This is a genomic window from Candidatus Thiodictyon syntrophicum (genome assembly GCF_002813775.1).
In the GTDB taxonomy this organism is placed as follows: Bacteria; Pseudomonadota; Gammaproteobacteria; order Chromatiales; family Chromatiaceae; genus Thiodictyon; species Thiodictyon syntrophicum.
Genome location: NZ_CP020372.1, coordinates 399,622 through 484,824, shown reverse-complemented (window position 1 = coordinate 484,824; position 85,203 = coordinate 399,622). Strand labels below are relative to the sequence as shown.

At 66.0% G+C, this 85,203-nt stretch carries 67 protein-coding genes and 3 pseudogenes (1 of these 70 only partly in view); 37 read left to right on the top strand and 33 right to left on the bottom strand.

Annotated elements, in window-relative coordinates; all coding sequences use genetic code 11:
* Nucleotides 1–23: 23 nt before the first annotated feature.
* Nucleotides 24–1,181: an AAA family ATPase gene (locus tag THSYN_RS33280; RefSeq protein WP_100923308.1), complete on the bottom strand. Its 1,158-nt coding sequence runs from the start codon at nt 1,179–1,181 to the stop codon at nt 24–26.
* A 135-nt stretch (nt 1,182–1,316) separates the two neighbouring features.
* Here THSYN_RS33280 and THSYN_RS33275 point away from each other — a divergent pair, with 135 nt between their 5' ends.
* The 15 genes and pseudogenes from THSYN_RS33275 to drmB all read left to right on the top strand — a co-directional run bounded on the left by THSYN_RS33275 (nt 1,317) and on the right by drmB (nt 25,872).
* Complete coding sequence (locus THSYN_RS33275; protein ID WP_100923307.1) at nt 1,317–2,417, top strand: hypothetical protein; 1,101 nt, start codon at nt 1,317–1,319, stop codon at nt 2,415–2,417.
* A 1,648-nt stretch (nt 2,418–4,065) separates the two neighbouring features.
* Nucleotides 4,066–7,866: an EAL domain-containing protein gene (locus THSYN_RS33270; RefSeq protein WP_100923306.1), complete on the top strand. Its 3,801-nt coding sequence runs from the start codon at nt 4,066–4,068 to the stop codon at nt 7,864–7,866.
* Nucleotides 7,867–8,048: 182 nt separating this feature from the next.
* Entirely contained in the window at nt 8,049–8,630 is a 582-nt protein-coding gene (locus THSYN_RS37100; protein ID WP_335582537.1) for an SNF2-related protein, read from the top strand.
* Between the two features lie 12 nt (nt 8,631–8,642).
* Nucleotides 8,643–11,273, top strand: a pseudogene (drmD, locus tag THSYN_RS33265) (DISARM system SNF2-like helicase DrmD); the annotation flags it as partial.
* Nucleotides 11,274–11,279: 6 nt separating this feature from the next.
* Nucleotides 11,280–11,552 (top strand): hypothetical protein, encoded by a 273-nt coding sequence (locus THSYN_RS33260; RefSeq protein WP_100923305.1) that lies wholly within the window; start codon nt 11,280–11,282, stop codon nt 11,550–11,552.
* A gap of 68 nt (nt 11,553–11,620) precedes the next feature.
* Nucleotides 11,621–12,955 (top strand): ISAs1 family transposase, encoded by a 1,335-nt coding sequence (locus THSYN_RS33255; protein ID WP_216644545.1) that lies wholly within the window; start codon nt 11,621–11,623, stop codon nt 12,953–12,955.
* A gap of 31 nt (nt 12,956–12,986) precedes the next feature.
* The gene (locus THSYN_RS36595) at nt 12,987–13,382 is read left to right on the top strand and encodes a hypothetical protein (protein ID WP_100917962.1); all 396 of its coding nucleotides are present in this window, start codon (nt 12,987–12,989) and stop codon (nt 13,380–13,382) included.
* Between the two features lie 210 nt (nt 13,383–13,592).
* Nucleotides 13,593–16,928: an Eco57I restriction-modification methylase domain-containing protein gene (locus THSYN_RS36530; protein ID WP_236849080.1), complete on the top strand. Its 3,336-nt coding sequence runs from the start codon at nt 13,593–13,595 to the stop codon at nt 16,926–16,928.
* Between the two features lie 60 nt (nt 16,929–16,988).
* On the top strand, nt 16,989–17,423 hold the full coding sequence (locus THSYN_RS36525; RefSeq protein ID WP_236849079.1) for a hypothetical protein: 435 nt from the start codon (nt 16,989–16,991) through the stop codon (nt 17,421–17,423).
* A 363-nt stretch (nt 17,424–17,786) separates the two neighbouring features.
* Entirely contained in the window at nt 17,787–18,971 is a 1,185-nt protein-coding gene (locus THSYN_RS33240; protein ID WP_100917659.1) for an ISAs1 family transposase, read from the top strand.
* Between the two features lie 85 nt (nt 18,972–19,056).
* On the top strand, nt 19,057–19,377 hold the full coding sequence (locus THSYN_RS34675; RefSeq protein ID WP_157818112.1) for a hypothetical protein: 321 nt from the start codon (nt 19,057–19,059) through the stop codon (nt 19,375–19,377).
* A gap of 7 nt (nt 19,378–19,384) precedes the next feature.
* On the top strand, nt 19,385–20,050 hold the full coding sequence (locus THSYN_RS33235; RefSeq protein ID WP_100923304.1) for a type II toxin-antitoxin system MqsA family antitoxin: 666 nt from the start codon (nt 19,385–19,387) through the stop codon (nt 20,048–20,050).
* Nucleotides 20,051–20,066: 16 nt separating this feature from the next.
* Complete coding sequence (locus tag THSYN_RS33230; protein ID WP_100923303.1) at nt 20,067–20,534, top strand: protein-export chaperone SecB; 468 nt, start codon at nt 20,067–20,069, stop codon at nt 20,532–20,534.
* Nucleotides 20,535–20,638: 104 nt separating this feature from the next.
* Nucleotides 20,639–24,091: a DISARM system helicase DrmA gene (gene drmA, locus THSYN_RS33225; RefSeq protein ID WP_100923302.1), complete on the top strand. Its 3,453-nt coding sequence runs from the start codon at nt 20,639–20,641 to the stop codon at nt 24,089–24,091.
* Nucleotides 24,088–25,872 (top strand): DUF1998 domain-containing protein, encoded by a 1,785-nt coding sequence (drmB, locus tag THSYN_RS33220; RefSeq protein ID WP_100923301.1) that lies wholly within the window; start codon nt 24,088–24,090, stop codon nt 25,870–25,872. Before drmA ends, drmB begins: the two co-directional genes overlap by 4 nt.
* 11 nt (nt 25,873–25,883) lie before the next feature.
* On the opposite strand, the gene THSYN_RS33215 is transcribed toward drmB, so the two are convergent.
* The 4 genes from THSYN_RS33215 to THSYN_RS33200 all read right to left on the bottom strand — a co-directional run bounded on the left by THSYN_RS33215 (nt 25,884) and on the right by THSYN_RS33200 (nt 29,298).
* Nucleotides 25,884–26,576, bottom strand: a complete 693-nt coding sequence (locus tag THSYN_RS33215) for a (5-formylfuran-3-yl)methyl phosphate synthase (protein WP_100923300.1) — start codon at nt 26,574–26,576, stop codon at nt 25,884–25,886.
* On the bottom strand, nt 26,573–27,139 hold the full coding sequence (locus THSYN_RS33210) for a DUF447 domain-containing protein (protein WP_100923299.1): 567 nt from the start codon (nt 27,137–27,139) through the stop codon (nt 26,573–26,575). The genes THSYN_RS33215 and THSYN_RS33210 overlap by 4 nt, the downstream gene beginning before the upstream one ends.
* Before the next feature lie 234 nt (nt 27,140–27,373).
* On the bottom strand, nt 27,374–28,768 hold the full coding sequence (locus THSYN_RS33205) for a DUF6513 domain-containing protein (protein WP_100923298.1): 1,395 nt from the start codon (nt 28,766–28,768) through the stop codon (nt 27,374–27,376).
* The gene (locus tag THSYN_RS33200) at nt 28,765–29,298 is read right to left on the bottom strand and encodes a flavoprotein (RefSeq protein ID WP_100923297.1); all 534 of its coding nucleotides are present in this window, start codon (nt 29,296–29,298) and stop codon (nt 28,765–28,767) included. The genes THSYN_RS33205 and THSYN_RS33200 overlap by 4 nt, the downstream gene beginning before the upstream one ends.
* Before the next feature lie 405 nt (nt 29,299–29,703).
* On the opposite strand from THSYN_RS33200, the gene THSYN_RS33195 reads away from it, so the two are divergent.
* The 7 genes from THSYN_RS33195 to THSYN_RS33165 all read left to right on the top strand — a co-directional run bounded on the left by THSYN_RS33195 (nt 29,704) and on the right by THSYN_RS33165 (nt 38,305).
* The gene (locus tag THSYN_RS33195) at nt 29,704–30,207 is read left to right on the top strand and encodes a formate dehydrogenase subunit gamma (protein ID WP_100923296.1); all 504 of its coding nucleotides are present in this window, start codon (nt 29,704–29,706) and stop codon (nt 30,205–30,207) included.
* Nucleotides 30,204–31,751, top strand: a complete 1,548-nt coding sequence (locus THSYN_RS33190; protein WP_100923295.1) for a formate dehydrogenase beta subunit — start codon at nt 30,204–30,206, stop codon at nt 31,749–31,751. Before THSYN_RS33195 ends, THSYN_RS33190 begins: the two co-directional genes overlap by 4 nt.
* Before the next feature lie 141 nt (nt 31,752–31,892).
* Entirely contained in the window at nt 31,893–34,523 is a 2,631-nt protein-coding gene (gene fdhF / locus THSYN_RS33185; RefSeq protein ID WP_100923294.1) for a formate dehydrogenase subunit alpha, read from the top strand.
* Between the two features lie 9 nt (nt 34,524–34,532).
* The gene (fdhD, locus tag THSYN_RS33180; protein WP_100923343.1) at nt 34,533–35,474 is read left to right on the top strand and encodes a formate dehydrogenase accessory sulfurtransferase FdhD; all 942 of its coding nucleotides are present in this window, start codon (nt 34,533–34,535) and stop codon (nt 35,472–35,474) included.
* A 199-nt stretch (nt 35,475–35,673) separates the two neighbouring features.
* A complete protein-coding gene (locus THSYN_RS33175) occupies nt 35,674–35,904 on the top strand; it encodes a formate dehydrogenase subunit delta (RefSeq protein ID WP_100923293.1) in 231 nt (76 codons plus the stop codon).
* Complete coding sequence (locus THSYN_RS33170) at nt 35,901–36,584, top strand: hypothetical protein (RefSeq protein ID WP_100923292.1); 684 nt, start codon at nt 35,901–35,903, stop codon at nt 36,582–36,584. Before THSYN_RS33175 ends, THSYN_RS33170 begins: the two co-directional genes overlap by 4 nt.
* 224 nt (nt 36,585–36,808) lie before the next feature.
* Nucleotides 36,809–38,305 (top strand): IS1182 family transposase, encoded by a 1,497-nt coding sequence (locus THSYN_RS33165; RefSeq protein WP_100920015.1) that lies wholly within the window; start codon nt 36,809–36,811, stop codon nt 38,303–38,305.
* Between the two features lie 385 nt (nt 38,306–38,690).
* Here THSYN_RS33165 and THSYN_RS37095 read toward each other — a convergent pair whose 3' ends face one another.
* From THSYN_RS37095 to THSYN_RS33130, 6 genes are all read right to left on the bottom strand, one after another.
* On the bottom strand, nt 38,691–39,185 hold the full coding sequence (locus tag THSYN_RS37095) for a c-type cytochrome (protein ID WP_335582536.1): 495 nt from the start codon (nt 39,183–39,185) through the stop codon (nt 38,691–38,693).
* A gap of 29 nt (nt 39,186–39,214) precedes the next feature.
* Nucleotides 39,215–40,801: an IS66 family transposase gene (gene tnpC, locus THSYN_RS33155; RefSeq protein ID WP_100918359.1), complete on the bottom strand. Its 1,587-nt coding sequence runs from the start codon at nt 40,799–40,801 to the stop codon at nt 39,215–39,217.
* Nucleotides 40,802–41,705: 904 nt separating this feature from the next.
* A complete protein-coding gene (locus tag THSYN_RS33150) occupies nt 41,706–43,664 on the bottom strand; it encodes a sigma-54-dependent Fis family transcriptional regulator (RefSeq protein ID WP_236849078.1) in 1,959 nt (652 codons plus the stop codon).
* Between the two features lie 193 nt (nt 43,665–43,857).
* Entirely contained in the window at nt 43,858–44,412 is a 555-nt protein-coding gene (locus THSYN_RS33145; protein WP_100923290.1) for a DUF2380 domain-containing protein, read from the bottom strand.
* Between the two features lie 607 nt (nt 44,413–45,019).
* Entirely contained in the window at nt 45,020–45,331 is a 312-nt protein-coding gene (locus THSYN_RS33135) for a hypothetical protein (RefSeq protein ID WP_100923341.1), read from the bottom strand.
* 211 nt (nt 45,332–45,542) lie between these two features.
* The gene (locus tag THSYN_RS33130; RefSeq protein WP_100923288.1) at nt 45,543–46,526 is read right to left on the bottom strand and encodes an Rpn family recombination-promoting nuclease/putative transposase; all 984 of its coding nucleotides are present in this window, start codon (nt 46,524–46,526) and stop codon (nt 45,543–45,545) included.
* Nucleotides 46,527–47,997: 1,471 nt separating this feature from the next.
* Here THSYN_RS33130 and THSYN_RS34670 point away from each other — a divergent pair.
* Nucleotides 47,998–48,747, top strand: a complete 750-nt coding sequence (locus THSYN_RS34670) for a prenyltransferase/squalene oxidase repeat-containing protein (protein ID WP_157818111.1) — start codon at nt 47,998–48,000, stop codon at nt 48,745–48,747.
* On the opposite strand, the gene THSYN_RS33120 is transcribed toward THSYN_RS34670, so the two are convergent.
* Nucleotides 48,744–49,787 (bottom strand): IS630 family transposase, encoded by a 1,044-nt coding sequence (locus THSYN_RS33120; RefSeq protein WP_100923287.1) that lies wholly within the window; start codon nt 49,785–49,787, stop codon nt 48,744–48,746. The genes THSYN_RS34670 and THSYN_RS33120 overlap by 4 nt on opposite strands.
* Before the next feature lie 11 nt (nt 49,788–49,798).
* Here THSYN_RS33120 and THSYN_RS33115 point away from each other — a divergent pair, with 11 nt between their 5' ends.
* From THSYN_RS33115 to THSYN_RS33105, 3 genes are all read left to right on the top strand, one after another.
* Entirely contained in the window at nt 49,799–50,860 is a 1,062-nt protein-coding gene (locus tag THSYN_RS33115; RefSeq protein WP_335582538.1) for a prenyltransferase/squalene oxidase repeat-containing protein, read from the top strand.
* Nucleotides 50,857–51,681, top strand: a complete 825-nt coding sequence (locus THSYN_RS33110) for an inositol monophosphatase family protein (RefSeq protein ID WP_157818110.1) — start codon at nt 50,857–50,859, stop codon at nt 51,679–51,681. The genes THSYN_RS33115 and THSYN_RS33110 overlap by 4 nt, the downstream gene beginning before the upstream one ends.
* Before the next feature lie 78 nt (nt 51,682–51,759).
* Complete coding sequence (locus THSYN_RS33105; RefSeq protein ID WP_100923284.1) at nt 51,760–52,614, top strand: viperin family antiviral radical SAM protein; 855 nt, start codon at nt 51,760–51,762, stop codon at nt 52,612–52,614.
* Nucleotides 52,615–52,801: 187 nt separating this feature from the next.
* On the opposite strand, the gene THSYN_RS33100 is transcribed toward THSYN_RS33105, so the two are convergent.
* From THSYN_RS33100 to THSYN_RS33035, 14 genes and pseudogenes are all read right to left on the bottom strand, one after another.
* Nucleotides 52,802–52,990: a PIN domain-containing protein gene (locus THSYN_RS33100; RefSeq protein WP_472297480.1), complete on the bottom strand. Its 189-nt coding sequence runs from the start codon at nt 52,988–52,990 to the stop codon at nt 52,802–52,804.
* Nucleotides 52,991–53,212 (bottom strand): annotated as a pseudogene (locus THSYN_RS33095) (transposase domain-containing protein); the annotation flags it as partial.
* Nucleotides 53,213–53,363: 151 nt separating this feature from the next.
* Nucleotides 53,364–54,371, bottom strand: coding sequence for a tyrosine-type recombinase/integrase (locus tag THSYN_RS33090; protein WP_100923282.1), 1,008 nt, complete (start codon nt 54,369–54,371; stop codon nt 53,364–53,366).
* Nucleotides 54,368–55,324, bottom strand: a complete 957-nt coding sequence (locus tag THSYN_RS33085) for a tyrosine-type recombinase/integrase (protein ID WP_100923281.1) — start codon at nt 55,322–55,324, stop codon at nt 54,368–54,370. Before THSYN_RS33085 ends, THSYN_RS33090 begins: the two co-directional genes overlap by 4 nt.
* Nucleotides 55,321–56,262: a site-specific integrase gene (locus THSYN_RS33080; RefSeq protein WP_157818109.1), complete on the bottom strand. Its 942-nt coding sequence runs from the start codon at nt 56,260–56,262 to the stop codon at nt 55,321–55,323. The genes THSYN_RS33085 and THSYN_RS33080 overlap by 4 nt, the downstream gene beginning before the upstream one ends.
* A 14-nt stretch (nt 56,263–56,276) precedes the next feature.
* Nucleotides 56,277–58,121 carry an IS66 family transposase gene (gene tnpC, locus THSYN_RS33075; protein ID WP_236849077.1) on the bottom strand — a complete coding sequence of 615 codons (1,845 nt, stop codon included), beginning with the start codon at nt 58,119–58,121 and terminating at the stop codon, nt 56,277–56,279.
* 48 nt (nt 58,122–58,169) lie between these two features.
* Entirely contained in the window at nt 58,170–58,523 is a 354-nt protein-coding gene (gene tnpB / locus THSYN_RS33070) for an IS66 family insertion sequence element accessory protein TnpB (protein ID WP_100923279.1), read from the bottom strand.
* Complete coding sequence (gene tnpA / locus THSYN_RS33065; protein ID WP_100923278.1) at nt 58,520–58,855, bottom strand: IS66 family insertion sequence element accessory protein TnpA; 336 nt, start codon at nt 58,853–58,855, stop codon at nt 58,520–58,522. The genes tnpB and tnpA overlap by 4 nt, the downstream gene beginning before the upstream one ends.
* Before the next feature lie 36 nt (nt 58,856–58,891).
* The gene (locus THSYN_RS33060) at nt 58,892–59,266 is read right to left on the bottom strand and encodes a PIN domain-containing protein (RefSeq protein ID WP_100923277.1); all 375 of its coding nucleotides are present in this window, start codon (nt 59,264–59,266) and stop codon (nt 58,892–58,894) included.
* A complete protein-coding gene (locus tag THSYN_RS33055; protein WP_100923276.1) occupies nt 59,256–59,507 on the bottom strand; it encodes a UPF0175 family protein in 252 nt (83 codons plus the stop codon). The genes THSYN_RS33060 and THSYN_RS33055 overlap by 11 nt, the downstream gene beginning before the upstream one ends.
* A 366-nt stretch (nt 59,508–59,873) precedes the next feature.
* Nucleotides 59,874–60,428 (bottom strand): formaldehyde-activating enzyme, encoded by a 555-nt coding sequence (fae, locus tag THSYN_RS33050; RefSeq protein WP_100923275.1) that lies wholly within the window; start codon nt 60,426–60,428, stop codon nt 59,874–59,876.
* Between the two features lie 949 nt (nt 60,429–61,377).
* Complete coding sequence (locus THSYN_RS33045; RefSeq protein ID WP_236849076.1) at nt 61,378–62,229, bottom strand: ABC transporter ATP-binding protein; 852 nt, start codon at nt 62,227–62,229, stop codon at nt 61,378–61,380.
* A complete protein-coding gene (locus tag THSYN_RS33040) occupies nt 62,198–62,947 on the bottom strand; it encodes an ABC transporter permease (protein ID WP_100923274.1) in 750 nt (249 codons plus the stop codon). The genes THSYN_RS33045 and THSYN_RS33040 overlap by 32 nt, the downstream gene beginning before the upstream one ends.
* A 9-nt stretch (nt 62,948–62,956) precedes the next feature.
* The gene (locus THSYN_RS33035) at nt 62,957–63,421 is read right to left on the bottom strand and encodes a substrate-binding domain-containing protein (RefSeq protein WP_100923273.1); all 465 of its coding nucleotides are present in this window, start codon (nt 63,419–63,421) and stop codon (nt 62,957–62,959) included.
* 26 nt (nt 63,422–63,447) lie between these two features.
* On the opposite strand from THSYN_RS33035, the pseudogene THSYN_RS36520 reads away from it, so the two are divergent.
* Nucleotides 63,448–63,963, top strand: a pseudogene (locus tag THSYN_RS36520) (quinoprotein dehydrogenase-associated SoxYZ-like carrier); the annotation flags it as partial.
* 588 nt (nt 63,964–64,551) lie between these two features.
* On the opposite strand, the gene THSYN_RS33020 reads toward THSYN_RS36520, so the two are convergent.
* The 4 genes from THSYN_RS33020 to THSYN_RS33005 form a co-directional block, all read right to left on the bottom strand.
* Nucleotides 64,552–64,935 (bottom strand): hypothetical protein, encoded by a 384-nt coding sequence (locus THSYN_RS33020; RefSeq protein ID WP_100923272.1) that lies wholly within the window; start codon nt 64,933–64,935, stop codon nt 64,552–64,554.
* Between the two features lie 498 nt (nt 64,936–65,433).
* Nucleotides 65,434–66,162, bottom strand: a complete 729-nt coding sequence (locus THSYN_RS33015; protein WP_100923271.1) for a hypothetical protein — start codon at nt 66,160–66,162, stop codon at nt 65,434–65,436.
* Nucleotides 66,163–66,339: 177 nt separating this feature from the next.
* Complete coding sequence (locus THSYN_RS33010) at nt 66,340–66,567, bottom strand: hypothetical protein (protein WP_100923270.1); 228 nt, start codon at nt 66,565–66,567, stop codon at nt 66,340–66,342.
* A 42-nt stretch (nt 66,568–66,609) separates the two neighbouring features.
* Nucleotides 66,610–67,152, bottom strand: coding sequence for an SRPBCC family protein (locus tag THSYN_RS33005; RefSeq protein ID WP_100923269.1), 543 nt, complete (start codon nt 67,150–67,152; stop codon nt 66,610–66,612).
* Nucleotides 67,153–68,025: 873 nt separating this feature from the next.
* Between THSYN_RS33005 and THSYN_RS33000 the strand changes: the two genes are divergently transcribed.
* From THSYN_RS33000 to THSYN_RS32955, 10 genes are all read left to right on the top strand, one after another.
* Nucleotides 68,026–69,195, top strand: a complete 1,170-nt coding sequence (locus tag THSYN_RS33000) for an ABC transporter substrate-binding protein (protein WP_236849075.1) — start codon at nt 68,026–68,028, stop codon at nt 69,193–69,195.
* A 3-nt stretch (nt 69,196–69,198) separates the two neighbouring features.
* On the top strand, nt 69,199–70,191 hold the full coding sequence (locus THSYN_RS32995; RefSeq protein ID WP_100923267.1) for a PQQ-dependent catabolism-associated beta-propeller protein: 993 nt from the start codon (nt 69,199–69,201) through the stop codon (nt 70,189–70,191).
* Between the two features lie 455 nt (nt 70,192–70,646).
* Nucleotides 70,647–71,438, top strand: coding sequence for an ABC transporter ATP-binding protein (locus THSYN_RS32990; RefSeq protein WP_100923266.1), 792 nt, complete (start codon nt 70,647–70,649; stop codon nt 71,436–71,438).
* Nucleotides 71,435–72,241, top strand: coding sequence for an ABC transporter permease (locus THSYN_RS32985; protein ID WP_100923265.1), 807 nt, complete (start codon nt 71,435–71,437; stop codon nt 72,239–72,241). Before THSYN_RS32990 ends, THSYN_RS32985 begins: the two co-directional genes overlap by 4 nt.
* Before the next feature lie 282 nt (nt 72,242–72,523).
* Nucleotides 72,524–73,180 carry a hypothetical protein gene (locus THSYN_RS32980; protein ID WP_157818108.1) on the top strand — a complete coding sequence of 219 codons (657 nt, stop codon included), beginning with the start codon at nt 72,524–72,526 and terminating at the stop codon, nt 73,178–73,180.
* A gap of 239 nt (nt 73,181–73,419) precedes the next feature.
* Nucleotides 73,420–76,878 (top strand): SUMF1/EgtB/PvdO family nonheme iron enzyme, encoded by a 3,459-nt coding sequence (locus tag THSYN_RS32975; protein WP_100923263.1) that lies wholly within the window; start codon nt 73,420–73,422, stop codon nt 76,876–76,878.
* A gap of 426 nt (nt 76,879–77,304) precedes the next feature.
* Complete coding sequence (locus THSYN_RS32970; protein WP_100917453.1) at nt 77,305–78,153, top strand: tyrosine-type recombinase/integrase; 849 nt, start codon at nt 77,305–77,307, stop codon at nt 78,151–78,153.
* Nucleotides 78,146–79,303, top strand: coding sequence for an IS91 family transposase (locus THSYN_RS32965; RefSeq protein WP_100917452.1), 1,158 nt, complete (start codon nt 78,146–78,148; stop codon nt 79,301–79,303). The genes THSYN_RS32970 and THSYN_RS32965 overlap by 8 nt, the downstream gene beginning before the upstream one ends.
* An 860-nt stretch (nt 79,304–80,163) precedes the next feature.
* Nucleotides 80,164–80,439 carry a type II toxin-antitoxin system VapB family antitoxin gene (locus THSYN_RS34665; protein ID WP_157818107.1) on the top strand — a complete coding sequence of 92 codons (276 nt, stop codon included), beginning with the start codon at nt 80,164–80,166 and terminating at the stop codon, nt 80,437–80,439.
* 200 nt (nt 80,440–80,639) lie between these two features.
* A complete protein-coding gene (locus THSYN_RS32955) occupies nt 80,640–80,894 on the top strand; it encodes a UPF0175 family protein (protein ID WP_100923338.1) in 255 nt (84 codons plus the stop codon).
* A gap of 503 nt (nt 80,895–81,397) precedes the next feature.
* Here THSYN_RS32955 and THSYN_RS32950 read toward each other — a convergent pair.
* The 3 genes from THSYN_RS32950 to THSYN_RS32940 form a co-directional block, all read right to left on the bottom strand.
* Complete coding sequence (locus THSYN_RS32950; protein ID WP_100923261.1) at nt 81,398–84,697, bottom strand: SUMF1/EgtB/PvdO family nonheme iron enzyme; 3,300 nt, start codon at nt 84,695–84,697, stop codon at nt 81,398–81,400.
* Nucleotides 84,698–84,751: 54 nt separating this feature from the next.
* Nucleotides 84,752–85,024 carry a metallophosphoesterase family protein gene (locus tag THSYN_RS32945; protein WP_100923260.1) on the bottom strand — a complete coding sequence of 91 codons (273 nt, stop codon included), beginning with the start codon at nt 85,022–85,024 and terminating at the stop codon, nt 84,752–84,754.
* 72 nt (nt 85,025–85,096) lie between these two features.
* Nucleotides 85,097–85,203, bottom strand: the 3' portion of a protein-coding gene (locus tag THSYN_RS32940) for a SphA family protein (protein WP_100923259.1). It continues 850 nt past the right edge of the window; the window shows 107 of its 957 coding nt (coding positions 851–957); its start codon lies beyond the right edge, outside the window; it ends in the stop codon at nt 85,097–85,099.

Genomic DNA, 85,203 nt, shown 5'->3' with positions numbered 1-85,203 from the left:
AGTCATCTCCTCCCACCAACTGATTACATCAACCCCTGTGCCCGTAGCGCCTTGTGGTGGCTCGGCCAGGTGGACCGCACCAGCGTCAGGATTTCGGCGTTCACCAGATCAAACAGCATCATCGCACGCAGGAGTGTCTTGCGGTTCGCCGCGGTCTTCTCCAGTTCGTAGACCGTTCTCATCATGACGCCCGCGTTATCCACCGCCGCGGAGTCGTGCATTCGCGCCTTCATCAGGTAGGTGCCGAAACTCGCCTGCAGATGATCGGCCAACTGGACGTGCACGGGCTTTACCTCATTGACCCGCGTCATCAGGACCTTCACGAACTTCGATCGCACCGTGCCGACGCGGCGCTCGATCACGTCCAGCGTCTCGTTGAGCATCTGGATGAACGAAACGGTACTGTAGAAGTCCAGCAGGCCAAGGGACATCGGGATGATCAACGCGTTGCTCGCGTACAGCGCGTTCAGGCTGATCATGCCCAGCGAAGGGGGAGGGTCGATCACCACCACATCGAAATTCACCGCAATCGTGTCGATGCCGTCCTTGAGCCGATCCAACTTCGCGGTGCCCGCCGCCAGGGTGTACTCCGAGCGATACAGGTGCAAATTGGAAGGCACCAGAAAGACGCCGTCGAAGTAGGTTGGTCTCACCGCGTATGCCAGATCGGCCCGGTCCCCCTCCAGGAACGGCAAGAGCGTCTCATCCGGGCTCAGGTCGGCCTCCGGCACATAGCCGAAGATTGCAGTCGCCGAGGCCTGCGGATCGCAATCCACCAACAAGACCCGTAGACCCTGCCGCGCCAGGTATTGCGTCAGATGCACCGCCGTCGTGGTCTTCCCGGAACCACCCTTGAAGGACTGGCACCCGATAACGACCGGCTCCTCGTCCGCCCCTCGCCTCAGGCGCGTACCCAAAACGTCGCGCGCAGCATTGATCTGCGCGAGGGTATAGCCGATCCGCTTCCCGTTGCGACCAATTTCCGGTGTCGGGAGTTTGCCCTCCGCCTCGGCATCCCGGATCGTCTGGTCGCTCCTGCCGATCAGTTCTGCCGCCTCCCGCATCGCATAGAGGCGCGTGTCACGCTTGACATGGTCCGGGGCAAGGTTGTAATCCTTAAGGCGGTCCCGCACCCCCTGGATCCGGCCCAACAGGTCTTCGATGGAACGCTTGGCGCGCATTGCTTTCGTCTCCTCTGGTGATCGATTTGGCCCAATTACAGCACTATCTTCGCATTTGGCCAATCCTGGCTTGACGAAACCATGCTTCAATGTCTATCTTGGTGACTGAAAATCGATGATTTTTCGTGCCTCCCCATGCAAGACGACCAACAAGACGGCGCCCCCAGGGACCTCAAGCGAACCCTCGAACGCCTGGAACGCCAGGCCCGGGAGCGCTCGGTCAAGCAGCAACGCACCGCGCCGGCCGCCGCGCCCACCAGCCCCGCACCCCGCACCAAGGCCTTGCGACGCACCAATGCCGGTGTACCTGGACCCAAGGTGATTGCCGAGGCCAACGCCCGACTCGAACGCTTTCTGCGTGAGCGCGGCATCGAGCAGTTTGAACTCTTCCCCTCAGCCGAGTACCCGACACCCTTGACGCGTCTGCCGCTCTTCCCCCCGGTTCAACGCAGTACCGCCCGCGAACTTGCCGCCGCGGCAGATTGGATCGCCCTGGAGTCTCGCTGGGACGGCGGCGGCGTTTACAAGGCCGGCCCGGCACTGACGGTGTACGACGAAGACACCCTGTTTGGTTTGATGAACATGCGCCAGCAGGGCATGACCGGACCCGCCGACCGACTACCCATACCGGCACCGCCAACCGTCGCGCTCAGCGGCCTGGCGCCGGGTAATCCGGTGCGCGTTCACGCCCTCTACTGCCTGGTGTCCCAACTGGAATCCGTGATTCAGGGCTACACACCGCCGCGCGGCTGGGGCGGGCGGGCAATCACCAAGCGCCGCGAGAGCATGGAGAACCTCGCCGCGATCACCCTGAAGTTCCAGAAGCCCAAGGGCGGCGACGCCTTCCATGGGAAACCCATTCAACTGATCTTCATCGAGTACGTCGCCACGGCCGAAGACGCCTGTTACTACGTCCAGTTCCACCCCTTGGTCTCCCAGTGGCTGGAGGAATACCGCACCTTCCTGGACTTCGACATCCGCCGCCAACTGTCGCCCCTTGGCAAGGCCATGCACCGCTCGCTCGCAAGCCAACGCAGCAACCGCACCTTCTCGATCCCACTGACGGAGTTTTTCGCCAGCATCGGCGCCTTCGGCGAACTGCGCGACCGCAAGCGCGAGGCCATCCCGCAACTGCAGAAGCTCATCACCCTTCAGTTCCTCGAGTGCTTCGCCATTACCGGCACCGGTCGGCGCACACCCTGGCTGCTCGCGGTGACCTTTTTTCGCCGCAAGTAACTGCCCGCCGATCCGCTGCGCCCCCGTCCTGTTTCCCACGAAACGGCGTAACCAGCCAGGCCGCCGCCCTGCTCCCCCCGCTGGAGCGGACCGCGCCGCCACCAACCGCTACCGCAGCCCCGTCCTTTTTCCCACGCTCCACGGTCCACGGGCGAGCGCGCGCGTGCCTTTACGGCCCAACCCGAGTCCACCGACACCTACCCAGGGCTCATCAATGCCCTCGAGCCCCCTGGGTTCACCCACTGCGACCGCCGTCCTCTTTCCCACGAAAGGCCCCTTGAACCGCGCGGACCGCTAACCGCCAGCCCTCGCAATCGCTCCCCATCCGCCCCCGTGCCCCCCAAGCACGCACCCCCGGTTTCACCGAAAAACCGGTTTCCATCGTCTATCCAATGCCTTACCGTTACACTTTCCCGGGGAGCGCGCTCCCCATCGCCCTCTCCTCCTGGGAGAGGGCGAGGTGACCCTACGGCCATGGCGACCGCCACTTTCAACTCTTGGGGCAGCGCGGGCGCCATAGCCCTAAGCCCACCCATCCCCGCGGGGATCCAGCCCCTTGGCCCCCCGTCCTCTTTCCCCCGGAACGCGCGCCTGGAACCCCGCCGCACGCCCTACACAGACCATCCCCGGGCCACTGCGCCATGCCGGCGAGCCCGACGAGCCCCAATGCACCTACACCGTCGCGCCCCGAACCGCTGCCCCACTGCCAGGTTTACCACCGACACTGACCGCAGCCGTCGACCTGGACCGCTTGGCGTGCCCCTGTACTTGCCGGTCCAGCAGTCTCCACCAGTGCCAAAGTCGTGCTCGCGCCCCGTCCCTTTTCCCACGCAACCCACCCAGTGAACACAACGATATCTGATACTTATGTCACTTCTTACCCAACCCTTCCGAACCGGCAGCGCCACTGCGCCAGCGCCCGGTCCCGCCGACCCAGCCGCTCGATCGACCCAAGCGCCCCGCTCGCGCCCCCGAGCACGCGCTGCCCCACCCATCCTGCCCCGTCCTCTTTCCCACGGAAACCCTCCGTCAGCAACCCCCTAAGGCCCCGCGAAACACCAACATGCACGCAATCTTTTCAATGGCCTGAGGCGCTCCGAAGCCACCCCGCCATCCCTCGATCCGGCCCCGAGCCAGACATCCCATTGCCCCAAGCGCCCCGCGCCGGCCTAGCCAGCCGCCACCTTATCCACAGCCATACCGTCCCTTTTCCCACGCTCTACCGTCCATCTTCCCCGTTTCGACCGGCCCCTTTCCCACGCTTGACCGGCCCCCTTCCCACGGACAGCCGTCCCTTTTCCCCCGAAGAGCCGCTCCAACACCATCTAAGACATTGCAAATAGGCGCTTTTCCTGAACTGTCCTGCCTCTAGTACATTAAGTAGTATTTAGTACAGTTCTAGTACCGCGGCAGTGGCCGCAACAACTCCTTTTCTGCTTTCGACCCATAATCTCCCTGTCGCATACCTTGCGCTGGCACGCTACCCCAATCCTGTGCTCCTGCACCGCTGCCCCGCGTCCGCTGTAGCATCAAGGCGCCACGCCGAATAGACTTACCCCATTTATCGCACAGCCAAGCCCCTTGCGGGCTGGAGTGATCGGGTTTGAGCCGTACCAGGGTACTTCCACCCCCCAGTCTTCAAGACATCATGACCAAGGACGTCGCGACCATTGCCGCGGACGCGCCCCTCTCTGTCGCCCTGGATCAGATGACTACGCGCCGGATCCGCTCAGTCCTCGTCCACGACGGCGGCGCCCTGGTCGGCATCGTCACGGGTCATGACCTGATCACTGCCGCCGCCCGTGGGACCGCCTTCGTGACCCCGGTGGCAGCCCTGATGAGCTATCCGGTGCTGCGCCTTCCGGCACACACCCCGCTTGCGAGCGCCTACGGACGGATGCGCCGCACCGGCCTGCGGCACCTGGTCGTGACGGGACGTGATGGCACCCCGGCCGGGATCGTAAGCGAGACCGACTTCTTTCAGCACCTGTCCGCGGCGCAATTGACCAGCGCCCTAACGGTCGCGGACATCATGGACCTCAGTCCCGCGACCTTGGGTCCTGAGGCGACCCTGGCCCAAGTCCTGATGGCCGTTGCAACCGCGCCGAGCGATTGTGCAGTCGTCACGCGGGGGGCGCAGCCCCTCGTCATCGTCACCGAAGGCAGTCTGCTGGCCCGCTTGCGTGCTGGTGCCGATTTGCTCGCCACCAGGCTGATCGATCAATCGGACAAGGTGGTCACCCTCAACACCGTCGCCGCCAGTGCCTCCCTTGCCGAGGCCCGCGCCCTGTTTCGGTCCCGCAAGGTCCACACCCTGGCAGTAGTGCACCCCGACGGCGCGCTGGCGGGGGTCCTGGCGCTGCGCGGACTCATCGGCGCGGCATTGCCCGATCGCGGGGACGGTCGAGCCGGCGTACCCTCGACCACGGCGCCCTCCCGCGTGCGCCTGCGCCAGTTTCAGCGCGCCGTGCAGCAGAGCCCCGTCTCCGTGATCATCACCGACACCGAGGGCACCATCGAGTATGTCAACCCCCGCTTCTGCGAAGTCACCGGCTATCGCGAGGACGAGGTATTGGGTCGCAACCCGCGGCTCCTGAAGTCCGGCGCGCAAGACGCAACCTTCTATCAGGCATTGTGGCGGGCCATCTCGGCCGGGCGGGTTTGGAAGGGGGAACTGTGCAACCGCCGCCGCGACACCTCCCTGTATTGGGAGGCCGCCACCATCTCCCCGGTGCGCGACGATCGCGGGGACATCGTCAATTTCGTCGCGGTCAAGGAAGACATCACCGCGCGTAAGCGCGCTGAGCGGGCCTTGCGCGAGAGCGAGTCGAAGTACCGCGGGCTGATCGCATCCTTGAGCGGGGAGTACCTGCTGTACCGCCGTGAGCCGGCGGGTCCCATGACCTACCTGAGCCCCTCGGTCGAACACATGACCGGCTACACCCCGGCGGAACTGGAGGGTCCCTGGATCAGTCATCTCACCGATCATCCGCTCAACCAATCCGCGTTGGAAACCAGCCGACGTGCCTTGGAGGGTGCCCGGCAGGAACCCTACGACATCGAGATCCGCGTCAAATCCGGCGACGTCAAACGACTGCGGGTCTCCGAGAGCCCATTGTTCAATCTCCAGGGGCAGGTCGTTGCCGTGCAGGGGATTGCCCAGGACGTGACCGAACTGCACCGCACGCGGGTCCTGCTCGACGGCCGCAGCCGCGTCCTGGAGCGCCTGGCCCGCGGCCGTCCGCAGGCTGAGGTGCTGGAGGCCATCACGGCCTATATCGCGGAGGCCCAACCGGGGGCCATGCCTGCCGTGTATCTTCTGGATCAGGACGGGCCGCGCCTGTGGTTAGGGGCGGCCCCCGCACTCCCGGCGCACTTCAACCGCGCGCTGGACGGGGGCGCGATCGGTCCCGGGGTCGGTACCTGCGCGAGCGTCAGCGACCAGGATCCGCTCGTGGTCTGCGAGGATATCCGCAGCCATCCCGACTGGGCTGCTCTGCGCGAGATCATCCTGACCACTGAGCTTCGTGCCTGCTGGTCTCACCCCATTCGGGGGCGTTCCGGGCGCGTCCTCGGCACCTTCGCCATCTACCACCGCGAGTCGCGTCGACCGGCGCCGCGCGAGCGCGAGATCATCGCCGCCGCGGCGGACCTGGCCGCCGTCGTGCTCGACTACTTTCAGGCGCAGGTCGCCCTGGGTCATGCCGAAGAGCGCGAACGCCTCCTCCTGATCTCCACCACCGAGGGTGTCCTCGGCGTCGACCGCCTGGGGATCACGACCTTCGTCAATCCGGCGGCGGCGCGGATGCTCGGTTACCTGCCCGAGGAACTCACCGGCACCGTCATTCACGATCGCATCCACCGTCCGACCGTCGGTCATGCCGATTCCCGGGCGGCCGAGAATCACCCCCTGGCCCACTGCCCCCTGGTCGCCCCGGCCCTGGATGGGCGCGCCCGCCATGGGATCAGGGAGACCCTGTACCGGCGCGACGGCAGCGCTGTTCCCGTCGAGTTGTGGAGCAATCCAGTCCTGGTCGACGGGCAGTTGGCCGGGGCCGCGGTCACCTTTCGCGACATCAGCGAGCGCCTGGAACAAGAGCAACGCATCCATTTCCTGGCCTTCCACGATGCCCTCACCGGCCTTCCCAACCGCAACCTCCTGCGCGAGTCCCTCGATCGGGAATTGGCGCGACTACGCCGCCACGACACCCCCTTCGCCCTCTATCTGCTGGATCTGGACCACTTCAAGGATGTCAACGACAGCCTGGGACACCCCGCCGGCGATGAACTGTTGCAGGTCGTGGCCGAGCGTCTACGTGCCCAGTTGCGCGCCGAGGACAGCGTCGCGCGCATGGGGGGCGACGAGTTCGCCATCATCCAGAGCTACACCGGCGGCGCGGACGGGGTGGCGCGTCTGGCCAATCGGCTGGTGGACGCCCTGGCCCGGCCGATCCCCATCCGTGGCCGCGAAATCAGGATCGGGGCCAGTCTGGGCGTCGTCATGGTGAACGACCCCCTGGATGCCGACACCCTGATGGCCCAGGCGGACGTTGCCCTCTACGAGGCCAAGGGTCGGGGACGCAACCGCTATGCCCTGTTTGCGCCGGACATGGCCCGCGCCCTGGAGCGCGAACTGGAGATCGTCGGCAGCCTCTCCCAGGCCATCGCCAACGGTGACCTGCACCTGGTCTACCAACCCCAGGTACGCATCGCCAGCGGCGCCTTGTACGCGGTGGAGGCCCTGGTACGCTGGCACCACCGTCGGCTCGGCGCCCTCTTGCCCGGCGACTTCGTCCCTATCCTGGAGCGCCGCGGTACCGTCGCCCGCCTGGATGGCTGGGTCCTGCGCCAGGCCGCCCGTCAGGCCCGTGACTGGACCCGCCGCGGTTGCCCCTTCGGACGCCTCGCGGTGAACCTGTCCACCCTGTATCCGGACGACGGTCAGGGCGCCGCCACCCCCCCGGACCTGATCCGGCGCCACGGTGGTAACCCACAGGACCTCGAACTGGAACTGACCGAGCGCATGCTCACGCGCGAAACCTATGGTATCGCGGAGTCTATCGCCGCCATTCGCGGCGCCGGCATGGGGATCGCCATCGACGACTTCGGGACCGGCTACGCCTCCTTGAGCTACCTGCGCCGCTTCAACCCGCGCACCCTCAAGATCGACCGCGCCCTGGTCGCCGACATGGCTGGCGACCAGGGCGCCGCCGAGATCGTCAAGGCCGCCATCGCGCTCGGGCGGGCGCTCGGCCTGGCCCTGGTCGCCGAGGGGGTGGAAGACAGCGCCCAGGCCGACTACCTGGTGGCCTATGGTTGTGAACTCGCTCAGGGGTATCTGTATGGCGGTGCGCTGGAGATTGAGGCCTTCAACGAGCGCTTTTTCGCGGACTGCACACCGGTGGGGGAGGGCACCGGTAGCGACCAAGCCGCAAGCGACTCGAGGTGACCGACGCCTAGGCCCCGAGTCAGCCGGGCCTTTGCATCCGCCCTATCCACGTCCAAGGGGACATGATGACCTTCCGCTATTTCCCAGGAAACGACATGGACCCGCGGCCCCTCTCTCGCCCACCGAGCGGACCCCACCAGCCGGTCTGCGCGCCCTTCCCGCAGATCGGTCAGACGGTTCGGGTGCGTACACGTACTTACCTGGTCGAGGCAATCGTCGATGAACCGCTCGCGCCGGGACTTGCGCTGGTACGTGGCGCCTGCCTTGACGACGACGCGCAAGGTGAGAAAATCGAGGTCATCTGGGGCCTGGAACTCGACACCGAGATCCTCGACCACGAGGCCTGGAAGAACCTGGGTGAGAAAGGTTTCGACAACCCCCGCTTCTTCGGCGCCTTTCTGCACACCCTGCGCTGGAACTGCGTCACCGCGACCGACCCCAACCTCTTCCAGGCCCCGTTCCGCGCTGGCATCCGCATCGACGCCTATCAACTTGAACCGCTGCGCAAGGCGCTGCGGCTGCCCCGCGTCAACCTGTTCATTGCCGACGATGTGGGGCTCGGCAAGACCATCGAGGCCGGACTCATCGCCAGCGAACTGCTGCTGCGTCGCCGCGCCCGCGAAATCGTCGTCGCCTGCCCGCCCTCCATGCTCTATCAGTGGAAGGACGAACTGGAGACCCGCTTCGGTTTTACCTTCGAGATCCTGGACCGCGCCTACATCGAGCGCGTCCGCCAGGAGCGCGGCTACGGCGTCAACCCCTGAACGACCTTCCCGCGCTTCCTGGTCTCCCACCGGTTACTGATCGACGAGACCTACGTCGGCCCCCTGCGTGACTGGCTGGACAACCTGCGCTCGGGCGCGCTGTTCATCTTCGACGAGGCGCACCACGCCGCGCCCGCCAGTGGCTCCCGTTACGCCATCGACTCCCGCTTCACCCGCGCCATCCGCGACCTGGCCCCACGCTTCGAGCACCGCCTGTTCCTCTCGGCCACGCCCCATAACGGCCATTCCAACAGCTTCAGTGCGCTCCTCGAAATCCTCGATCCCCACCGCTTCACCCGCGGTGTAAAGGTCCTCAAATCCCGACTCGACGACGTCATGGTGCGACGCCTGAAGGAAGACATCCGCGCCATCGGCGGCGGCTTCCCCAAGCGCAACGTCGTCCAGGTCGACATCCAGGGACTGCCCGAGGATGCCCCGGAGCTGCGGCTTTCCCGCTTGCTGGAGGCCTACCGGAGCGCCCGCGACACCCGTTACGCGGACGCCACCCGCCGCCAACAGGCCGAGGCGGCGCTGCTGGTCTCCGGGCTCCAGCAGCGCCTGCTCTCCTCCGTCGAGGCCTTCGCCCGCACGCTCAAGGTCCACCGGCGGACCATGGAGCGCATCTGGGCCGGCGAACAAGCCCCCAGGGCGCCCAGCCCAGCCGCCAGCGCGGCGCTCAGCCTGCTGACTGAGACCCCCGACGCCGACGATGAGCGCACACAACAGGACGAAGAAGACCAGGCACAGGAGACCGCCGCCGCCGTCGAGGCCGCGACCCTCGCCACCGCTGGCCGCAGTGCGGACACTGACATTGCCCACGAGCGCGCGCTCCTGGACGAGATGACCAGTGTCGCCGAGACCGCCCGTGGCCAACCGGACGCGCGGATTCGCTATCTGATCGATTGGATAAGCAAGCACCTGTGCCCCGGCGCCCGGCTGCCCGGCGACCTGTCACTCGATCCAGATGCCGCCTGGACCGACCTGCGGCTGCTGATCTTCACCGAATACGACGACACCAAGCGCTACCTCGTCAACATGCTGATGGCCGCCATCGACGGTACCGAGCTTGCGGAGCACCGGATCGAGGTCTTCCACGGCCCGACCCCACCGGAGAAGCGCGAGGCCATCAAGCGCGCCTTCAACCAGGCGCCCGCCGAACACCCGCTGCGCATCCTCGTGGCCACCGACGCCGCCCGCGAGGGTCTCAACCTCCAGGCCCATTGCTGGAATCTGTTCCACTTCGACGTGCCCTGGAACCCGGCCCGGCTGGAGCAGCGCAACGGCCGCATCGACCGCAAGCTCCAGCCCAGCCCCGAGGTCTACTGTCACTATTTCGTCTACGCCCAACGCCCGGAAGATCGGGTGCTCGCTGCCCTGGTGCGCAAGACCGACAGCATCCGCCAGGAGTTGGGCAGCCTCTCGCCCGTCATTTCCACCCGGCTTGCGACCATGCTCAAGTCCGGCATCCGGGGCCTGGCTGCCGAGCAGATCGCCCGCGAGATCGACGACGCCGGTCCCGATGCCGACAAGCAGGCCGTGGTCGAAGAAGAGCTGGAGGCCGCCCGCGAACGCCAAGACGCGCTGCGTAAACAGCTTGATACCCTGCGCGTCCGCATCAATGACGCCCGCAAATGGATCGGCCTGGATCTTGAGTCGTTCCGCGATGCGCTCTCCTGTTCCCTGGAGATGCTCGGAACGGAGCCGTTGCGATCCGCCACAACGCCAGTCGGCGAACCACACCGCTGGACCTTCCCCAACCTCGACACCCGGCGCGGCGCCGATCCGACCTGGTCCGGAACCCTGGACACCCTGCGCGCCCTGCCCGACGACGGGCGCCGCAACTTCGAGTGGCGCAAGACCTCCCCAGTGCGCCCCGTCTGCTTCACCGCGCCGGAAGGCATCGACGATGACGTGGTCCAACTCCACCTGGAGCACCGCGTCGTCCAACGCTTGCTGGGGCGCTTCCTGTCCCAGGGATTCGTCCATCACGACCTCTCGCGCGCCTGTCTCGCCCAGACCGAAGACGCCGTGCCCCGCATCGTCCTGCTCGGGCGGCTCTCGCTCTACGGCCGCGGCGCGGTGCGCCTGCATGAAGAACTGCTCCCCATCGCCGCCCGCTGGATCGAGCCTGAACGCCGCGCCAAGGGACTCACGCCCTACGCCCGCAACACTGAAGCACGTACGCTGGAACTGCTCGAAAAATCACTTCTTCCCAGCACGGACGTCTCCGGTACCGTACCGCCGGTGGTGCGCGGCCAATTGCTCGGTTCCATCGCGCAAGATATCAGCGAGCTGTTGCCCTACCTGCAGACCCGTGGCCAGCTCGCCCGGGACGAGGCCGAAAAGCGCCTGCTCAACCGCGGCCGGATCGAAGCCGACGGACTCACCGGCATCCTGGAGGACCAACGCCGCCGGGTCGCCGAGGCGCTGGGCGAACCGATTCAGCTCACCCTTGATCTCGGCCTGGCCCCCAAAGAGGAGATACGTCAGGCCGAGTCCAACCGCCGCTACTGGGAGCGCTGGCTCAACACCGTGGACCAGGAACTCAGACAGGAACCCGTCCGCATCGCCGAGTTTTACACCCCCACGTCCCATCGGATCGAGCCGGTGGGGATCGCCTACCTCTGGCCGGTGACGGGGTAAGCCACAATGTCTACCGATCCCGCCATTCGCGATCACCAAGCCTGGCTTGGCTACCTCCAGCCCGACGGCCTGGTGGTCTCACCCGCCGCGCTGGTGGATTTGCAGGTGATCCTGCCGCGCGACAGCCGCGAGGAGCAGCAACGCTTCCTGGAGTGCGTTACCGCGGGCACCATCGGCACCGCCGACCCCGTTCCCGTGATCGCCGATCTGCCCGGGTTCCTGCACAGTTTCCTAGAGTGGCCCGATACCCTGGCAGGGCTCCGTCGAGTTCACCCGTAGCCCCTTGAGCTTGTGACCGATGTTCGCAGAACTGGATTTTCGGCCCGAAATGTCTTACAACAGTCGGCATGGCCGAAATTCCTTGCCAGTCCTGCCGCCCCGCGTCGGAGTTACTCCGGCGTCTGGAGGTCCGCCTGATCCTGCCCGGGGAGCGGGACGCGTGGGATGCGCTGGTCGAGGCGCATCATTACCTGGGCCTACGCTCGTTATTCGGCAAGACCTTACGCTACGTTGCCACGCTTGATGGGTGCTGGCTGGCGCTGCTCGGCTGGCAGGCGGCGGCGCTCAAGTGCGCGGCCCGCGATGCCTGGATCGGTTGGCCGCGGGTGCTGCACTATCAACGCCTGCATCTGCTGGCCAACAACGCCCGGTTCTTGATCCTCCCCGCCACCGGGCGCGTCCCTAATCTGGCCTCGCGCATCCTGGCGCTGAACCTGCGGCGCCTGTCCGACGATTGGCTGCGCGTCCATGGTCACCGCCTGTTGCTGGCCGAGACCTTCGTCGATCCAACGCGTTTTACCGGTGCCTGTTACCGCGCCGCCAACTGGCAGGTGGTCGGCACCACGCGCGGCTTTGCGCGCTGCAACGGCCGCTATACCCCCCATGGCGAACCCAAGCAGGCACTCGTCTATCCGTTGCACCCACGCGCCCGGGCGCTGTTGTGCGCCCCCGTGCTACCCGCCCCTTGGAGCACGCCAATGCAATCCGTCACCCTGACCACGGCCCAGATGCAGGACCTGCAGCAGCGTCTGCGCGCGCTGCCCGATCGGCGCCGTCCGCGCGGTAAACGCCATCCCCAGGCCACGGTGTTGAGCATCGGCCTCGCCGCCGTACTCGCCGGCAACCGCGGCTATACCGCGCTCGCCGAGTGGGCAGCGCGCCTGACCCAGGCCCAACTCAAGCGTCTACACGCCCGCTACAATCCCCGCACCGAGCGCTTCGAGCCACCCTCCGAGCCGACCTTGCGCCGCGTCCTGCAAGCCAGCGACGTTGCCGCCATTGATGCCACCTTGAGTGACTGGCTGCTCGGCCTCGTCGCTGCCGACGATGCCGTGGCCGTCGATGGTAAGGCCCTGCGCGGGGCGGTGCGCCCCGACGGCACCCAGGTGCATCTGCTCAGCGCGTTCCTCCAAGATCAGGGCGTGACCGTGGCGCAGCGCGAGATCCCGGCCAAGACCAACGAGATCCCGGAGCTCAAACCGCTGCTCGCACCCTTGGACCTCACGGGACGGGTGGTCACCGCCGATGCGCTGCATACCCAACGCGAGACCGCGCGCTTCCTGGTCGAGGAGAAACAGGCCCACTATTTTTTCACGGTCAAAGAAAATCAGCCCACCCTCTATGCCGACCTCAGCGCCCTGACCGAGGCGCATTTCCCCCCTCTGCACCACGACCCTCGATAAGGGCCATGGGCGCCTGGAGCAGCGCCGCTTGATGGCCTCCACGGCCCTCAACGACTACGTCAACTTCCCCCACGTCGCCCAGGTCTGTCGCATCGAACGCGCCGTCACCGAACTCACGTCGGGCAAGCAACGCGACGAGACGGTGTTCGCCGTGACCAGCCTGCCACCGCAGTTGGCCGACCCGCCGCGACTCCTGCAACTCAACCGCGGCCACTGGGGCATCGAGAACCGCTCCCATTATGTCCGCGACGTCACCTTCGACGAGGATCGCTCGCGCGTGCGCGTCGGCCACGGACCGGCCATCATGGCCAGCCTGCGCAACTTCGCCATCGCCTTGGCTCGTCTGCACGGCTTTACCAATATCGCCAGCGCCCTGCGCGCCTTCGCTCACCAACCGCGCCGGGCCCTGGCCGCCATCGGCGTCTGACACCCGACGCCGCTGACGCTGACGCACGGCCGCTCCGGCGGAGGCTGGCGCTCGCCTGCGCCCGCGCACTTCCCCTTCGCGCGCCTCGCCCAACCCCGCGATCGTCTTCGCCAGATCTACCGCCCGACCGTCACCCGCGCGCTTCGCATCGCCCGAGGCCCCCGCCGCTACGTCAAGCCCCCGGACTTTGACGGGACCCTGGATACCCTGGTGTATGGCCTTGACCCCGCCCGTCCGTTACCGGAGAGCCTCTCGGTTCCGCTACGCGAATTCGGCGAAGTCCTGGAACCCACTGCCGCCCTGGCCGATGCCAAACCGACGGACCCCGCGCGGCCCTGGCTCCTCCTGATCCAGTCGCTGCCCCTCGGGACCGATCTCGACGCCACCGTCACCCACGCCTCCCGCGGCTGGTCGGCCTCACCGGCGCGGCGCTTCGAGCGTCTGTTACGCGAGACCCAGGTGCCCATCGGCCTGCTTGCCAACGGTACCCAACTGCGGCTCATGTATGCCCCGCGCGGTGAGAACGCCGGCAGCCTGACCTTCCCGGTCGCCGCCATGACTGAGATCGCCGGGCGCCCAATCGTGGGCGCCTGCCACATGCTGCTCAAGCGTTCCCGGCTGCTGGCCGGACCGGCGTTTGAACGTCTGCCGGCGGTGCTCGCCAAAAGCCGCGACTACCAGAGCCTGGTGTCGACCCGGCTCTCCGGTCAGGTGCTGGAGGCACTCTACGACCTGTTGCGCGGCTTCCAGGCCGCCGACGAGCGCGCCTACGGCGAACTACTCAAGGACGTGCTCGCCCGCGACCCCAACAGCGTCTACGCCGGCTTGCTCAACGTCCTGCTGCGTCTGGTGTTCCTGCTCTACGCCGAGGACCGCGGCCTGATGCCCGGCTCACCGCTCTATGTGCAGCACTATTCGGTGCATGGCCTGTTCGAGAAGCTTCGCACCGACGCCCAGAACTACCCTGACACCATGGATCATCGCTATGGCGCCTGGTCCCGGTTGCTCGCCCTGTTCCGCGCCGTCCACGGCGGCTGCCACCACCCCCAACTCCAGATCCCGGCGCGCCAGGGCTACCTCTTCGACCCAAAACGCTTCCCCTTCCTCGAAGGAGGGGCAGGCGCCATCCCACTCGTCGCCGATGGCGTAATCTGGCGCGTGCTCGACCGGCTCTTGATGCTCGGCGGTGAACGCCTCTCCTACCGCACCCTGGCTGTGGAGCAGATCGGCAGCGTCTACGAAACCATCATGGGCTTCCGACTGGAGGTCGCCGGCGGTCCTACCATCGCGCTCAAGCCGCCAAAAAAGCACGGTGCCCCGCCGGCGGTGAACCTGACCGACCTGCTCGCGCAGAAGCCGGCCAACCGCGCCAAATGGCTCAATGAGGCGGCCGATCAGAAGCTCGACGCCAAGGCCGCCAAGGCGCTGAAAGAGGCCGCTAACCTTGATGACCTGCTCGCCGCTTTGGAGCGGCGCATCCACCGGGGTGCCACGCCGAGCCTGGTCGCCAAGGGCGCGATGGTCTTGCAACCCTCCGACGAGCGCCGCAAGAGCGGGTCCCATTACACCCCGCAAACGCTCACCGAGCCCATCGTTCTGCGCACCCTGGCGCCGGTGCTCGCCCAGCTCGGCGCTGGTTCAGACCTTGGCCCCACCCCGGACCAGATCCTGAACCTCAAGGTCTGCGACCTGGCAGTCGGCTCCGGCGCCTTCCTGGTGGCCGCCTGCCGCGCCCTGGGTGATGCCCTGGTCACGGCCTGGCACACCCACGACCAGTTGCCCCCGATCCCCCTGGACGAGGACGAGGTCCTGCTCGCCCGCCGACTGGTCGCCCAGCGCTGCCTTTACGGCGTGGACAAGAACCCGATGGCCGCGGACCTGGCCAAGCTCTCGCTGTGGCTCGCGACCCTGGCCCGGGACCACCCATTTACCTTCCTCGATCACAGCATCCGTGCCGGTGACTCGCTGGTGGGTCTCAGCCGCCGTCAGATCGAGGACTTCCACTGGAAGCCCGAGCCGCATCCGACCTTCGGGCAGGAGATCATCGGCCGGCGCCTGAAGGCCGAGACCGCGGTCCGGCGCGAGATCCTGGAGGCCGGCGATGACCTGGACCCCCGGCTCAAGGCGCAGAAGCTCGCGACCGCCGATGAGGCGTTGGAACTGGTGCGGCTGGTCGGGGATCTCGTCATCGCCGCCTTCTTCGGGGCGGACAAGGACAAGGCGCGCGACCTCAAGCGCGACGCCCTGCGGGCCGAACTGACCCACAAGCTCCAAGCCGGGAACCTGATGAACCTGCCGGATGCGCCGGCGCTGGACCTGCGCGGCGGGGCCAAGCCGCTGGTGCCGTTTCACTGGGAGATCGAGTTTCCGGAGGTCTTTCAGCGTGATGGCAAAGGGTTCGACGCCATCCTCGGAAACCCGCCATTCGCCGGCAAGAACACCCTGATCCAAGGCACCCGCGACGGCTACCTCGACTGGCTCAAGGTCCTGCACCCGGAGTCTCACGGCAATGCCGACCTTGTCGCCCACTTCTTCCGCCGGGCCTTCGACCTCCTACGCCCGGATGGCTGTTTCGGACTCATTGCCACCAACACCATAGGGCAGGGCGACACCAGGTCCACCGGGCTGCGCTGGATTCGCACGCACGGCGGTAGCATTTACTGGGCGCGCAAGCGCTACAAGTGGCCGGGCGAGGCGGCCGTGATCGTCAGTGTCATCAATGGTATTCGCGGGGCCTGGAGCGAGGATGTTGAACTGGACGGCAAGCAGGTCCCGACGATCACGGCCTACCTATTCCACGCGGGAAGCGATGAAGACCCAAAGCGGCTTGAGGCAAATGCCAATAAGAGCTTCCAGGGTAGCATCGTGCTTGGCATGGGTTTTACTTTTGATGACACCGACACCAAGAGTGTCGCGTCACCCATTGCCGAGATGTATCGTTTGATCCAACACGACCCTCGGAATTCCGAGCGGATATTTCCATATATTGGCGGTGATGAGGTCAATGAATCGCCCACTCATGCCCATCATCGCTACGTGGTCAACTTTGAAGATTTTCCTCTGCGGCGAGATGACTTGGGAGAAACCTGGACAGGGGCAGATGAGTCACGGCGTAAGAAATGGCTATGCATGGGCATCGTGCCAGCGGATTATCCTGGACCGGTGGCAATGGATTGGCCAGACTTACTTGATATCGTGGAGCGGAAGGTGAAACCAGAGCGTGATGCACAAAATCGCAAAGCACTACGTGAGCGATGGTGGCAATACGCCGAGAAGCGTCCTGGACTTGTTACAGCTCTTCGCGCACTGGAGCGGGTGCTGATCATTGCACGGACAAGTAAACACTTTGCCCTATCATGGTCATCCCCGGTGTTTGTATACAGTGAGAACCTGGTTGTGATTACGCTTGAAACTCCAGCTGGTTTTGCCGTAATGCAATCAAGTGTTCAAGAAGTATGGATGAAGTTTACATCGTCTACGCTGGAAGATCGCCAGGGTTATCGCCCATCCGACTGCTTTGAAACCTTCCCCTTCCCGGACTGTTAAGACGTCGACCCTGCCCTGGAGTCTGTCGGCCGCGCCTATGACACTTTCCTTGCCGACCTGATGGTCCGCAACAACGAGGGCCTGACCAAGACCTACAACCGCTTCCACGACCCCGACGAGTCCTCGCCCGACATCCAGCGGCTGCGCGAGTTGCACGCCGCCATGGACCGCGCCGTACTCGACGCCTACGGCTGGACCGACATCCCCACCGACTGCGACTTCTTCTTGGAGTGGGAAGACGAGGACGACGCGGAGACCGCTGGCCCGGCGTCCGGTGGGCGAGGCGGGAATGGCCGCAAGAAGCCTTGGCGCCTGCGCTGGCCCGACGCGATCCGCGACGAGGTCCTCGCCCGCCTGCTGGCCCTCAACGCCGAGCGGGCCGCCGAAGAAGAACAGGCCGGACTCGTCGCGGCGTCGGCTGGGAAAGGCGCGGCTGGTAAGGCCGGTCCGCGCCGCAAGGCGCGCGGAGCAGGGACTTTAGATTTGTTCGACTGACTCGGACTGGGGGATACTGGATGATAGCTCCCAACCCCAAACAATATATCGTGCCCCATGTGGCAACATGAAACTATATCTGGGGATTCCCTGGGACGAGGCAGACGATACCCTGTAAACCATGCCGACCTGCGCATCTCCTCGGAATGCTCGGTTTCTGCAGCGATATCTCAACTCGCGCGTGCCTTGAGAACGACCAACACTGGCAGAACTTACCAAAATGGTAGATACTCTTAGAAAGCGCCCGTGGACACCGCCCCCAGACCCAGGGCAATCGCATCAGATAATTAGCAATTACTGTTAGACGAAACACGAGGATCACGTGACAATCCACTGACTTTTCTGTCTTGTGGAGTGGCGACGATGTGCGAAACAACCCTGGATCGGTCGCTGGCCGGGCATTTTTCCGCGCTGGAAGACCCGCGCTGCCCGATCAAGCGCCACCACAACCTGATCGACATGATCGTCATCGCCATTGCGGCAACGCTCTGCGGCGCGGACGGCTGGGTGGCCATCGCGCAGTTCGGACGCACGAAACGGCCGTGGTTTGCGCAGTTTCTGGAGTTGCCCAAGGGCATCCCGGCCCACGACACGTTCGGGCGGGTGTTCGGGTTGCTGGCGCCGGAAGCATTCGAGACGTGCTTTCGCGCTTGGGTGGCGTCGATTCGTGAAGTGATCCCCGGCGAGATCATCGCCATCGACGGCAAGACGCTGCGCCGCTCCCACGATCGGGCCAAGGGTCTGGCCGCGCTGCACGTGGTCAGCGCGTGGGCGACGGCCAACCGCGTCGTCCTTGGGCAAGTCGCCACCGACGCGAAGTCCAACGAGATCACGGCGATCCCGCAGTTGCTGGCGTTGCTGCGTCTCCAAGGCTGCATCGTCACCATTGATGCAATGGGCTGTCAGACCAAGATCGCCGAGCAGATCATCGAGCAGGGGGCCGACTACGTGCTGGCGCTCAAGGGCAACCAGGGCACGCTGGCCACCGAAGTCGAGGAGGCGTTTATCGATGCCGACGCGCGGGATTACGCGGGGGTCGACACGCAGATGCACGAAACCCACGAGCATGGCCATGGACGGGTGGAGACCCGCCGCTACCGGACCTTGGGTGATCTCTCCGGCGTACCGCGCAGCGCCCTGTGGAAGGGCATGAACATGATCGGCATGGTCGAGTCGCAGCGCGAAGTCGCTGGCAAGATCACCCGCGAAACTCGCTTCTACATCGGCAGTATCGCCACCGACGTGGCCCGCTTCGCCCGTGCCGTGCGTGATCACTGGGGCGTGGAGAACGATCTGCATTGGAGTCTCGATGTGGCCTTCCGCGAGGATGACTGCCGCGTGCGCGAACCGGGCGCCCGCGAGAACCTGGCCGTACTGCGCCACATCGCGCTGACGCGGCTGAAGAACGACAACACCAAGCTCGGCATCAAGAACAAACGCTTGAAGGCCGGTTGGGATGAACGCTACTTGACGAAGCTGCTTTTTGAAGCACCGGATGCCAAGCCAAAAACACGTGTATCAGATTCTCCGAATATTAGTGTAGCGTGATGCGATTGCCCTGCCCCCAGACCCTCTACCCGAGGGTGAGCGTGCACGCAGGATTCCGGGGGGGCCGATTTATGATCTGACAACGGTGCAGCATCTGGCGCAACGCGGCCCTATTTTTCTGGCCAGTGACCGTTGCGAGAAGAAGGTCGAGGCATTGGAGTGGGATACTGACGATATCGTAAATCTCATCGCCGCCTTGTGTCCGAAAGATTACCGGAACTCCGAGTGGTGCGAGGGGCGTAGCCGCAAAGTGATCGATGCGGATGTCTATGCGTTACATTACGATCATATCGAGGCGTGTCGCAGCGTCCCTTGGCGGCACCCGCAATATTACCTCAAATTCGGCTTTCGCCATGACGATCCTCGTATGACCGTTTGGGTGATGAGCTGCCATCTATCATCATGAGACTGCCATGAACCAGCATCCGAGCCTGTGTCCGATGTGCGACGAAGGTCAGCTTATCGAACACACCCATGACCGCCAGGACGAGATCGACGGTTACGGCTTTACCATCCGCGGACTTGTGCATTCGCTCTGCGATCACTGCGGCGAGTACATCGTAGCGCCCGAGCAGTCGCGCCAGAACAAGCGGACGATCATCGAAGCCCGTTACCAGGCCACCGTTGAGCGTGACCAAGCGGAGCGCCTGAGCCCGCCTGACATTCTGCGTATTCGCAAGGAATTGGGTATCACTCAGGCACAGGCAGCGCGCGTCTTTGGCGGTGGGCCTAGTGCTTTTTCTAAATACGAGCACGGTGACGTGGCGCCGTCCGAGGGTATGGAGAGGCTTCTGCACCTGGCCGACAGGGTGCCGGAGGCGGCCAATTGGCTGCTGCGTCGCGCGGGGTTACCCGCCAAGTACCAGATGGAGCCGCCATTGACTCATGCCAAAGTCCCTGCCGCTTCGGAACTCGCGGCAGAACGATATCAGGTATCGCCTGGCCTATCTTACCGCGTCGCACTGCCCGACTGGATGAGAACCAGGGAATCGAAGCTGCATGCCGATACTTTTAGCTACACCATCGGGAAGGCCGCCAACGATTCCGGGGCGCCCGATCTCGATCTAGCCTTGAGCTGATCCAGCGAGTACAGCCATGCGTCCCAGCATCATTCAGCTCAGGCAACTGGTCTTCAAGAGCATCCACGTCGAAGCCGTTGAACCAGCGGCCGACGCGCCTCCCGGCGACGCGACGAACTTCGACTTCGACGGTACCACCTTTCGTGTCGAGTTGGGGAGCGAGGCACTGCCGAACGCCGAAGATGACAGCGACCCAGGCGTCTTCGTCGTGATGCTTCGTATCGCGATCGACAACCAGGAGGGCAAGCCCGCGCCTTACCTCTTCGACATCACCGCGCTGGGCCTGATCGAAATCGATCGCAAGATCGATAAGGAAAAGCGCAGCGACCTCGCCGCCGTGAATGGCGCCAGCCTCATTTATGGGGCTATTCGCGAACTTGTCACTACGCTGACGGCCCGCAGTACCGCCGGATCATTTGTCTTGCCTACGATGGATTTCCGGGAGCATTTGTCTGCCAAGGGCAACGCGAGCCAAGACAACTAAAAGGGATGAAGGATGAGGGATGAAGGAAAGATGAAGGATCTTCTTTCATCCCTCATCCTTCATCCCTCATCCTTTATTCAGAGGGGTGGTCCTTGACGAACACGATGGATTCCACGCAGGTTCGCGGTCAACTCGTCGAGGCGCTGCGCCTCGACCTGATCGGCCCCGACAACGACCACGCCTTCGCTCACGAGCTGTTACCCGAGTCGCCGACCCGCTGGTATCTGACCGGCTTCCTGGTGCCATGCCATGCCCCGGAGGAGCAGCGCACCGATCTCCAAGAGGCCGAACAGCTCGATGCCGGCGGAGACATCGATGCCGACGAGGGTGCGCCGCCGGATCGCGCCGCGGCCGGCAAGAGCTACCTGCCGTCCTCGCTCGGACTCTCGGTGCTGGTGGCGCCGGGTGTCGACCGTCTGGAGGCCGTCGTGGTGTGGGGCGATTATGGGTTTGAAGGGGCGGCGGAAGAGCCACCGCCCGAACCGGACGCCCAGGCGCAGGAGCAAGCAGAAGAGCCGCCCGTTGCCGCGGGGACACCGGCGCAGTCGCCGCGGGGTTACCGCCGTACGCCATGCACGCAGACACTCGATCTTGTGCTACCGGCTGCCGGCTCGGCCCCCGTCAAGTTGGCCGTTCCGAACAGTCGTGGCCTGGTGCTGGTGGCAACCAGTCGGGCGGTTCCCGCAGCGACGTCACTGCCCGCCGGGACCCTCTCGGTCGCGGTGTTCCTGGTCAACGAGCGCCTGCCCAATCCGGATCACGGCTATCGCTCCTTCGCCTTTCAGGCGGGTCTCACACTGCGCTCGGCGGTGCCCTTCGTGGCGCGCCCCGATCTGCGCGGGTCCGGCAACGGTGAATTGACCGAGGAATGGGATGCCCGGGTCGGCGATCTCCAGTATCGCGATCTCTACGAGTACGCCGTCGGGCATGGGGTAGCGGCCAAGGCCACCCTGACCGAGGGTGATCGGTGCTGTGAGGCGGCGAGCGACTGGTTGCCGAGTGCGCAGGTCGAGCGTGTCGAGCCGGCCGCGCTGCCCTTGGTCGAACTGGGGATGGAGACCCTAGCCGACCTGCAGGACGGCAATGATGCCGCCACCAAGCTCTCGCCCCTGGTCGAGCAGTATCGGACCTGGATCGGGGTCCAGCGTCAGAAGTGCACCGGTTTGACCAAACGGCAGGCCATCACGGCAACAGAGCTGCTGGATGCGGCCGAGCACGCCGCCAGTCGTATCGCCGCGGGGATCAGCTTGCTTGCCGATCCCGAGGTCTTGACGGCCTTCCGGATCGCCAACCGCGCCATGGCGGCGGCGGCGCGGCGACGCAATGCCCAGTCCTGTGGCCAACCCCCCGCCCAGGTGCCAGCGCCCCGCTGGTACCCCTTCCAACTCGCCTACATCCTGCTCACCCTGCGCGGCGTCGCGGACCATACGCACGGCGATCGTGAAGTGGTGGACCTGCTGTTCTTCCCCACCGGCGGCGGCAAGACCGAAGCCTATCTGGGGTTGGCGGCATTCATCCTGGTGCTGCGGCGGCTGCGTCATCCGGGACTGCGTTCCGCCGGGGTCAGTGTGCTGATGCGCTACACCCTGCGGCTGCTGACGCTCGACCAGATGGGGCGCGCCGCGACCCTGATCTGTGCCCTGGAACTGGAGCGCGAAGCCGATGAACGCCTGGGGCCCTGGCCCTTTGAGATCGGACTCTGGGTCGGCAAGGCCGCGACACCCAATCGGATGGGCTGGAAAGGCTACGACGGCCCCGGCAAGGAAGAGACCGCTTATCTGCGAACGAATCGGTACAAGCGTGATCCCAAACGTTATTCACGACCGATTCCACTGGAGAACTGCCCCTGGTGCGGTGCCGAGCTGGCGCCCGATTCCTTCCGTCTGGCGCCCAACCCCAACCAGCCGCTCAACCTCGAGGTGCGCTGTATCGACCACGGGTGCGAGTTTTCGGCCGAGCGGGGCTTACCCATCATCGCGGTCGACGAGCCGATCTATCGACGCCTCCCGGGACTGCTGATTGCCACCGTCGACAAGTTCGCCAGTCTGCCCTGGACGGGCGAGACCGGGGCCTTGTTCGGGCGCATCGAGCGCTACGACCAGGACGGTTTCTACGGTCCCTGTGCGCCCGGCGGCAGGCCCTTTGGCGGGCGCCTGCCGCCGCCCGATCTCATCATCCAGGACGAGTTGCACCTCATCTCAGGGCCGTTGGGGACCATCGCGGGGCTCTATGAGACGGCGATCGACGCCCTGGCGACCTGGACCATCAATGACGAGTCCGTGCGGCCGAAGATCATCGCGAGTACGGCCACCGTCCGCCGGGCCGAGCGCCAGATCCGGGCGCTGTTTGGTCGTCCCCGGGTGGAGGTCTTTCCGCCGCCGGGACCGGACCGCCGCGACTCCTTCTTTGCCGTGACCAGGCCCGCGCGTGAGGTCCCGGCGCGGCTCTATGTCGGGGTCGCCGCCCAGGGACGCAGCCTCAAGGTCCTGTTGCTGCGCAGTGCGCTCGCCTTGCTGTCCGCCGGTCAACGTCAGTGGGACGCGGCGGGCGGGAAGAAGGGAACGCCGAATCCCGCCGATCCCTACATGACGCTGCTGGGCTATTTCAACAGTCTGCGCGAGTTGGGCGGTACGCGCCGGATCGTCGAGGATGAGGTACGGGCCCGCCTGTCCCAGTATGGGATGCGCCGCCGGCGGGAGCCCGCTGATGGCCTCTTTGTGAATCGGAGCATCGCCTACGAGGTGCTGGAACTGACTTCGCGCGTCTCCACGGGCGAGGTGGCGGCCACCAAGCGCCGCCTGGCCCTGCCGTTCCAGGAGAAGGAGCGCGTGGACGTTGCCTTGGCCACCAACATGATCTCGGTGGGACTGGATATCCTGCGGCTCGGGTTGATGGTGGTGCTCGGCCAGCCCAAGACCAGCGCCGAATATATCCAGGCGACCAGTCGCGTCGGACGTGATCGCGCCCACCCCGGGCTGGTGGTCACCCTGCTCAATATCCATAAGGCGCGCGACCGCTCCCATTACGAGCGCTTCGCTGGCTATCACGCGGGCTTTTATCGCGCGGTGGAGGCCACCAGTGTCACGCCATTTTCGCCGCGGGCCCTGGACCGCGCCCTGGCGGGTGCCCTGGTGTCGCTGGCCCGTCAAGGGGATGCGTTGATGACCCCACCCCAGGGGGCGGAGCAAATCCTTGGCCGGCGGACCTCGCTTCAATCGGTGGCCGAGTGGTTTGCCGAGCGCGCCCGTGACCATGATCTCGACCAAGCGCCAGCCGCGGCCCAACAACTGCACGACCAGGTCCTGCACGGCTGCGAGGACCTGCTCGATGCCTGGAGCCGGATCGCCGAGGACATGCGCGCGACCAACACCAGGTTTCAGTACCAGCAATGGGAAATGGCGGGCGCCGCGCGTTTACTCTATGACCTCCTTGACCCGGACCTGCCCACGCTGCAGGAGGTGCGCCAGCGCTTTCGCGCCAATCGCTCGATGCGCGACGTGGAGCCCAGCGTGGAACTCACGGTCAGGAACCTGGATGCCTGGAGGAACAGGCCATGACAAAACCGACACTGCGCGCCAGCCAAGTGATCACGACCTTCGGACCGGGCGCCATGGTGGACCTGCCGGACGCCTCGGTCCTGATCGCCGGTCTGGATCATTGGCAGTACGACCCGAGCCAGTTGGCCGTGATCGACGAGCCGCGGCTCCTGACCAAGCTCGCCGACCAATTGGGCCGGTCCGGCCTGACCCTGCGCGCACCGCCCCCGGCCAGTGACAGGCCGCAGGGATTCCGCCCGGATATCGTCGCCTGGCGTTTTCCCGAGTGGTTCATCGTCCAGGACGCGGAGCTGACGGCGGCGGGCCACCGGCGCCGTCGCCTCGTACACGCGAATGCACTCGACGGGGGACGGTTCCGGGGCGACGACCGCAAGAACAAGAGCGTCGTGCCGATACGCTTCGTGCACGCCTGCATCATGGGGCACATCGGCGACATCGACTGGCCGGCCTTTGTGCATGGCACGGCCGGGTGTCACCGTGAACTCTGGATCGAGGAGCGCGGCACCAGCGGTGACCTGGACGCGGTCTTCATCATCTGTGCCTGCGGTGAGTCCCGCTCCGTGAGTCAGGCGGCGCGCCGGGACCTGAAAGCACTCGGCCACTGCAACGGGGATCGGCCCTGGCTCGGCGCCGGGAACCGCGAGCCCTGCGGCGAACTGAATCGCTTGCTGACCCGGACCGCGTCTCACGCCTACTTTGCGCAACTGATGTCGGTGATCTCGATTCCGGACACCCGCAGTCCCGTGGACGAGGTGGCCCGGTCGCTGTGGGACGATTTTCTGAGTGATGTGGAGACCCTCGCGGAGCTGCAGAAGGTCCGGATGAGGCCCACCCCGGCGGCCAGGCTCGCGGGGATCGACGACGCGGCGGTCATGGCCTCGATTGACCGGATACGCAATGGTGCGAGCGGCTCCCCGCGCAGCGTCAAAGAGGTCGAATTCGAGGCTTTGACCGAGGCGAAGGACGAGCTTGGCAGCGATAAGCCTGGCGGGCATTTCTACGCCCGCACCCTGCCTGCGGCGCACTGGCAAGGCCCGGCGACCCAGTCAATCGAACGGGTCGTGCTGGTCCATCGACTGCGCGAAGTCGTTGCCCAAGTCGGCTTCACGCGCTTTGAGGCGGCCGGGCCGGACATCGACGGTGAACTCGACCTCGGGGTCAAATCCGCCGCGCTGGCGGCGGATGCGTCCTGGCTGCCGGCCGTCGAAAACCACGGTGAAGGGATCTTCCTCCAGTTCAAGGCCGAGCTGATCGACACCTGGCTGAAACGGCAAGCCGTGATCGACCGGGGCACCGTCCTCCAGGCGGGGTTTGCACTTTGGAAGCGCGACCATGAGCAATCCAACCGCGAATTTCCCGGCCTGCCCTATATCCTGCTCCACTCGCTCTCCCATCTGTTGTTGACCGCCGTCTCGTTGGAATGCGGCTACCCGGCCTCGTCCCTGCGCGAGCGCGTCTACGCCAGACCAGGGCGTTACGGCATCCTGATCTACACCGGTTCACCGGATGCAGAAGGGATCCTTGGGGGACTGGTCCAGGCCGGCCGCGATACGCCCAGGCACCTGCGCCGTGCCATTGAATTGGCGGCGCTGTGCTCGAACGACCCGGTGTGCGCCTACCACCATCCGGCCCTGCATGACCATCAGCCGCTCAACGGCGCGGCCTGCCACGGTTGCCTGCTCATCGCCGAGACCTCCTGCGAACAGCGCAATGAGTTCCTGGACCGCGCACTGGTGACAGCCACGGTGGGTGCGCTCGGTGCGGAGTTTTTCGGGTCCTGAGGCTGGTCCTGCTAGAGGCCCTCCGGGGCGGCCGACGGGACAGCGCGCCGCACGGCGTCCAGCCGCTCCGGGTCGAGCCCGGCGGTGCGCCGGTCGGCGTGACAGAGTGCGCCGCGGAATCCCAGGTAATCAGGCCCCAGGGGCAGCAGGGCAGGGATGTCGGCAAGCCGTAGGGCCCCGGCGAGTCCGCACAGGAGACCCAGAGACCGGGCCTGGGTGACAAAGGCCCGCAGCACATCGGGACCCAAATGATCGAGCAGCCCGCCGGCCGCCTTGTCCGCGGTGTCGAGCATGACCCCGGCGCAACCGGCCGCGGCGAAGGGGCGCAGGTCGCGCAGGTCGGGGGCGCGGTCGGCAAACAGGACTACGACGATGGCGCAGGTCTGAGCGAGGTCGGCGATGGCCGGCAGGCAGGCTGCGCGGTGGTCCTTCGTGAAGAGGCCGACCTTCACATAGTCGACCCTGGTGGCGGCGGTGGTGCGGATCAGGTCGCGGGTCAGTTCGGCGTCGGCGGGCAGGTCGCCGATGGTGGCGCTGACCGGGCGGCGGGCGGCGACCCGGGTGAGGATCGCGCGGATCTGCTCGCAGGGCAGGGCGCCCAGGGCCCCGCGTGCCGGGTCCTTGAGGTCGATGAGGTCGGCGCCGCCGCGGATTGCCTGCTCGGCCTCAAGCGTGTCGGTCACACTGGCCAGCAGTCGGGTCATGGCAGGGCCCCGCCGGACTGATGGGCCGCTACCCGCTGCATCAGCCAGTCCCATGCCTCCTGTTCCCGGGGGCCGGCGGTCTTCTGCATGGCGATGCTCAGGTAGGCGATGTCCTGGCTGACCTGCGCCGCCGGCAGCCGGTCGAGCCGGCTTACCAGGATGGCCAACTCCAGCACGGCCCCTTGGGCGCGGTTGAAGCCCTGGAAGGGGCCGTGGGTCTGCTCCAGGACCGGGCGGCAGAGCAGGCGCGGGCGCTCCGGGTCGTCCTCGAGCGTCTCCAGTTCCAGTTCGGTATGGGCCAGGGCGTCCGCCAGGCGCGGTGCGGCGACGCGCTGGGTGTCGACCAGGGGCCAGTCCGTGCGCCCGGTCAGGCAGCCGGCGAAGATGCGCACGTCATCGGTGTAGTTGACTACCGCGCTGCGGCCGGCGAGCAGGAAGTCGAGCGTGGTGGAGGGCCGGAAGGGGGCGATGACCAGGTGCGGCCCCGCGCGGCGGATGCCCATGGGGGCGCAATGGGTGCGCCCGTCCGGGTGGCGGGTGGTGACGATGACTTCTTGGATCATGGTGAGGTCCTGATCGCGGTCCTACGTGGGGCTATGGGGGTCGATGCCGACGCTCGGGGCTGGTGCCCGGCGTTCCCAGGGTCAGCGTTTACCCTGGAAAGAGCAGTTTGGCCGCAAATGAACGCTAAAGGACGCAAATAATCAAGGGTATGGCCAGCGCCGCCCGCGCACCGGCGGTATTTAGCATGGCCGCCACGCGCAGATTTATTTGCGTATATTTGCGTTCATTTGCGGCTAATCATTCTTTCTTGGCTTACGGGTCGGCCCGACCGGGTCGCAGTGCTCCAGATCCGTCGGCCCCGGCGGCAGGACGCAACCCCAGCGCAGGGGCTGGTCCTGGACATAGCGCTTGCCGAGCTGGTGGGCAATCTGGGCGCGGGCCAGTTCTACGCCCAGATAAAAGGCGTGGCCGGCGTCCTCTTGCACCCCCAGGTGAGGATAGAAAGCGAAGGGGTCGTCGAAGCTGTGCAGGCCGTCGCGGTTGAAGCAGTGGATGCCCTCGCTGCTCACCTGGATGCGGTAGTTAGGGTCGCGGATAGCGGCGGCCAGCTCGCGGATGTCCGGCAGGCTCGCCGGGAAGGGGTTGCGTTCGTGGATGGCGGTCAGGCCGCCGTCGATCTGTTTGGGCAGGCTGCCCTCCTGGCGTGCCCAGTGCATGATGCGGCGCGCCCGGTCGGCCTCGCGCACCGCGCTGCGGCAGTGGGCGCTGACCTGGGTGGTCAGGATGTTGCCGATCTCAAGCTCGGAGACCAGGCCCATGAGGATGGCGGTGATGCCGGTGGTGTCGGCCTCGGTGAGTTCGGTCAGGTTGCCCAAGCCCATCATGATCTGCGCCCCTGGGTAGGCCCGGCGCAGACTGTGATAGCGCACCAGCGAGTCGGCGAAACCGAAATGGATGGGGTCCAGGATGGGGTCGGCCAGGTAGGGCCGGCCGCGCGCCTCCAGGTGCGCCATGGCCCGCTCCAGGGAGGGCAGGTCGCCCGGTTGGCTCGGCACCAGCACCGGGCAGGCGGCGACCTGGTCCGCGATCCAGAGGTTGTCCTCATTGAGGCTCAGCAGGAAATCCGCCCCGGCCTGGCCGCCGGCCAGGAGCTCCGCGGACTGCATGGAGTCCACGCTGACCAAGTGGCCGGCCTCCTTCAGGGCGCGCACGCTCGCGTCCAGGTGCGCGAAGGGGGTGTCCGGCAGGCCGCCCAGATCGATCACGTCGGCGCCGTCGGCGCGCAACCGGGCGGCCCGCGCCAGGATCGCCGGGACGTCCAGACGCGGGGCATCGACGATCTCGGCGAAGATGCGGACACTGTGGGCGCTGAGGTCCGGCCGCCGACCGGCGAGGCCGAAATAACCGGGCAGGTCCATCAGTTCCTCGGGTCCGCGCTCGACCGGGATGCCGAAGTGCTCAGAGAGTGCCGCCAGGTCCCCACGGCAGCGCCCGGGGATGATGATCCGGTCGGCCCCGGCGGTATCGTCGAGCCGCCGCCGGATCATGTCCGCGGTCATCAAGGCGGCGACCTTGACCCCGAGCTGGCGCACCGTCCAGGTGGTATCGCCCAGGTCCAGCCCCTCCAGGACGCGCCGCAGGGGCCGCTCGGCGAGTTGGCCGGTCAGGAACAGGAGGTGCCCACTCATGGGGGCAGCGCCAGGGCGGCCGCCAAGGCAGCGACGCTGTCGACCACCGTCGTGTACTCGAAGCCGCGCAGGCGCTCGACATTCTCCAGGTCGATGCGGCGCGGATAGACCATGACCTGGCCGCCCGGGGCCTCGGTCTGCATGGCGGGGGCGGTGTCGCACGCAAAGACGATACTCGGGACCCGGCACTTGCCGGCCTGGGCGTAGATATTGGTCACCAGGGTGTCGGAGATCCCGCAGACCATCTTGGCGACGGTGTTGGAGGTGGCGGGGGCGATCACCAGGCGGGAATAGATGCCCTGGTAGAAGCGCGCGACTGGGGGGGCGCTGGCCGCGCCGTCGCGATAGCAAGTGATGCGTTCACGCAGGCGCTTGAGGTCGACCCCGTACATGACCAGCACCTCGGCCGCCGCACGGGTCAGAAAGAGGTCCACGTCGGTGCGCGACTCGACCAGCGCCAGGCATTCGCCAAGGAAATGGCCGGAGCCGGTGATGGCCCAGGCGAGTCGGGGGGTGGCAGGGTGCTGCATCGTGGGGCCTGGGGTCCTGGGTGGGGGGAGGAATGAAGCCGCTGTCGCCAGGTGGATCTGCGCTACAGGTGTGACCCACCGGCGCCGGGGACCATAAGCCAAACAGCGCCGCCCGCACAAGCCCCGCGCGTGCGGCCGGGCCGGTCGCCGGATGGGTAGAGCGCAGCGAAACCCATCATTGACGCTGATAACGCGCCTGTCTCAGCGTCGATCGTCTCTTGGTGACACTTGTTGCATAATCGGCACAGGTCGCAGGTCCGCACAGCGGACCCTACGGCACCGTAGGGTCCGCTGTGCGGACCGCTCGCCACCCGCTGCGCCCCGCCCCCCGGCACCCGGCTGACCGGTCCGGTCCTTGCAAAGGACAGGCACCAGCCGCGCATCGATCCCTCAAGAGCCACCGGTATGTCGAACTCCGCCGCCGCCGATCCCGCACCCGACCACGCGGGTCAGGTCGGCCCCATCATCGCGGCCCACCGTGACCGGCCCGGCGCCATGCTGCCCATTCTGCACGCGATCCAGCGACACCTGGGCTGGGTCCCGGGCGCGGCAGTGCCGCTGATCGCCAACGCACTCAACTGCTCCCGGGCCGAGGTCCAGGGGGTGCTCGACTTCTATCACGACTTCCGCCGCGCCCCGCCCGGCCGGCATGTGCTGCAGCTCTGCCGGGCCGAGTCCTGTCAGGCGCTGGGCGGTTTGGCGCTGGAGGCCCACGCCCGTGCCGTCCTTGGTCTGGATTACTACCAGACCAGCGCGGACGGCGCCCTGACGCTGGAGCCGGTCTACTGCCTAGGCAACTGCGCCTGCTCGCCCGCCGTACGGGTCGATGACGAGATCCTGGGGCGCGTGGACCAGGAGCGATTCGACGCGCTGATCGCCGGACTGCGCGGCGTCGGGGCCACGGCATGACCGCGACCCAACCCCAGCGGGTCTATGTGCCGGGCGATTCCGGCGCCCTGTCGGTGGGCGCGGACCAGGTCGCGCGGTCGCTTCAGATCGAGGCGCAGCGGTGCGGCCTGCCGATCGAACTGGTGCGCAACGGGTCGCGCGGGCTCTATTGGCTGGAGCCGCTGGTGGAGGTCGAGACCCCGGCCGGACGCATGGCCTATGGCCCGGTCCGGGCACAGGATGTACCCGACCTGTTCGCGGCCGGCTTTTTGAGCGGCGAACCCCACCGCCTGGGCCACGGCCTCACCGCCCTGATGCCCTATCTGGCCGGCCAGGAGCGCCTCACCTTCGCCCGGGTGGGGCTGACCGACCCCCTGAGCCTCGACGACTACCAGGCGCATGGCGGTTTCGCCGGGCTCAAGCGCGCCATCGGACTTGAGCCCGCTGCGATCGTGCAGGAAGTGACCGACTCCGGCCTGCGCGGGCGCGGCGGCGCCGCCTTTCCGACCGGGATCAAGTGGGCCACGGTCCGCGATGCGCCACTCACGCCCAAGTATGTCGTCTGCAACGCGGACGAGGGCGACTCCGGCACCTTCTCGGACCGCATGTTGATGGAGGGCGACCCCTATTGCCTGATCGAGGGGACCACCATCGCCGCTCTGGCGGTGGGGGCGACCCAGGGCTATATCTATTCCCGCTCCGAATACCCCCACGCCTTCCGGATCATGGAGACGGCCATCGCCCGGGCGCGGGCGGCGGGGTTTCTGGGGCCGGACCTGCTCGGTTCCGGCCGCAGCTTCGAGTTGGAACTGCGCATGGGCGCCGGGGCCTATATCTGCGGCGAGGAGACCGCCATGCTGGAGAGCCTGGAGGGCAGGCCCGGCCTGGTCCGCTTCAAGCCGCCCCTGCCGGCCATTGCCGGGCTCTTCGGTCGCCCGACCGTCATCAACAATGCCATGAGCCTGGCCTCGGTCCCGATCATCCTGGCCCAAGGCGCCGCCTTCTATCGCGACTATGGCGTGGGCCGCTCACACGGGACCCTGCCCTTCCAATTGGCGGGCAATATCCGCCACGGCGGCCTGGTGGAGAAGGCCTTCGGGTTGACCTTGAATGAGATGCTCTACGATTATGGCGGCGGGTCCGCCAGCGGCCGACCCATTCGCGCGGTGCAGGTAGGCGGGCCGCTGGGGGCCTATGTCCCCGAGTCCCAATTCGACATCCCCCTGGATTACGAGGCCTATGCGAAGATCGGGGCCATGATCGGACACGGCGGCATCGTCGTCTTTGACGATACGGTGGATATGGCGCGCATGGCCCGCTACGCCATGGAATTCTGCGCCCACGAGTCGTGCGGCAAGTGCACTCCCTGTCGCATCGGCTCGCGGCGCGGGGTCGAGGTCATCGACCGCATCATCGCCGGCCAGGCGCGGGCCGCCAACCTCGCCCTGCTCGAGTCTCTGTGCGATACGATGCTCAATGGTTCACTGTGCGCATTGGGGGGCATGGCGCCCTATCCGGTGCAGTCGGCGCTACGGCACTTCCCGGAGGACTTTGCGCCAAGTTAGATCACGTTAGCGGCGTTCGGTCCGCACAGCGGACCCTACGGGCGCGGCGTCAGGCTCGTAGGGTCCGCTGTGCGGACCGCCGACCTCGCGGCTCACGGGAGGGCCGCAGTGACCAACGTACTTTCTTCCAGAGGCAAGACCATGTCCCTCCCCCGCGACCCCGACTTCGGTACCCCCGCCCGCGCCTCCGATCGCCTGGTGACGCTGACCATCGACGGCGTCGCGGTGCAGGTCCCGGGGGGCACCTCGGTCATGCGCGCGGCGGAGTCGATCGGCAGTCGGGTCCCCAAGCTGTGCGCCACCGACAGCATGGAGCCCTTCGGCTCCTGCCGTCTGTGCCTGGTGGAGATCGAGGGCCGGCGCGGCTATCCGGCCTCCTGCACCACGGCGGTGGAGGAGGGGATGCGGGTCCGGACCCAGACCGACAAACTCGCCGCGGTCCGCCGCGGGGTCATGGAACTCTATATCTCGGATCACCCGCTGGACTGTCTCACCTGTTCCGCCAACGGCGATTGCGAGTTGCAGGACATGGCCGGCGTGGTGGGCCTGCGCGAGGTCCGCTACGGGATGGACGGGGACAATCATTTCGATGGCGGCAGCGCCGCACCGAAGGACGACTCCAATCCCTATTTCAGCTTCGACCCGGCCAAGTGCATCGTCTGCAGCCGCTGCGTGCGGGCCTGCGCCGAGATGCAGGGGACCTTTGCCCTCACCATCTCCGGGCGCGGCTTCGATGCCCATGTCAGCGCGGGTGAGAACCAGCCCTTCATGGAATCCGAATGCGTCTCCTGCGGGGCCTGTGTCCAGGCCTGTCCCACCGCGACCCTGATGGAAAAGTCCGTGATTGAGATGGGACAGGCGCAGCAGTCGGTCGTGACCACCTGTGCCTATTGCGGCGTCGGCTGCGCATTCGAGGCGCAGCTCAAGGGCAACACGGTGGTGCGCATGGTCCCCTGGAAGGACGGGCAGGCCAATCACGGCCATTCCTGTGTCAAGGGCCGCTTTGCCTGGGGCTATGCGACCCACCCGGACCGGATCACGACCCCGATGATCCGCAAATCCATCCATGACCCCTGGCAGCCGGTGTCCTGGGATGAGGCCTTAGGCTATGCCGCCGCCGAGTTCAAGCGCATCCAGGCGCAGTACGGGCGGGGGTCGGTCGGCGGTATCACCTCCTCGCGCTGCACCAATGAGGAGACCTATCTGGTCCAGAAGCTGGTGCGCGCCGCCTTCGGCAATAACAACGTGGACACCTGCGCCCGGGTCTGTCACTCGCCGACCGGCTATGGGCTCAAGCAGACGCTCGGCGAGTCCGCCGGCACCCAGACCTTCGACTCGGTGCTCGCGGCGGACGTGATCGTGGTGATCGGTGCCAATCCCACGGACGGGCATCCGGTGTTCGCCTCCCAATTGAAGCGGCGGCTGCGCCAGGGCGCCCGGCTCATCGTCGTGGACCCGCGCCGGATCGACCTGGTGAAGAGCCCGCACGTGGCGGCGGACTTTCATCTGAAGCTGCTGCCCGGGACCAATGTCGCCATCGTCAATGCGCTCGCCCATGTGATCGTCACCGAAGGTCTGGTGAACGAGGCCTTCGTCGCCGCGCGCTGCGAGCCCGCGTCATTCGCCGCCTGGCGCGCCCATGTCGCCCAGCCCGCACAGTCGCCGGAGGCCCTGGCGGCGGTCACCGGCGTGCCCGCCGAACTGATCCGCGGCGCTGCCCGGCTCTATGCCGGTGCCGCCAATGCCGCCATCTATTACGGCCTGGGGGTCACCGAGCACACCCAGGGCTCGACCATGGTCATGGGCATCGCCAATCTCGCCATGGCCACCGGCAACATCGGCCGCCTGGGTGTGGGGGTGAATCCACTGCGCGGTCAGAACAATGTCCAGGGGTCCTGCGACATGGGTTCGTTCCCGCACGAGCTGCCCGGCTATCGCCACGTCTCGGACCCGGATACGCGGCGTCTGTTCCACGACGCCTGGGGGGTGGCGATCGATCCGGAGCCGGGCCTGCGCATCCCCAATATGTTCGAGGCGGCCCTGGACGGCAGCTTCCGCGGGCTCTATTGCGAGGGCGAGGACATCGTCCAGTCGGACCCGAATACGCAGCACGTCCAGGCGGCCATGTCCGCCATGGAGTGCGTGGTGGTCCAGGACCTGTTCCTGAATGAGACCGCGAAATACGCCCATGTCTTCCTGCCCGGCTCGAGCTTCCTGGAGAAGGACGGCACCTTCACCAATGCGGAGCGGCGCATCTCGCGGGTGCGCAAGGTCATGCCGCCGCTGGCCGGGCTGGCGGACTGGGAGGTCACCGTAGCCCTGTCCCGGGCCCTGGGTTATCCCATGGACTACCGGCACCCGTCGGAGGTCATGGACGAGATTGCGCGTCTCACCCCCAGCTTCACTGGCGTGAGCTATGCGCGCCTGGACGCCCTGGGCAGCATCCAGTGGCCCTGCAATGCCGCTCACCCGGACGGTACGCCCATCATGCATGTGGATGAGCTCGTCCGCGGCAAGGGGCGTTTCATGGTCACCCATTATGTGCCGACCACGGAGCGGGTCACTCACCGCTATCCGCTGATCCTCACCACCGGCCGCATCCTCTCGCAATACAATGTGGGGGCCCAGACGCGGCGCACGGCCAACGTCCAATGGCACGCCGAGGACCGGCTGGAGATCCACCAGCCTTCCGCCTGGCAGGAGCGCCACCGCCGCTTCTCCAAGCGGCAATTGGACCTGCTGCCCGGCGCCGCGGCAGCGGTCGAGCCTTGAGTGGGCGCCATGCACGCCAGCCAGGGACCGCGAGCGGCCCCCGTGGGAGCGGTCTTCAGCCGCGACGAAGACCGCCGCGATCCTGCCGCCGGCCGCTACCTACCTGGTGCCGCAACGCCCCTGCAAGGCCTCGAAGGACCGGCCGACTGGCCCAGCCACCAAGGCGTGCAGGTCCTGCAACTGGAGGGCGGTCAGGCGCTCGAGCGCCCCGACCAGGTCATCGAAGAGGTCCCGCTCGCTTTGGTCTACAACCGCATCTCCCACGCAGTCATGTTGGTCACCCCGGTCGATCTCGCGGACTTCGTGCTGGGCTTCAGCCTGGGGGAGGGCATTCTGGGGGCCGCCGCAGATCTGCATGACTGCGAACTGGTCCAGGTCCGGGGCGGGATCGAGGCGCGCATGAGAATATCCGCCGCGCGCTTCGCCGCATTGAAGGAGCGCCGCCGGACCCTGGCCGGACGGACCGGCTGCGGCCTGTGCGGCGTGGAGAGCCTGCAGGCACTGGAGCGCCCGACGGTCCCGGTCGAGCGGACCTGCCGCCCGCGTCCCGGCGTCATCGCCCGCGCACTTGCGGACCTGCCGCGGCACCAGCCCCTGTTCCGCCTGACCGGCGGCGGCCACGCGGCCGCCTGGGTCGGGGCTGACGGGGCCGTGCGGCTGGTGCGCGAGGACGTAGGGCGGCACAATGCCCTGGACAAGCTGATCGGCGCCCTGACGCGGCAGGGCACCGACCCGGCGGACGGCTTTGCCATCTGCACCAGCCGGGCGAGCTACGAGATGGTCCAGAAGGCAATGACCGCCGGCATCGGCCTCCTGATCGCGGTTTCAGCCCCGACCGCCGCCGCCATCCGCCTGGCCGAGGCCGCCCATCTCACCCTGATCGGCTTCGCGCGCGGCGAGCGGATGTTGGTTTATACCCATCCGTGGGAAAGTACGGAAGTACTTTGGTAACGAGCCAGGAACAAGTAAGGCACAAACACCATCGTTGTCGTAATCGTAAGCGGAGAAGCAGTGCAATTTGGGGTGCGAGAGCATCCGGACCATTACGATAATCTGGACAACGACAACGACAACGACAACGACAACGACAACGACGCCGGGCGGCGGTGCGAGCCTAACGTTCTAACGTACTTCTTTCCGCGAGCAACCAATGGATATCCAAAACCTCATCAAACAAGCCAACCAGATCGGCGACTTCTTCGGCGCCTGGCCGGACCCCGCGCAGGGGCGCGCGGAAGTCACCAATCATCTGAAGCGCTTCTGGGAACCGCGCATGCGCCGCCAGATCATCGAGCATGTGCGCGCCCAGGGCGGGGCGGGCCTGAACCCGCTCGTGATCGAGGCGATCGGACACCTGGAGCCGATGGGGGAGGGCGCATGAGCTTCTCGTCGCAACTGTGGTGGGCCATCGGCATGGGCCTCTATGTGCTCGCCGTGCTCTTCGGGACCCTCATCCCCTATCGGGCCATGGTCGCGCGCGGCATGGAGCCGATCCGTGCGGTCTATTACAACCGCAAGATCGTCCATATGCTGGCCGGCGGGGTCGGGTCACTGGCGGTGCCGCTGGTCTTTACCGATCCCTGGTGGCCCCTGATCGCGGGGCTCCTGTTCACCCTGTTTACCCTGCTCGCCCATCGCCTGGGGCTGCGGATGTATTGGTTCCAGACCCCGGACAATACCAATGATGTGAAGTTCGCCCTGATGTGGGGGCTCTCGGTCTCCGGCCTGTGGTGGCTGCTCGGCGACCCCTGGCTCGCAATACTCCCCGCGCTCTACATGGCCTTCGGTGACGGCGTGACCGGCATTGCGCGCAATGCACTGGTGCGCCGCCGCTCCAAGAGTCCCATCGGCAACCTCTTCATGCTGATCGTCTGTGTCCCGCTCGGCTGGGTAATCGGCGGCCAGGCCGATCCATCGATCCCCTGGTGGGGGGTGGCCTCCGCGGTGGTCGCGACCTGGATCGAGCGCTATGAATTCGGCCCCATCGACGACAATGTGCTGATTACGGTCGCGGCGAGCGCGGTGCTGCTGCTGGGGTCGGTGGCGGGGCGCATCGGTTGATGCGATGTAACGAGTCGAGAACACGTTAAACGCGATCGTTGTCGTTGTCGTAATCGTAGAAGCGATGCACTTTGGGGTTCGAGAGAATCCGTGGCACGGCCTTGATCGCAAATCCGCCCAGCCCACCCCCTCGTGACACCGCTCTAGAGATTGGGCAAGTATTCGGATCGTGCCCGGTGCCTGGCGTAGACTGTCAGCCAAGTCGGAACCAAGGGGTCAGGGGGATGATCGGCAGACGCTACAAGCAGGGCACGGCACGCGGGTACGAGGCACGGTTGCCGCGGCGCATCGAAGACTTTGTGGGCACGGACAATCCGGTGCGCGCGATCGACGCCTTCGTGGACACCTTGGACCTGGCGGTGCTCGGGTTCGTGAACGCGGGCGGGGCGCGGCGCTGCGGGCAACCGGCGTTCGCCCCGGCGGCCTTGCTCAAGCTCTACATCGCCGGCTACCTGGATCGGGTGCACAGTTCGCGGCGCCTGGCGCGCGAGTGCCGCCGCAATCTGGAGTTCATGTGGTTGCTGGAGGGCCTCACCCCGGGCTACCGCACGATCGCCGCCTTCCGCCAGTTCAACGGCCCGGCGCTGCGGGCGGTGTGCAAGGACTTCATCCTCCTGTGCAAGGACCTGGACCTGCTCGGCGGGGAGGAGATCGGCATCGACGGCGCCTTCTTCAACGCCAGTGCCAGCGACGCCAGCGTCATCACCAAGACCACACTGGAGAAGCGACTCAAGCAGATCGAGTGCGACATCGCGGCCTACCATCAAGACCTGGAGACCCAGGATGCCCAAGAACGGGGGTTGCCTGAGGACCTGAGCAAGACCCCGGAGTTGGCCGCCAAGATCGTGACGCTCCAGGCGCGCCAAGCGCAGCACGCTGCCCTGCTCAAGCAGTTGGCGGACAGCGGGGACACCCAGATCTCGCGTACCGACCCCGATGCCCGCGCCTTGCGCAAGGGCGGCCAGCAGCTGGTCGGCTACAACGTCCAGAACTCCGTCGATGGCAAGCACCGGCTGATCGTCCATTACGAGGTGACCAACGCCGGCAACGACACCCAGCAGTTGGCCCCGCAAGCCCTCGCGGCCAAAGCGGTGTTGGCGGTCCCGAAACTGACCGCCGCGGCGGATGCCGGCTATTTCAACGAGGCGCAGTTGGCCGCGTGTGCGCAGGCCAACATCACCGTCTACGTCCCGGTTCCCGATTACGAGAAGCGCCTGACCGCGGAAGGGCGCTTGAGCGGGGCGAGTTTCCAGTACCTGCCGGACACCGATGTCTATCGCTGCCCCGGCAACCAAGAACTGCACCGGTACGGCGAGCCGCACCGTCGCGCCGGCACCGGCACCCTCTACACCCGTTACAGCCGCCCGCCCGGCGCGTGCCAAGACTGTCCGCTCAAGGCCTCCTGCCTGCCCGCGAGCGGCCGGCGCCAGATCGAGCGCTCCGAGCATGCGCCGGTCGTGGAGGCCCTGCGCCAGCGCATGGCCGACCAGGGACCCGCGCGCATGCGTCAACGCGCCGGTTTGGTCGAACACCCCTTTGGTACGCTCAAGCGCTGGTTCGGCTGGGACCACTTCCTGGTGCGCGGCTTTGAGAAAGTCTGGGGTGAGATGAGCCTGATGGTGCTCGGCTACAATCTCACGCGGGTGATCCACATTCTCGGTGTGCAGGCGTTTCGGGATTACTGCGCCCAGCGTTTGTCCAGGCGCCTGCTGCCCGCCTAGGCAGCAATGGCGAGCGCATCGATAGGCTTATGTTTTCTATCAAATAGCAGCCTCGGAGACGGATTTTGACGGCCAGTCGCTCGCGTCCGCGCCGCTCGCCCGCGACGAAACCGGGCGGCGCCAGGCGCCGCCAGGTACGCGGTGGCACGCCCCCTGGCGGACACACCATGAATACTTTCACAATCTCCCCAGCGGTGTCACGCATGTGTTGGGCGCTCTGCGCCCTAAGGCCGGCGGGCGGAGTTATGACCAAGGCCCCGCGGCACTACGATAATCTCGATTACGACAACGAGAACGAGAACGAAGCGGGCGGCGAGCGAGGACCTGGATTGCGCTGCGCTCCATCCAGGCTACCGATCCTATGCCCGTGCGTTTCCCCCCGCGCCTATTTGAGGGTGGCAAGCCACTCGGCGATGCTCTGGAACTCCTCGTCCGGCACGCTCGCCATCAGGGGCCGCATGGCCGCGGACAGCCCGTTGGTCCGGGTGCCGTCGCGAATCGCCTTCATCTGTTCCAGCAGATAGGGCGCGTTCTGGCCGGCGAGCTTGGGATAGATCGGCAGCACCGTCGTCTTGGCGTCATCCCCATGACAGGCCTGGCAGGCGCGCGCCTTGTAGAGCGCGCCCCCGTCCGCGGCGGACAGGTTCCCGGCGACCCCCAGTGCCAGGCCGACGCCGGCCGCCGCGCACCGGGCCAGTTTCTTGAGTAACCGTTTAGCCCCCCCTGGGTGCTGGGTGCCAAGGAGTCCCGGCGGGTCGCGGCGGCCTTGATCATAAATCCGGCCATCAGCCCTTGCGGCGGCCCGTCGCGGCCGGGAACCGCTCCGACGCCGTAGGAGCGACCCCGGCTGCGACGCGTGCCAGCCGCGGCCGGGCCGCAATTATGATCACGGCCGGTCGCGGCGATCGGTCAGATGGCAGGTAAGGGCAACGGCGGGGCCTGAAGCCCTTGGCGGCGCTGGCGGACTACCTCGGCCAGATACGGCCAGGGCGAGACGGCGCGTTTGCGACAGGTCTCGATGACGCTGGCCAGGTGGGCGAAGGCGCGGGTGCCCTGCGCGGTGCGGGTCCCCATGCCGATGCGGCGGGCGATGACCCAGTGGCGCAGGGCGCGCTCGGCTTCGTTGTTGGTCAACGGCAACTCCGGATGGTCGAGTACCACCCAGAAGGTGTCCCAGTCGTTGAACAACTCGCGCGCCAGCGCGCGCATCTTCTCATGCGGCGCATCGACCTGACGCAGGCACTCGTCGAGCAGGGCGTTGAGCATCCGCGCATGCCGTGCGCGCAACACCCCGACGGGGGGCGGGGCGCCGCGGGCGTCGTAAACGGCGGCCATCACCGTCGCGATGACCGTCAGGATCTCGCTGCCAAAGCGCTGGGCCGCCGGTTCCAAGCCATCTTCCAGCGCCTGGGCCTTGCGGATCAGGTGGGCCAGGCAGCGCAGCCGTTGGTCCAGGTCGCGATAGGCCCAGAAGCCGTCGCTCATCAACCAGCCGTTGAAGGTCTCGCCGAGCACCTGGCGCACGACCTCCACCGAGCGCTTGCCAACGACGAACAGCGTGGCGGTGGCACAGGTGAACACCCACAGCCACCGCAGCCGACCATGCTCCTTCCAACTGGTTTCATCGGCATAGCGCAGTTCGACATTGCGCACCGCCGCGTAGAGTTCCGCCTCGACCACCGGGGCCACCGCCCGTCCGGCTTCGTGAAGGCACTGGTTGATGGTCGCGCTCGACAACTCCAGACCCAGCCAATCGGACAGAAACTCACGGACCCGCGCCCGCGACAACCGCATGCGCTGGCTCAAGGCGCAGATGAAGGACACTAGCAACGGTCCGGCCAAATGCCACTCGGTCAGGGCCACCGTCCACTCGACCTCGCCCGCCGCGCGCCCCGGCTGCGCCTGCGTCCAGTGGCCGCAATCGCAGCAGCATTCAAAATAGATGTGCTTGGTCTGGCGCAGGAGCAGTCCGGTCGCGCCGGCACCGGGCTGGATCAGCTCGATTTCGTAGCGGGCGTTGTGTGCCCGCGCCACATGAGCATCCGTCAACGCCTGGCCGCACCCCGCACAGCAGGTTGGCCGGTGAGGCTGCTCGGCGTCCACCGGCAGGTGCTGGGTGCGGCTGTGCCCCGGGCTGCCCGGGCGCCGACCGGGGGGCTGGCCGGTGACCGTCCGGTGCGAGCCCTGACGGCGCGGCCGGGGCGCCGCCGGCCCCGCCGGCTCAGCGTCGCCGGGGGTGTCTGCCGCAGCGGCCCCGTCCTGCGACCCCGCGGGGACGTCGGGCTGGCCAGCGGGCGTGTCCTGACCGCCCGTGCCCTCCCACGGCAGCCGCGTGCTCGGTGGCCGCGAACTGTTGGAGGGGTTCTGCCCCAGCCGCTCGCGCGCCGCCTTCAGGTCCGCCAGCGCCTTGCCCAACAGCACCCGCGCCTGCGCCGACGTGAGCGTCTGCAGGTAGGCGTCGTCGAATTGTCTGAGGTCGTGATCGCTCAGGTGCATGGCGGGGGCGTGGCGGCGCTGGCGCACTCTCGTATAGAAGCTTGGGCCATAGTTTGCCAGGACCGTCGAGCTTTGTCGCGTAGGCTTATGATCGTCGGCGAGGCATTCATCCGACTCCCGGCCATCCCGCTGGCCGCGCGGTCGCTGGTCCGCACAGCGGACCCTACGGGCGCGCAGCCTCCCCGTAGGGTCCGCTGTGCGGACCGGGCGTGGCTGGCCGAAACTACGTCACGCCGTCCGCGAGGGGGCTAAGAACAGGGGGGGCTAAACGGTTACTTTCTTGATTGCTCTCATTTGTCCTCCGAATCTTCTTTGTTGTCGGTCTCGGGTGCATCCCCGGTGGCGCGAGGGCGCCGATCCGCAGTCCAGCTTCCACAGCAATTTTGATGCCATTGATCCGGGGCTTGACCCTTCCGATCTGTACCAAGCGGCGGACCCGCCCTTGCCCCAGCGGTGCGACACACTGTCACGGCGAGGCTGTCCCATCCGCAGACAGAGCGCCCGCGTCGGGTCCGCTGTGCGGACCGGCAACCTCACTGCCATCAACCCGGAAAAAGCAGTTCAGCCGCAAATGAACGCAAATCGACGCAAATAAACAGAGACGTGGCCTTTGCTGCATGTTCGCCGTCCGTGCGATGCCCGGGCCTTGATCATCGTTCCGGCCAGCGGCGGTCCGTCTACAACCGGAGGTCGAGGCTTTAGCCGGTGGCCGTTCCCGAGATATCCAAGAGAAATCAGTGGCGCCTGCACGCTGGACCGGCTAAAGCCTCGACCTCCAGTGGCCGGAAGGACGATCGAGGCCGACGCCCGCGACGATGCCAACCAGCAGATTTATTTGCGCTTATTTGCGTTCATTTGCGTTCATTTGCGGCCAAATACTCTTTTCGGGACTAACGCCAGCATCCTAACGCGCCGGATTGATCCCATAGCGCTTCATCCGCCGATACAGTGTATTACGGCTGAGCCCCAGGTTCTTGGCTACCAGGCTGACGTTCCAGTGCAGGCCCTCGAGCATCCGCAGCAGGGCGTCGCGCTCGGCCACCCCCAGGGCGTTGAAGGTCTCCTCGGGGGCCTCCGCGGCCGCGTCGGTCATCGGTGGGCGGCCGATTTCATCCGGCAGGTCGGCCGTGGTGATCCGGTTGTCCTCGCACAGGGCGGTAACGGTGCGCAGGACGTTGCGTAGTTGACGCAGGTTGCCGGGCCAGGGGTAGTTGAGCAGCAGGTCCATGGCCGCGGGTTCCCACTCCAGCGTGACGCCGGGGCCGGCCTGATCCTGGGCGACCTTGATGATCAGTTCGCGCCGGTCACCGCGCTCGCGCAGCGGGGGGATGGTGAGCGAGATGCCGTGGATGCGGTAATAGAGGTCCTCCCGAAACTGGCCCTGGGCAATCAGGGCGCGGATGTCGCGATGGGTGGCGCTGATGAGCTGGATGGAGACGGGGATGGGCCGGTCGCCGCCCAAGGGGACCACCATGCGGTCCTCCAGGACACGCAGCAGGCGCGCCTGGAGTTGCACCGGCATGTCGCCGATCTCGTCCAGGAACAGGGTGCCGCCGTCGGCCTGGAGGATCTTGCCGCGGCTGCCCTCCCGGTTGGCCCCGGTGAAGGCCCCGGCCTTGTAGCCGAACAGCTCGCTCTCGATCAGTGACTCGGGCAGCGAGGCGCAGTTGAGCGCCACGAATGGCTTGTCCCGGCGCGGGCTCGCCTGGTGGATGGTGCGGGCGAAGACGTCCTTGCCCACCCCGGTCTCGCCGAACAGCACGCAGGGGATGTCGCGGTCCAGCACCTTCTTGATGGTCGCGACGTTACGCTCCATGCGCGGGTCGCCGAAGTGCAGGGCCTCGAAGGGGCCGATCACGGCCGGGGTGGTGCGCGCCTCGCCGACCAGGTGGGGGCGGATCACCGGGGCGGGCTCGGGGCGGCCACTGTTCTCGGGGGGCTGGACCTTGGCGAAGAAGCGCCGCTCCGAGCGGGTCTCGTGGATGGGGAAGGCGGCGCCGCCCTGGGCATGGGCGCGCTTGAGCAGCGTGCCGATCGAGCTGGTGAAAAGGTCGTGGAGGAAGCGCCCGACGATTTGTTCCGGGCCCTTCAATTCCAGTTGGAAGATGGCGCTGCGGTTGACCGCCAGGATGCGCCCGTCCGGGCTGAAGGCGATCAGCCCCTCGCCCAGGGTGCCGATGAACTCGACCCGGCTGTGGCAGCGGAAGATATACGCATCGCCCATGCCGCAGAAAAACACCCGGTTCTCAATCACCTGGGCGGCCATGTTGAGCAGCACCATGGTGTGCTGCTGGGCCAGGGTCGCCTCGCTGGAGGCATCCAGGATGGCCAGCACCTCGCCGTTGGGGTCGAAGATGGGTGCGGCGGCGCAGGTGAGCGCGGCGTTGCGCTCGAAGAAATGGGAACCCTGGTGGACGACCAGGGGCTTCTTCTCGACCAGGCAGGTGCCCATGCCGTTGGTCCCCTGGATCGCCTCGCTCCAGACCGCCCCGGTCTGGATGCCGACCCGCGCCGCGGTGTCGGTGAAGATGGGGTCCCCGATATAGTTGAGCAGGACCCCGTCCCGGTCGGCCAGCATGATGGCGTGACCGGAGCCGGCCAATTGCTGATAGAGGTTGGTCATCTCCGGGCGGGCGATCTCCAGCAGGCGCGAGTAGCGCTCCTGCCGGTCCTTCAGATCCCCGCGGGGGATGACGACCGGCGCGGGGGCGGCCCCCGGGTCGAGTCCATGGTCGCCCGCGCAACGCTGCCAGGAGGCCAGCGTCACCCGGTCCAGCGCGGAGCGCACGAGCTCGTTGCCGGCGAGCACGGCGTGCACGCGCGCCCGATGATCGGACACGACGAGTTTGAGGGGAACGGTCACCAAGGCATTGTCCTCCAGTGGTGATGGAGCCGCACCGGTGGCCTTGCGACGGCGGCGGTGGCGCTACGCTGATTCCCCCGTCGCCCAGGGTCGCGGGGGTCTTATCATTTTTTCTGCGTTCGACTGCCGACAGTACGACAGGCGGGGCCCGGGCACAAGTCGGTGCCGGTCGCGGGCGTGCGACGGCGCCGGTTCAGTGCCGCGCGAGCGTCTCGCGGACCTGCTCCGCCAGCCGGGCGGCGGCGCGCGCGGTCGCCGGCCCGGTCTGGCCCTTGGCCTCCACCACGAGGTCGCGCACGACCATCCCGGTGCGGCTGTCGACCAGGCGCGCCATCAGGTAGGCGAACAAAAAGCTCGGCTTGTGAAGGCGCCCGACCAGGACCAGGTCGGCCCCCTGGGTGCGGCCCAGGGCCGCGGCGGCCTCGGGGTGGTCGTAGAGATACCCGACGCCGACATTGGCCTGGGCCAGCGCCGCGGCATCGATCGACACCAACTGGTCGCTTCCCTGGGCCTTGAGCCCCTGCTCCACCAGGGGCCGCAGCGAGGCGGTGCGTGCCAACTCCTCGGGGGTGCCCGGCAGCAGGGTCAGGTCGTTCAACTCGAAGTCGAGCACCGCAATGGCCGGGGCCGCGGCCTTAGCGGCGGGCGCCGGGTCCGCATCGGCCGGCGCGACCCAGAGGAACCACAGGGCGGTGCAGATCAGGGCCAGGGCCGTCGTTCTATCGCCGCGGGGTTTTCTGGTTCGCATGGCCCGTTGTGCTCCGTTGTGAACTGCGCCCGCCGGGCCTTGATCATCGTTACGGCCGACGCTGCGCATTTGGAGTCCAAGGCTTCAGCCTTGGCCGACCGATCCAAGGCTAACGGCCAGTGCCTCGTCTGGCCAAAACCATGACCGAAGCCGGTAAAGGCCTTGATCATGGTTGCGCCCAGCGCGCAAGGCCCCCACAGCGGACCCGACGGGATGGCGCCGCGGGCCTCGATCATAATCCAGGCCACTGGGAGCGCCGCACCCCAGTGCGGCGCGATCTCGCTAGCGACTGCGGCGTTGCGTGCTGCGGACAGGCCGGGCCGCACTGGGGTGCGGCGCTCCCAGTCGGTCGGCCTGAAGGCCGACCGACATACCGCGGTGGCCGGAACGATGATCGAGGCCGCGCCGCGCCCGTAGGGTCCGCTGTGCGGACCAGCGACCTCGTCGCGCCCGTAGGGTCCGCTGTGCGGACCAATGACCTCGTTGCGACCGAAGTCGCCGGAACGCTGATCGAGGCCTCGGTAACCCCCGTTCCTGCTCGCCCGTCCTACTGGCTGACCCATGGCAAGCGTCGAGACGCTCAGCATCCCCCTCACCCCCGCTTCCGCTACCTCGGTACATACGCTATGTTCTTGCTTCTCAGCAGAGCCTTGAGACGCTCGACCTCCGCGAGGGCGGCCTCTGTCTCTTGGCGCACTGTTTCAATTTCCTGCCACCGGGTTTCCGTGGCCTCCCGCTCGACCTCCCGAGCCGCGCGCGCTTCCTCGCGCTCAGCCTGCTCTTGTCGGAGTGCGGCCAGGCTCTCCCTGAGCTCGGCCATTTCCCGTTCGATAGCGCGCTGTTGGCGCAGGAAGTCCTGCCGCCGTCGGTAGACGTCGTAGGCGCGTTCTTCGTCCGAAAATGGCTTCAGGGTACTCATGGTTTGCCTCATCTCAGGGGATCTGCATCCACGCGTGGAGCCGGCCTCGATCATTATTTTGGCCAGTTCGCGGGTGATATCCACCGCGGCCGGGGGGCCGCGCCTACGCCGTAGGAGCGGCCCCCCGGCCGCGACGGGTTGCCGCTAGGGCGCGTGGCCGGAGTTATGATCAAGACCCTTGTTTCGCGTCCTGCCGATTACGGCAAGAAGCTCAGGAACCGGCCGGGGGATTGTCGCCTTTCATCAATGCCTTGAGGCGCTCAATCTCCGCGAGAGCGGCTTTTTTGCCCTGCCGCTCGAGCTCCCGCGCCGCGCGCTCTTGCGCGAGCGCGGCATCTTTCTCCGCCAGCACGGCATCTTTCTCCGCCAGCACGACATCTTTCTCCGCCAGCGCGGCATCCTTCTCCGCCAGCACGGCATCCTTCTCCGCCAGCACGGCCTCTTTCTGCGCGAGCGCGGCCTTTTGCTCCTCAAACGCCTGCTGAGTCGAGCGTCGTTCCCGTTCGATGGCGCGCTGTTGGCGCAGAAAATCCTGCCGCGCCTGATAGACATCGTAGGCGAGTTCTTTCTCGGAAAAGGCCGTCAGGGTATTCATGGCTTGCCTCATTTCAGGGGTCTGCATCCACACGGGGAGCCGGTCGACGTCCAGGTGCTCGCCCTCTTTGAAGAACTTGAGCCAGCGTTGCTCCTCGGTCGTCACCTGTTCGTCGGCGAATTTGTTCAGTTCCAGGAGATAAATCCCGCCGTGGTTGAGCAGACACTGGCCGCGTTCGTCGCGCAGGCGGTAACGATGCGTGTAATAGGCGTCACCCGGCAGGAGGTCTTCGCCCAAAATCCAGATGGAGTAGGCGGGTTTGAGTTTGCCGTAGTCCTCACCGCTCCCCAACTGATGGTTGTAGAGGTCGTTCCAAGTGTACAGGACACGCCCGAGCAGGGCCGCGTAGGTCAACAACTGGATCTCGATCTGAAAGCGCCGGGCGCGGTCGTCATGGGCCTTGATGTCGACGATGCTGAGCTTGTCGGTCAGAAACTGGCGTTCGTTGTAGGGGTTGAGGATCTGCACCTGGGTGACCGGGTCCTGCAGATCGGGACCCAAGATAGCGTTGAGAAAATGGATCAGCAGGTTACGGTTCTCCTCAGACCCCAGGAGGGCCTTGAAGACACAGTCGATCTTGGGGTCGATGGGGTGGCGCATGGGGGGAGTTTAGGGCGGATTGGGGGCGTTGACAATTGGGCGCCGGTCGCGTCCGCTCGGGGTGGGTCGGACCCTGGGCAAGGCCCGCGGGGGCTCGGGGAAGATTTCTGGAGGTCGGACGGCCTTCGTCCGCGATGTCCGTTGCGGGGTAGGCGGCAACACGTTTTGATGACAACGGGCGGTCGCGCGAGCGGGTCCGGCCAAGGGGGCGGGGTTTGGCCCCGGGCCTGGACCCTTGGGGACTGGTAGACGACACCAAGGCCAGGAACCACCGCGGCATCCAAAAGGTTCCGGGACGGGGCGAGTTTCGATGGAAAACAGAGGCACATTTGATTACCATCGGGCCAAGAGGTAATGACTCATGGCGAACGTCGAGAAACTCAGCATCGCCCTCGTCCCCGAGATGGCCGGCCTGGACCGGGGCGCCGTCGAGGGCGGAGACTGTGCTACCGCCAGTGAGGTGGTTCGCGCCGCGTTGCCCGAGTGGAAACAGCGGCGTACGCTCCGGCAACGCGATATCGGGGAACCGCGGCAGGTGTGGGCGGAAGGGTTCGCCAGCGGTCCCGGCCGCTTCGAGGCCCTGGACGCGATCAAGGCGGAAGGCCGGCGTCGGCGGGACGGCCGGCGACGCCCTGGACAGACCCCCGGGGTAGTCATGCCCGCTGCCTGTCGTTCGCCGCACTGCTCAGGCTTCTTGTCGCCACCAAGGCCACCGCACCATTTTCGTCCTCGTGGTACCTTGCCGATTTCCCGCAAGGGGCTAGACCTGGTAAGTCCTAGTTTGGCTAAGATTAGTACAGGCGATTCCTGAGAGCGAGACCCAAAGTGTCAGGAACAGATCTATGACCTTTCGCCGCGGGTGTCAGGGAAATACAAGGCGGACCCTATCCGGACGCTGTGCGGCGGGGCGTCCTGACATCAGGATAGGGTATACCCCAGCGAGACGACGGGTCGTCGGCGCCGGAACTCACGGGACGGCAGTTGCCTAGGTTTTTTGATCTATTGAGCCCGAGACCCCAGCTTGGCGATACGCTGGCCCTGGCGACCGGTTGGGACGCCGGAAAGTCCGGTTGCCCGGCGGTCGAGGCGTCGCCGCAGAGCAGGGCGAGGGAGCAGACCTTGTGGGCTCGAGTTCCCAACCGCTTTCACTCGGTATACCATCTTCCGATGGGTATCCGCCTTGATGGATCGTCCATTCAGCGGTCGACCCCCTTGTCGGGGCCAAGCGGAGCTGGCGTAACGGCGCGCATAAGTGTGCATACGACAGAAAGCAAGAATATCCGCGTCCGTGTACCTGATCGCCAATCCGAAGGTTTTAAGTCGGCCCGTTCCATAGTTCTGAAAGGCCGCTACCAATCTGGAACAATAACCCAGAATTCAGGAAAATCGCCGTGCGAAACCTAGGCGAACATAGAACACCACAAACTTCTTACCTGTCTATCTTGATGTTTAGAGCTATGAGATCATTCCATTGATAAATTCCTTTCAGGCACCCGATCTTCGGGTCGCAGCAATCAGCCCCGATCAGCAAATACTAGTTGATCAAAATGGTGGTTTCCTTCAGCTTCCGAACCTGCATGGGCCATCGCCTTTTGTGGTCGATGGTCAATCTGTTAGACAACGTTTTGAGGCTGCTATTAAGGACCAGCTAGCATTGCACGGGAAGCTGCTCGCAATATTAGATACAGGCATTTCCCAAGTGCCTCCACTGCTAATCTTAGCATATGCAAGCCGCGATATTGGAGTCGCTTCCGAGCTAGATAGGCGCGGTCTACGCTGGCGAAAAATCGACTCGCTTCATGATTCTTATGGTACACCCGTTCATCTCGCTCTTGAACGAGCAGGGCATCTGGCCATAGTCCACCAAATTGGCATCGATATCGTTACAACATGGTCGCATCGATTCGCCCTCGCATTGAGTTTTTTAGAACAGCGCGTGGCGGAAGTAGACGTACTATACGGCTGGACACAGTTGCTCACCGGAAATAACATCGGCGCCCTTTCGACAGCACAGGGGATTCTTTCTTACGTCCATGCTGGAGCATACACTCATATTGCTGACCGCGCCCAGAAGACTATTCTTAGCCTCCAAAATCCTGATGGCGGATGGCCTGTCCGCAGAGCCTTAATAGGCCAAAGCGATCGATCTATTACCGAGAGCACTTTGTATTGCCTCTGGGCACTTACTGCTTCAGGAATAGATACCGCGGATATACTCTAAATTGAAATTATTTGAGATTTTCTAATGCGCTGAAATTTTAAAGAAAACAGGGTCTTCATTTCGCTTTTGCATTGAGCGTTCGCATCGCTCAAGCAGTTTGATATTGCGCTCTTGAATTTCGGAAAATCCTCGTAATATTTTGAATAAAGTGCCTTTTTCTTTACGTATTTCCATAATCTTTCGATCAGATTAAGATTTGGTGAGTAGGGAGGTAGATAAAGCAGATCGATTTTCAGCTCTTGTGCAAGCTCAGCCACAATGCGACATTTTTGGTATTTTGCATTATCTAAGATCAGTGTGATGGCTTCGCCAATGTGACATGCAGCAATCTTACGTAGGAGCGCGCAAACACTGATCGCGTCAATATATGTATCATTGGTGACCGTGACGATGTCATGGGTCACAGCATTCAGGGCACCCAAGACATTAAATCGCTTACGGCCAGCAGGCGCTTTGATAAATAGGCGCGTAAATGACCACAGGAAACCCAAAAATGGAGCAAGTACAAAATGGGCGGCATCAACGAAATAGACGTGACGATTCCCGGCTATCGCCTCATTCAGAATTGGTTGTAACTTATTGTTTATAAATGCTTCCTGTTCGTCGGGATCACCTTTTGCTGGAACCATCCCGACTTTTCTCCGATACATGCCGATAGAAAGCAAGAAGGTGCGAACGCTACCGAGACTACGCTTGATACCGGTTAGTTTTTCAATTTCAGAAGCGGTCTCCTTTAAGCTGCCAGGCGGATGTTCAGAAAAATGTTTCTTTAGGAGATAACGGTGGTCTTGTAATTCGCTTTGAGGGCGATACGGTCGCCGCTTCATAACTTTGTTGAGCCCACCATCTATATAGCTACGAATCGTGGTTATAATCGTATTTCCAGAAGCACTGCTAAGCCGAGCGATTTCATGATGAGAATATCCAAGTGACTTATACCAAAGAATACTCATGCGCTTGCGAATTACCGGAGATGAATCGTAGAGACGAGCCTTCTCAATGATATCCTTATCTCGATTAGGGAACTCGCAATTGTACATGTCATGGCTCCATAAGAATTCAAAGATTAGGAGGGGCCACCTCCCTAGCTTGCTCGGGCGGCAGGGAAAATGCTATCTATAATACCGCAACTTATGCCTATAGCAAGTATAATGCAGTAACGCGAGGAATGGAATGGGTTGAATCTGCACAACACGACTCTGGCGGATGGGGCTCCATTCCCGGCTGCCCGCGCCCCCGGGTATACCCCACCGCTTTCGCATTGCGATTTTTGTCTGAGTTCTTTCCAAGCTCGCCAGCGGTGAGAGCCGGTTTGGCGTGGCTTCGAAGCGCACAGAATGGCGACGGCGGTTGGGGAGCATTGCCAGGCACTGACCCAAGTGCCGGACGCGCATCGACATCAATTCACACAGCGCATGCCATCCTCGCGCTCCTTGCCGGCGGTCAAAGCGCGGACGATGAACAAGTTGAAAAGGCACTCAACTACCTCGACGCCACATTTCACCCTGCCGAACCTGAGCCCTGGCCAAGTACATCTGAGATGGAGGTCGTCGACACAGACGCCGCCATTGATTTTCGACACTCTAGCACTCCCTGGGTTTTGGCGGCGCTGCTTGCGGCGCGGCGGCCAATAAGCAGCTTTACCTGTGTGGCATCAATGCAATGGCTGCTGCATCAGCAACACACTTTGGGCTACTGGTCGTCTGTCTTGACGCCTGGACACGAGCCCATTTGGGCCACTCACGACGCCTTGTACGCTTTGAATGCCGCTCGGCAAACAGCAATCGAGAACGTTGCCGAACTACTGATCGCCGACTTTAGAAAATCGGAAATCGATTTGGCGTGGACACGCGCGTTTTCCGGTTTTGACCAAGCCAAAGGCCTTGCCGCATATGGGAGATCTCGGCCCAGTAAATGGCTGTATATTTGGAACTCTGCCTTGACATTTTTCGTCTGCCTCCTGCTATTAATGACCCTGGGAGAAACCACGAAAAGCATATCAGTAATTGGCCAAGTCTTAGGGTCATTGGGGGTCGCTCTCGTCGCAGGATTCGTACCCTTTCTCTACCAACTGGCCGCAGAAGAATTCAAGCTACGGAGAATAAGAGAGTGAAAAGGTCACCAGCGGACATCGATCTTGATCAAGTGTCAAACGCCGCGGCGCGGATCGCGAGTGAAGCTGGGGCGCTCATCATATCTCGCTTTGGTTATCTATCAGAGCCCACACCTAAAGGCAACTTTGACGTTCAACTGGATATTGACATACAGTCCGAGGAACTCATTATTTCTCTCTTAACAGACCAGTATCCAAGCATTCCTGTTATTTCGGAGGAAATGACAGCAAAGCCTAATTGGGCGCAGGACACTGTTTGGATTGTTGATCCACTAGATGGCACAAACAACTTCGCCGTTGGCATTCCTTACATCGCGGTATCAATATGTCTCCGTTCACGTCAGCGCCTGCTCGTAGGAGTCATTCATGATCCCATAACTTCTCATACATATGTTGCGAGATTGTCCGCTGGCGCCACTTGCGATGGTAACCGCCTGCACCTTGACGCCGCGAAAAGTATGCAAGCTGCAACAGTTAGCTTAGTAACCGGTTACTCTATTTCCGACAGAAAGATGGGAGAGACGGCGTACTTGGCTCTAAGCAGAAGGGCGCGTCGAGTTGTAACCATGTGGGCTCCAGCGGCCGACCTTGCTCGCATTGCTGACGGCCAACTGGACGCCATGGTTTGTTTTAACGCTCTTTTTGGCGACGTCTGCAGCGGACTACTGCTAATATCCGAGGCTGGCGGAGTCATCACAAATCTAGATGGGGCAGAAATGAATATCCATGAAATCAATCCAGATCTACCAGTAACTTTCGTAGCCTCTGGGAATTATATTTTGTGTGCGGAAATTCTCAGCGCTATACGAGATATTCGTTAAGCAGTATCGCTCAGTGAATCGACTCTTGGCGCTGTATATTCTGTTCTGGCCAGCCGGATTTGCGCGGAAATAGTTTCCATGAGAATAGAGGCAGTTAACTATCACCTATGGCGCAAATGCAATATGCGATGCGCCTTTTGCTTCGCGAAGTACGATAGCGTTCTTGATGCTAATTATACTCGTGGCTTACCATTTTCAGACGCTGAGCTCGTGGTGAAGTTACTCGCACGGTTTGGCTTTAAGAAGATCACCTTTGCCGGCGGAGAACCAACACTCTGTCCTTGGCTCGACGAGATAATCCAAGTCGCGTCGCAGGCTGGAATGATCACCGTCCTAGTCACAAATGGCAGTCTGCTTGAGTCGCGGCGCGTCCGCGCCTTGTCCAAGAGTTTGAACTGGCTTGTCTTAAGCATCGACTCCGCCGAGACTCGTACTAATCTAGTGCATGGGCGAGCCGTAGCTGGACGACATGTAATCTCTGTAGATCGCCTTGTCGAGATTGCAGATGTGGCTCGTGAGGTTGGAATAAAGCTTAGAGTAAATTCCGTTGTAACTAGAGTTAACGTTTCGGAGAATTTGGGCCAAACGATGGAAAGAATTAAGCCCGACCGCTGGAAGATCATGCGGGTACTGCCAATTGCGGGCGAGAATGATCACATCGTGGACACCCTTTCGGTCAGTACCGAGTCTTTCGCCCGCTTCGTTGATCGAAACTCGCGACTCGATTTTAGAGTCACTGTAGTTATAGAAGGAAATGATGATATGCTGGGCAGCTATGTAATGGTGGATCCTGCTGGTCGATTCCTTGAGAACGCGTCCGGAAAATATACCGCCAGTCGAAAGATTCTCGATGTTGGTGTAGAGTTAGCCATCGCGGACATGAACTACGACGTCGAAAGATTTCTCGCACGTGGAGGCGCATACGACTGGTGAGGAAAGCAGTGTCGGACATCCAAGGACATCCGCCCCTTCTCCCCACTTCACATAAATGGTGTTTTCGGCTATTTCAGGTGGCATGGGTCAGGTCTTGCCTTTTGTCTCCTGTCAGGCGAAATGCAAGACCTAACCCACTGCCTCTTGACCCTCTGCCCCTCCGCCCACGCCCGCTTCGGCGGGCAGTTTACTCGCCAACCTGCTCCAAAATATGCCGCACCAGTGCATCCGAGATATAGAGCCCGGTCCTACGCAGGTGTTCGATGACGGGCACGGCGGCGGCGATCCGTCCCGCGGACTTGGCGCGGCCGACGACGCCAAGCGTTCCGATGACTCGTAGCCCCATGGCCTTCGCGCAACGTAAGCGTCCGGGCAACTACAGGATTGACCCTTCCCGTTTCAGGTCGTCTAATTTCAAATTGTGAGGCAGCAGCGCGGCGATGGCCTCCGGGGTCTTGGCCGTCGGCAGGTGCTCGAAGAGGTGGTTGAGGTACACCCAGGGTTCCAGGCCGTTGGCCTTGGCCGTTTCCACCAGGCTGTAGAGGGTGGCGCTGACCTCAGCACCCTTGGGGCTGCCGGAGAAGAGCCAGTTTTTCCGATTATGCCGAGCTCGGCATAATCGGAATTATGTGCAGCTCCGGATTATGCGCAGTTCCGCCAGCACCTCTGGTTTCCGGGAAGGCAACTGGCGGAGCAGCTTGGGTTTCAGACCCTGGTCAGGCGGCGGCGTCAGCGCCGCCTGCGCATAATCAGAGGCCGTCCAAGAAGGCCAGCAACGTCGGCGACGCCACAAAGCGCGGCGGACCGACGGGCGGTGCCTGAAGGGTCGCCAGCGCCTGCTCCTTCATTCGCAAGTCCGCTTCCATATACTGGTGGGTCGTCTCCACGCTTTCGTGCCCCAGCCACAGGGCGATCACGGTCAGGTCCACCCCGGCCTGGAGCAGATGCATCGCGGTGGTGTGCCGCACCGAGTGCGGCGATACCCGCCTATCCTGGAGCGAGGGACAGCAGGAACTGGCGGCCCGCACGCTGCGCGCCAGGCGCGAAGCGACCCCGGAGCGAGTCATCGGTTGCCCCTGGCGGTTCGGAAACAAGGGCTGCTGAGGCTCCGCTCCGATCCGCGCCAACCAGTCGCGCAGCAGCTTCGTCGTCCGCGCCCACAGCGGCACGACCCGCTCCTTGCGGCCCTTGCCATGCAGATGCAGGGCCTGGCAGTGTTCGCTTTCCAAGTCCACGCGCCGCGCCGCGACCAGCTCCGACACGCGGGCGCCGGTGTTGTACATCGCCGTCAGCAAGGCACGGTCACGCTGGCCGCTCCAGGTGCGCGCATCCGGCGCCTGCAAGATCGCCTCGATCTCTGCGCGGGACAGAAAGCCGACCACGGGCCGGTCGAAGCGTTTGGCCGGGATCGCCAAGATCCGTTGTATCACCGGCAGCGCCGCGGGCTCTTGCAGACCGGCATAGTGCACGAAGGCGCGGATAGCGGCGAGCCGGGCATTGCGGGTGCGCACCGTGTTATGCCGACGGGTCTCCAGATCCTCGAGAAACGCCAGCACCAGCGCGGCGTCCAGATCGGCCAGAGCCAACTCGCCGATGGACTTCCCGCAAGAGGTTTCGGCAAACCGCAGCAAGAGTCGAAAGGTATCCCGATACCCGTTGATCGTCTGGCGGCTCGCGCCGCGCTGCTGCATGAGGTGCTGACAGAAGAAGGCCTGGAGCAGGCGGGCCAAATCGGTTGGACACTGCGGGGCGTTCATGGTGTCGCCTCCGCGCCGCCAGACTGCGCCAGTCGCTGGAAGCGCTCCCCGGCGATGCCCATCAGCGCCGGAATGCCGGTGAGGTACCAATAGGTATCGGTGACCTTGACGTGCCCCAGATAGGTCGACAACAGCGGGACGGCCCAGGCCAGATCGATGCCTTCCTGGTACCAGGCGAGCAGTCGGCGACAGGCGAAGGTATGGCGCAGATCATAGAGCCGGGGCCGGCCTTCGGGCGCGCGGTCCCATCCGAGTCGGGTGCGGATGCAATGAAAGGCATAGAGCGCTTGCGCGTAGCCCAGGGGGCGACCGTCGTCGCGCAGAAAGAAGGCTGGCTCGCGGCTCAGCGGCAAGCGCCGGTCGCGCAACTGCGCATACTCGCGCAGCGCGGCGCTGGCGGTGGGGTGCAAGGGCACATACCGGGACTTGCAGAACTTGGTCTGGCGCACGCACAGCAGGCCGCGCGCCAGATCCACGTCCGTGCGCTGCAGGTGCAGTGCCTCCGAGACGCGCAGGCCGGTGGCCGCCAGGAGCCCCAGCAGACACTGCATGCTGGCTGGTCGCAGCCCCCGGGCTGGAGTCAGTGCGCCGGCCCCCGCCAGCAGTTGATCGATTTCCTCATCGGTGTAGATGTGGGGCGTCAGCCGGCGATGGGCCGGCCCAAGCGCACCGGCCGGTGGGATCTGGGTCTCTGCCTCGAACGCCGCACAGAACTTGGCGAAGGGATGGACCACCTCCAACCGGCGCGCCCGGCCAATCGGGCCGCTCCGCGCGGAGGCACAGGCCCACTCCAGGGCCAACTGTGCCGTGATGGGGCCGTTGTGCCCGCGGGCATCGGCGAACTGGGCAAAGCGCTGCAACTGCTCACCTTCGATGCGCAGGGCATACCCCAACCGACGGCGCGCTGTCAGATAGGCCGTCACTCGTTCCTGCATGGTCGACCAGTGGCTCATAACGACCTCCCCGGCCAGGGCAGGGCCACGCGCGACAGATTGGGCAGGTCCACCTTGGCGTAGATCGCGGTCGTGTCGATGCTGCGATGGCGCAGCACGTCGGCCACGAGCTTCAGTGAACTGCCGCCCTGGACCATGCGCGCGGCGGCAGTGTGGCGCAGGATGTGGGTCCCAGACCACGGCAGGCCCGCGCGCGCGAAGGCCCGGCGGATCGCGCCGCGCACCGTGGTCTTGGCGGCGACCTCGCCCACCGGTGCGCGGTGCTGGACGAAAAGCGCCCGACTCGGCGTCGTGGGTCGCCCGTGGCGCAGATAATCGGCCAGGGCCGCCCCGGTCGGCGCGGGGAGCGGCAACTGCGCGGCTTGGCGGCTCTTGCCGGGCCGCAGATGCAGGACTCCCGTTCGCCAATCGATGTCGTCGAGCCGTAACGCGGCCACTTCCTGGCACCGCAGGCCCAGATCGGCCAGACAGCGGGCCATGGCATAGTCCCGGCGCCCGAGCGCGGTCGCGCGATCGAAGGCGCCCCAGAGGCGTGCGAGTTCCGCCGCGCTCAGGCTGGGCGGTAGTGGGGCGAGCGACCAGTGTGGCGGTGTCGGTACCGCGCCGGTCAGGTCGGCCGGCAGCTCCCCTTCAAACTGAAGAAAGCGCAGAAAGCTACGCAACGAATAGGCCAGGACGCCGACGCTGCCGGGTCGCTGGAGGTGCGCTTGCTCGGTCACGAACCGGATCAGGGCGTCTGGAGCGATCCGGCCGACCGTGACCGGTCCATCCCCAAACTGACCGGCCAAGAAGGCACGCACGTAACGGCGGCGGTACCAGCGCGTCGCGTCGGCCAAGCCGCACACGTCGCGGAGGTACGTATCGAAGCGCGCCACCATGGCCTCAATGCTCGGACTGGACGGTGGACTTCGTGGGCGCAGGCGCGTTTCGCCGCCCATCACCAGCAGTCGGTTCAGCGCGGCGCGGACGCTCTTGCGGTGTTTCGGGTTCGGCGGTGGGCAGCGGCAAGCAGGCAGGTGCTCGTAGAGAAAGACCTGTACTGCTGGTGCGTCGATCTGCTGCCGATCGGGCGGCTGCTCGCCCAGCCAGGCGAGGAAGTGAGCCGCCACCGCCGCGTACTGGTGCTGCGTTCCGGGGGTGTGACCCCGCGCCGCCAGGTACGAACGGAAATCGCCAAGAAGCTGCTCTGACATGGGTACCCTCCGTCATCGGGAGATCTAGGGGTACCCACAGTCTTATGCGCAGCCGGGGCGACTGCCGCAGACGGAAACACTCGCTGTATCAACGTACCGCGGCAGTCACCGAACCGGCAACTGCGCATAATCCGGAGCTGCACATAATTCCGACCGGTGACGAAGGGCCGGATGCAGTTCTCCGCGGTGTTGTTGTCGATCTCAAGGCGGCCGTCATCCAGGAAGGTCGTCAGCGTCGGCCATTGCCCGAGGGCATAGCCGATCGCGCGCCCAAGCAAGCTCTTGGGCAGGACCCGCGGGGCGGTGGTGTCGAGCCACTGCTTGATCGTGTCGAGGATCGGGCGACTGCGCGCCTGCCGTGCGGCGTGGCGGATCGCCGGGGCGGCGCCGCGGACACTGCGCTCCACGCTATAGAGTTCGCCGATCAAGGCGACCATCTGCTGGGCGGCGCTGGCGTTGCGCCCGGCGGCGGCCTCGACGAATTTGCGGCGCACGTGCGCCCAACACCCGGCATGGCCCAGCACGCCGGGCGCGTTGGCCAGGACGTGATAAGCGCTGTAGCCGTCGGATTGCAGGTAGAAGGAGAGCGGTGGTGCGTCGGTCGGTGGGTCCGCGGCGGGCGGGAACAGCACCGCTTGCGGCACCGTGGCGGCACGACTCGGGGCGTATTTGAACCAGCGCACCGGCGCTCCTGGCGGTCCGCCACAGAAGACCCACATGTAGGACTTCTGCTCGGCCGTGCGTCCGGGCTCGCGCAGCACCTGCACCGGGGTCTCGTCGATATGGATCACCGGCCCTTGGCGCAGCAGGTCGTGCAGTGCGGCGGCCACCGGCGTGAGCGCGGTGTGCAGTTGTATGAGCAGCCCGGCCATGGTCTGGCGACTCAGTTCGATGCCCTCACGGGCAAAGATCTTCTCCTGCCGATACAACGGCAGGGCATCGACGAACTTGGCGGTGACGATGGCCGCCAGCAGCGAGCTGTGGGCGATCGACTTGGGGATGATTTGCACCGGGCGCGGGGCGATCTTTACCCCGACCTCAGCGCCGGGCACGTCCTCATCGCGCGCCACATACTTGGCGCGCTTATATTCGATGACATAGGTCTGGCGCGGGATGACCGCCAGTTGCTCGGAGGTGTCGTAACCGATGAAGGTCCAGTCCGCACCCAGGGCCGCCTTCTCATCGGCAGACAGATCGAGGATGCGCTCCACCCGTGGCAGATGCGCGGGTAAGGGGCGGCGCACCGGCTGACGCTTGGGTGGCAGCGTCGGGTCCGGGATGGTGTCTTTCGGCGGCGGCGGTGCGGCGGCCGGCAGTTGGGCCTCCAGCTCACCGATCAGCGCTTCCAACTCGGCTTCATCGAAGAGCTTCAACTGGGCGTCAGGAACCCGATCGGCACTGGGACCGAAGCGCTTGCGCCGCAGCAGTTCGATGTATTCCAGGAGCTGATCAATCCGCTGGCGTTGCTGCTCCAGGGTGGCGACATGGTGCGCCCGCTCCCGCTGCATGGCGGCCATCTGCTCATCCAATTGCTCATGCAACTGCGCGATGATTCCTTGCAGGAGCATCGGGTCAGTGGGTGGCAATGGCGTGCTATTGAGCATGTCGCCAATCATAGCAGAGGGGTGATGAGAAGTCACCCGGATAAGCCATTAGAGCAATGAAAAGTCGGTCCGCCGATGCGCCTCAACCCGCCGCGGATCCAGGCCCTCCAGTAACCACCCCAACTCGCGTACCGAGAGTGTTATCGCGCCGCCAGTGGATTCACTTGGCCACCAGAAGCGTTGTCGCTCCAGGCGCCGGTACCACAGCCAGAAGCCGTTGTTATGCCAGAACAGCAGCTTTACTTTATCGCGTGCGCGATTACAAAAAACGAACAGATGACTGGAGAAGGGGTCGGCCGCCAGCACCTCAGTGACCAGCACCGCCAGGCCGTCGATGGACTTGCGCATGTCCGTTGGCCCCAGCGCCAGATAAACCTGGGTATGGCTGTCGAATGCGATCATGCCGCCTCCTGCAGCACCGTCAACACCCGTTTGAGGGTGGCGGTATCGAAGTCCGGGGCGATCTCCAGGCGCTGCCCATCCGCCAGCACCAGGATCAGTGGCGTCACGACCGTCGGCAGGGCGTCGACCCACTGCACCGGCACCAGCCGCACCGCCTCCGCGGTCTGGTCATGGCCGCGGGCACGCGCCTGGCGGAATACCTCCCGCCAGCGTTGCAGGCTACCCGGCGCGACGCCGTGGCGCTCGCAGTACGCCTGCTGCGTCAAGCCGCTGCGCGGCCAACCCTCAACCAGTTCCCGCCACTGCTCGCGCGTACGTCGCCGTTGTGCCATGCTGAATTCCCCCGAAGTTGCTCTGTTCGGGGGCTATCATCCCGGCCCGGGGCTGGCCGGGAAAGATGCAATTCGCCGGACGCTTACCGCGCAACGGCGTGCTTCCAGGTCGTCGAGGACTACCCGGTCGGCGCGATGGCGCAGTGCATAGGAGACGACCTGCGTCTCTCCGGGTCCCAGGTCCCAGGCGAGGGCTTCGGGGGGCGCGGGCTCAAAGGCGGCGAAGCGGGAGGCCGAGTTTCCGGTCAACTCCGCAAGGATCGCCCCGCCATCGGCCTTCGCGCCAACCTCGGTGGCGACCGCCTGGGGGACGACAACGACACCCGCCAGAGCGGCGAGTAAGTCCAGGTGTTGGGTCTTACCCAGTAGAATCAGCGGCGAGGCGTTTACCACCCAGGAGTTAGACCCCATGGATTTCGTCCACCAGTTCGTCTGCGGTTACTTGGCAGGCCGGGACCCTGCGTCGGAAAAGCTCTTCAAGCAGCTCCGAGCGGGTCAACCCTGCTAATTCCGTAGCTTTGCCTTGGGAGACGATGCCCTGAGCGTACCACTGCACCGCCGCCGCGATGCGCATCTCGCGTGCAAACTCCATCGGTGCCAGGCGTAGGGCGCTGAAAGTAGAGGGTTCAAACTCGAAACTGATCGTTGCCATGTGCGGCCCCAGGGTTGAGTTGCTTTCGATGTCGCGTCAGCCAAGTCTTTGTCAGCCAGAAATTTTATTCAAAATTTCAGGGACAGTATATCGAGTTCCCGGGAATTCCGGGGCTAGGGAATTCCAGCGTTCCGGGGAACAGTTTTGTCGGCAGTGCGCGTAAGGCGGATCTCCGCAGGAGGTTCCGCCAAGAAAGCCCCCCCGTGGGAGCGGCTTCAGCCGCGACCAAGCCACGGCAGCTTGCGCGGTCGCGTCGCGGCTGAAGCCGCTCCCACCGGGTCGCGGCCTGATTATCACGGTAAGGGGCCGGGTGTCGGTATCGCGTGTATTGAGAATCGGCAAATTCCGGTAAACCAGCGATAGGGGTTACTGCTGGTTCCAACTCTCCTCCCACATGCAGTGCTTGACAGTATGCCGGTTCTTGATCAGTTCATCGATGGATGGCTCGTCGTTGAGGGCACGCTGGATGGCCAGCTTGGTGGCCTCGTAGTTGTTCTTGTACATGTCGGCCTTGTCGAGCTTGCCTTTCTTTGCCAGCGCGGCGCAGCCTGGGTCGATCCATACCAGGGTGATGATGCACAGGTCATTGGCCTGGTCGCGCGGGATGATGCCTTCGATTACGCAGTCGAGTACGGCGTCGGCCGTGGCGGATTGCACCAGGCCGCCGAAGAGTTCGACCTGTGCGGTATGCTTGAGGGTGACCTTCGGGACCATGATGGTCGCCGGGCGCACCAGTTGATTGATGTCGCGCACGGCGAACATGGCCGTGTGGCCCTTGCTCTGGGCCATCATGTTGGCGAAGGCGTGGCCGACCGGGCCGTCGACGGCGCCGATCAGGATTTCCGGCATGGCGGCGGTGACGTCCTTGCCTTCGGTGAAGACGGTGGCTTCGCCGGCCTTGAAAATTATCTTGCTGGACATGGGGTTTGCCTCAGGGGGTTGGCGGTGGTGGTGAGTTTGGGGGCCTTGCGGGACCCTTGGTGGATGGCGTGTGCGGGCCTTGATCGTCATTGCGGCCCGGGGGACGAGCGGGGGCGCGGTCCACCGGGGCTTGCGGCGCTGTTGGTGGACTGCGCTGCGCTTGTCCACCCTACGGCGCTGTCCCGCGGGCGGCCTTGATCATAACGCCGGGCACGCCCCCAGGCCGCGACGGATGTCCCCCGTGAGGTGGCCGGAGTTATGATCGAGGCCCCGCGGTCTGGGGATGTCACGCCCTTTCAGGGCTGGGCTCCTTAACAATAGACCACCCAGGGCGTTGCCCTGGGCTGGTATGTCGCGCCCCTTCGGGGCTTAGGGGTCGCGGCGACGGCAGGCACCCACCGCACGGGATCAAGGCGTCCGGGCGGGAGGATTGACCCCAACGGGGTCACATATATCAGCCCAGGGCAACGCCCTGGGTCGTCCGCAGAGATAATCTTAGCCCTGAAAGGGCGTGACAGATCGCGCCCTTGATCATCGTTCCGGCCGCCCCGGGCCGGAAGTCCAAGGCTTCAGCCTTGGATGTACTGAACCAAGGCTGAAGCCTTGGACTCCAGAAGATGGCCGCTGGCCGGAACGATGATCGAGGCCGGCGGGAGGGGGGTGCACCGAGGGCCGCGGGGCTGTTGGTGGACTGCGCTTCGCTTGTCCACCCTACGGCGCCCGGCAATCGATGTGGGCGGGGTGATGATGGCCTCGATCATACATCCGGCTACTCTGACTGCACCGGGGGCGCTGGTCCGCACAGCGGACCCTACGGGAGCGAGACCGTAGGGTCCGCTGTGCGGACCGCAGACGCGCCGTTCGCTGATAGGCCGGGATTATGACCAGGGGCCACGAGCCGCAGCGCCGCGCCGTCAGACGTTGCGGTCGCCGGAGTCCCCGTGCGACCTCAGCCCAGCCGGGCATCGGTACCGTCCGTCACCGGTTGTTCAGGCCCGCCCGCGGCATCCTGATACAGCGCCCGGAACAGCGCCTTGAGTTCGCCATAACGCGCGTCCACCAAGACCTCCCGCCGCCGATCGCGTGCGATGCCGACCTCGACCGTGCCGATGACCCGGGTGGGTGGGGCCGACAGGAACAGCAGCCGGTCCGCCAGCAGGGTGGCCTCGTACAGGTCGTGGGTGACGAAGATGACGGTGGGGCGCTGTCGCTCGCAAAGATCCAGGAGCAGGCCGCGCAGTTGCCCGGCCGTTGGGGCGTCGAGCGAGACGAAGGGCTCGTCCATCAGGAGCAGGCGCGGCTGCACGGCGAAGGCGCGGGCCAGGGCGGCGCGCCGCTGCATCCCGACCGAGAGGCGGTTGGCGGGGAAGTGCCCGACGGCCGCGAGCCCCATGGTGGTCAGCAGGGTGTCGACCGCGGCGGCGCGGGCGGCGGGGTCGTCCAGCACCAGGTCGATGTTGCCCCGCAGGGTCAGCCAGGGCAGCAGCCGCGGGTTCTGGAAGCAGTAGCCCAACTGCGGGCGGCGGCCGTCGGGCGTGCCGGGCCAGCGGATGGACCCGGTGAAGGCCTGATCCAGCCCGGCGATCAGGTGCAGCAGGGTGCTCTTGCCGCAGCCCGAGGGGCCCACCAGGGCGACGAACTCCGCGGGACCCAGGGTGAAGGCGACCTGGTCCAGGATGAGCCGCTCGTGGCCGGTGGCGGGGTCCGGATAGACCTTGCGTGCGACCAGGATGTCCGCGAGCGACGGGCGCGGGCCGCCGGGTGCGTCCTCAGCGTCGCCAGCGGTTGGCAGCGCGTTCAAGTGGTTGCAGCAGCCCATACTCGATCGCCAGCATGACCAGGATGAAGGCCAGGCTGTAGGCCAGGATCCCGGTGACGTTGAAGAGTTGAAAGAAGAGGTGCAACGCGAACCCGATCCCGTCGTTGCGCCCCAGCAGTTCCGCCACCAGCACCAGCTTCCAGATCAAGGACAGCCCGGAGCGGGCGGCCAGCGCGACATAGGGCAGCAACTGGGGCAGGGTGACGTAGCGCAGCCGCTTGTACCACCCCAGGCGGAAGCTCTGGGCCAGCTCCTGATAGTCCGGCTCCAGGGTGCGCGCCCCTTCGCGCAGGGTGAGCACGACCTGGGGGACCTTGTTGACGGCGATGGCCAGCACCGCGGTGGACTCCGCGAGCCCGAACCAGACATAGGCGAGGATGATCACGACCAGGGCCGGCAGGTTCAGGAACAGCATCAGCCAGGGGTCGAGCAGCAGGTCGAGGGTGCGCCGCCGGCCCATGAGGATACCGATGGCGCTGCCCGCCAGCATGGCGATCAGGAAGGCGAGGGCGACCCGGCGCAGCGTCGCCCCCAGGTCGTGCAGCAGGGGGCCGTGCAGGGCGTCGTGCACCGCGAGATCCAGCACCGCGAGCGGCGTCGGCAGGAGGCTGCTCGGCCACCACCAGGCGGCGACCTGCCACAGCAGCACCAGCGACAGGGCGGAGCCGAGCCGCAGCAGGCGCGGTGCCGCACGCGTCACGCGGCGGGCTCAGTCCGGCGCCCCGTCCCAGAAGGTCCCGGCCGGCAACTGCGCGGCCTCGCCCACCAGGTCGGCGCCGCTCAGCGCGCGCAGGAGCACATAGAGCCGCTGCGCATCGGCGCGCTCCGCCGCCCCCCAGCGGGTGGGGATGCCGGCCCGGTAGCCGTCGCGTAGGGCGATGAAGGTCGCCTCGTCCGGGGCCGCCATCAGGGGTCGCAGGGCCTCCCATTCGGCATCGGAGTCGCGCAGCAGGGTCCGCGCCTGGTCGGCGGCGCTCAGGAACCGCCGCAGCGCCTCCCGGTGGCCGGCCGCCCAGGTCTCGTCGAAGCAGTAGCCGATCATCGGCAGGTCGGTCGTGATCCCCAGCGCCCGGAGCGCCTCCCGGACGCCCAGCGCCTGGGGGAGGCCGGCGGCGGTGAGGCGCGCGGCATAGTGCCAGTAGGTGACGACGGCATCCACGCGCCCCTGTTTCAATTGCTCGCCGATGAGCGGCCACCTTCCACTTTCCGGGTCCCACGGCCTGGGACCGGCTCGCCACCCGGGTCCGCGTCAACGCCTATACGAACGTGCGGGCGGTGGCCCAGACCGACGACGGCCGACTCTTCACGGTCGCCAACTTCGTCAAGGCGGCCGGCGGCTGCTCAGCCCCGTCCCTGAAGGACCCGGCCGCCGCGGCGGCGCAATTGGGGCGGATGAAGCTGGTGCTCCCGGAGCAGATCAAGCCCGGCGAGCGCCTGACCGCCCAACTCATGATCAAGCACCCCAACAGTTCGGGGCTCCAGTTCGATCAGGTCGCGCGTCACTTCATCCCGGCGGACTATATCCAGCGCATCGACCTCGCCTACCAGGGCTAACCCCTGTTCAGTGTCGACTCCAATATCTCGATCAGCGAGGACCCCAGCATCCGCTTCGGTCTCATCCCGGCCGCCGCCGGTGACCTGCGGGTCGAGGTGAAGGACAGCATCGGGCGCCGCTTCGAGCAGACCTTTCCGATTGCAGTGACGGGGGGCGGTTAGGCGCCGCCTCGAGCACCATTGCGGCCCCCACCCTGGAGTCCAAGGCTTCAGCCTTGGACGTCCACCGCCGACCTCGATCCTGCGCCGACCACACGAATTCGCTATCCTTCCCCGCCTGAACACCCAGCGGGCAGCCTTCATCGTTATTCCGGCTATCTCGAGGGTGAATCCGTCGCGGCCGGGGGCCGCTCCTACGCCGTAGGAGCTGCCCCCGGCCGCGGCGGGTTGCCGTAAGAGTCGCGCAGCGACGCTGTGGGAGCGGCTTCAGCCGCGACGAGGCCTCGCAAGTGTCCGCAACGTCGCAGATAACCGCGCCCTCGCAACACGGTTGCAAGCCGCTCCCCGCCACGCATCTCATCGACCGGGGTGGCTGATGTTCCTTCCATGGCCGTTAGCCGCAACGCGATCTCGCAAGCTACCGGGGCCTCGTGGCGGCTGAAGCCGCTCCCACGGGGGCCTTTCAGCTTCCGGGGTAGCCGGTCTGGCTGCCAGGGCCCTTAGCCTAGAGGCTATGGCCGCCATCGGCAAGCTGCGGCGGCACCCACTGTCAGTCAGTCGGGATTGCCCGCCGGAGCGCCGGTGGGGCCTTTAGAAGCAGCGCAGTGTCGACTCCGCCTGGATCTCCTTGAAGTGGGTCACGGCGTCTTTGGCCCAGGTGCTGCCCTTGTAGACCGCGTTGCGGCCGGCGCCTTCCATCTGCTGGAGTCGCATCAGAGTCTCGATCCGCTCGTAGTCCGCGTAGGGGATGGCGGCGGCGATGAAGTCGATGCTGCAGGAGCATTTGCGCAGGGTGTCCGGATTCTTGCCGTTGGCGATCATGCAGCCGAGCACATAGTCGGCGAGCGCGGTGGTGGGGTAGGGCGCGGGCTTGGGGGCGGCCGGTTCCGGGCCATCGGCGGCACTCACGCCGCCGATGACGGCGGCGAGCGCCAGGCCAAGGAATGGGCTCAAGGGCAGCGAGGTTTTGTGCATGGGGACCTATGGGTCTTGTGATCCAGGAAAGTGGGTTGGTCGGCGAATAACTTACAGGATAGGTGATTAGCGTCGAAACTCAGCCGGTGTCGATGCGGCCATCTGTCACGCCCTTTCAGGGCTAAGAGTATCTCTGTGCACAACCCAGGGCGTTGCCCTGGGCTGGTATGTGCGACCCCGTTGGGGTCAATCCTCCCGCCCGAACGCCTTGGTTTCACGCGGGGGTACCTACCATCGCCGCGAGCCTTCGTATGCTGGCAGGGACAAGTTGAACACTTTCCGAGTGGACTATATTGCGCAATGCGGCAAGCGCGGGGCTCAATGTTCAAGTAATTCTTGCTGGGTTACTTAAGCCCCGAAGGGGCCTGACATACCAGCCCAGGGCAACGCCCTGGGTGGTCTGTTGCTAAGGATCCCAGCCCTGAAAGGGCGTGACATCTTCTGGCGATCAAGGTAATGCTCCAATAGTATCGGGCTCTGCACTTGATGCTACCAGGGCTAATGGGCGATTGGGGTGTCCGGGTTCCGGTGGTGAAAGGTCAGTTGTTCCTCGATCAGGGGCGCGTCACTGCCCGCGGACGGGACCCTGGTGCTGATCTGGTAGAGCCCGCCGGGGACCTGCTCCGAGAACAGGAATTCATAGCCCTTGTCGGCGTAGTCCTTGAAACGCGCGCTGTTGGGGTCCCCGGCAAAGGGCTTGAGGGTAATCCGCACGCCCGGCACCTCCTGGCCGCCGAGCGGGATCTTGACCGGTTCGCTCTGCGCTTTGGCGAAGGCGGCCCGCAGGCGATTGCGAAAGTATCCGCTGGCGCCCTCGGTCGCAGCGGCCAACTCCTTGATGTCGCGCTCCAGGAACTGGATCGGCACCGGGTTGCCCCGGTAGGCGGTGGCGGGCTGAAAGTCCAGGTGGTGACCGCCGCTCAGGAAATCGAATTGCAGGTCACGTTTGCCGTCGTCCGCGACGCGCGTCACCGTGACGATCACCCGGTCCTGGTAGTCCGGCAGGTCCTTGCCATGACGGGTGAAGCGGTATTCCGGGACGCTTCCGGCGGGGACCTTCTGCATCAGGTCATTGGCGAAGACGAGCTGTTGGGCCTGAGTGAGTTTCGGGGCCGGTTCCTGGTCGGCTTGGGGTGCCGCGGCCGGGGTTCCATCAGGCGCGGCGGCCGCCGCGCCTGTCGCCAGGAGAACGGCCAATAGTGCGGTACGGGTGGCTGATGCCGACATAAATGGACTCGTAATCATAGCGGGCCGTTCGTGCGAGCGGCGTGCTGGCGCCGCTACCGTAGGGTGCGCCGCGCGCACCATGGCGCCAAGCGAAACCCTGGCCGTGGCGCTCAAGCGCATCGCTCATGGTGCGCGCGGCGCACCCTACGCCAGTGGTCCGAGCCGATGCGCCCGGCGTCAGCCGCCGAAGAGTCGCCCGAGCCAACCGCGCACGCCCTGCGCCGGCGGCTCGGGTGGTGCCGCGGGGGGCGCTGCGCGGGTCGGCGCAGGCGCAAGCGCTGGCCTGGGGGTCGGACTCGGCGCGGCGGCCGGCGGTGCCGCTGACCGCGCCGCCCGCAACTGTTCATAGTGGCGGCGCAGCACGGAATCGGTGAGCGGCTGATCGAGGTCGAGGGGATTGCTCATCGGTATGCTCCTGTGTCGTGCGATCGGGTGGCGAAGCCCGGCCTATTGAGCCTTTTTCTCGGCCAGCGCCTTGAGGTTGGTCAGGCCCGCCTGGTAGACCTTGGTCACGGCGTCCACCGCGGCCTCGTCGGTGAGCCCGGCGGGCGGGTTCTCGTGCGGGTCGCCGCGGCCGAAGGACCCCTTCCAGGTGACGATACTGCCGCCATCGGCTGCCGGCGCGACCGCGAGTGAGGAGCTGTAGTCGGTCACCGGCAGGACCTTGGGGTCGACCTCCAGGATGCGGTAGGAGAAGGTGTGGGCCGCCGCGTCGTAGGTCTGCAATTCCTCGACGATCTGGCCCCCGCCGGTGAGGGTCAGGGTGCGGACCGCCCGCGGGGCATTGCCGCCGCGGCCCGCGGTCTTGGTGATTGCCGGGTGCCAGCCCATGTCCTGGAAGTCGGCGATGACCGCCCAGACCCGCTCGGGCGGGGCCGCGATGGTCTCTTTGAGGGTGAGGTCCTGGCGCGCGGGACCGGCGGCCCGGAGGGCGGCGGGAACGGCGATCAGCGAGGCCAGGGTCAAGGCGAGGGCGACCGATGATTTCATCAATGGCGTGACTCCGGGGGGCGAGGGCGAATACGGGGTGCGGGGAGGCGATTTCGCCACGTTGACGCAAAGAGTGTGCCGATTCGTCCGGGTTCGGTCTCGGCTCTGCCTGACGGCCGCGCGACTGGTGCCCTCGATCAGTGCGGCCATTACGACCCTGGATCGTACACTGCCATCAAGTCAAGGCGCACCCGCCGACCGCGTCGCCTCGGCCTGGAGTCCAAGGCTTCAGCCTTGGCGCGCTCCAAGGCTGAAGCCTTGGACTCCAGGCGCTTGGGTTGCGGCGCTTAACTTAACGGCAGTGCCCTGGATGCTGGGGTGGACAAGCGCAGCGCAGTCCATCAACGGCGGCGTCGGCTGCGGTGGACTTCGCTCCCGCTCGTCCACCCTACCGGCCCGACCCCGGGCGCGGTTCCTGCTGACGTGTCAGAAGTGACACGCAGTGTCCCAGGCCGCCTTGCCCGGCGGATGGCGACCCGCCGCCTTGGTGCCGCTGCTCGGAATGGCTCGAACCACCGGCGTAGGGTGCGCCGCGCGCACCTTGAGGGGCTGCGGTTGAACGAAATGGCGTGAGTCTCGATCAGCGCCGTGGTGCGCGCGGCGCACCCTACGGGTATCGGCATGGCCAATGGACCGGGCATTTCTATCACGGCCCTCGGTCACCCGCGGCGGCCGGGTGCTGGCGTGAGTCTTGCTGTCGCACTGGACGATCCGTCGGCTGCCCTGTTCGTCCCAGGTCGGGGTCCGCGATCAGTCGACCGGGAGAGACCCAAGCGAATGACGCAACCCTTAGGCTCAACATTCCATCCGGGTTCGCGGAGCCGGCCTGCGGCCCTGACGCGCAGCGCTGGTCCCGCGGGCGCCCGGTCCCGCTTGACCCTCTTACTCCTCGCCCTGACCCTCGCGACGGGCGTCGAGGCCGCGGAATTCACGCTGCGCATCGGCCTGATCGACCAGGCGCCCGCCGCGGCGCCCCCCCTCTCCGCCCTGCTGCCGCCGATCGTCGATGACGGCCTGGAGGGCGCGCGTCAGGGTATCCGCGACAACGCCACCACCGGACGCTTCACCGGCCAGGCGTTCGAGCTGGTTCCGACGCGGGTCGCACCCGGGACCCCGGCCGCCGCGGCCTTCCGCGACCTGCACGGCCAGGGCCTGCGGGTCTTTCTGATCAATCTCCCGGCCCCCGACCTGCTGGCCCTGGCGGACCTGCCGGAGGCCCGGGACTCACTGCTGTTCAACATCGGCGCGCCGGACGACCGCCTGCGTGTGACTGACTGCCGCCGCAACCTGCTGCACACGGCCCCGAGCCGCGCCATGCTGGCGGACGCCCTGGCCCAATACCTCGCCTGGAAGCGCTGGACGCGCTGGTTCCTGGTGGTCGGACCCACCCCGGGCGATCAGGCCTATGCGGCGGCCCTGCGGCGCGCGGCCAAGCGCTTCGGTGCCAGGATCCTGGTGGAGAAGCCCTGGACCTTCGAGGCCGGGGCCTCACGCACCGACTCCGGGCACTTCACCGAGCAGCAGGAGGCCAACGCCTTCACCCAGGTGGCGGACTACGATATCCTGCTGGTGGCAGACGAGTCAGACACCTTCGGTGAGTATCTGAATTACCGCAGCTTCCTCGCGCGGCCGGTGGGCGGGACCCGGGGGCTCAGCGCCGCCGCCTGGAGCGGTGTTTCGGAGCAATGGGGCGCGACCCAGTTCCAGCGCCGTTTCCGCGAGCGCACCGGGCGCTTCATGACCCCCCTGGACTATGCCGCCTGGCTCGCGGTGCGCAGTATCGGCGAGGCCGCGACCCGCACCGGCTCACCCGACCCCGGGCCCTTGCGCGCCTACCTGTTGGGTCCTGACTTCAAACTCGCCGCCTTCAAGGGGGTGCCGGCGTCCTTTCGCGACTGGAATGGGCAATTGCGCCAGCCGCTGCTGATCGTCTCGCCCCGGGTCCTGGTCTCGGTGTCGCCGCAAGAGGGATTCCTGCACCAGTTCTCCACGCTCGACACCCTGGGCTATGACCGGGCGGAAACCACCTGCGGGATGAAATAGCACATGTCGATCAGTCAATCACTGTCTGCAATCAGCCGCGCCGCGGCGCTCTTGGCGATCCTCGTCCTGGCCTGGCCCGGCGCGGCCGGTGCCTATACAGTCTATGTCTCCAGCGAAAAGGACAACACCATCACCGTGGTGGATGGCGAGACCCTTGCGATCAAGGCCAGCGTGAAGGTCGGACCCAGACCCCGGGGTATTGCGCTCAGCAAGGATTTCAAGTCACTGTATGTCTGCACCAGCGACGCCGACCATATCGAGGTGCTGGATTTGGCGAGCCTCAAGGTCACCCATAGCCTCCCCTCGGGTCCGGACCCGGAACTCCTGGCCCTGGCGCCCGACGGACGCCTGCTCTATGTCGCCAATGAAGACGACAACATGGTCACCGTGGTAGACGTGGAGGGGCGCACCAAGGTGGCCGAGATCCAGGTCGGGGTCGAGCCCGAGGGCATGGGCCTGAGCCCGGACGGCAAGTGGCTGGTCAATACCTCAGAGACCACTAACATGGCCCATTTCATCGATCTCGCCACCCGCGAGGTGGTCGCCAATGTGCTGGTGGACCCGCGCCCGCGGGTCGCCCAATTCACCCCGGACAGCAAACAGGTCTGGGTCTCCTCCGAGATCGGCGGCACCGTGAGCGTGATCGACACGGCAACCAAAGAGAAGCTCAAGGTCATCCGCTTCGAGGTCCCGGGGCTGCGCCCGGAGTCGATACAGCCGGTCGGCATCCGTTTGAGCGCCGACGGCAAGCGCGCCTATGTCGCCCTGGGCCCCGCCGCCCGGGTCGCGGTGGTCGACACCGCGACCTTCGCGGTCGAGAAATATCTATTGGTCGGCCAACGGGTGTGGAACCTGGACTTCTCCCCCGATCAGCAGCGGATGTTCACGACCAACGGCGTCAGCAATGACATGTCCGTTATCGACCTTGCGAGTCTCAAGGTGCGCAAGAGCATCCCGGTCGGGCGTCTGCTTTGGGGGGTGGTGGTTGCGCCTTGAGTAAAGAGTCAAGAGCAAGTTGAACGCAATCGTTGTCGTTGTCGTTGTCGTAATCGGAGAACCGATGCAATTTGGTGTGGGAGAATCCAGGGTGCTACGACAATCTCGACAACGACAACGACAATGGCGCTCTGGGTGGTCCCTAATGGATAGTTAGTGAACCGTTCCGAAGGTGATGAGTGACCCCAACGGGGTCACACATACCAGCCCAGGGCAACGCCCTGGGTCAGTCAATGCCCCAGCCCTGAAGGGGCGTGACATCGGTGTCGAATACGGAAGCGGGCACCGGATGTCACGCCCTTTCAGGGCTGAATTTCATCATCGACCGACCCAGGGCGCTGCCCTGGGCTGGTATGTAACGCCCCTTTGGGGCTGGCGGCGTTCGCAATAGTGGACGCAGAGCAAAGCCCTGCTTCGCCATCAGGTGCCGGGAAATCATCGGGGGTCTGTTACGAATGAGCGCAGATAGTGATCGTGGTCAGGATGACAGGCCGGGCTCAACCACCGCCGACGACGTCGCCCTCGAGGTCTGCGACATCGCCTTCGCCTACCCCGGACGCGAGGTGCTGGCCGGCGTCTCATTCGGGGTCCCGCCGGGCGGCTTCTGCGTTCTCCTGGGGGTGAACGGCGCCGGTAAGACCACGCTCTTCTCACTCATCACCCGACTCTTTCTGTGCCGCACCGGGTCCATCCGCATCCTGGGCCAGGACCTCAGCCGGCAGGGCGCGCGGGCCCTGGCCGCCCTTGGCGTGGTCTTCCAGCAGCCGACCCTGGATCTGGATCTCACCCTGCGACAGAACCTGCGCTATCACTGCGCCCTGCACGGGCTGGACCCGGCGGCGATGCGCCCGCGCATCGAGTCCGCGCTGGCCGGGGTGGACCTCTCGGAGCGGGCCGGCGAGCGGGCGCGGCAACTGAGCGGCGGTCAGCGCCGCCGCCTGGAACTGGCCCGCGCCCTGCTGCATCGGCCCCGGGTCCTGCTGGCGGACGAACCGACCGTGGGGCTCGACGTGCACAGTCGCCAGGCCATCATCGCCCAGGTGCGGGCGCGCTGTCGCGAGGACGGGGTCGCGGTCCTGTGGGCGACCCACCTGGTGGACGAGGTGGAACCGACCGACCAGGTCGTCCTGCTGCACCGCGGCCGGGTGCTGCATCGGGGCACCGCGGCACGGCTCCTGACCGACACCGGGTCGGCCACCGTCCACCAGGCCTTCAACCGTCTCACCGGCGCGCAGGAGGCGGCGTGAGCCCACGTCAATACCTGCTCGTCCTCATCGGCATCCTCGCCCGCGAGGGGCTGCGCTTCCTGCACCAGCGCGAGCGCTTCCTCGGTGCCCTGGTGCGTCCGCTGGTCTGGCTCTTCATCTTCGCGGCCGGCTTCCGCGCCGTGCTGGGGATCTCCATCATCCCGCCCTATGAGACCTATATCCTCTATGAGGAATATATAGCCCCGGGCCTGGCGGCGATGATCCTGCTCTTCGGCGGGATGCAGAGTTCACTCTCGATGGTCTATGACCGGGAACTGGGGAGTATGCGGCTCCTGATGGTCAGTCCCTTCCCCCGCTGGTGGCTTCTGCTGTGCAAGCTGTTGGCGGGGGCCCTGGTGGCGGTACTCCAGGTCTATCTGTTCCTCGCCATCGCCTGGTTCTGGGGCGTACAGCCGCCGCCGATCGGCTACCTGCTGGTCCTGCCCGCCCTGTTGCTCACCGCCCTGATGCTGGGCGCACTGGGGCTCTTTCTCTCCTCGGTGATCCGCCAACTGGAGAACTTCGCCGGGGTGATGAACTTCGTCATCTTCCCGCTCTTCTTCGCCTCCTCCGCACTCTATCCGCTCTGGCGCATCCGCGATTCCAGCATCCCGCTCTATGAGATCTGCCGTTTCAATCCCTTCACCTGGGGCGTGGAACTGATCCGCTTCTCACTCTATGCCCAACTGAACTGGTACGCCCTGGCCGGCGTCGCCGCCGCCCTGGCCCTGTTCCTCGCCGCCGCCCTCTGGGGCTATGACCCCGGGCGCGGTATGATGCGCTTCAAGCAGGGCGGGGGCTGAATCGGATCATTCGGGCACGCCTGGCGGGGGTTGGTCCGCACAGCGGACCCTACGGCTGGCCCCGCACCTCCCCTAAACCGAAAAAGAGTATTTGGCCGCAAATGAACGCAAATAAGCGCAAATAACGCTGCTGGTTAGCATCGTCGCGGGCGTTACCCGAACGGCGAACATGCAGTAAAGCCCAAGTCTCTGATTATTTGCGTCAATTTGCGTTCATTTGCGGCTAAACTGCTTTTTCCGGGCTAAACTTCCGTGGTGCAATCGCCGCTCGCCGATCCACCCATGACCAAACACCTCCAAGGAGCCCCCCGCGTGACCCTGTTCAGGCCCCTGATCCTGACCCTCTGCGCCCTCGCACTCACCGCCGCCCCCGCGGCGGCCGATGAAGACGCCCAGGCCGCAGACCCCGACTGGCCCTGCGACCAGATTCTGGTCCCCCGGATCGCCGCCGCGACCCTCTGGGACGGACCGCCGGTGGACGGACTCGCCTGGCGGGCGAACGCCCCGGTGGCGGACCTGGTCGGCCGCTTGACCCAACCCGGCCTCAGCGAGGAGGCGGCCGGGTCCGCCGTCGCCGCCTTCGCCCAGGGCCTGGCCCCGGCCGAGCGGGCGCTGCTGCTGACCCTGGTCTTCGCGGGCGTCCTGGAGGTCCTCGATCAGGAGCGTGCCCAGCAACTCGACGGCATCAGGCGCTATTCCCAGGACCAGGCGCGCCGTGCCGAGGCCCTGGGCCTGGAATTGGACCAGATGGTCGCACTGGAGCGCGATCCCTCCGAGGCGGCGGCCAAGGAGCGGGCGGCCCTCAAGGAACGGCTGACGCTGGAGGAGCGGGTCTTCGACGAACGGGAGAAGTCGATCGGCTTCCTTTGCACCAGACCGGTGGTGCTTGAGCAGCGCCTGGGGTTCCTGGCGCGGACTATCGCAGGGTTTATGGACTGATCGGCTCGGTGACGAGTCAAGAACAAGTAAACAGAGTCTTCGTTGTCGTTGTCGTAATCGAAGAAGCGATGCACATTGGGGTGCGAGGGAGTCCGGGGCGCTACGATAATCTCGACAACGACAACGACAACGACAACGACAACGACAACGACAACGAAGATGGCGCTATAGGCAGTTCCTAATGGAATTGTTTAAGATATTTGTGAACCGCTCCTCAGCCATTGCCGAGACCGCACCGGATGCCAAACGACGACGCCAGTCCCATCCGCCTCCTGCACCTGTCCGACATCCACTTTCGGGCCGACACGGCCTGGGACTCGGACCCGGTGCTGCGTGACCTGGCCCGCTTCATCGCCGGCGAGGTCCGGCAAGGGCTGGTGCCGGACCTGGTCGCCGTCACCGGGGACCTGGCGTTTTCGGGCAAGGCGGACGAGTACCGCCGCGCCCCGCAGCAGCCGGACGACCAAGCGGACGACCGCCCGCGCGTCACCGCCTGGGACTGGCTGACGGACGAGTTGTGGCCAGCCCTGGCGCCGGACCCGTCGCGGCCGCTGCCGCACGAGCGACTGCTGCTCGTACCCGGTAATCACGATGCCGATCGCGGCCAGGTCGACCTGATCGCCCGCTTGGTCCAGCAAGGCCTGCTGGGCGCCGCGGATCAGGCCCAACTCGCCACCGTGCTGGCCGATCCCATCCAAGGCGCCGTGCTGTTCAAGCGCCACGCCGCTTATCTCGCCTTCTACGGCGCCTGGCTGGGGACGCCGCATACCTTACCCTGGTGGCAGCGCAGCATCCAGATTCGCGGGCAACGCCTGCACCTCGCCGGGCTCGACTCCGCCTGGATGGCCTGTGACGACCAGGACTATGGCCGCCTCCTGCTCAGCCATTACCAGATCAACCAGACCGTCGATGTCCGCGCCGCCGCGGGTGCCGACTGGCGGATCGCCCTGCTGCACCACCCCTGGGACCATCTCGCACCCTTCGACGGCCCCGCGGCCCGCCAGGCAATCCACCTGCACCGGGATCTCGTCCTGCGCGGCCACCTGCACGAGGGCGAGGCCGCCTTCATCCGGCCGGCAGACCCGGCCCGCGCCTGCCTGGAACTGGCCGCCGGCTGCGTCTACGACGGCAGCCGCCACCCCAACGCCTTCCAATGGATCGAACTCTGGCCGCAGACCCCGGCGGCACCGCGGCGGGTGCGGGTCTTGTTCCGCCACTGGTACAAGGGGGCCTGGGATGTCGACCGCAACCAGCCCGGCTGCCCGGACGGCTCGGCCGAGTTCCCGCTCGCGCCACCCGCCGCCGCGGGCGTGCGGCCAACTGTCCGGCAAGCGCCGATCATCCCCCCCGACTATCTCGCCTGGCTGCGCCGCACCCACGGCGGTGTCGACCTGCTCGGTCAGGACGCCCAGCAAGGCCAGTCAGTGACCCTCAGCCAAGTCTATTGCCCCGCCGTCACCACCCCGGCGCCCCCCACGGAACCGCCGGACGCCGACCGCAAAGACCCGCCGCCCGCGCTGCTGCTGGCGCGCATCGACCAGGAATCGCTCTATTGCCCCGCCCCGCCCGGGGCCGGCAAGTCCACCTTCTGCCGCTGGGCCGCGCTCCAGAGTATCCCCGGCAGCGCCCCCGCCCATCCGGTGCCGCCGCCGGAGGGATTCGCCGAGCCATCGCCCGCCAACCTGCGCACCCGCCTGCCGCTCCTGGTCCCGCTGCGCGAATTCTGGCGGACCATGGACTGCGGCCAGGGCTGCCTGACCTGGCACCGCACCGAGTTGGAACAGGCCCTGGCCGACTGGATCGACCGGGCCCCGCCCGAGGGCCTGACCGGCGCCCTGCTCAAGGCGCACCTGGCGGCCGGCAGCGCCTTCCTGCTGCTCGACGGACTGGACGAGGTCCCGGTCTCCCAACCCCGCGACGGCATCACCCTCTACCCGCGGGCGCTCCTGCTCTCGGGACTCGCGGATGCACTGCCGACCTGGGAGCGGACCGGCAACCGCACCCTGCTCACCAGCCGCCCCTATGGCCTGGACGAGGCGGGCCTGCTCAAACTCGGCCTGCCGCGCGCCCCCCTGGAGCCCCTGCCCGAGCCGCTGCAGCACCTGTTCATCGGCCGCTGGTTCCACACCCTGGACCAGCCCGACCTGGCCGCCGGTCTGATCGCCACCATCCAGGGCCGCGACGACCTGAGCGGGCTCGCCGGCAACCCCATGCTGCTCACCGCGCTCTGTGTCATCTACGGCAACGGCCGGCGCCTGCCCCAGGACCGCTATCACCTCTACCAGAAGATCATCGACAACGTGCTCTACAACCGTTACCCGGGCGACGCCCGGCAACGCGAGCCGGTCAAGGCCCGGCTCGAGGCCATCGCCTATGGCATGCACACCGGCGCGGACCTGGACGAAGACCGGCAGACTCCGAGCCCCGAGGCCAGCGATACCGAGATCGAGCGCCTGCTGCGCGCCTTCGCCCGGCTCGAGCCCGCCTACGAGCAGGGCCGCGTCGCGCCCGCCGTCCAGCGCGAAGAACTGTTGACCCGCTCCGGCCTGCTGCTGCCCCGCCCCGGCCGGCGCGCCGCCTTCTATCACCTGAGCTTCCAGGAGTTCCTGGCCGCCGAGCGGATCAGCCGCACCAGCGAGGACCGCGCCGCGCTGGAGTTGGTCTTTCGCGCACGCGGTCCCGTCCCGGAGTGGCGCCCGACGCTCCTCTTCCTGTTCGCCGCCGGGGTCTTCAATTACCGCAGCGCCCAGTGGGGCCTGGATCTCCTGACCCAACTCAGCGCCGACCTCGGGCGCGCCGGGGTCAAGGCCAACCCGGCCCCCGCCGTGCTGGTCGCTGAATGCCTGGACCTGTGTCTCGCCAAGGGTTACGCGGTCCCGGCGGGGCTCGCCGGGCGCTTCCGGCAGACCTGCCTGGACGCCATTGCCGATGAGATCGCCATCCCCGCCCGCCAGGCCTTGGGGCTCTGTCTGGGGCGGCTCGGGGACCCGCGCATCTTGGATCTTCGTGACCCGGCGGCCTATGTCGAAGTCCCGGCAGGCGAGTACCCCTACGGAAAAAAGGGCAAACAGGTCCGCGTCGCGACCCCCTTCTTGCTGGCCCGGTACCCGACGACCAACGGGCAATACCGTGCCTTCATGGAGGACGGCGGCTATGCGAACCGCGACTGGTGGTTCGACGAGGGCTGGGGCTGGCTGCAACAGGAAGGCGTCACCGAGCCGAGATTCTGGCAAGACCGCCGCTGGAACGCCCCCAATCAGCCGGTGGTCGGAGTTTCCTTCTGGGAGGCGCAGGCTTGCTGCCGCTGGGCCGGCGGACGCTTGCCAAAGGAGCGCGAATGGGAGGCCGCCGCCCGTGGTCCGGAAGGCCACGAATACCCTTGGGGCGGTGAGTGGGAGGACGGGATCTGCAACAGCGCCGCGGCTGGTTTCGGGGCTACCTCCCCGGTTGGGTCCTTTCCCCGCTCACGCCAGGCGCGGTTGGGGATTGAGGACTTGGCCGGCAACTGCTGGGAGTGGTGTGACGATTTCTACGCTGGGTACGAGCGGACGGTCGGGTCGCCGGTCGTATTGCGCGGCGGTGCCTTCTTCATCGGGGCTGGGGGCCTGTGCGCCTCGGACCGGGTCAAGTACCAGCCCGGGGGCCGGTACGAGGGCGTCGGGTTCCGCTGCGTCCGGGCCGCGCCCCGCCAGCCTTGACCCCTAGTACCCGGTTTCAGCTGATCTTGCGTATCGACCCCAACGGGGTCGAACATACCAGCCCAGGGCAACGCCCTGGGTCTGGGTTATCCGCGGAGCTTAGCCCTGAAAGGGCGTGACATAACGGCATGGCTCCTTATGTCACGCCCTTTCAGGGCTAGGCCGAATAAACAACGCTATCCCAGGGCGTTGCCCTGGGCTGGTATGTCGCGCCCCTTCGGGGCTTGGGGATCGCAAGACAAGACGAAACGCCCTGTTGAACTAATCCGCTCCGCGGGGCCTTCCGCGGCCATCCCGCAGCGCCATTGAATAGCGAATGAAGCGCGGATAAGCCCAGCCGTCCCACGGTTACCCGCGGCCCCGCCCCGTCCCCCATCGTCCACACTCGTAACGGCCCACTCCGGGTCGTTGACCGAGAACCAGACGATGACACCCCTGCGTCAGCAGATGATCACGGCCATGCAGATGCATGGCTTCTCGCCGCGCACCCACGAAAGCTATCTCGACGCGGTGCGTGACCTCGCCAAATTCACCCGGCGCTCCCCGGACACCCTGGAGCACGCCGATCTCACGCGCTACTTCGAGCATCTGGTGGTGCAGCGCAGTTTGGCCCCGGCCAGCGTGCGGCTGATGTACAACGGCATCCGCTTCTTCTATCTGCGGGTGCTCGGCTGGCCGACGGTCGACCTGGAGGTCACCTTACCCAAGCGCCCGCAGCGCATCCCGGAGCTGCTCACCCGCGGCGCGGTCGCCGCCATCCTGGCCGCCTGCGACAATCCGCGTTACCGCATGATGTTGACGGTCTGCTATGGCTGCGGACTGCGCCTGAGCGAAGTCCTGGCCCTGCGGGTGCAGGACATCGACGGCGAGCGCCGACTGCTGCGGATCACCCAGGGCAAGGGGGCGAAGGACCGCCTGGTCCCACTCTCACCGACCCTGCTGGAGGCGTTGCGGGACTATTGGCGCCTCTATCGGCCAGCGGATTGGCTGTTCGCCGGGCGCGCCGGGACGCCGCTGTCGCCGACCGGCTTGCAGAAGGCCTTCACCGACGCCAAGCGCCAGGCCGGCGTAACCACGGTCGGCGGGATCCATGGGCTGCGCCACGCCTACGCCACCCATCAATTGGCGGGCGGGTTGTCGGTGGAGCGCCTGCAACGGTTGATGGGCCACCGCAGCATCCAGACCACCCTGCGCTATGTGCATTGGCTGCCCAGTGCCAGCGAGGGCGAAGGGACCCTGGACCTGCTTGCCCAATTGGAGGCCGGCCATGGCTAATACCTCCCTGCAAGCGGTCATGGCGGCGTGCCTGTCCGGTTATGCCGAACATCACCCGTTGAGCCCGCACCAATGGCAGGTCTGTCATCACATCCTGGACTGTCGTACCGCCGCGCTGGGCGGCTTCGCCCTGGAATGCGACCAGTGTGGGGATTGCCCCTTCCTCTATCACGCCTGCCGTGATCGCCATTGCCCGCGCTGCCAACGCCGGGCCTCCGAGGAATGGGTCGAACGCCAGCGTGCGGCGGTGCTGCCGGTGACCTATCACCATCTGGTCTTCACGCTACCCGACACCCTCAACGGCTGGGTCGAGGTCCACCCCGAGGTGATCTACGCCTTGCTGTTCGAGACGGTGTGGGCGACCCTGTCCGCCTTCGCTGAGGACCCCAAGCGCCTGGACGGGCAGTTGGGGATGACGGCGATGCTGCACACCTGGGGGCAGACGCTGGTACGCCATGTCCACCTGCACTGTCTGGTGCCGGGCGGGGCCTTTGGCGCCGACGGGACCTGGCATCCGGCCAAGAGTACCTATCTGTTCCCGGTGCGGGCGCTGTCGCGGCACTTCCGCGGCGGTTTGGTCAGCCGGTTGCGCCGGGCCTTCAAAGACGGGCGACTGTCGCGCCTCACGGCCGCGGAGGTTGACCGCGTCCTCAACGCCCTGATGCAGCCCGAGTGGGTGGTCTATTCCAAGCCTTGTCTGGCGCGCACCGACACCGTGATCGAGTACTTGGGCCGCTACAGCCATCGCATCGCCCTGTCGGACCGGCGGCTGCTGGCCTTCGATGAAGAGGACGACACGGTGGACGTCCGCTACAAGGACTACCGCGACGGCAGTCGCAACAAGGTCATGACCCTGACCGGCGAGGAACTGATCCGGCGCTTCCTGCTGCACGTCTTACCCAAAGGGTTCATGCGCGTTCGTCATTTCGGTTTCCTGGCCAACCGCTGCCGGGCGCGCTGTCTGGCGCTGATCCGTGCGGCGCTGGCGGCCCCGCCGCCGACGCCGGAACCCGCCACGGCACCGGCGGCGACGGCGCCCTTTGACGGCTATCCCTGTCCCAAGTGCCGCACTGGGCGCTTGCACGTCACCGCGCACCTGGCCCCGCTACGGCGTGGTCAGGGGGTTTCGCTGATGCCCGCCACCTGCTAAGCCTCAGCGCCCGCCGGCCGTCCGGGACAGGCCGCCCGCGGCCTGCGTTCGCGCTCGCCCAACATCCGGGAAATGGGCTACACTTCGTCCTCAATAGCCCGTTGTCCAGCCCCGCGGAGCCCTGCGGAGGCCCGCTTGGTGCCGCACCGAGCGGCATCCGGGTGCTGCAACGTGGTCCGGGACCGACCGGCGCCCCGGCCTCAGGGATACAATTCCCTCTCTTAAAGAGGACCGCGGCCGCAGCAGGCGTCGTGCCAGGAGCGGATTAGTCCAACAAACGTTTATCCGTCGTGCGCGCGCGGCGTCGCGCTCCGACTCGGGGTCAGTTGGGCGCGCACGACGGATAAACGCTTATTCGTTAGACCGGCGCGACCAACCCGAGCCGCGGAACCCGCCGTGGCGCTGGGGCGCTGCGGGCGGCGGTCCGCACAGCGGACCCTACGGTCTAGTACCCGGTTTCAGCTGATCTTGCGTATCGACCCCAACGGGGTCGAACATACCAGCCCAGGGCAACGCCCTGGGTATGGGTTATCCGCGGAGCTTAGCCCTGAAAGGGCGTGACATAACGGCATGGCTCCTTGTGTCACGCCCTTTCAGGGCTAGGCCGAATAAACAACGCTACCCCAGGGCGTTGCCCTGGGCTGGTATGTCGCGCCCCTTCGGGGCTTGGGGATCGCAAGACAAGCCCGTAGCCCGTAGGGCGGATGTCCGCAGGACGATCCGCCACGACTCCCGCGACATCGGCGGAACCTCCTGCCGAGTTCCGCCCTGCGCGGGCCTGGTCCTCCCGGCATCATCGCCCCCGTCGTATTATCATTACCCTGACCGACACCAGCCCCGCCCGCGGAGTGACCCAGACGATGGCACTGACGATCAGCCATGATGAGACGGAACCTCTGGCGCAAGAGCTTGCGTGGGAGACCGGGGAGCCGGTCGCCCAGGTGATCCTGGAGGCACTGCAACAGCGGGCCTGCCGGTTGCGCGGGCAACGGGCCAAGGCGCTTGCACTCGCCCGAATCCGGGCCGCCGCGCACCGCTGCGCCGCCTTCCCGGACCTCGACCCCAGCGCCCCTGACGCGATCCTGGGCTATGGCCCTGACGGGACCTTCGAGCCATTGTCAGCGAGCGATCCGTAGGCTGGGTAGAGCGCAGCGAAACCCAGCAATCAGCGCCTTGTGCGCGTGCCAATGATGGGTTTCGCTGCGCTCTACCCATCCTACGGGGATACTCGTCCCGCCGCGGGAGCGGTGTCACGACCACGGCGTGAGATTTGGCGGCCGGGATCGTGATCAAGGCCGGGATTTCAGCGCAGATGACCCAAGCACCGGAGACCTGGATGACCCGATTGACCCTGGGCATACCCGAATCGGCGTTTGCCACGCTGTACCAGGCCCCCACGGAATTCGCGCAGGAGATGCGCGTGGCCGCGGCGGTCAAGTGGTATGAGTTGGAGCGCATCTCGCAGGGCCGGGCGGCCGAGATCGCCGGCCTGACCCGCGCGGCCTTTATCGATGCCCTGTCGCGCTATCGGGTCAGCCCCTTCCAATACAGCGAAGAGGACCTGAGTGAGGAATTGCGCGATGCGGATTGATGCGGTCATCATCAACGCATCCGGGTGCGGGCAAGACTGATGTGGTCGCGGGGACGATGTAGGGTGGATAAGCGCAGCGGGCCTTGATCATAATCCCGGCCCATCAGCTAACCGCGAGGTCGGTGGTCCGCACAGCGGACCCTACGGCCCCGCGCCCGTAGGGTCCGCTGTGCGGACCAGCGACCCCCCGCCCGGCAGGGTGGCCGGAGTTGTGATCAAGGCCGCGCAGCGCATCCACCAGCGCCGCCGATACCTTCGCTGGTGGATGCGGCGCGATGCAGCGCCGTGCCCGGTCCGCAGCGCTGTGCGGCGCGCCTTATTGACCCTACGAGCTTGCCCAGCCGGTCCGCGGCTTGTTCGAGGGTGAGTTGCATGGCGGGGCTGACAGCCCGTGTCAGTGTGATTGACAGTGACACTTACACTGACAAAGTGTCATTCCATGGTCAATCGCGAACGGACTGCTGCGCGGTCCGTTGTGAAGAAAGGGTCGAAGGGTCAAAGGGTCAAGGCTGGCGGGGCGCGGCCAGGACGCAGCGGAACCCGATGAACCGGTCGCGGTTCACAGGCCCGACCCAGCCCCGGTCCGTTGAACGTAGGTACCTGGCCCGATACTCGAATGCACCACCGCGCAGCACGCGCGGCGAATCGCCGTCGCCTCGGGCCAAGGGGTCGGCCAACGGTCCTTGACGCTGGCACCAGCCGTAGAAATCCGCGCTGTAAGCGTCAAGGCACCATTCCCAGACGTTGCCGGCGAGGTCCAGCACACCGTTTGGTGTGCAGTCGCCGGTGAGGATTCCGACCGGGATGGCGTGGCCGATCCGGGTGTCGATGTAATTGGCGCGCTGCGCGTCGGGCGGCTCGTCGCCCCAGGGATGGCGTCGGCCGGACTCACCGCGGGCGGCGTATTCCCACTCCGCCTCGGTCGGTAGGCGAACCACCAGCCCCGGGGGCAGCCACACAGTGCCCTTCGCGCCCTGGGGCCGGGCCAACTTAACGGTCAGCCATGCGCAGAAGGCCATGGCCTGATACCAGGAAAGATTGACGACCGGCCGGCTGGGGTAGGCCCGTTGGGACTGCCAGTCGTCCGGCTCCGGATGCTGACCCGCCCCGCCGGCCCGCCACCAGCGGGGGTCGGCGTGGTCCTCGTCGTCCAGAAACTCGGCAAATTCCTGGACGGCTGCCGGAAATCGGGCGATACGGAAGGCGGTGACATTGACGACGTGAACCGGGTACTCAAGGTCGCGTGCCTCGGGGTCGTAGCCCGGCGCCGCCTGGTCCTGGTTCTGCGCACCCATCGTGAAGCTTCCGCCCGGCAGTTCCACCCAGCGCCCCGGCTGGGTCCAGCCCAGCCGCGGATCGCCCGCCTGTGCAAGCGCATCGGCGGCGGCGATGCGGTCCGCCAGCGGGATGGTCGGGGCTTGCGCGGGATCGAAGACGGCCAGGGCGGCGTCGAGGACCCGCGCATAGCGGGGGTTGGCGGGACGGTAGCCGAAGGGGCTGAGATCCCGCACCAGGGCGCCCAGGAGACCGGCGGCGCGCGCCTGTCGGGCCAGCGTGGGGGTCGGTCCGAGCCGGTCGAGGACGCCGGCGATCAGGCACTCCACCTTGTCCTCGCCCTGCAGGTAGAGCACGCCGGCGAGCAGGAGGACGGTCTCGCGCCACTCCGGCCGATAGAGTGCGGCGCCGTCCTCACCCGCTGCCCCCAGCAGCAACTCGGCACGCTCGGCGTTCGGCCGACCGGCCAGGGCCTGGGCGGCGAGATATTCCTGGAAGGTCAGGTGCCAGAAGCGCAGTTGGTGGCCGCGGCGCACCAGGATGCCGCTGTCGATCTCCTCGGCGGCCAGGAAGGACTCGGCGCGCTCAATGGGGTCCCCGGCCGTGTCGCCGGCCTGGCCCCGGTCGCAACGGGGTGCGATGCGCTCGGCCGCCCAGCGGCGGGTGACCTGGACCTGGCGGCCCTTGGGGTCGGTCTGCATGGCGAGCGCCAAGTCCGCCAGGAGTTGGCGGCAGCGCTGGGAGCGCTCCCGGCCGGGGCGCTGTTCGCGCGCCTCGATCAGCCAGCGGACGATGGATTCGTAGAGTTCGGCGCGCTGCTCGGGCAGTCGCTTGTCGTTCCAGTGCACGACGGCGAGCGCGGTCAGCATGACGGTGTTGCGGGCGAGTTGGCGGATCTCCCGGCGGGAGGCGAGCGCGGCGGCCAGTTCCCGGTGGTGGGCGGCGGCCCGGTCCGGGCGCTCGGGGAAGAGTGCCCGGCCCCAGCGGGCGAGGAAGCCGTCGATGGCGGCGGCGTCCAGGGCCTCGATGGTCGTGTGGGCGAAACCGGCGAGCACAGCCCTGTCCTGGTAGGCGGCCGGGCGGCTGGTGACGACCAGGGGGCAGCGTGGCCAGGCCTGGGCCAGGCGTTCGATGCGCCGCACGGCGCGCTCGCGCTGGAGCCGGTCGGGGGCCTCGTCCAGGCCGTCGAGCAGGATCAGGGCCTGGCCCTCGTCCAGCAGGCGGCGGAAGTCGTCCGCGCCGAGGGCCTGGTTGGCGTCGCCGGCACGCGCGCTGAGATAGGCGGGGAGCCAGGCGGCGCCGTTGGGTAGGGTCGGGCCCGTCTTCTGGGCCTTGGTGCGCTCGATATAGTCGAGCCAGTCGGCGATGGGGATCAGCAGCGGCAGGCGCGGCCCGGCCGCGCCCGGGGCGAGACCGAGCCGGCGGGCAGCGGCCCCGGGGTCGCGCCCCAGCCGGTCCGCGGCCAGGCAGTGGGCGACCCAGCGCAGGAAGGTGGTCTTGCCGCAGCCGGGGTCGCCGACGATGACCAGGCGCGGGTTGACCAGGGCCTCGCGCAGCAGGGTGGCGCGGGGGTGGGTGCGGTCGGCGCCGGTCTGGTCCGCCGCCGCGGCCCCGGTGCCGGTTGCCTGGAGTTCGATGTAAAGCTCCGCGATGGGGAAGCGGTGGGCCTCGGGGCGGCCGGTGACCAGGCCGCGGATGTCGATCGAGCCGGTGTCGGTGGCGAGGTCCTCCAGGTATTTGCGCGGGTCGGCGGGGGGCGGCGGCCGCTTGCCAGGCGCGGCGGCGGGTCGGTCGAGGTCGAACTCGGCGTGGCCGTCCGGGCAGCCCGGTTGATTGCGGTCGGTCTGCCAGGCGCCTTGGACCCAGGCGCGAAAGTGCACCCTTACCCGCTTGGGGGCGTCGCGGCCGGGGGCCGCTCCGACGGGAGGGTCCGCGTAGAGTTCGATCCATTGGAAGGCGTTGGGATAGCGGCTGCCGTCATAGACGCAGCCGGCGGCCAGTTCCAGACAGGCGCGGGCCGGGTCGGGCGAGAGTACCCGGAAGGCCTCGGACTCGTGGCGGTGGCCGCGCAGGACCAGGTCGCGGTGCAGGTGGATGGCCTGGCGCGCCGCGGTGCCGTCGAAGGGGGCGAGATGGTCCCAGGGGTGGTGCAGCAGGGCGATCCGCCAATCGGCACCGGCGGCGGCGCGGACATCGACGGTCTGGTTGATCTGATAATGGCTGAGCAGGAGGCGGCCATAGTCCTGGTCGTCGCAGGCCATCCAGGCGGAGTCGAGCCCGGCGAGGTGCAGCCGTTGCCCGCGGATCTCGATGGTGCGCTGCCACCAGGGCAGGGTTTGTGCCGTCCCCAACCAGGCGCCGTAGAAGGCGAGGTAGGCGGCGTGACGCTTGAACAGCACTGCGCCTTGGCCGGGATCGGCCAGGACGGTGGCGATCTGGTCCTGATCCGCGGCGGCCAGCAGCCCTTGCTGGGCCATGCGGGCGATCAGGTCGACCTGGCGGCGATCGGCGTCGTGATTGCCGGGCACCAGCAGCAGCCGTTCGCGCGGCAGTGGCCGCGCCGGGTCCGGCGCGAGCGCCGGTCACAGTTCATCCGTCAGCCAGTCCGAGGCGGTGCAGTGCGGGCGGTCGTCCGGCTGGTCCGGGTCGCGGCGGTACTCGTCCGCCTTGCCCGAGAAGGCCAGGTCGCCGGTGACGGCCACCAGGTCCGGCACCAGCCCTTGCCGGACCTCGGCGGCGATGAAGCGGGCCAGGTCGCGCAGCACCGGGTCCGAGTCCCAGGCGCGATCGGCGCGAAAGTGCAGGTCCGAGAGGTGCAGGATGCGGATGGGATCGCCTGGGTGGTGCCGGGTCACGCGCGGGTCCGTCCTTCGGGGTTGACTGGCCCCCATCCGACGCAATGGGGCGGGCGGATAGCACCGGCCGGCTCAAAAGGCATAGAGGAACTTGAACCAGAGGGTGTTGCCCTGCGGGCGGTTCTCGACCTGTGTCTCCGCCTGATATTTCAGCGTGAACGCCATGTTGCGGTAGTCGT

Bases quoted from the DNA above. Each gene is read 5' to 3' on its own strand.
- THSYN_RS36595 (WP_100917962.1), top strand. From the start codon at position 12,987: ATGGCCTCCACGGCCCTCAACGACTACGTCAACTTCCCCCACGTCGCC.
- THSYN_RS33015 (WP_100923271.1), bottom strand. From the start codon at position 66,162: ATGTCGGCATCAGCCACCCGTACCGCACTATTGGCCGTTCTCCTGGCG.
- THSYN_RS33130 (WP_100923288.1), bottom strand. From the start codon at position 46,526: ATGCGCCACCCCATCGACCCCAAGATCGACTGTGTCTTCAAGGCCCTC.
- THSYN_RS33175 (WP_100923293.1), top strand. From the start codon at position 35,674: ATGGATATCCAAAACCTCATCAAACAAGCCAACCAGATCGGCGACTTC.
- THSYN_RS33275 (WP_100923307.1), top strand. From the start codon at position 1,317: ATGCAAGACGACCAACAAGACGGCGCCCCCAGGGACCTCAAGCGAACC.
- THSYN_RS33165 (WP_100920015.1), top strand. From the start codon at position 36,809: ATGATCGGCAGACGCTACAAGCAGGGCACGGCACGCGGGTACGAGGCA.
- THSYN_RS33210 (WP_100923299.1), bottom strand. From the start codon at position 27,139: ATGATCCAAGAAGTCATCGTCACCACCCGCCACCCGGACGGGCGCACC.
- THSYN_RS32995 (WP_100923267.1), top strand. From the start codon at position 69,199: ATGTCGATCAGTCAATCACTGTCTGCAATCAGCCGCGCCGCGGCGCTC.
- THSYN_RS32990 (WP_100923266.1), top strand. From the start codon at position 70,647: ATGAGCGCAGATAGTGATCGTGGTCAGGATGACAGGCCGGGCTCAACC.
- THSYN_RS33190 (WP_100923295.1), top strand. From the start codon at position 30,204: ATGACCGCGACCCAACCCCAGCGGGTCTATGTGCCGGGCGATTCCGGC.
- THSYN_RS33195 (WP_100923296.1), top strand. From the start codon at position 29,704: ATGTCGAACTCCGCCGCCGCCGATCCCGCACCCGACCACGCGGGTCAG.
- THSYN_RS33270 (WP_100923306.1), top strand. From the start codon at position 4,066: ATGACCAAGGACGTCGCGACCATTGCCGCGGACGCGCCCCTCTCTGTC.
- THSYN_RS32975 (WP_100923263.1), top strand. From the start codon at position 73,420: ATGCCAAACGACGACGCCAGTCCCATCCGCCTCCTGCACCTGTCCGAC.
- THSYN_RS32965 (WP_100917452.1), top strand. From the start codon at position 78,146: ATGGCTAATACCTCCCTGCAAGCGGTCATGGCGGCGTGCCTGTCCGGT.
- THSYN_RS33105 (WP_100923284.1), top strand. From the start codon at position 51,760: ATGAGAATAGAGGCAGTTAACTATCACCTATGGCGCAAATGCAATATG.
- THSYN_RS33255 (WP_216644545.1), top strand. From the start codon at position 11,621: ATGGCCGAAATTCCTTGCCAGTCCTGCCGCCCCGCGTCGGAGTTACTC.
- drmB (WP_100923301.1), top strand. From the start codon at position 24,088: ATGACAAAACCGACACTGCGCGCCAGCCAAGTGATCACGACCTTCGGA.
- THSYN_RS33260 (WP_100923305.1), top strand. From the start codon at position 11,280: ATGTCTACCGATCCCGCCATTCGCGATCACCAAGCCTGGCTTGGCTAC.
- fae (WP_100923275.1), bottom strand. From the start codon at position 60,428: ATGTCCAGCAAGATAATTTTCAAGGCCGGCGAAGCCACCGTCTTCACC.
- THSYN_RS32955 (WP_100923338.1), top strand. From the start codon at position 80,640: ATGACCCGATTGACCCTGGGCATACCCGAATCGGCGTTTGCCACGCTG.
- THSYN_RS33235 (WP_100923304.1), top strand. From the start codon at position 19,385: ATGAACCAGCATCCGAGCCTGTGTCCGATGTGCGACGAAGGTCAGCTT.
- fdhF (WP_100923294.1), top strand. From the start codon at position 31,893: ATGTCCCTCCCCCGCGACCCCGACTTCGGTACCCCCGCCCGCGCCTCC.
- THSYN_RS33005 (WP_100923269.1), bottom strand. From the start codon at position 67,152: ATGAAATCATCGGTCGCCCTCGCCTTGACCCTGGCCTCGCTGATCGCC.
- THSYN_RS36525 (WP_236849079.1), top strand. From the start codon at position 16,989: ATGGTCCGCAACAACGAGGGCCTGACCAAGACCTACAACCGCTTCCAC.
- THSYN_RS33145 (WP_100923290.1), bottom strand. From the start codon at position 44,412: ATGCGAACCAGAAAACCCCGCGGCGATAGAACGACGGCCCTGGCCCTG.
- drmA (WP_100923302.1), top strand. From the start codon at position 20,639: ATGGATTCCACGCAGGTTCGCGGTCAACTCGTCGAGGCGCTGCGCCTC.
- THSYN_RS34665 (WP_157818107.1), top strand. From the start codon at position 80,164: ATGGCACTGACGATCAGCCATGATGAGACGGAACCTCTGGCGCAAGAG.
- THSYN_RS33280 (WP_100923308.1), bottom strand. From the start codon at position 1,181: ATGCGCGCCAAGCGTTCCATCGAAGACCTGTTGGGCCGGATCCAGGGG.
- THSYN_RS33170 (WP_100923292.1), top strand. From the start codon at position 35,901: ATGAGCTTCTCGTCGCAACTGTGGTGGGCCATCGGCATGGGCCTCTAT.
- THSYN_RS32980 (WP_157818108.1), top strand. From the start codon at position 72,524: ATGACCAAACACCTCCAAGGAGCCCCCCGCGTGACCCTGTTCAGGCCC.
- THSYN_RS33240 (WP_100917659.1), top strand. From the start codon at position 17,787: ATGTGCGAAACAACCCTGGATCGGTCGCTGGCCGGGCATTTTTCCGCG.
- THSYN_RS33090 (WP_100923282.1), bottom strand. From the start codon at position 54,371: ATGAACGCCCCGCAGTGTCCAACCGATTTGGCCCGCCTGCTCCAGGCC.
- tnpC (WP_100918359.1), bottom strand. From the start codon at position 40,801: ATGCACCTGAGCGATCACGACCTCAGACAATTCGACGACGCCTACCTG.
- THSYN_RS33230 (WP_100923303.1), top strand. From the start codon at position 20,067: ATGCGTCCCAGCATCATTCAGCTCAGGCAACTGGTCTTCAAGAGCATC.
- THSYN_RS33215 (WP_100923300.1), bottom strand. From the start codon at position 26,576: ATGACCCGACTGCTGGCCAGTGTGACCGACACGCTTGAGGCCGAGCAG.
- tnpA (WP_100923278.1), bottom strand. From the start codon at position 58,855: ATGGCACAACGGCGACGTACGCGCGAGCAGTGGCGGGAACTGGTTGAG.
- THSYN_RS33060 (WP_100923277.1), bottom strand. From the start codon at position 59,266: ATGGGGTCTAACTCCTGGGTGGTAAACGCCTCGCCGCTGATTCTACTG.
- THSYN_RS33135 (WP_100923341.1), bottom strand. From the start codon at position 45,331: ATGAGTACCCTGAAGCCATTTTCGGACGAAGAACGCGCCTACGACGTC.
- THSYN_RS33085 (WP_100923281.1), bottom strand. From the start codon at position 55,324: ATGAGCCACTGGTCGACCATGCAGGAACGAGTGACGGCCTATCTGACA.
- tnpB (WP_100923279.1), bottom strand. From the start codon at position 58,523: ATGATCGCATTCGACAGCCATACCCAGGTTTATCTGGCGCTGGGGCCA.
- THSYN_RS33010 (WP_100923270.1), bottom strand. From the start codon at position 66,567: ATGAGCAATCCCCTCGACCTCGATCAGCCGCTCACCGATTCCGTGCTG.
- THSYN_RS33020 (WP_100923272.1), bottom strand. From the start codon at position 64,935: ATGCACAAAACCTCGCTGCCCTTGAGCCCATTCCTTGGCCTGGCGCTC.
- THSYN_RS33080 (WP_157818109.1), bottom strand. From the start codon at position 56,262: ATGGGCGGCGAAACGCGCCTGCGCCCACGAAGTCCACCGTCCAGTCCG.
- THSYN_RS33055 (WP_100923276.1), bottom strand. From the start codon at position 59,507: ATGGCAACGATCAGTTTCGAGTTTGAACCCTCTACTTTCAGCGCCCTA.
- THSYN_RS33200 (WP_100923297.1), bottom strand. From the start codon at position 29,298: ATGCAGCACCCTGCCACCCCCCGACTCGCCTGGGCCATCACCGGCTCC.
- THSYN_RS33205 (WP_100923298.1), bottom strand. From the start codon at position 28,768: ATGAGTGGGCACCTCCTGTTCCTGACCGGCCAACTCGCCGAGCGGCCC.
- tnpC (WP_236849077.1), bottom strand. From the start codon at position 58,121: ATGCTCAATAGCACGCCATTGCCACCCACTGACCCGATGCTCCTGCAA.
- THSYN_RS33120 (WP_100923287.1), bottom strand. From the start codon at position 49,787: ATGTACAATTGCGAGTTCCCTAATCGAGATAAGGATATCATTGAGAAG.
- THSYN_RS32970 (WP_100917453.1), top strand. From the start codon at position 77,305: ATGACACCCCTGCGTCAGCAGATGATCACGGCCATGCAGATGCATGGC.
- fdhD (WP_100923343.1), top strand. From the start codon at position 34,533: ATGCACGCCAGCCAGGGACCGCGAGCGGCCCCCGTGGGAGCGGTCTTC.